The organism is Lactobacillus laiwuensis, from assembly GCF_019972835.1.
GTDB lineage: Bacteria > Bacillota > Bacilli > Lactobacillales > Lactobacillaceae > Lactobacillus > Lactobacillus laiwuensis.
Genome location: NZ_BPPB01000004.1, coordinates 57,258 through 172,600 on the forward strand (window position 1 = coordinate 57,258; position 115,343 = coordinate 172,600).

General features: G+C 36.1%; 124 protein-coding genes, 2 tRNA genes, 2 pseudogenes and 1 riboswitch (2 of these 129 cut by a window edge). Of the genes and pseudogenes, 15 read left to right on the forward strand and 113 right to left on the reverse strand.

Translation table 11 applies throughout. The features are described 5' to 3' along the window. The 11 genes from LDM92_RS02980 to LDM92_RS03030 all read right to left on the reverse strand — a co-directional run. Positions 1–83 carry the 5' portion of a hypothetical protein gene (locus tag LDM92_RS02980; RefSeq protein WP_122052724.1) on the reverse strand. It extends 745 nt beyond the left edge of the window, so 83 of the gene's 828 nt are visible here — the first part of the coding sequence; its start codon is at positions 81–83; its stop codon lies off the left edge, out of view. A 169-nt stretch (positions 84–252) separates the two neighbouring features. Next, a complete protein-coding gene (galT, locus tag LDM92_RS02985; RefSeq protein ID WP_223901978.1) occupies positions 253–1,731 on the reverse strand; it encodes a UDP-glucose--hexose-1-phosphate uridylyltransferase in 1,479 nt (492 codons plus the stop codon). 15 nt (positions 1,732–1,746) lie between these two features. Then, positions 1,747–2,910 (reverse strand): galactokinase, encoded by a 1,164-nt coding sequence (locus LDM92_RS02990; RefSeq protein ID WP_223901979.1) that lies wholly within the window; start codon positions 2,908–2,910, stop codon positions 1,747–1,749. A gap of 141 nt (positions 2,911–3,051) precedes the next feature. Then, a complete protein-coding gene (locus LDM92_RS02995; protein ID WP_223901980.1) occupies positions 3,052–3,987 on the reverse strand; it encodes an AAA family ATPase in 936 nt (311 codons plus the stop codon). An 84-nt stretch (positions 3,988–4,071) separates the two neighbouring features. After that, positions 4,072–4,752 (reverse strand): 2,3-bisphosphoglycerate-dependent phosphoglycerate mutase, encoded by a 681-nt coding sequence (locus LDM92_RS03000; RefSeq protein WP_223901981.1) that lies wholly within the window; start codon positions 4,750–4,752, stop codon positions 4,072–4,074. 1 nt (position 4,753) lies between these two features. Beyond that, entirely contained in the window at positions 4,754–4,939 is a 186-nt protein-coding gene (locus LDM92_RS03005; RefSeq protein ID WP_223901982.1) for a hypothetical protein, read from the reverse strand. Positions 4,940–4,947: 8 nt separating this feature from the next. Next, positions 4,948–5,835 (reverse strand): cation diffusion facilitator family transporter, encoded by an 888-nt coding sequence (locus tag LDM92_RS03010; protein ID WP_223901983.1) that lies wholly within the window; start codon positions 5,833–5,835, stop codon positions 4,948–4,950. Positions 5,836–5,888: 53 nt separating this feature from the next. After that, positions 5,889–6,569 carry a histidine phosphatase family protein gene (locus LDM92_RS03015; protein WP_223901984.1) on the reverse strand — a complete coding sequence of 227 codons (681 nt, stop codon included), beginning with the start codon at positions 6,567–6,569 and terminating at the stop codon, positions 5,889–5,891. 33 nt (positions 6,570–6,602) lie between these two features. Continuing rightward, positions 6,603–7,364, reverse strand: coding sequence for a sulfite exporter TauE/SafE family protein (locus LDM92_RS03020; protein WP_223901985.1), 762 nt, complete (start codon positions 7,362–7,364; stop codon positions 6,603–6,605). A gap of 246 nt (positions 7,365–7,610) precedes the next feature. After that, a complete protein-coding gene (locus LDM92_RS03025) occupies positions 7,611–8,246 on the reverse strand; it encodes an SdpI family protein (RefSeq protein ID WP_223901986.1) in 636 nt (211 codons plus the stop codon). Continuing rightward, positions 8,233–8,511, reverse strand: coding sequence for an autorepressor SdpR family transcription factor (locus LDM92_RS03030; RefSeq protein ID WP_034980372.1), 279 nt, complete (start codon positions 8,509–8,511; stop codon positions 8,233–8,235). Before LDM92_RS03030 ends, LDM92_RS03025 begins: the two co-directional genes overlap by 14 nt. Before the next feature lie 261 nt (positions 8,512–8,772). On the opposite strand from LDM92_RS03030, the gene LDM92_RS03035 reads away from it, so the two are divergent. The 3 genes from LDM92_RS03035 (at position 8,773) to LDM92_RS03045 (ending at position 11,513) form a co-directional block, all read left to right on the forward strand. Further along, positions 8,773–9,429, forward strand: coding sequence for an HAD family hydrolase (locus LDM92_RS03035; protein ID WP_223901987.1), 657 nt, complete (start codon positions 8,773–8,775; stop codon positions 9,427–9,429). 36 nt (positions 9,430–9,465) lie between these two features. Further along, positions 9,466–10,050 carry a DJ-1 family glyoxalase III gene (locus tag LDM92_RS03040; RefSeq protein ID WP_223901988.1) on the forward strand — a complete coding sequence of 195 codons (585 nt, stop codon included), beginning with the start codon at positions 9,466–9,468 and terminating at the stop codon, positions 10,048–10,050. Positions 10,051–10,478: 428 nt separating this feature from the next. Next, entirely contained in the window at positions 10,479–11,513 is a 1,035-nt protein-coding gene (locus LDM92_RS03045; protein ID WP_223901989.1) for a linear amide C-N hydrolase, read from the forward strand. Positions 11,514–11,619: 106 nt separating this feature from the next. Here LDM92_RS03045 and LDM92_RS03050 read toward each other — a convergent pair whose 3' ends face one another. From LDM92_RS03050 to LDM92_RS03065, 4 genes are all read right to left on the reverse strand, one after another. Next, complete coding sequence (locus LDM92_RS03050; RefSeq protein WP_223901990.1) at positions 11,620–12,267, reverse strand: hypothetical protein; 648 nt, start codon at positions 12,265–12,267, stop codon at positions 11,620–11,622. A 173-nt stretch (positions 12,268–12,440) separates the two neighbouring features. Beyond that, positions 12,441–15,044: a cation-translocating P-type ATPase gene (locus LDM92_RS03055; RefSeq protein WP_223901991.1), complete on the reverse strand. Its 2,604-nt coding sequence runs from the start codon at positions 15,042–15,044 to the stop codon at positions 12,441–12,443. Positions 15,045–15,559: 515 nt separating this feature from the next. Continuing rightward, a complete protein-coding gene (locus tag LDM92_RS03060; protein ID WP_223901992.1) occupies positions 15,560–16,909 on the reverse strand; it encodes a hypothetical protein in 1,350 nt (449 codons plus the stop codon). Between the two features lie 27 nt (positions 16,910–16,936). Then, positions 16,937–17,197, reverse strand: a complete 261-nt coding sequence (locus tag LDM92_RS03065) for a SemiSWEET family transporter (protein WP_034980382.1) — start codon at positions 17,195–17,197, stop codon at positions 16,937–16,939. 588 nt (positions 17,198–17,785) lie between these two features. On the opposite strand from LDM92_RS03065, the pseudogene LDM92_RS03070 reads away from it, so the two are divergent. The 3 genes and pseudogenes from LDM92_RS03070 to LDM92_RS03080 all read left to right on the forward strand — a co-directional run bounded on the left by LDM92_RS03070 (position 17,786) and on the right by LDM92_RS03080 (position 20,893). After that, positions 17,786–18,859 (forward strand): annotated as a pseudogene (locus LDM92_RS03070) (S66 family peptidase). An 88-nt stretch (positions 18,860–18,947) separates the two neighbouring features. Next, the gene (locus LDM92_RS03075) at positions 18,948–19,631 is read left to right on the forward strand and encodes an ABC transporter ATP-binding protein (RefSeq protein ID WP_223901993.1); all 684 of its coding nucleotides are present in this window, start codon (positions 18,948–18,950) and stop codon (positions 19,629–19,631) included. Further along, positions 19,628–20,893: an ABC transporter permease gene (locus LDM92_RS03080; RefSeq protein ID WP_223901994.1), complete on the forward strand. Its 1,266-nt coding sequence runs from the start codon at positions 19,628–19,630 to the stop codon at positions 20,891–20,893. Before LDM92_RS03075 ends, LDM92_RS03080 begins: the two co-directional genes overlap by 4 nt. A gap of 77 nt (positions 20,894–20,970) precedes the next feature. On the opposite strand, the gene LDM92_RS03085 is transcribed toward LDM92_RS03080, so the two are convergent. From LDM92_RS03085 to rpsL, 42 genes are all read right to left on the reverse strand, one after another. Next, positions 20,971–21,327: a DUF6176 family protein gene (locus LDM92_RS03085; RefSeq protein WP_223901995.1), complete on the reverse strand. Its 357-nt coding sequence runs from the start codon at positions 21,325–21,327 to the stop codon at positions 20,971–20,973. 420 nt (positions 21,328–21,747) lie between these two features. Further along, on the reverse strand, positions 21,748–21,912 hold the full coding sequence (locus LDM92_RS03090) for a hypothetical protein (RefSeq protein WP_156962766.1): 165 nt from the start codon (positions 21,910–21,912) through the stop codon (positions 21,748–21,750). Between the two features lie 18 nt (positions 21,913–21,930). Further along, entirely contained in the window at positions 21,931–22,581 is a 651-nt protein-coding gene (locus LDM92_RS03095) for an ABC-2 transporter permease (protein WP_223901996.1), read from the reverse strand. Then, positions 22,562–23,353 (reverse strand): ABC transporter ATP-binding protein, encoded by a 792-nt coding sequence (locus LDM92_RS03100; protein WP_223902194.1) that lies wholly within the window; start codon positions 23,351–23,353, stop codon positions 22,562–22,564. Before LDM92_RS03100 ends, LDM92_RS03095 begins: the two co-directional genes overlap by 20 nt. 267 nt (positions 23,354–23,620) lie before the next feature. Next, positions 23,621–24,016 carry a 30S ribosomal protein S9 gene (rpsI, locus tag LDM92_RS03105; RefSeq protein ID WP_034980394.1) on the reverse strand — a complete coding sequence of 132 codons (396 nt, stop codon included), beginning with the start codon at positions 24,014–24,016 and terminating at the stop codon, positions 23,621–23,623. A gap of 11 nt (positions 24,017–24,027) precedes the next feature. Further along, positions 24,028–24,471 (reverse strand): 50S ribosomal protein L13, encoded by a 444-nt coding sequence (gene rplM / locus LDM92_RS03110; protein WP_045928442.1) that lies wholly within the window; start codon positions 24,469–24,471, stop codon positions 24,028–24,030. A 106-nt stretch (positions 24,472–24,577) separates the two neighbouring features. After that, complete coding sequence (gene truA / locus LDM92_RS03115) at positions 24,578–25,363, reverse strand: tRNA pseudouridine(38-40) synthase TruA (RefSeq protein WP_109586589.1); 786 nt, start codon at positions 25,361–25,363, stop codon at positions 24,578–24,580. After that, a complete protein-coding gene (locus LDM92_RS03120; RefSeq protein WP_223901997.1) occupies positions 25,363–26,160 on the reverse strand; it encodes an energy-coupling factor transporter transmembrane component T family protein in 798 nt (265 codons plus the stop codon). Before LDM92_RS03120 ends, truA begins: the two co-directional genes overlap by 1 nt. Positions 26,161–26,164: 4 nt before the next feature. Then, on the reverse strand, positions 26,165–27,010 hold the full coding sequence (locus LDM92_RS03125) for an energy-coupling factor transporter ATPase (protein ID WP_223901998.1): 846 nt from the start codon (positions 27,008–27,010) through the stop codon (positions 26,165–26,167). Further along, complete coding sequence (locus LDM92_RS03130) at positions 26,986–27,837, reverse strand: energy-coupling factor ABC transporter ATP-binding protein (RefSeq protein WP_223901999.1); 852 nt, start codon at positions 27,835–27,837, stop codon at positions 26,986–26,988. The genes LDM92_RS03125 and LDM92_RS03130 overlap by 25 nt, the downstream gene beginning before the upstream one ends. Positions 27,838–28,145: 308 nt before the next feature. Then, the gene (gene rplQ / locus LDM92_RS03135) at positions 28,146–28,529 is read right to left on the reverse strand and encodes a 50S ribosomal protein L17 (protein WP_034980401.1); all 384 of its coding nucleotides are present in this window, start codon (positions 28,527–28,529) and stop codon (positions 28,146–28,148) included. 25 nt (positions 28,530–28,554) lie between these two features. Continuing rightward, the gene (locus LDM92_RS03140; protein ID WP_034980402.1) at positions 28,555–29,493 is read right to left on the reverse strand and encodes a DNA-directed RNA polymerase subunit alpha; all 939 of its coding nucleotides are present in this window, start codon (positions 29,491–29,493) and stop codon (positions 28,555–28,557) included. Between the two features lie 45 nt (positions 29,494–29,538). Further along, positions 29,539–29,922, reverse strand: coding sequence for a 30S ribosomal protein S11 (gene rpsK / locus LDM92_RS03145; RefSeq protein ID WP_034980403.1), 384 nt, complete (start codon positions 29,920–29,922; stop codon positions 29,539–29,541). Between the two features lie 21 nt (positions 29,923–29,943). After that, positions 29,944–30,294, reverse strand: coding sequence for a 30S ribosomal protein S13 (gene rpsM / locus LDM92_RS03150; RefSeq protein ID WP_034980405.1), 351 nt, complete (start codon positions 30,292–30,294; stop codon positions 29,944–29,946). Positions 30,295–30,314: 20 nt separating this feature from the next. Continuing rightward, positions 30,315–30,431 carry a 50S ribosomal protein L36 gene (gene rpmJ / locus LDM92_RS03155; protein WP_006729432.1) on the reverse strand — a complete coding sequence of 39 codons (117 nt, stop codon included), beginning with the start codon at positions 30,429–30,431 and terminating at the stop codon, positions 30,315–30,317. A 14-nt stretch (positions 30,432–30,445) separates the two neighbouring features. Beyond that, positions 30,446–30,667, reverse strand: a complete 222-nt coding sequence (infA, locus tag LDM92_RS03160) for a translation initiation factor IF-1 (RefSeq protein WP_034980408.1) — start codon at positions 30,665–30,667, stop codon at positions 30,446–30,448. A gap of 65 nt (positions 30,668–30,732) precedes the next feature. Beyond that, positions 30,733–31,389, reverse strand: coding sequence for an adenylate kinase (locus LDM92_RS03165; RefSeq protein ID WP_223902000.1), 657 nt, complete (start codon positions 31,387–31,389; stop codon positions 30,733–30,735). A 10-nt stretch (positions 31,390–31,399) separates the two neighbouring features. Then, entirely contained in the window at positions 31,400–32,695 is a 1,296-nt protein-coding gene (gene secY / locus LDM92_RS03170) for a preprotein translocase subunit SecY (protein ID WP_046332449.1), read from the reverse strand. Further along, positions 32,695–33,135, reverse strand: a complete 441-nt coding sequence (gene rplO / locus LDM92_RS03175; RefSeq protein ID WP_046332450.1) for a 50S ribosomal protein L15 — start codon at positions 33,133–33,135, stop codon at positions 32,695–32,697. Before rplO ends, secY begins: the two co-directional genes overlap by 1 nt. Positions 33,136–33,157: 22 nt before the next feature. Next, positions 33,158–33,343, reverse strand: a complete 186-nt coding sequence (gene rpmD, locus LDM92_RS03180) for a 50S ribosomal protein L30 (protein ID WP_046332451.1) — start codon at positions 33,341–33,343, stop codon at positions 33,158–33,160. Between the two features lie 13 nt (positions 33,344–33,356). After that, positions 33,357–33,863: a 30S ribosomal protein S5 gene (rpsE, locus tag LDM92_RS03185; protein WP_034980420.1), complete on the reverse strand. Its 507-nt coding sequence runs from the start codon at positions 33,861–33,863 to the stop codon at positions 33,357–33,359. A 16-nt stretch (positions 33,864–33,879) separates the two neighbouring features. Beyond that, positions 33,880–34,239 (reverse strand): 50S ribosomal protein L18, encoded by a 360-nt coding sequence (gene rplR / locus LDM92_RS03190; RefSeq protein ID WP_034980422.1) that lies wholly within the window; start codon positions 34,237–34,239, stop codon positions 33,880–33,882. A 21-nt stretch (positions 34,240–34,260) separates the two neighbouring features. After that, a complete protein-coding gene (rplF, locus tag LDM92_RS03195) occupies positions 34,261–34,791 on the reverse strand; it encodes a 50S ribosomal protein L6 (RefSeq protein WP_046332452.1) in 531 nt (176 codons plus the stop codon). Positions 34,792–34,815: 24 nt separating this feature from the next. Next, positions 34,816–35,214, reverse strand: coding sequence for a 30S ribosomal protein S8 (rpsH, locus tag LDM92_RS03200; protein WP_038523731.1), 399 nt, complete (start codon positions 35,212–35,214; stop codon positions 34,816–34,818). Positions 35,215–35,236: 22 nt separating this feature from the next. Continuing rightward, positions 35,237–35,422 carry a type Z 30S ribosomal protein S14 gene (locus LDM92_RS03205; RefSeq protein ID WP_034980430.1) on the reverse strand — a complete coding sequence of 62 codons (186 nt, stop codon included), beginning with the start codon at positions 35,420–35,422 and terminating at the stop codon, positions 35,237–35,239. A gap of 12 nt (positions 35,423–35,434) precedes the next feature. Beyond that, the gene (gene rplE / locus LDM92_RS03210; RefSeq protein ID WP_034980431.1) at positions 35,435–35,977 is read right to left on the reverse strand and encodes a 50S ribosomal protein L5; all 543 of its coding nucleotides are present in this window, start codon (positions 35,975–35,977) and stop codon (positions 35,435–35,437) included. 14 nt (positions 35,978–35,991) lie between these two features. Then, a complete protein-coding gene (rplX, locus tag LDM92_RS03215) occupies positions 35,992–36,255 on the reverse strand; it encodes a 50S ribosomal protein L24 (protein WP_045928451.1) in 264 nt (87 codons plus the stop codon). A 16-nt stretch (positions 36,256–36,271) separates the two neighbouring features. Beyond that, complete coding sequence (gene rplN / locus LDM92_RS03220) at positions 36,272–36,640, reverse strand: 50S ribosomal protein L14 (RefSeq protein ID WP_034980437.1); 369 nt, start codon at positions 36,638–36,640, stop codon at positions 36,272–36,274. A gap of 32 nt (positions 36,641–36,672) precedes the next feature. Continuing rightward, positions 36,673–36,939, reverse strand: coding sequence for a 30S ribosomal protein S17 (gene rpsQ, locus LDM92_RS03225; protein WP_052726888.1), 267 nt, complete (start codon positions 36,937–36,939; stop codon positions 36,673–36,675). Between the two features lie 18 nt (positions 36,940–36,957). After that, the gene (gene rpmC / locus LDM92_RS03230) at positions 36,958–37,155 is read right to left on the reverse strand and encodes a 50S ribosomal protein L29 (RefSeq protein ID WP_046325352.1); all 198 of its coding nucleotides are present in this window, start codon (positions 37,153–37,155) and stop codon (positions 36,958–36,960) included. Then, positions 37,145–37,585 carry a 50S ribosomal protein L16 gene (gene rplP / locus LDM92_RS03235; protein ID WP_046332453.1) on the reverse strand — a complete coding sequence of 147 codons (441 nt, stop codon included), beginning with the start codon at positions 37,583–37,585 and terminating at the stop codon, positions 37,145–37,147. The genes rpmC and rplP overlap by 11 nt, the downstream gene beginning before the upstream one ends. After that, a complete protein-coding gene (gene rpsC / locus LDM92_RS03240) occupies positions 37,585–38,256 on the reverse strand; it encodes a 30S ribosomal protein S3 (RefSeq protein WP_046332454.1) in 672 nt (223 codons plus the stop codon). The genes rplP and rpsC overlap by 1 nt, the downstream gene beginning before the upstream one ends. 13 nt (positions 38,257–38,269) lie before the next feature. Next, positions 38,270–38,623 (reverse strand): 50S ribosomal protein L22, encoded by a 354-nt coding sequence (gene rplV / locus LDM92_RS03245; RefSeq protein WP_034980453.1) that lies wholly within the window; start codon positions 38,621–38,623, stop codon positions 38,270–38,272. Between the two features lie 19 nt (positions 38,624–38,642). After that, positions 38,643–38,924, reverse strand: coding sequence for a 30S ribosomal protein S19 (rpsS, locus tag LDM92_RS03250; RefSeq protein ID WP_034980456.1), 282 nt, complete (start codon positions 38,922–38,924; stop codon positions 38,643–38,645). 18 nt (positions 38,925–38,942) lie between these two features. Then, complete coding sequence (gene rplB, locus LDM92_RS03255) at positions 38,943–39,779, reverse strand: 50S ribosomal protein L2 (protein WP_223902001.1); 837 nt, start codon at positions 39,777–39,779, stop codon at positions 38,943–38,945. A 15-nt stretch (positions 39,780–39,794) separates the two neighbouring features. Further along, positions 39,795–40,106 carry a 50S ribosomal protein L23 gene (rplW, locus tag LDM92_RS03260; protein WP_034980462.1) on the reverse strand — a complete coding sequence of 104 codons (312 nt, stop codon included), beginning with the start codon at positions 40,104–40,106 and terminating at the stop codon, positions 39,795–39,797. Next, positions 40,103–40,735, reverse strand: a complete 633-nt coding sequence (gene rplD, locus LDM92_RS03265) for a 50S ribosomal protein L4 (RefSeq protein ID WP_223902002.1) — start codon at positions 40,733–40,735, stop codon at positions 40,103–40,105. Before rplD ends, rplW begins: the two co-directional genes overlap by 4 nt. Before the next feature lie 14 nt (positions 40,736–40,749). Then, a complete protein-coding gene (gene rplC, locus LDM92_RS03270) occupies positions 40,750–41,379 on the reverse strand; it encodes a 50S ribosomal protein L3 (protein ID WP_046332457.1) in 630 nt (209 codons plus the stop codon). A gap of 24 nt (positions 41,380–41,403) precedes the next feature. After that, positions 41,404–41,712 (reverse strand): 30S ribosomal protein S10, encoded by a 309-nt coding sequence (rpsJ, locus tag LDM92_RS03275; protein WP_034980470.1) that lies wholly within the window; start codon positions 41,710–41,712, stop codon positions 41,404–41,406. A 521-nt stretch (positions 41,713–42,233) separates the two neighbouring features. Beyond that, the gene (gene fusA / locus LDM92_RS03280; protein WP_046332458.1) at positions 42,234–44,327 is read right to left on the reverse strand and encodes an elongation factor G; all 2,094 of its coding nucleotides are present in this window, start codon (positions 44,325–44,327) and stop codon (positions 42,234–42,236) included. A gap of 24 nt (positions 44,328–44,351) precedes the next feature. Further along, positions 44,352–44,822: a 30S ribosomal protein S7 gene (rpsG, locus tag LDM92_RS03285; RefSeq protein WP_034980476.1), complete on the reverse strand. Its 471-nt coding sequence runs from the start codon at positions 44,820–44,822 to the stop codon at positions 44,352–44,354. Between the two features lie 14 nt (positions 44,823–44,836). Further along, a complete protein-coding gene (rpsL, locus tag LDM92_RS03290; protein ID WP_034980479.1) occupies positions 44,837–45,244 on the reverse strand; it encodes a 30S ribosomal protein S12 in 408 nt (135 codons plus the stop codon). Positions 45,245–45,430: 186 nt separating this feature from the next. Between rpsL and LDM92_RS03295 the strand changes: the two genes are divergently transcribed. Continuing rightward, positions 45,431–46,120, forward strand: a complete 690-nt coding sequence (locus LDM92_RS03295) for a prepilin peptidase (protein ID WP_223902003.1) — start codon at positions 45,431–45,433, stop codon at positions 46,118–46,120. Positions 46,121–46,190: 70 nt separating this feature from the next. On the opposite strand, the gene LDM92_RS03300 is transcribed toward LDM92_RS03295, so the two are convergent. Continuing rightward, positions 46,191–46,712 carry an ECF transporter S component gene (locus LDM92_RS03300; protein ID WP_223902004.1) on the reverse strand — a complete coding sequence of 174 codons (522 nt, stop codon included), beginning with the start codon at positions 46,710–46,712 and terminating at the stop codon, positions 46,191–46,193. A gap of 239 nt (positions 46,713–46,951) precedes the next feature. Between LDM92_RS03300 and LDM92_RS03305 the strand changes: the two genes are divergently transcribed. After that, complete coding sequence (locus LDM92_RS03305) at positions 46,952–47,371, forward strand: DUF3021 family protein (protein ID WP_444979779.1); 420 nt, start codon at positions 46,952–46,954, stop codon at positions 47,369–47,371. 6 nt (positions 47,372–47,377) lie between these two features. Here the strand turns inward: LDM92_RS03305 and rpoC are convergent, their stop codons facing one another. The 3 genes from rpoC to LDM92_RS03320 form a co-directional block, all read right to left on the reverse strand. Next, entirely contained in the window at positions 47,378–51,037 is a 3,660-nt protein-coding gene (rpoC, locus tag LDM92_RS03310) for a DNA-directed RNA polymerase subunit beta' (protein WP_223902005.1), read from the reverse strand. A 16-nt stretch (positions 51,038–51,053) separates the two neighbouring features. Continuing rightward, positions 51,054–54,692: a DNA-directed RNA polymerase subunit beta gene (gene rpoB / locus LDM92_RS03315; RefSeq protein WP_223902006.1), complete on the reverse strand. Its 3,639-nt coding sequence runs from the start codon at positions 54,690–54,692 to the stop codon at positions 51,054–51,056. A 210-nt stretch (positions 54,693–54,902) separates the two neighbouring features. Continuing rightward, on the reverse strand, positions 54,903–57,401 hold the full coding sequence (locus tag LDM92_RS03320) for an ATP-dependent Clp protease ATP-binding subunit (RefSeq protein ID WP_223902196.1): 2,499 nt from the start codon (positions 57,399–57,401) through the stop codon (positions 54,903–54,905). A gap of 365 nt (positions 57,402–57,766) precedes the next feature. On the opposite strand from LDM92_RS03320, the gene LDM92_RS03325 reads away from it, so the two are divergent. Beyond that, positions 57,767–57,931, forward strand: a complete 165-nt coding sequence (locus LDM92_RS03325) for a hypothetical protein (RefSeq protein ID WP_223902007.1) — start codon at positions 57,767–57,769, stop codon at positions 57,929–57,931. 421 nt (positions 57,932–58,352) lie between these two features. On the opposite strand, the gene LDM92_RS03330 is transcribed toward LDM92_RS03325, so the two are convergent. Together LDM92_RS03330 and LDM92_RS03335 are read right to left on the reverse strand one after the other, a co-directional pair. Next, positions 58,353–58,426 (reverse strand) — tRNA-Pro (locus LDM92_RS03330). Positions 58,427–58,470: 44 nt separating this feature from the next. Next, positions 58,471–58,542 (reverse strand) — tRNA-Gly (locus tag LDM92_RS03335). Between the two features lie 608 nt (positions 58,543–59,150). Here LDM92_RS03335 and LDM92_RS09870 point away from each other — a divergent pair. Further along, positions 59,151–59,267: pseudogene (locus LDM92_RS09870) on the forward strand (DUF2785 domain-containing protein); the annotation flags it as partial. 375 nt (positions 59,268–59,642) lie between these two features. On the opposite strand, the gene lysS reads toward LDM92_RS09870, so the two are convergent. The 11 genes from lysS to pth form a co-directional block, all read right to left on the reverse strand. Then, a complete protein-coding gene (gene lysS / locus LDM92_RS03345; protein WP_223902008.1) occupies positions 59,643–61,184 on the reverse strand; it encodes a lysine--tRNA ligase in 1,542 nt (513 codons plus the stop codon). A 17-nt stretch (positions 61,185–61,201) separates the two neighbouring features. After that, positions 61,202–62,221: a tRNA dihydrouridine synthase DusB gene (gene dusB / locus LDM92_RS03350; RefSeq protein ID WP_223902009.1), complete on the reverse strand. Its 1,020-nt coding sequence runs from the start codon at positions 62,219–62,221 to the stop codon at positions 61,202–61,204. A 113-nt stretch (positions 62,222–62,334) separates the two neighbouring features. After that, on the reverse strand, positions 62,335–62,961 hold the full coding sequence (locus tag LDM92_RS03355) for a histidine phosphatase family protein (protein WP_223896390.1): 627 nt from the start codon (positions 62,959–62,961) through the stop codon (positions 62,335–62,337). A 220-nt stretch (positions 62,962–63,181) separates the two neighbouring features. Next, complete coding sequence (gene hslO, locus LDM92_RS03360) at positions 63,182–64,057, reverse strand: Hsp33 family molecular chaperone HslO (protein ID WP_223902010.1); 876 nt, start codon at positions 64,055–64,057, stop codon at positions 63,182–63,184. Between the two features lie 45 nt (positions 64,058–64,102). Continuing rightward, positions 64,103–66,361 carry an ATP-dependent zinc metalloprotease FtsH gene (gene ftsH, locus LDM92_RS03365; protein ID WP_187160518.1) on the reverse strand — a complete coding sequence of 753 codons (2,259 nt, stop codon included), beginning with the start codon at positions 66,359–66,361 and terminating at the stop codon, positions 64,103–64,105. Between the two features lie 86 nt (positions 66,362–66,447). Beyond that, the gene (tilS, locus tag LDM92_RS03370) at positions 66,448–67,704 is read right to left on the reverse strand and encodes a tRNA lysidine(34) synthetase TilS (protein WP_223902011.1); all 1,257 of its coding nucleotides are present in this window, start codon (positions 67,702–67,704) and stop codon (positions 66,448–66,450) included. After that, positions 67,694–68,059: a S1 RNA-binding domain-containing protein gene (locus LDM92_RS03375; RefSeq protein ID WP_223902012.1), complete on the reverse strand. Its 366-nt coding sequence runs from the start codon at positions 68,057–68,059 to the stop codon at positions 67,694–67,696. The genes tilS and LDM92_RS03375 overlap by 11 nt, the downstream gene beginning before the upstream one ends. Beyond that, the gene (locus LDM92_RS03380; RefSeq protein WP_223902013.1) at positions 68,059–68,433 is read right to left on the reverse strand and encodes an FtsB family cell division protein; all 375 of its coding nucleotides are present in this window, start codon (positions 68,431–68,433) and stop codon (positions 68,059–68,061) included. Before LDM92_RS03380 ends, LDM92_RS03375 begins: the two co-directional genes overlap by 1 nt. A 78-nt stretch (positions 68,434–68,511) precedes the next feature. Beyond that, positions 68,512–68,754 (reverse strand): RNA-binding S4 domain-containing protein, encoded by a 243-nt coding sequence (locus LDM92_RS03385; RefSeq protein WP_034981430.1) that lies wholly within the window; start codon positions 68,752–68,754, stop codon positions 68,512–68,514. A 10-nt stretch (positions 68,755–68,764) separates the two neighbouring features. Continuing rightward, on the reverse strand, positions 68,765–72,259 hold the full coding sequence (gene mfd / locus LDM92_RS03390) for a transcription-repair coupling factor (protein ID WP_223902014.1): 3,495 nt from the start codon (positions 72,257–72,259) through the stop codon (positions 68,765–68,767). 2 nt (positions 72,260–72,261) lie between these two features. After that, positions 72,262–72,828: an aminoacyl-tRNA hydrolase gene (pth, locus tag LDM92_RS03395; protein WP_223902015.1), complete on the reverse strand. Its 567-nt coding sequence runs from the start codon at positions 72,826–72,828 to the stop codon at positions 72,262–72,264. A gap of 222 nt (positions 72,829–73,050) precedes the next feature. Here pth and cbpA point away from each other — a divergent pair, with 222 nt between their 5' ends. Continuing rightward, positions 73,051–73,758, forward strand: coding sequence for a cyclic di-AMP binding protein CbpA (gene cbpA, locus LDM92_RS03400; RefSeq protein WP_223902016.1), 708 nt, complete (start codon positions 73,051–73,053; stop codon positions 73,756–73,758). Between the two features lie 56 nt (positions 73,759–73,814). On the opposite strand, the gene alr is transcribed toward cbpA, so the two are convergent. From alr to LDM92_RS03475, 15 genes are all read right to left on the reverse strand, one after another. Continuing rightward, complete coding sequence (alr, locus tag LDM92_RS03405) at positions 73,815–74,942, reverse strand: alanine racemase (RefSeq protein ID WP_223902017.1); 1,128 nt, start codon at positions 74,940–74,942, stop codon at positions 73,815–73,817. Position 74,943: 1 nt separating this feature from the next. Beyond that, entirely contained in the window at positions 74,944–75,297 is a 354-nt protein-coding gene (gene acpS / locus LDM92_RS03410) for a holo-ACP synthase (protein ID WP_223902018.1), read from the reverse strand. A gap of 78 nt (positions 75,298–75,375) precedes the next feature. Beyond that, positions 75,376–76,854, reverse strand: a complete 1,479-nt coding sequence (cshA, locus tag LDM92_RS03415; protein ID WP_198180043.1) for a degradosome RNA helicase CshA — start codon at positions 76,852–76,854, stop codon at positions 75,376–75,378. Positions 76,855–76,864: 10 nt separating this feature from the next. Next, positions 76,865–78,232, reverse strand: coding sequence for a UDP-N-acetylmuramoyl-tripeptide--D-alanyl-D-alanine ligase (locus LDM92_RS03420; RefSeq protein ID WP_223902019.1), 1,368 nt, complete (start codon positions 78,230–78,232; stop codon positions 76,865–76,867). 130 nt (positions 78,233–78,362) lie between these two features. After that, complete coding sequence (locus LDM92_RS03425) at positions 78,363–78,611, reverse strand: type B 50S ribosomal protein L31 (protein WP_034981446.1); 249 nt, start codon at positions 78,609–78,611, stop codon at positions 78,363–78,365. Between the two features lie 115 nt (positions 78,612–78,726). Continuing rightward, entirely contained in the window at positions 78,727–79,572 is an 846-nt protein-coding gene (locus tag LDM92_RS03430; RefSeq protein WP_223902020.1) for a transporter substrate-binding domain-containing protein, read from the reverse strand. 10 nt (positions 79,573–79,582) lie between these two features. Further along, positions 79,583–80,323 carry an amino acid ABC transporter ATP-binding protein gene (locus tag LDM92_RS03435; RefSeq protein WP_223902021.1) on the reverse strand — a complete coding sequence of 247 codons (741 nt, stop codon included), beginning with the start codon at positions 80,321–80,323 and terminating at the stop codon, positions 79,583–79,585. 5 nt (positions 80,324–80,328) lie between these two features. Continuing rightward, positions 80,329–81,006 carry an amino acid ABC transporter permease gene (locus LDM92_RS03440; RefSeq protein ID WP_223902022.1) on the reverse strand — a complete coding sequence of 226 codons (678 nt, stop codon included), beginning with the start codon at positions 81,004–81,006 and terminating at the stop codon, positions 80,329–80,331. Next, on the reverse strand, positions 80,987–81,646 hold the full coding sequence (locus LDM92_RS03445) for an amino acid ABC transporter permease (RefSeq protein WP_223902023.1): 660 nt from the start codon (positions 81,644–81,646) through the stop codon (positions 80,987–80,989). Before LDM92_RS03445 ends, LDM92_RS03440 begins: the two co-directional genes overlap by 20 nt. Before the next feature lie 366 nt (positions 81,647–82,012). Beyond that, positions 82,013–82,921 carry an L-lactate dehydrogenase gene (locus LDM92_RS03450; protein WP_223902024.1) on the reverse strand — a complete coding sequence of 303 codons (909 nt, stop codon included), beginning with the start codon at positions 82,919–82,921 and terminating at the stop codon, positions 82,013–82,015. Between the two features lie 152 nt (positions 82,922–83,073). After that, entirely contained in the window at positions 83,074–83,988 is a 915-nt protein-coding gene (gene rbsK / locus LDM92_RS03455) for a ribokinase (RefSeq protein ID WP_223902025.1), read from the reverse strand. A 125-nt stretch (positions 83,989–84,113) separates the two neighbouring features. Next, positions 84,114–84,584 (reverse strand): PTS sugar transporter subunit IIA, encoded by a 471-nt coding sequence (locus tag LDM92_RS03460; RefSeq protein ID WP_223902026.1) that lies wholly within the window; start codon positions 84,582–84,584, stop codon positions 84,114–84,116. A 10-nt stretch (positions 84,585–84,594) separates the two neighbouring features. Then, positions 84,595–86,307 (reverse strand): glycoside hydrolase family 3 protein, encoded by a 1,713-nt coding sequence (locus LDM92_RS03465; RefSeq protein WP_223902027.1) that lies wholly within the window; start codon positions 86,305–86,307, stop codon positions 84,595–84,597. A gap of 17 nt (positions 86,308–86,324) precedes the next feature. Further along, positions 86,325–87,770 (reverse strand): PTS transporter subunit EIIC, encoded by a 1,446-nt coding sequence (locus LDM92_RS03470; RefSeq protein WP_223902028.1) that lies wholly within the window; start codon positions 87,768–87,770, stop codon positions 86,325–86,327. A 2-nt stretch (positions 87,771–87,772) separates the two neighbouring features. Continuing rightward, complete coding sequence (locus tag LDM92_RS03475; protein ID WP_223902029.1) at positions 87,773–88,636, reverse strand: PRD domain-containing protein; 864 nt, start codon at positions 88,634–88,636, stop codon at positions 87,773–87,775. A 289-nt stretch (positions 88,637–88,925) separates the two neighbouring features. Here LDM92_RS03475 and LDM92_RS03480 point away from each other — a divergent pair, with 289 nt between their 5' ends. Further along, a complete protein-coding gene (locus tag LDM92_RS03480; RefSeq protein ID WP_223902030.1) occupies positions 88,926–90,233 on the forward strand; it encodes an APC family permease in 1,308 nt (435 codons plus the stop codon). A gap of 98 nt (positions 90,234–90,331) precedes the next feature. On the opposite strand, the gene LDM92_RS03485 is transcribed toward LDM92_RS03480, so the two are convergent. From LDM92_RS03485 to guaA, 11 genes are all read right to left on the reverse strand, one after another. Then, positions 90,332–90,721: a DUF3021 family protein gene (locus tag LDM92_RS03485; protein ID WP_223902031.1), complete on the reverse strand. Its 390-nt coding sequence runs from the start codon at positions 90,719–90,721 to the stop codon at positions 90,332–90,334. Between the two features lies 1 nt (position 90,722). Then, positions 90,723–91,175, reverse strand: a complete 453-nt coding sequence (locus LDM92_RS03490; protein ID WP_223902032.1) for a LytTR family DNA-binding domain-containing protein — start codon at positions 91,173–91,175, stop codon at positions 90,723–90,725. A gap of 1 nt (position 91,176) precedes the next feature. Continuing rightward, positions 91,177–92,022: an ABC transporter permease gene (locus LDM92_RS03495; RefSeq protein ID WP_223902033.1), complete on the reverse strand. Its 846-nt coding sequence runs from the start codon at positions 92,020–92,022 to the stop codon at positions 91,177–91,179. After that, the gene (locus LDM92_RS03500; protein ID WP_223902034.1) at positions 92,023–92,877 is read right to left on the reverse strand and encodes an ABC transporter ATP-binding protein; all 855 of its coding nucleotides are present in this window, start codon (positions 92,875–92,877) and stop codon (positions 92,023–92,025) included. Between the two features lie 170 nt (positions 92,878–93,047). Continuing rightward, on the reverse strand, positions 93,048–94,625 hold the full coding sequence (locus tag LDM92_RS03505) for an ATP-binding cassette domain-containing protein (RefSeq protein WP_223902035.1): 1,578 nt from the start codon (positions 94,623–94,625) through the stop codon (positions 93,048–93,050). Next, positions 94,615–96,216: an ATP-binding cassette domain-containing protein gene (locus tag LDM92_RS03510; RefSeq protein ID WP_223902036.1), complete on the reverse strand. Its 1,602-nt coding sequence runs from the start codon at positions 96,214–96,216 to the stop codon at positions 94,615–94,617. The genes LDM92_RS03505 and LDM92_RS03510 overlap by 11 nt, the downstream gene beginning before the upstream one ends. Before the next feature lie 257 nt (positions 96,217–96,473). Continuing rightward, the gene (rsgA, locus tag LDM92_RS03515) at positions 96,474–97,403 is read right to left on the reverse strand and encodes a ribosome small subunit-dependent GTPase A (protein ID WP_223902037.1); all 930 of its coding nucleotides are present in this window, start codon (positions 97,401–97,403) and stop codon (positions 96,474–96,476) included. An 86-nt stretch (positions 97,404–97,489) separates the two neighbouring features. Next, positions 97,490–98,200 carry an acetolactate decarboxylase gene (gene budA, locus LDM92_RS03520; protein WP_223902038.1) on the reverse strand — a complete coding sequence of 237 codons (711 nt, stop codon included), beginning with the start codon at positions 98,198–98,200 and terminating at the stop codon, positions 97,490–97,492. Positions 98,201–98,364: 164 nt separating this feature from the next. Next, complete coding sequence (locus LDM92_RS03525) at positions 98,365–98,871, reverse strand: DUF4411 family protein (protein ID WP_223902039.1); 507 nt, start codon at positions 98,869–98,871, stop codon at positions 98,365–98,367. After that, positions 98,871–99,983, reverse strand: a complete 1,113-nt coding sequence (locus LDM92_RS03530; protein WP_223902040.1) for an ImmA/IrrE family metallo-endopeptidase — start codon at positions 99,981–99,983, stop codon at positions 98,871–98,873. Before LDM92_RS03530 ends, LDM92_RS03525 begins: the two co-directional genes overlap by 1 nt. Before the next feature lie 230 nt (positions 99,984–100,213). Then, positions 100,214–101,770, reverse strand: a complete 1,557-nt coding sequence (gene guaA / locus LDM92_RS03535; RefSeq protein WP_223902041.1) for a glutamine-hydrolyzing GMP synthase — start codon at positions 101,768–101,770, stop codon at positions 100,214–100,216. A gap of 184 nt (positions 101,771–101,954) precedes the next feature. Then, a riboswitch (purine riboswitch) is annotated at positions 101,955–102,052 on the forward strand. Positions 102,053–102,132: 80 nt separating this feature from the next. Between guaA and LDM92_RS03540 the strand changes: the two genes are divergently transcribed. Both LDM92_RS03540 and LDM92_RS03545 read left to right on the forward strand, forming a co-directional pair. Next, the gene (locus LDM92_RS03540; protein ID WP_223902042.1) at positions 102,133–102,711 is read left to right on the forward strand and encodes a xanthine phosphoribosyltransferase; all 579 of its coding nucleotides are present in this window, start codon (positions 102,133–102,135) and stop codon (positions 102,709–102,711) included. Next, positions 102,711–104,024 (forward strand): nucleobase:cation symporter-2 family protein, encoded by a 1,314-nt coding sequence (locus LDM92_RS03545; protein ID WP_223902043.1) that lies wholly within the window; start codon positions 102,711–102,713, stop codon positions 104,022–104,024. Before LDM92_RS03540 ends, LDM92_RS03545 begins: the two co-directional genes overlap by 1 nt. Before the next feature lie 132 nt (positions 104,025–104,156). Here the strand turns inward: LDM92_RS03545 and LDM92_RS03550 are convergent, their stop codons facing one another. Next, on the reverse strand, positions 104,157–104,981 hold the full coding sequence (locus LDM92_RS03550) for a phosphotransferase (RefSeq protein WP_223902044.1): 825 nt from the start codon (positions 104,979–104,981) through the stop codon (positions 104,157–104,159). Positions 104,982–105,175: 194 nt separating this feature from the next. After that, positions 105,176–105,304 (reverse strand): helix-turn-helix transcriptional regulator, encoded by a 129-nt coding sequence (locus LDM92_RS03555; RefSeq protein WP_223902197.1) that lies wholly within the window; start codon positions 105,302–105,304, stop codon positions 105,176–105,178. 213 nt (positions 105,305–105,517) lie between these two features. Between LDM92_RS03555 and LDM92_RS03560 the strand changes: the two genes are divergently transcribed. After that, positions 105,518–106,933, forward strand: a complete 1,416-nt coding sequence (locus LDM92_RS03560; protein WP_223902045.1) for a C69 family dipeptidase — start codon at positions 105,518–105,520, stop codon at positions 106,931–106,933. Positions 106,934–107,049: 116 nt separating this feature from the next. On the opposite strand, the gene LDM92_RS03565 is transcribed toward LDM92_RS03560, so the two are convergent. The 11 genes from LDM92_RS03565 to LDM92_RS03615 all read right to left on the reverse strand — a co-directional run. After that, positions 107,050–107,763: a GntR family transcriptional regulator gene (locus tag LDM92_RS03565; RefSeq protein WP_223902046.1), complete on the reverse strand. Its 714-nt coding sequence runs from the start codon at positions 107,761–107,763 to the stop codon at positions 107,050–107,052. Between the two features lie 32 nt (positions 107,764–107,795). Then, positions 107,796–108,887 (reverse strand): SIS domain-containing protein, encoded by a 1,092-nt coding sequence (locus tag LDM92_RS03570; RefSeq protein WP_223902047.1) that lies wholly within the window; start codon positions 108,885–108,887, stop codon positions 107,796–107,798. A 35-nt stretch (positions 108,888–108,922) separates the two neighbouring features. Beyond that, positions 108,923–109,756: a PTS system mannose/fructose/sorbose family transporter subunit IID gene (locus LDM92_RS03575; RefSeq protein ID WP_223902048.1), complete on the reverse strand. Its 834-nt coding sequence runs from the start codon at positions 109,754–109,756 to the stop codon at positions 108,923–108,925. Further along, on the reverse strand, positions 109,746–110,507 hold the full coding sequence (locus LDM92_RS03580; protein ID WP_034981518.1) for a PTS mannose/fructose/sorbose/N-acetylgalactosamine transporter subunit IIC: 762 nt from the start codon (positions 110,505–110,507) through the stop codon (positions 109,746–109,748). The genes LDM92_RS03575 and LDM92_RS03580 overlap by 11 nt, the downstream gene beginning before the upstream one ends. 28 nt (positions 110,508–110,535) lie before the next feature. Then, positions 110,536–111,021 carry a PTS sugar transporter subunit IIB gene (locus LDM92_RS03585; RefSeq protein ID WP_223902049.1) on the reverse strand — a complete coding sequence of 162 codons (486 nt, stop codon included), beginning with the start codon at positions 111,019–111,021 and terminating at the stop codon, positions 110,536–110,538. Between the two features lie 211 nt (positions 111,022–111,232). Beyond that, entirely contained in the window at positions 111,233–112,099 is an 867-nt protein-coding gene (locus LDM92_RS03590) for a PfkB family carbohydrate kinase (RefSeq protein WP_223902050.1), read from the reverse strand. Positions 112,100–112,116: 17 nt separating this feature from the next. Then, positions 112,117–113,115, reverse strand: a complete 999-nt coding sequence (locus LDM92_RS03595; RefSeq protein ID WP_223902051.1) for an SIS domain-containing protein — start codon at positions 113,113–113,115, stop codon at positions 112,117–112,119. Between the two features lie 17 nt (positions 113,116–113,132). After that, positions 113,133–113,966: a PTS system mannose/fructose/sorbose family transporter subunit IID gene (locus LDM92_RS03600; RefSeq protein WP_223902052.1), complete on the reverse strand. Its 834-nt coding sequence runs from the start codon at positions 113,964–113,966 to the stop codon at positions 113,133–113,135. Beyond that, on the reverse strand, positions 113,950–114,738 hold the full coding sequence (locus LDM92_RS03605; RefSeq protein ID WP_046332501.1) for a PTS mannose/fructose/sorbose/N-acetylgalactosamine transporter subunit IIC: 789 nt from the start codon (positions 114,736–114,738) through the stop codon (positions 113,950–113,952). The genes LDM92_RS03600 and LDM92_RS03605 overlap by 17 nt, the downstream gene beginning before the upstream one ends. 23 nt (positions 114,739–114,761) lie before the next feature. Next, on the reverse strand, positions 114,762–115,232 hold the full coding sequence (locus tag LDM92_RS03610; protein WP_223902053.1) for a PTS sugar transporter subunit IIB: 471 nt from the start codon (positions 115,230–115,232) through the stop codon (positions 114,762–114,764). A gap of 18 nt (positions 115,233–115,250) precedes the next feature. Beyond that, positions 115,251–115,343 carry the 3' portion of a PTS sugar transporter subunit IIA gene (locus tag LDM92_RS03615; RefSeq protein ID WP_223902054.1) on the reverse strand. The gene runs 327 nt beyond the window's last position, so the window shows 93 of its 420 coding nt (coding positions 328–420); its start codon lies beyond the right edge, outside the window — the gene reads right to left on this strand; its stop codon occupies positions 115,251–115,253.

The following is a 115,343-nucleotide window of genomic DNA, read 5'->3' on the forward strand; positions in this document are numbered from 1 at the left end:
GCGGCTATAAAAAACTGCCAGGTAATCAAAAGAAAATAAATAATTAGAAAAATAAGAATAAATTTTTGGGTTCGTTTTAGCATTAGCAAAGTCTTCTTAACAAATATATCTTTGAATAACTATATCATGTATAATATCAATTATAAACTAAAATAGTATGAAAAAAAGTTAAAAAAAAACTAATTTTCCCCTATTAAAAAATGCTCTTATTGTTGCCTTTATTCATATGATTACTTAAATAAAATTAAAAACTTAACATAGACCTACTTTCTTAACAAAACGCATAAAAGCTGCTTTGCCCTCTAAAGTTTGTTTGAAAACTCCTGCGTCTTCCAAAACGCGAGCAAAAACAAGACCTAGTTCTTTTTGCAGAATTTGATCTACATTTGCATTAGTGACTTCATACTTACGGCTAATTTCCTTAGCCCACTCAAGATGCATAGGTGCAATACTGTTAGGCTGGTTAAGCAAAAACTTTTTTACCTCAAGCAACTCGGGCTTCAATCGTGGCGGAAAAATCGCTAATCCCATTACTTCAATTAAGCCGATATTTTCTTTTTTAATGTGTTGTACATCAGCATGGGGATGAAAAATTCCATCAGGATATTTATCTGAAGTCTGATTGTCTCTTAGGACTAAATCAAGTTCATAAGTTTGTTCATGTAAACGTGCAATTGGGGTAATAGTATGGTGAGGTATACTGTTAGTAAATGCCCGAACTGCTACTTTTTCATCACTATATTTTCTCCAGTTTATTAAAATTTTATTTGCTAATTTGATTAAGCTATTTTTATTTAGACCACGTAAACGGATCACAGACATAGGCCACTTGACAATACCTGCTTCGACATCATCAAATTCCTTAAAATTAAGTTTTTTATCAATTGGTGCTTTTTCCATCGGAAAGCGATGCTTGCCACCCTGATAATGTTCGTGCGCTAAAATCGAACCGCCTACGATTGACAAATCCGCATTGCTACCAACAAAATAGCCCGGAAATTTAGCCACAATTTCCAGTAAATTAGCAAAAGTTTGTTCATTTATTACCATTGGTTCATGCTTTGGCGCTAAGAAAATGCAGTGCTCATTAAAATATGCATAAGGAGAATATTGAAAACCCCAGGTTTCATCTCCTAAATGAAAGCGAATGATACGGTGATTGGTGCGCGCAGGATAATTTATATGACCAAGGTAGCCCTCATTCTCCATACATAATTGGCACTTTGGATATGACTTTACTTTGGCATTCTTGGCTGCCGCAATTTCTTTGGGATCTTTTTCTGGTTTGGAAAGATTAATCGTAATCTCTAGATCGCCGTATTTACTTGCAGCTGTAAAATAAATATTTTTTGCAATAGCTCTAGTTTTAATATAATCACTATCTTTACCCAATTGGTAAAAATCAGCAATCGCTTTTTGTGGTGAACGCTCATAAGTTTGCCAAAAGTCGTGGTTAACAATGCTTGGTCTAGGGACAATCAAATTCATTAATTGTGCATCAAGGACATCCCTAGCTGAATTATTGGCTGAGCACTTCCCTGAGTTTTGGGCAACTTGAATCAACTCGTCTTTAAGATCCAGTAGGCCTTTTTTACTGGTTGTTGCTTTTCTTGCCTCATCACCAACAAGGGCCAAAATTCTATTTCTCAAATAAATACGATCAAGTTCCGTAAAATCGCTGTGAGCAATAACTTGCGTAATAAATTTATCAATTAGATTCGTTTTATCCATCTCAACTTTCCAATATTATAAAACTTTTGTACCATCAGCAGTTTCTGCAATATAAAATGAAGGTAAATAGCCAATCTTTTCTTGGTAAATATCTGCGACATTTTTTTCAAAAGCTTCAACTTTATTTTTGGCAACCAAAGCTATCGCACAGCCACCAAAACCGGCACCAGTCATTCTTGCACCCAAAACTCCAGGTTGCTTCCAGGCAGTATGTACCAATGTATCAAGTTCTTTACCCGTCACTTCATAGTCATACTCTAAAGATACATGTGAAGCATTCATTAAGTGACCAAATTCATTTAAATCACCCTTTTGCAGTGCTTTTTCAGCATTTAATGTCCGTTCATTTTCCCAGACTGCGTGACGACAGCGTTTCAGCAGGTTTTCTGTTGGCAAAAGGTAACTATTTTCATCAAAAACTAAACTATCCAATTCACCCAGCGACTGAATTGACAGTTTCTCCTGTAAAAAGTGCAGTCCCTTTTCGCATTCTGCTCTACGCTCATTATATTTTGAGTCTGCTAAGGTCCTTTTCTTGTTAGTATTCATAATAACAATGACATTATCCTTTAAGTCAAGGGGTACTAACTCAGACTCCACCTTTTCAGTATCAAGCAGAATGGCATGATCCTTTTTACTCATAGCAACTGCATATTGATCCATAATGCCAGAATTGACTCCAATAAAGTCGTTTTCGGTTTTGACTCCCATTTTAACAATTTCTAACTTAGAAAAAGTTAGTTTAAACTGGTCCTGCAATAAAATACCAATTAACATTTCTAGGGCTGCAGACGAAGATAACCCAGCACCATCAGGAATATTGCCATTAATGTAAATGTTAAGTCCATGCTCAATTTTTGCCCCATTTTCGAGCATAAAATGAAGCATTCCCTTAGCATAATTTGCCCAGGAATCTTCTTTGGCAAACTGTAACTGGTGCATATCAGTTTCTACTACTCCCATATCGGCAAAATTTGCAGAATAAAAGCAAAATCTCGCGTCATCACGGGGACTAGCTGCACCATAGATTCCTAAAGATATTGCGCAAGGAAACACATGACCACCATTATAGTCAGTATGTTCACCAATTAAGTTAATTCTACCAGGCGAAAAATAACAGCCGGTTGGTTCTTGATGATAAATATTACTAAATTCTTGCTTGAGTTCTTTAATTTTCATTTTTATCTGTTCCTTTTTAAAAGCGCTATCAAAAGTCAATAAACTTATTATACTTCTTTTTTTATTACTAGCAATGCCTGTCCAAAAAGCAAAAACAAACTAAAAGAGTTTCACATCAACATGAAACTCTTCTTAAGTTTATTACCAAATATGTAGCAGTCTATCGGGATGCAACTTGCATAAATTAAATTGGTGCACATGCTGCGGACGGCTTTGCGGAAATGATTCCAAGAAATCCGCTGGATTAGCCAGACCAGTAGAGTACGACCACACACTTTTAACTTTTTTAATCGGATCAAGCATTTCATTTCGAATCGGAAAAGCCGAAATTAAAAAATGTTTGTGATGAAACTTAAAAACAAAAAATGGCAATCGAAAGTCATTGACTACCTCTTCTTTAGTTTTCCCAATCGTAACCACATTGCGGTAGGTGCCATACTTTTCGGTAAACAAATCGTTAAACGAAAAATAGAAATTCGAAATGTGTACATGGGGAAAATTGTCTTCATTCACTTGATCAGGAACTGCAATCACATGAGCAAAATGATCTAAATTGCTTTCTTTTTGCGAAAGTGCTCTGCCCAATTGATTGGGATTAATAACGTGAGCCCATTCCGGCACATCCAGATTATCTTGATAAGATAAAAACATTTCCCTAATCACATCTGGCTTTACCCAATCATATTGTCTGCGAACTTCGTTTCGATTTAACAAACTACGCAAGCTCTTATGATACATTAAATCGACAACAAACAATTCATAACGATAACGTTCGACCCAGGGTTGATAATGCTCAATATTCTCCGCAAAGATATGCGTACTATCTACAATAACCGTTTCGCCACGTTTCATTTTTTCTTCTACGAGGTAATCCACCACTTTTTCCGTTTGCTCATTTGCATAACGCGGAATTACTTGGTGTAAGCAATCGGTATCTTCTTCATAATAATAGGTTAAATTCGCCAGCAACAATCTAATTTGATCACGACTAATTGCATATGGCTGTAAGTGATGACGAGCAATAAATGAAGATTTACCGGAGCCGGGTGCGCCTCGTAATAAAAATATTTTACGCATGCCTCTACTCCAAACTAAAAATGTAAATTTTAAATGATATCGTAATAAATTTTAACATACATTTGTAGAAATCCTTACTATGAACTAAAAGCAACGTAAAATCTTTTTGTCGACAATATTCATTTGCTGATCAAATATATAAACTATTGGCTGTGCATTTGGAACTTCAAGATTAATAATTTCTTGATCATTAATACTTTCTAATTCTTTAATTAATGCTCGTAAACTAGAACCATGAGCAACGATTAATTGATCTTCCCCTTTTTTTAATCTGCTAGCTACATTGTCATAGTAATAAGGCATAACTCGCTGTTGTGTTTGGTAAAGACTTTCAGTTCGCGGCAAAAAATGCGGATCAAAATTAGCATAGCGTCTGGATGTTACTTTTTTACCTTCAGGTGGAATTGCATAGAATCCACGCCGCCACTCCAGCACTTGTTCTTTACCAAAAATTTTACGCGATTCGTCTTTATTAATGCCCCGTAAATTGCCATAGTGCCTTTCATTCAAACGCCAGGTTTTGGTAATCGGCAAATATAAGAAATTACAAATATCTGCAACTATATTTGCTGTAATGATTGCCCTCATTAACACTGATGTGTGAATATGAGTAGGGTGAAAATCGATAATACTCTTAATCAAATTGCCAGCTCTTTCAGCCTGCTTTCGACCCTTATCAGTTAGAGCAACATCATTCCAACCCGTGTAGACATTGGCTTTATTAGCGGTACTTTCACCGTGTCTTAAAAGCACTAATTTGACCATTTTATCTCACCCAATGCATAATTATTAAAGCTAAGCCGCTAACTGTAAAAATGATTCCCAATATCATAAAAGGAGTTACTCCGTGATTATGATTACGATAGCGTCTATTATAAGCATAAGCAATATCATATAAGCCTACTATCAAAACAATAACGGCAGTAAAAATACTTACTTTCAAATTTTTCATTCTCCTGGTTACTCTTGACTACGATCAGTTACAATCATTTTATCATTTTTTCCTCGTTCACATTCTGCTTGAAAATTGATATGATTAATTCCTAATTTTTGTAATTTTGCACTAATTTGTTGCGTTAAAAATTCAAATTTACCAGCTGTTAAATCAGCATCAACGTTAACGTGCGCATCAAGCATGATATAGCGATCGCTATAACGCCACACATGCACATGATGAATATTTTTTATTTCAGGAAAAGATAAAACTATCCTATTAACTTCATCCAGATCAATGTCAGGATTAGATTCCATTAACACATTTGCTGCCTTTTCAGTTATTTCACAAGCTTCGTGAAAAACGAAGACCGACACTAATAAAGTCATCACCGGATCAATCCAGCTAATGTTCCAATAATAAATAAAAATTGCGCCAATTACCACCGCTACACTAGAAAGAGCATCACTTAGCATATGCATAAAAGTGGATCGCACATTTAGATTTTGCTGTCCACCTTGATGCATTACCAACATTGAAACTACATTTGAAATCAAACCAATAATGGCAACAATCAGCATTATGCCGCCACTGATTTTTGTTGGTTTCCAAAATCTTTCAATAGCTTCCACAAATAAAACAATACTAATTAAAATTAGAATAATACCGTTGGTAAAGGCAGCCAAAGTTTCAGCCCTGTCATAGCCAAAAGTTTTTCGCTTATTACTGCGTCTATTGCTGATGATATGTGCCACAAACGAAATAATTATTGCACCGACATCGCTCAGATTGTGTACCGCATCAGATAATAAAGACAAAGAACCAGATACGAAACCACCAATAAATTCTGCAACTGTAATAACAACATTAAGTGCAGTTACATAGGCAAATTTTTTTGTAGTATGATCTTTCATGTTTTTCCTTTCAAGCACTAAAGGTAAAAAAAGCCCTACTTTTAAGCAGGACTTTACATATCTTCAGCATTTACATTATAATCTACAATTTCAAAATTACCGTTATCACGAAGAATTCCCCGAGTAACACTACCGTTATTAGGAAAAACAATATCATGGAGACCATCACTTTGGTTCCAATACTTAATGGCTAAGGTTTTGATGAAATCACCATGAGAAACTATTAAAACCCTTTTTTCATTTTTAGTCAGCTCATGGAGAACGTTAATCGCCCTTACCATTCGTTCATCCAGCTCTTTTTTGTTCTCTGCCAAATGACGCGGATCAGCCTTTTTTGTAGCCTCACGAAATTCGTAAATTCCAACCTGATTGATAATTTTGGTTACATCTGTTTGCGGCCCAACTCCAGCTGCCAGTGCAACTTCATTCCAGGTTTCCTCTATATCATCACCTTCGAAAGAACCAAAAAATACTTCCCGAAATTCTGGCAATTTTTTAATCTTGCCTATTTCTGAAACCTGGTTGGCGTCCTTCATTAAGTGAACCGTATCAATTGCACGCTTCAAATCGGAAGAATACATGTTGTCAAAATGAACTTGACTCAGGGCATTTGCAGTTACCTTTAGATCATTAATACCCTTGACTGTCAGCGGAGAATCACACCATCCCTGAACTTTGTTTAACTGGTTAAACATTGTTTCGCCATGACGGACAATATAAATTTCTGTTGCCAATTTGCATTCTCCTTTCATTTAACGTGCTTTAAACTATAACATATATGCCTCATAAAAGAAATACCCAGCTTGAATAAATGCTAGTGCTGCAATAAAGATACGAACATATTTGGCTGGAACTTTACGCAAAATATCCATTCCTAAATAACCGCCAATAAACATCCCAATAGCAAGAGGAATTGCCTGCATCCAGTATATTCGAGAAGTAAAAATAAAAACTATTAGAGCAACAAGATTCGCCAGTCCACAGATGACATTTTTAATTGCATTGACAACTATAAACTTTTCATCAGTAATATAAGTTAATAAAACTAGCACAATTACACCACCGGCGGCTCCAAAATAGCCGGTGTAAACACCCATCCCTAATAATGCAGCAATATAAAAAATTTCCTGCCAAAGTGGTCTTTTATGCGGTTCTAGACTATGATGCTTACCTGAAACAATTACCATAACACCTGAACCAGCAATAAAAATTGGTACCACTTTTTCAAAAACACTCGATGGAAAAGCTAACAATAAACGACATCCAATTAAAGAACCTACAATAGTAAATATAGAGTAAAACGCGACTTGGTGCCAATGTCCCTTAAGCTCCTTTGTTGAAGAAATAGTCGAACCAATACTAGTCCAAATCAAGGCAGCATCATTTGTGACATTGGCATAAACTGGTGGAATACCAACTGCCAGCAATACCGGATATGATGCAAGAGAAGCCATTGAAGCCACTGACGACAACAAACCGCTGGCTACACCCCCTATTAGTATAAAGATCAGTGAAAAAATAGCTGCCATTCAAATTAACTCCCTTTTAAAAGTTAATTTCTATTATAATGCTCTTGAAAAATAATTTAAGCAGGTATTTTAATTCTGACCCATTGTCTATTTAATAATGAAGTTTGATTTAACAAATTAGTCTCTAACTAATAATTACTGAAACATTATAGTTTTTGCACACAAAAAAAGAATTAACTTTAGTCGATAATAAAGCCAATTCTTCTCTAAAATAAATATTTTGTTTTAAATTCATGTCTCAGTTACTTAATATCCTATCTTACTCAATAGATACGAGTAACAAGTTGGAAGTAAAATAACTATAATAGTGACGGATATAACCGTCCAATACATTTCCCAATAAGAAGTTAGAAGCAGAACCATGCCGCTGATAAAAAAGATCCATCCGGCAAATCTGTGTGTTTTACGCCAATTTTCCGTATTATTCAAAGTCCATGGTAATTTAATGCCAACGACATGATTGGGACTAACTTTAGGCAGATAATTACCAAAAATAATAAAGAACAGTCCCAAAAAAGCACTAAGCACAAAGGAGCCTTTTACTTTATGACCCAGTGCATAGGCATAAAGTGACAGATTTACGATATTAGTAATAACAGGAACAAGCCAAAGGGTAATATTAACTATCTTAAAATCAAGATTTTTGGTTTCTTTTTGATTGCGTAAGATCAAAAATACCATTACTTGAAGCATAATTCCCAAAAAAGGCAGACCAATAATAACCCATAATTTATTGCTAAAAGCATTTGGCATATCAGTCATCCCAAAGTGTGTGGCCATTTTTTGCGGCAAACGATTATATAAAAATACTCCAGTCAAAACTGGAAATAAGATTAGCAGAAGCGAGATTAATTCTGTTTGACGAATACTATTCTTTTTCATCATGATCTCCTTTCAGATCAACAAGCCAACCCATAATTTCTTCTATAATAGAAGTATTTAGCGAATAATAAATAAAGTTTTTTTCGTGTTCCTCTTCAATCAAATCAGCCTTTTTCAGCATATTAAGATGGTATGAAATAGTAGCTTTAGTCATATTAAAATGATTAGCAATATCTCCTGCCGACATTGGTCCATTTTTTAAAAGCTGCAATATTTTGCGGCGCACTGGATCTGACAAGGCCTTAAAACTAGACTCAAAACTCACATTAGTTTCTTTTCCTTTCTATTTAGATAAATATCTAATTAGATATTTGTCTAAATAGTATCATAATTTTCGTAAAACACAATAATTTTTAACATATTAATTACAATTTCTTGAACTATAGTAAAAATAATAAAACAACTTAGGTGGCTGTGTGAGAACTCAGAAAATTATGAGTAAAAACATGTTCATGAATATTTGTCTTTAATTTGGGTTAGCTAATCGTTATAATGCAGAGGGTTAGTTAATGAAAGGAAAGTACACTTGGCAAAATATAAAACTTTAATTTTTATTCTTGAAGGAAGCTTATTAAACGAAAAAGTTGCAGAACAAAATGCACTCAGGCAGACTTTGAAGTTGGCCGGCAGAGAATATGGTCCAACTGAGCGCATACAATATAATTCATTACAAGAAAAGACTAAATTACTAGGATTTGATGAGCGCATCAAATTAACTTTGCAGGAATTCTTTAAAAATGACTGGATTTCTGCGAAAGGCGCTTTTGATAACCAGTTACAAAAACAAGATCAGCTAAATAAAGATGTATTGCCTTTTTTAGATGAAGTGAAAAATAAAGTTAACTTGATTTTGCTGACAAAAGAGAAAAAAGATGTGGCTTCATGCCGCATGCAGAGCACAGAACTAATAAATTATTTTTCCGCAGTTTATTTTAAAGACTATTTTGCATGTAAGTTTCCAGATAAGAAGGTTTTGACAACTATATTGCAGCAGCAAAATCTGACGCCAGCTACTTGTCTTGTAATTGGGACAAACTTAGTCGATGAAATTCAGGGTGCCGAAAATGCTAACCTGGATTCTCTTTGGCTAGCGCCCAAGAAAGTAAAAATGCCAATTAGTCCACGTCCAACTTTACATTTAAATAAATTAACTGATTTATTATTTTACCTAGAATTAAGCTAGTTTATAATAAAGTAAAAGAATTGTGAGGTAAAACAAATGAAAAAAGTAGCTGTGATTTTTGCCGATGGTTGTGAAGAAGTTGAAGGTTTAAGCGTTATTGATGTATTACGTCGCTTAGGCGTTCAAGCTGATATGGTTGGACTTACTAGTACAACGGTAAATGGTGCACACAATATCAAACTTACTTGTGATAAAACTGTTGCTGATAGTCTATTGGATTATGACGTAGTAGCTCTTCCAGGTGGTACAACCGGAGCAGAAAATTTACGTGATAATGAAAAACTGGCAGATCTAATGATAAAACGGCATAACGCTAACCAATGGGATGCCGCAATGTGTGCTGCCCCTATTGCTCTCGCCCGTTATGGCGTTATATCTGACGCTAATTATACATGTTATCCGGGGTTTGAAAAACAAACCAAAAAGGATGCGCCAAGTGGTCACTTCAAGGAAAATATTACTGTAACTGATGACGAACATAAAGTCATTACTAGTCGTGGTCCGGCAACTGCTTGGGCATTTGCATATGCAATTGCGGAAGCGCTGGGAATTGACACTAAGGACCTAAAGGCGGGCATGTTATACAATTACCTAGCCGACAATATTCAAGATAGTTTGTAAATTTTTCTCTAACACAAAAAGGCGAAGTTTTAAACTTCACTTTTTTTATTACGATAGATTATTAACTTATTCATAACTTTAGATAACATCAAAAGTAAAATAATTCCTGATCCATCTATCAAATATGAGTTGCGTTAGCTTGTCCCGCAAAATTTGAGTTAAAAAATTGACTATAACAATTAAATAAGTAAATTTAACATTAGTCTTAGTCATTTCATTCTTTCGAATATTTATTAAGTGACAGTAATTAACATTAAGATAACAATTTTTTGTAGCAGGAAATTGGCATTAATTTATTTTTTTACTGCTAAACACCTATGAACTAGTACTTCTTATTTACAGAAATATTTTTTTAAGAGGTATTTTAAAAATATGATAAAATTAAATTACCCTTAAAAGGGGAAAACAAATAACGGGAGGTATTAAGCATGTGTACAACTATTGCAATTAAATCTGATAGTGGTGACGTATTTTGGGGACGGACTATGGACTTTACATTTGATCCCTTTAAACCTAGTGCGGATAGCAAAATGACTACTTTTCCTGCAAACTATGAATTAAAGGGTTTGCACCAAAGCTGGACGACTAAATATCCGTTTATGGGTATCAACGTCAATGATTCACTTTTCTTTAATGATGGTATAAATAGTGCAGGTATAGTTGGTGATGCACAATTCTTAGAAGAGGCTTCTTGGGATACAGTAGAAAGTCTTAAAAAGCGCGGATTAAAACCTATAATTGGCGAAGAAGTTGTTGCATATGTTTTAAGTAATTTTGGCAGTATCGCTGAAATAAAAGAAGCTTTTAAGCATTTTGGCCAAGAAAAAACCAATTATCCTGATTGGGAAAATGCAGACACTGGCATTCCTACTCCAATTCCAATGCACTACACTTTCTGTGATCCAAGTGGTAAAAGCGTTATTTTGGAACCGGTTAAGAATGGGGCCTTTAAAATATATGATGGTATTGGCGTTATGACCAACAGTCCAGAATATCCTTGGCACCTCGACAATTTGCGGAATTACTTACATTTAACCAATCACAATTTGGGTCATCACCAAATAAGCGATCAGCTAGACATTAAACAAATTGAAAGTGGTTCTGGATTATTAGGATTACCTGGTGACTATACCGCACCATCACGTTTTGTTCGTGGAACATTTATTTCTAAATTTTTAGCACCATTTCATTCAGATCAGGGAACTCCTCAACTATATAATGTATTCAAATCGGTCATGATTCCACGGGGATTAGAGCATCTTCAAGAAGGTGAGGACAAATGTGATTATTCAGGTTACTGGGCAGGATATGATGTTTCAAGCAGAAGTTTATATATTCAACCAGAGGATTGCCCAACAATGACAAAATTTGTTCTGGATCCTGCTACAACGACTAAAATTACCCAGCCTATTCAACATGACTTTAAAGTTTTAGAAACCAAAAAACAAAAGGCTTTAGCTTAAAAATTATTACCAGTTGATTTGAGTTATTAGTCTTTTAATTGTTCTATTTGAAACAAAAATGCGTTTAAAAGTTTAATACTTTTAAACGCATTTTTATAAACAACAACTATTTACCAACTAATAGTGATGGATATTGTGTAAACGATAAATCACCTTTATAAGCAAACCAGTCTTTTATTTCCTTTATTGATTTATTGGCAATTTTTTTGTTTTGACCATGTAGCTTTTTAGCCTCATTTTTAATTTGAATTAGTGATGGCTTTTTGCCTTCAAACTGCGAATCCATGACTTTTAATTCGGCTTTGATCAGTGGCTGTAAAGCTTTTCTCTTAGCATTTATGTTATAAAGATCGCCATTAAAGAAGGTAACCCAGCCTTGATTTTTACCACTTTGATCAACTATGTGAGCGACCAATTCAACCCTACCGGTACCAAATTCAGTAATCTTAAATTTTATATTTTTATCTGCCATTTTCTTAACCCAGCTTTTGCCAAACGGCTTAGAAGTATGACTAATGAAATCATTAACTTCGTGATAAACAGTAGCATTCCTAGCTAATTTAAATACGTAACCTTCTTTAGAAAACCGTTTAGCAGGCGTAACGGTCATACCTGGGTCGGTTGTAGGACTAGTTGCTACTGACTTAGCATTTTCACTACTTTCTGCTTTGGTCACAGTTAAAGTGGTCAATGTTGTAAAATAAAAAAGGATGGCTGCAGAACATAAAATTGTTCTAAAATACTTGTGTTTCATTTTTTAACCTCAAAAATAAACTATAATAATAATTTGTAACAAAATTGTAACTTTATTACAATTATATGTCAACAATAATTGATTTTTTAACTATAAAAAAATTTTTATCAATAATGAAAAAAATAAGCCTTGAAAGTTAGACAACTTTCAAGGCTTATTTTAAAATCAATTCTTTAGCAAGTATTTTTTTCTACTTCCATTTGAATGTTGTTAGTCAAACGTTTATTCATTTCCAAAACAAAAACAGGAATTAAACTACCAACCAAAACGACAAGCCAGCCTTGAACTGGTAACAAAGCCAAGTGTAAAAACTGTCGCAAACGAGGTAGGAGTGTCAGCGATAAAACCAGTATCATGCTGAGTAGTAGTCCCCAATTAAGCATTTTATTGGTTTTAAAAGTTTGCAGTGTGATTGGTTGAGAATCCTTAATAGCGTAAATATCAATCATTGATCCCAGTGCTAATACTAAAAAGACCATGGTCATCCCAGCTTGTGGGTTATTAGTTGAAAGAATAAATCTGCCATAAGCATACGTGCTCAAAGTTAAAATCGTGAAAGTAATCGCGCGAATAATCATTCTTTGCATTAATCCACGGCCAAGAATGCTTTCATCATTACCTATTGGATTTTGGTCCATTATGTTTGGTTCACCAGGCTCTTTACTGATGAAGAATCCAGGTATTCCATCTGCAAGTACATTAATAATTAATAATTGTTCTGCTAAAAGTGGTGCACCCCAACCTATAATTGTACTAATAACCATTAAGAAAATTTGCGCGAAATTGACACCAATTAAGAATTCAACAGCCTTAATAATATTTTGATAAACAGTTCTGCCTTCTGCCACAGCTTTAATAATCGTGGCAAAATTATCATCCGTTAAAATCATGTCAGCAGCTTCTTTTGCCACTTCTGTACCTGTCATGCCCATCGCAATTCCAACATCCGCTGCTTTAAGAGCCGGTGCATCGTTCACGCCATCGCCTGTCATTGCAACTGTTTTATCAAGATCTTGCCAAGCTTGAACTATTCTGATTTTGTCACTGGGAGAAACACGAGCAAAAACTCTTATATCTTGAATACAATCTTTCAATTCAGAATCTGTCATTTTTTGTAATTCTGACCCTGTAATTGCTTTTTGATCAGAATCTAAAATACCTATTTCTTCAGCTATTGCTTTGGCGGTTACAAGATGATCACCAGTAATCATTACAGTCTTGATGCCGGCCTGTTTTGCTTTAGTAACAGCTCTGGATACCTCAGGTCGAGGAGGATCAATTAATCCGATCATACCAGCAAGTTTTAAATTGGAATTATTTACAGCCCAATCAGTTGGATCCGCATTAGAAGCTATTACCTTATACCCAACTGCTAATACTCTTAACGCATTTTTAGCAAAATCATCATGAGCTTTTTGACCAGATTTAACTGGTTCTTTTTTATCTAAGTGCAGCCTGTCCCAAGCACCTTTAACGATTACTAATTGACGTCCATCAGTTAAGCGATGAACCGTCGTCATCATTTTTTTATTAGAATCAAAGGGATCTTCTGCTATACGAGGTGCTTCATTTTCCAGCTCTTGCCGTGAGCTGCCCTGTTGGTGTAACCAGTTTACAATCGCAACTTCGGTAGCATCGCCAACAACTTCTTCCGAGCCATCTTTTTCCATAATTTTGGCATTGTTAGCTAAACCTAGCATTTTCAATAAATTTTGTCCGCCTTTAGGTAAATCGGCCGCTTTCTTAATACCCGTTTCAGGTGTCCAATATTTAGTAATGGTCATTTTATTTTGAGTTAAAGTGCCAGTTTTGTCAGTAGCAATAACATCCACGTTACCGATAGTCTCCACAGCACCAATGTGTCTAATAATAGCATTGCGCTCAGCCATTTTTTTGACACCACGAGATAAACTGATTGTCACAATAATCGGCAAGGTTTCGGGAACAGCTGCAACTGCTAAAGAAAGACCAATCATCAAGCTGTCTGCTAAAGTCTTATTCTGCATTCCTAAGCTCAATGTGAAAATTACAAGTCCACCCAAGCCGGCAAAAACAGTCATCCATTTGGATAATTTATCTAACTTGCCCTGTAAAGGTGTTTCTCTCTTTTCAGTTTTATTCAAAAGGTTGGCAATTTTACCAATCTCCGTTGCCATTCCAATAGCACTAACTTGAACAAGTGCTCTACCACTGACAACTGCAGTACCAGAAAAGACGCGTTCATCGTCAGTTAAATTGCTTTTGAGACGATAATTTTTTTTGGAAACGGGCAAACTTTCACCAGTTAAAATTGCTTCATCAACTGCTAAATTAGTCTCGTCTAAAATAACACAATCTGCTGGAACTTGATCACCGGTATTTAAATAGATCAAATCACCTGGCACTAATTCGGAAACAGCTATTGTAATATCTCGACCATCACGTCTACCTTTAGCTGTGGGCAAACTCATTGCCTTCAAAGCTGCCAGCGATTTTTCGGCTGAAGCTTCCTGATATAAGCCAATTACCACATTAATAACTAAAATCAAGCTGATTACAATTGTTTTAGTCCACCCACCATTTTGGAATAAAGCCAAATATGTCGCTAATACTATCGCCAATAAAAGAACTAAGGACGAAATATCTTTTAAATGGTGCCATATTTTTCTATACAGTGGAATTGCTTTCTTTTCGAGCAACTCATTAGGACCAAATTTACTGCGCTTTCGTTCTACCTCAGCATCAGTTAAACCGGACTTGGGGGTTATTTTGAATAGTAGTTCTGATTTTTGGGACATGCTATCTCCTCCATTATTCGATTAAATTTATAATTAAGCTGTTTAAATAGAAAAGCCATATTTATCGTAATTGAGCAATTTATAAAAAGCCAAACTTGATTTATGCATTAAAGACAATAATTAGTTTATTTTAAAAAAAGCAGAAAGCCTCTGATACTTATCCGAAGTTTTCTGCTTACATGATTATTAAAAATTAGTTGTTAATTAACAACGTTTTTTAAAAAATTGTCTTTAGTTTAAAAATTTTATTTCTAAACTAAACATCCTCTTTCCCATAAAAGCTTAACATTAGTATACAAGAACTGGCAATTTTTGGCTATTTTTATGCTTATAGTGTTTGCACTATATGTTTTAAATAACTTCTTTTCTTTTGCAAAGTGTTATTTAAAATTTAGATTTTGCCAAATATCTTTTAAATATGTTTAGCACTAATTTAATTATATAAAAAGCCAAGAAATCTAGCTTAAAATAGCAGGATTTCTCGGCATTTTTTGCTTATATGTTTTAAACCTTTTTTACTTTACTTCTGTTCTTACATCGGCTAAGGCTTCCAAACTATCTGCTATCTCACGCCAATTATTCTCGTAAGGTCCATACGCAGTATGAATCAAACTACCTACTGGTAGTGAGGGGCACTCATTTTCTGCATTAGTTCCCCAATTTTGCCAGCCTGATTGTGGTCTCTGAACAATTTGGAAAGCATTTGATGCATGTTCAGTTTGCCAAACCATGGCCTGACCGGTTTGAGTATTAATTTCAGCACTCTTAGTTGCGGGTCCAGCAAAAACAGTCTGATCGCTAACTTCACTAACATTAACAGGATCAGCACTAAATAACCACGGACGATCATTTAACTCAGCCAATACAAAGGCTTTCTGACGCACATCATGTAAATTAGTCTCTATCTCATCTTGAGACAATGCATTTTCCCAAACAGAGAATAAGCGCCAATACAGATCCCAATGTGCATTAGCCATATTGCCGGTAAGTTGTTTTCTAAAGTCTTCAAACCGATCACTCCGTTTTTGACCATCATGAACTAACTCTTGTACTTTATTTGCCAGTTGACCAGAATATGGATCTCCTTCTCGATACCATACACCGTCATACGTGGCAAAGCGATCAAATACTAATTGTCCAATTCCACTTTCAAATTCATCACCTACAGTGATTTTGTCGACAATAGATCGTTGATTAACTGTGGTTTGAAAATGATCTACATGGTAAACGCGCGAAAAGAAAGGAACATCATAATAAAAAGACCAGTCCAAAGCAAAACGCTTTCCGTGTAATTCTGGTTTTAAACCGTCAGGTATTCTGCCTGATAAACGATACTCTTTCATAACAGGACCATCTTCAACTGGTTCGATATCTACAATTATATGTTCAGCCGGATTGATCAAACCATTATCAGGAGTGAAGAAGGGACCATAAAAGCCACCCATGGCATTATTTCCTGATGGCAACAAATCCCGTTTTTCATCCACGGCCATGAAATGTCGTAAGCCCCATTTAGATGAACCTTCACCTTGAGCAGTACCACGACAAAGTTCAAAATCAAACTTGCCAGTATTTAAATGTACATAAGCGTCATTTTCTTTAGCTGTAGGTATCTTTTTGATACCTTTAACTTTGTCCTCCTCAATTTCGTGATCAAAGGATAATTCTTCTTCAGGGCCAGAGAAATTGACAATAGCAACAAAATTATGATCTGGATCATTATGTAACCTCTGTGCTACACAAGTCTTTCCAGAATTATTTTTAACAACCCAATAATTCCCTGTTATATCATCAGGGGCCGAAAACTTAACTGGAACAGGAATTTTAATCTTTTCTTGTGGATTAGTAATCTTAATTTTTACCATTTTCTTACCTCTCAAACTTTAACAAAACTATAGTGCAGTGAAAAATGTGATTAATCCAAAAACAACACCTGCAGCATTGCAAGCAGCTAAAGGAATATCACGATCTTTTTTAAACAAGGCATAAATTACCCATAAAAATGTATTAATTGCCGTTGCTAAGGGCTGAATTGGACTACCCTTAACGCCATGTAAATTGTTAATAATTTGCGGTATATAAGACACATACATTATGATAGCCGTTATAGAAGCAATCCATCCAAGAACTGTCATTGCTTTTTCTAATTTCATAATTTCATCTCCTGCTGATCATCTTAGCACCACGTAATCGCTTTCTCCAGTATACATGTACATAGAGGCGACATATTTTTATATTTAATTATTAAAAAAAGCACAATCTGCCCGTTTTGTAAATCTTTGTGTAACTTGTATCATTTCCTATATGAAATATATAGATATAAAAAATAGCCCTGAAAGCTATTTGGCGTTTAGGACTCAATTTGCTTATAACAAACAATGGGTATAAATTTTATTTAATAGTAATATTTCCTTCTGTTGAATCTGCCAGAAGAAAATTTTTCTTGGAATTATTTTTGATAAAGTTCATCAGGCTTTGTATCCTTTTACTTAATGCTTTACCATCTGTTGTTAGCTAGTAACTCTAATTGCATGCATTTATAATTACTTTTAATCTGGTTTTACCTGAAACAGTAATTTGATAAACTATCTGGTACTTCCTTGAAAGAACTTAGCATAACATAAAATGATAAAAATCTATTCTTCTTTAATCTTTTGACTTCTTTAAAAGGTTTTTAAGAATAGAATTTTATTGTATAATTTTTTAAAAAATAAACCCGTTAAAAAGAGTATATGTGAACTATGCTAATAAAACCCAAGCAATTACATGTAGGTGATAAAGTAGCAATTGTTAGTTTATCAGCTGGTACTCTAGGTGAGAGTTTTGCTTCCCATGAACTAAAACAAGGAATCAAGCACATGAAACAACTTGGCTTAAATCCTGTATTTATGCCACATGCCCTTTCAGGTAGTACTTATGTTAAAAGTCATCCAGCTGAACGTGCCGCTGATTTAAAAGCAGCATTTCTAGATCCAAAAATTAAAGGTATTTTTGCTGCTATTGGCGGAGATGACACTTACAGAACTTTGCCCTATTTAATGGCAGATCAGGAATTTAAAAAAACTGTCTGTGATTATCCCAAGTTATTTAGTGGTTTCTCTGATACTACGAACAATCATCTAATGTTTTACAAAATGGGCTTGCAAACATTCTATGGACCGAGCTTTTTAACTGATTTTGCAGAACTGGCTAATGAACTTTTGCCTTATACAAAAAAGACTTTAATACATTACTTTGAAAATTTACCTGTTACTCTGATTCCTGCAAGTGAGAACTGGTATGAAGAAAGAACTGATTTCTCAATTAAACAAGTTGGTAAAGAAAGAATAAGCCACAAAGACACCGGTTATGAAGTTTTAGGTGGGCATGGAAAAGTTCAAGGTAGACTATGGGGTGGCTGCATCGATAGCCTTTATGATGACTTAACAACAAATCGATATCCAGACGAACCATCTGTTATTAACCAGTATCAGCTTATACTCACGCCAGAAGAAGCAAAAGATAAAATACTTTTTATATAAACATGTGAAGAAAAACCAGCTCCTGAACTTTATTGTCAAGAATTAGCTAAATTAGAAGAAGTTGGTATTTTGGGAAATGTTCGCGCAATTTTAGTAGGCAAACCTCAAGATAAAAAGTACTTTGCAGAATATAAACAAATCTTGTTGAAAAAAACTGCTAAGTTCAATACACCAATTTTATATAATGTAAATATTGGCCACGCTTATCCAAGGACCGCTCTACCTTATGGCGCGCTCACACAAATTAACTTTGAAAAACCAGAGATAAAAATTATGGAATCCTGGTTTGCCTAGTCTGAAAAATTTTTAAAAAATATTTGCCTTTTTTTAATCATTGTGTATTATATATATATTACAGTAACACATGAAAGAAGGAGAATCTATGAGTTTACTTGAAACCCGTGAGGTAACCCGCACCTATGGCAAGGGAGCAACCAAATTTGAAGCCTTACGAGGAATTAATTTACAGATTAACAAAGGTGATTCTGTTGCTATCATTGGCAAAAGTGGTTCAGGCAAGTCTACCTTAATGCACATCTTGGCGCTCCTCGACCACCCTACTACTGGTAGCGTATGGCTAAATAATGAGCCCACAAGTAAAATTAAAAACAAAGCATTAAATAAATTGCGCAATCAAACCTTTGGCTTTGTTTTTCAACAATTTTTCTTAAATGCTCAAGATAGTGTTTTAGAAAACGTGATGCTTCCTTTAAAAATAGGTGGAATCACAGGAAAAGAACGCAGATCAAAGGCATTGGCAGCCCTCAAAGCAGTTGGCCTAGAAAGTAAAGTTAAAAATAAAGCAAGTGACTTGTCAGGGGGTCAAAAGCAGCGTGTTTGTATTGCGCGGGCCTTAGTCAATGATCCCCAAATCATTTTTGCAGATGAGCCGACAGGAAACTTGGATTCAGCTACTAGCGAAAATATTGAAAATATTTTATTTAAACTACATCAAGAAAAAAATATTACCTTAATAATTGTTACTCACGATCCTGATTTAGCAAAAAAATGTGCGCGTCAGGTTCAGATTAAAGATGGTCAAATAGTGGGAGGAACACAGCAATGAGATTCCATGATATTCTAAATTCTGCGGCTACAAACTTATGGCACAATAAGGGGAGGACATTCCTAACCATTATAGCTGTTTTCATTGGCTCCTTAACTATTGCCTTTACTATGGGTATTAATAATGGTGTTAATGATTATTTGAAAAAGCAGGTCGGCAATGTAGGTAAAACTGAGCAAATGTCTATTTTGCCTGGGAGTTCCAGTCAAGATACGAATGAACCTCAAAAATATAATACCAAGAAGAGCAGTCAAAACGCTGATGGTATGATGGACAAAAACGACGTTAAAAAAATCAAATCAGTTAAAGGCTTAAAAGATTTTAAAGCGTTAAAGGACTGTGATGTTGACTATGTCCAAGGGCCTAATAAAACTAAATATCTTATAATTGCGCAAATAACCGAAGGGATCAACTACGACTTAAAAGTTGGTCACCAAGTTGCTACTAGCGGAAAAAAATCTCAGATTCTAATCACTAAACCAATGGTTAAATCTTATGGCTTCAAAAATGCACAAGATGCTCTTGGTAAAAAAGTAACTTTAGTCACAAAATCACCCCTTACTAAGAAAAGAGCAAAAATATCTGCTACGGTTGTTGGAATAAGAAATGACAGTATAGTATCAAAAGGTTTTGCCATTTACAGTAATGGCTTAGGGCAAAAAATAATTGCCGCCAACCAAAAAGGACTTCCGCAAGCATTAAAAGATAAGTATACCAGTGTTATGGCTACCCCTATTAACAAGAGTGCTAGCAGTATTAAAAAAATTGAAGATAATCTAACTAAAAAAGGATATTCCGGTATGACTCTTAAGGAAGCAGTCAATGAACTTTTCCTAACATTCAACGCAGTTACTGGGGTTTTAATTGTTTTTGGAGCTATCGCCTTGGTAGCTGCCAGCTTTGGAGTAGTCAATACTCTGTACATGTCAGTGAGAGATCGTACAAAAGAAATTGGTCTTATGAAGGCATTAGGACTCAGCAAGGGTAAAGTATTTTCCATTTTCAGCTGTGAAGCAATCTTAATTGGTTTGCTTGGCTCTTCATTGGGATTACTATTAGCAATGGGTTTAGGCAATGCCTTAAACAATTTTGCTGCTAAATCATTCTTAAAAGGTCTAGATGGCTTTACTTTAATTCAATTCAACTGGTCTAGCAGCTTACTAATTATTGGTATCATTTGCCTAATTACCTTTTTAGCAGGAACATTACCTGCCAAACGAGCAGCAAAACTAGATCCAATCACTGCTTTAAGATATGAATAAAAACCAAATAATAAAAACGTCAGACTATATCTGGCGTTTTTCATTCTTCTTTTATTCAGGCAACTTAACATTTTCACTTAATCAGCATCTATAATGCTGTTAATTTTAGGTGCTACTAGTTTTTCCATCACTTTCATATTCACCGGCTTATAAGCAGTATCTATACACTCCTCCCAATACTCTAAGTGTTTTTGATCAATATAGCTTTCCGAATCTTCAACAGCACTGCCTCCTTCTCCTTGGATAGAATACCAATAAAAGTATGTGTAACCATCCGAACTTTCCTCTTTAAATACAGTCTCAATATACATTCTTTCTCCAGCCATTGTTGCCACAGTATCTTGATGATGTTTATTTAAAAAATCCATCCATTCCTGTGCTCTTAATTCTTTACCTTTTTTAATACGAAAACGTGTTAATTCAATTTTTGTCATAATCCTACCTTTGATAATTATTATAATAAATAATGCAATACACTAAGAATAAGTAAATAGCGCTTACTAAATCGTAAAGCGTTACGAACCTTCTTAAGATCTGGTTTAACTAAATTTTAAAAGATTTTAATATCAGGTGTCTTCTCGCTTTTCTGAAAGTGCTGTTTCAATAAGTTTCAATTAACTTCATCTGAATGGTATGAATTTCACTTTTAAAAATATATGAATTGAGCAGATAAATACTAAAAGTTTACAGCATTTAATAACTTACTTTGGTTAAATTTTTGTAGAGTGCTCCAGTTAATTATTTCAATAGAACATAAATTAGAAAGGCACTTTTATATTCAGCTAGTGTCTTTCTAATATTCAAAAGTTAAGAACAAAAAGCATATTTTCAACAATCAATAGATTTACGCTTACTTATTTTGCTTTCTTTCCCTTACGTTCTATTAAATCTGCAATTAAGGCGGGAATAATTGCAATAAAAGCAGTCCCTTTTTCTCCCCAAATTAGTATCCCGACTGCGAGTACAATTGAAACTATTGCTAAAGCAACGGCTATTTGATGATATAATTTTTTAGTCATAATAGTTCAAACTCCTAACTACTTAAATGTGTTGGAATATACTTTTGTTGAAATTATCATTGAAACGATTGATATTACGGCAATTAAGATACAGCTTGTTATTACTAGCAGGAAAGAATTAGTATTACCAATCCAAGCGATGAACGATAGACCCCAAGTCGTTTTCTGCAAAATATAAACCCCTCCAATAATAAGGACTAAAACCAGTATATTCACAATTGTGCTTCCAAACGTACCTGAAGCATAAACTGCTGGGAGTAAGAGTACTACATACATGATACCAATCAATAAGCCAACTATCGATATCAATATATGAATTAGCAGGCTAAATTGTTGGAAAATTAGAGCAGTGGCAATGCTTAAAATTAAAGTTATAAAGCTAATAGATACAATTAAAGAAATACAAAAAATATATCTAGCCAAAACTATATTTCTTTTGGGAATAGGAAAAACACCTACGAATCTGTTCCATCCACTTTCTTGGTCAGCAATCAATAGACCAGTTGGCATTGATGCTAAACTAATCGGTCCCATTATTGAGAGAAAAATCGTTCCAGACTCCCTACCAAAAATTGTCACCAAAAGTAGTACTAATATGATTAGCAATCTACTTTTTACACTTAGCTTATTTAGTATAAGTTGAAAATCCTTATAAATAAGTCCTCTCATCTATCTTAACTCCTTTTACTAAAAATAGGAATATTTCCTCTAATGAAGCATAATCTATATAATCAACACTTTCTTGTGATACTTCAACTAGATATTGAGCCATGTTATCTTGGTATAGTTTATATTTGATGTTCTTCAATGGAAGGTCTGTTATCTCTGTTTTAATTGCATAATGATTAAGCAACTCACCTTTACTACCCTTTAATAAAATATTGCCATTTTCCATAAAAATAAAATAGTTAGCAACTTGTTCTAAATCACTTAAGATATGTGAAGACAATAATACCGTCATTTGATCATTATTTACATATTTTTTTAACATAGATAAGATTTCTCTCCTTACAATGGGGTCAAGCCCACTAGTTGCTTCATCAGCAATTAAGAGTCTAGGATGATGAGAAAGAGTGGCAGCAAAATTAAATTTAGCAAGCATCCCTCTTGAAAAATTACTAATAGGCTTATTGGTAGGCAAATCAAACTCATCAATTAAATTGTAATAGAGTTTTTTATCCCACCTGGGATAAATTTTTTCTAGCATTTTCTCAATTTGTTGAACAGAAAATGAGTTTGGAAAATAATTTTGCTCCAAAATTACACCTAAGTTAAGTTTTATCTGGCATTCATCTTTAACATAATCCAAACCAAAAATTTTTACATTGCCTATTTCACTTTTTATTTGATTTAATAGTAAATTCAAAAAAGTTGACTTACCTGACCCATTTTCACCAATTAAACCAACAATACTACCTTCATTTATTTTTAAATTGTTAATTTGTAGCTGAAATTTTCATATCGCTTACTTAAATTTAGCACATCTATTACTGGTTTTGTGTCCATTTTTATACCTCACTATGATTGCAACATCATATATACAACCATTAAACTACTTCAAATTAGGATTATCAAAGTCAGTAGTGCGTATTGATTTTTAAAGTAATGGTGTGAATTTGGTTGGTGTAAATTTTGCAAAAAAATTATAAAAAAACACCTCATGGTATAAACCATGAAGTGCTTTAAAACGCTGATATAATCGTACTGATTAACGTTTACTAAATTGTGAAGCTTTACGAGCTTTCTTAAGACCAGGTTTCTTACGTTCAACCATTCTTGGATCACGAGTCAAGAATCCCGCTTTCTTTAAAGGACCACGAAAATCAGGGTCAACTTCTAGAAGAGCGCGTGCAATTCCTAAACGAATAGCTCCGGCTTGCCCAGAGAAACCACCACCATTTACGTTAACCTTAACGTCGTATTGATTTTCAGTTTCAGTCAAAGTCAATGGTTGTTTCAAATCCTTAACTAAGTTAGGAAATGGAATGTATTGATCAATATCTTTGTTATTAGCAGTAATCTTGCCGCTACCTGGTACTAAACGAACACGCGCAACAGAATTCTTGCGCCGACCGGTACCTGCATATGCAACTTGTTGTGCCATTATTTAACCTCCTAGATTAATTTGTTAATGTCTAATTCTTCAGGCTTTTGTGCTTCATGCTTGTGATCAGCACCAGCATAAACATGCATCTTCATAAACTCTTGATGACCGAGAGTATTTTTAGGAAGCATACCCTTAACTGACAATTCAACTAATCTAACTGGATTATTAGCCAGCAAGTCTCCAGCTGGAGTGGCTTTTATACCACCACGGTAATCAGAGTGATGGTAATAAATCTTGTCAGTAGCTTTCTTACCCGTTAACTTTAGTTTAGCGGCATTAATAATAATGACGTTATCACCAGTGTCAACGTTTGGTGTATATTGAGGCTTGTTCTTACCTCTTAAAATAGTTGCTACTGCAGTTGACAGACGACCTAAAGATACATCTGTTGCGTCAATAACATACCACTTACGTTCAATTTCATTAGGTTTCGCTAATTGTGTAGTACGCAATTTAATTTCCTCCGTTTATACGTTGTTTGAAAACAATAAGATTCCGGGGCCTATCGTGGACAAACATACTTAAATATAATAAGTCTTTTTAATTAAAAAGTCAATATTAATCCCTATCAAGCCTGTACTTTTCCGGTATATTTTCATAAAAAACATGATACAAAAATAGTCCACTTGCTGGAGCAGTTTCTCTCACCTGTTCTCGATCCTTAGCAGATATTACCCGGGGAATATCATTTACAGGACGTTTACCTCTGCCAATCTCTAATAACATAGCTACTAAAATACGAACCATGTTATAAAGAAATCCTGAACAAATAAAATCAAAGATAATTTCATTATTTCTTTGATCTTTTTGTATATTTACGTAATACATCGTACGCACTTTGTTTTTTATTTGGCCACCACTAGCAGCAAAACTAGTGAAATCATGAGTACCCAGCAAATCAGCAGCAGCTTTTTTCATTTTTTCTATATCAACTGGATAAGGATAGTGTCCTGTATAGAAACGTTTAAAAGGGTCAACAAACCTATCCAGACTAACACAGTACCGGTACCACTTACCTTTTGCACTATATCTAACATGAAATTTTTCATCGACTACTGCGCAATTTTTAAATATAATATCTAGTGGCATCATTGAATTCAATGCACAAATCATTCTTTCAGGTGGAATTTGTTTACCTGGATAATCAAAATGAATTACTTGACCTAGTGCATGAACACCAGCATCTGTACGGCCTGAACCTTCGACAATCACGGTTTTGCCTTTTGTCATTTTATATAATGCTGTTTCAATTGTACCTTGCACAGTTCTTTGGTGTGGTTGATACTGAAATCCGTGAAATAGATGGCCGTCATAAGCGACTGTCATTTTATATCTTGTTGTCATCAATGTGTCCTAAATACTAATAGAAGTCCTAATAATAAAACAAAATAAAACAAATTTATAAAGTCTACATTAGACCATTTTAATACTCTAAATTTTGTTCTTCCCTTATCACCGCGATATCCGCGAGACTCCATCGCAGTTGATAAATCAATTGCTGTTTCCAAAGAATTAATAAACAGTGGCACTAAAAGTGGTGTGATTGCCTTTGCTCTAGTAACTAATCCACCGTTATTAAAATCTGCACCACGTGAGCGCTGAGCATTCATTATTTTAAAAGTTTCATCAAATAGAGTGGGCACAAAGCGAAGTGCTATTGACATTACAAGTGCTATCTTATCTACTGGAATACGAATCAATTTAAGCGGTTTTAATAGCCATTCGATCGCATCAGCAATTTCGAGTGGCTTAGTTGTAACTGTCATTACTGTTGATATTAAAATAATTACAGTGAAACGAATAAATATAAAAATTGCATTAGTAAAGCCGTAACTTGATAAGGCAAAAATTGTCCAGCGCCAGTATACAGTTCCCCCAACAGTAAAAAATAGTTGCAAAAAAGAAGTAAACAAAATTAGCCAAATTAATGGCTTTACTCCATCCCAAAAAATTTTAGGTTTTAGCTTTGTAGCAGCAACTGCAGCTAAACTAAAGATAGTTACTATAAGATATGAAATTGGATTATTAGCCAAAAAGACAAATAAAATAAAGAGAATAGTTGCGAGTAATTTCCCTCGAGGGTCCATTCTATAGACTATCGAATCACCAGCTACATAACGACCAATTAAGATTTTACTCACGCAATCACCCCTTCAAATTATTTTCTATTTCTTTAACTAAATTATTAATGCTTAATGGCATTTCGGTAAATTTATAGTTAGTTAATTTGCCTGCAAATAGAGAAGCTTTGGGTTCTTCTAGATGATGCTCTTGCAACCACTTACGATCTTTAAAAATTTCTGTAGGTGTGTCTTGCTTAATAAGTTTACCTTGTTCCATAACTAAAACATTATCGGCATATTTAGCCACATCGTCCATATTATGTGTAACTAATATTACTGTGTGTCCTTGTTTTTGGTAATCAGAAAATAGTGCCATCATTTGTTTACGCGCTTCCGGATCAAGTCCGGCCGCTGGCTCATCCAAACAAAGAATATCTGGTTCATACGCCATTACTCCAGCTATTGCTACTCTTCTCATTTGGCCACCAGAAAGTTCAAATGGTGATCTTTTACCAATTTCTTCAGATAAACCCACTCTTTTTAGCCAATATTTAGCACTTTCAAGAGCTTTTTCATTCTCATAACCAAAATTTTTAGGACCAAAGGCAATATCATCCAAAACAGTATTTTCAAACAACTGCGTTTCAGGAAACTGAAAAACTAAACTTACATGTCTTCTTAAATCCTTTAAATTTTTATTTGTAGTTTCTGGCGTTATAGTTGTACCAGCTATTTCTATTTTTCCTGTTGTAGGTTTAATAAGAGCATTAAAATGCTGCATAAGAGTCGATTTCCCACTACCCGTATGTCCAATTATTGCATTAAAAGTCCCATCTTTTAACTCAAAAGAAACATTATCTAACCCCTTTTTTGCAAGTGGAGTTTCGGGAGAATAAATATAGCTTACATTTTTGAATTTAATTGACATAGATAATTAATCAACTCTTTTTCTGAATCTAAGTTATCAGGTAATTTTATTGCATCTTGCTGCAATTTTTCTTTAATTTGCTCAAAAAACGGTACATCTAGACCTATGTTTTTAAGAAGGCTAACTTGACTAAAAACAGTTTTAGTACTTCCTTGTGTAATTAATTTACCATCATTCATTACTAAAACTTGATCAGCCATATTAGCTTCATCAATGTCATGAGTAATGGAAATTACAGTCAAGTCATACTTTTCTTTCATATCCTTAACAATTGAGAGTATTTGATTTCTTCCCTCAGGATCTAGCATTGAAGTAGCTTCGTCTAACACAATAATTTTAGGCTTAATAGCTAATATACCAGCAATAGCCACTCTTTGTTTTTGACCACCCGATAAATTTGCAGGCTCTGCATTTGTGTATTCGCTCATGCCCACAGCTTTAATCGCTTCCGGAACTATTTTAACCATTTCTGAATGAGGAATGCCACGATTTTCTAAGCCAAATGCAACATCGTCAGCCACTGTTGCTCCCACGAACTGATTATCAGGATTTTGAAAGACAATGCCTACTCTATTGCGAACTTCCCAAACTGTATCATCCGTTAGTTTTATTCCATCTACTTCAATTGAAGGACTACCATTTTCATCTGGTACTAGCAAACCATTAATTAGGCGGATAATTGTTGATTTACCACTACCATTATGACCAATAATTGAAGTCCATGAACCCCTTTTTACATTGAAACTAATGTTATCTATAGCGGGAGCGTCTGACTCTGGATAGGAAAAACTTACATTTTTTATTTTAATAATATTATCGGTTGCCATACTCTCACCGTCCTAAAAGTCTGATTCAATTGTACCAAAAAAAACAACAATTCTGAATACTGATTGAAACCTTTATAGATCAAAATTATCATTTCTATTACCTAATAAGATTTAATTCGTTCTGAATTCATTTTAAAAAATTATCTTACTTTTTTGGTGCTTAAACAAAATAAAAAGAGCAAAAAAAATCACCCATGAGGAGGGATAATATAATTATCTAAGCTAGACTAAACTTTCGTCATCATCTTAACGCTTATTCTCACTCTCACGGATAATTCTTAATAGCTATTAAGTTTGGATTATTTGAATTAAACTAATTCTAAAATAACCATTGGAGCTGCATCACCCTTACGAGCTGTGGCAAGCTTCATAATTCTGGTGTATCCACCATTTCTATCTTTGTAACGAGGTGCAATATCGCTAAAAAGCTTTTGCAAAGCTGATTTAACAACTACTGCATCCTTTTCTTCATGAATATCAGCAACTTCATCTCGAACAAAAGCAGCTGCTCTTCTTCTTGCAGCCAAATCTCCGCGTTTGCCTAAAGTAATCATCTTTTCGGCGGTTTTGCGAACTTCTTTAGCACGAGCTTCGGTAGTAGTGATGCGTTCCTTCATGATTAATTGAGTAGTCATTTCTCTCAGCATTGCTTTTCTATGTGCACTGTCACGTCCCAATTTACGGTATGCCATCAGTTTACCTCCTTTATTTCTTTAATTAATCTTCTTGACGTAATGATAGTCCCAAGTCAGCTAATTTATTTTTAACTTCTTCCAACGATTTACGTCCTAAATTACGTACACGCATCATATCTGCTTCTGTTTTATCAGTCAATTCTTGCAGCGTATTAATACCGGCACGCTTAAGACAATTGTATGAACGAACAGAAAGATCAAGCTCTTCAATTGTCATTTCAAGCTTCTTTTCAGCTGTATCGTCCTCTTTTTCAACCATTACATCATTGAATTTAGTATTTGCATCAGCAGTTTCAAACACTTTAAAGTGTGCAACTAATATTTTGGCTGCGAAACTGAGGGCATCGTTAGGCTTGATTGAACCATCTGTCCAAATCTCTAAAGTGAGCTTGTCAAAATCGTCTCTTTTACCAACACGAGTTGATTCAACTTGATAATTAACCTTTTTTATTGGAGAAAATAAAGAATCAACCGGAATAACCCCAATTGGCATATCCTCACTCTTATTATCACTTGCTGCAACATAGCCACGACCATTTTTAACAGCAATTTGCATATGCAAGTGACCACCGTCAGCAATAGTACAAATATATTGATCAGGATTTAGGATTTGAATGTCTGCGTCAGCTTTAAGATCATCGGCGGTTACAGTAGCCGGACCCTCTACGTCAATTTCAATAATCTTTTGTTCATCTGAAAAAGACTTTAATTCAAGTTTCTTAAGGTTCAGGATTATCTTAGCGACATCTTCTCTTACGCCTGGAACGGTTGAGAATTCGTGTAAGACATCATCTATTTGAACGTAAACAAGTCCTGTACCTGGGATAGATGTCAGTAAAACTCTACGTAATGAGTTACCTAAAGTAGTACCAAAGCCTCGTTCAAGTGGTTCAATAACAAATTTACCATAAGACTTCTCTTGGTCTACTACGGTAATATTTGGTTTTTCAAATTCAATCATTACTAGGCCCCTTTCAAAACGCAATGTCCTTCATTAAGAACAAAATTAAACACGACGACGTTTTGGTGGTCTAGAACCATTATGAGGAACTGGTGTAACATCGCGAATAGCGGTGATTTCAAGTCCAGTCGCTTGTAGTGATCTTATAGCAGATTCACGACCAGCACCAGGACCTTTAACAGAAACTTCTACATGTTTCATGCCTTGATCCATTGCGCTCTTAGCTGCTGCTTCGGCCGCCATTTGTGCAGCAAATGGTGTAGACTTACGACTACCTTTAAAGCCTAATGCCCCAGCTGAAGACCAAGCAATCGCGTTGCCTTGAACGTCAGTAATCATGACTAAAGTATTGTTAAACGTAGAATGAATATGAGCAACGCCTTTTTCAACGTGCTTCTTCACACGACGTTTACGTGCTGTTTTAGGCATCAATAAACCTCCTTAAAATTTCTATTTATTTTTCTTACTACCCTTGCGTGTACGGGCATTATTTTTGGTATTTTGACCGCGAACCGGAAGTCCTCTACGGTGACGAATACCACGGTAAGAACCAATATCAATTAACCGTTTGATGTTCATACTTACTTCTCTACGTAAGTCACCTTCAACACGGTATTTATCAACTTCTGCACGAAGCTTCTCTTGGTCATCTGGAGTCAAATCTTTTGAACGTATGTCTTCAGAAACACCAGCATCCGCACAAATTTTTTGTGCTGTTGGTTCACCAATTCCGTAAATATATGTTAATGCAACAACTATTCTTTTATCTCTTGGTAAGTCAACACCAGCAATACGTGCCATAAATTGCACCTCCTATTATTTTAACCTTGACGTTGCTTGTGCTTTGGATTTGCAGAGCAAATAACCATTACACGACCATTTCTTTTAATTATCTTACAATGTTCACACATTGGTTTAACAGATGGTCTAACCTTCATGTTTCCCTCCGTTATTACTTTATAAATCGATAAGTTATTCTACCTTTAGTCAAATCATAAGGAGAAAGTTCCACAGTAACACGGTCTCCAGGTAAAATGCGAATATAGTGCATCCTAATCTTACCGGAAACATGTGCTAAAATCACAGCTCCATTTTCCAATTCAACTTTAAACATAGCATTAGGTAGGGTATCAACAACCTTACCCTTTACTTCTATGACATCATCTTTTGCCAAAGCCGTTCCTCCGCATTTAAACAGTCATACTTTGAAATTATAACACGGAAAAGTAAATATACAAATTATTGCTTTTTACTTAAAACCGCATCAACATTCTTAAACACTTCTTCAGGTGTCTGTTCACCATCTACAACAGTGAACAAACCTTTTTTCTGGTAAAAGTCTTTCAGCGGTGCATTCATCTTTTCATTTACTTTTAAACGATTTTGTACTACTTCAGGTTTGTCATCTTCACGTTGGTAAAAGTCATGGCTACCACAACGATCACAAGTTTCCTTAACTTTAGGCATTTTCGTAATCTTGTTATATGTTGCACCGCACTTTTTACACATAAAGCGTGCTGATAAACGTCTTATCAAAGTTTCTTCTTTGACTTCAAGTGAAATTACATTTGTTAGTTGCTTATTCATGCGCTTAGCAATATCTTCGAAAAGCTCTGCTTGAACAATTGTCCTCGGAAAGCCGTCTAAGATATAGCCTTCATTAATGTCTGGTTGACCTAAGCGCTCTTCAACTAATTTTGCAGTAACTTCATCTGGTACCAAATCACCTTTATCAATGTAACTTTTAGCTTCAAGACCAACTTTAGTCTCATTAGCCATTGCTTCTCTAAACATATCCCCAGTTGAAATATGAGTTAGATGATATTTATCGACAATTTGTTCTGATACCGTACCTTTGCCAGCACCAGGCAACCCTAAAAGAAATATATTAATCATTTATCCATTCCTATCTGATGAATCCAACGTATTCTCTCTTCATTAACAATCCGTTAATTTGACGAGATAGTTCCAAGACAACACCAATAACAATTAAAAGGCTAGTACCGCCTAATCCAATTGAACTTGGTAAATCCCAAAAATTAGTAGCAAGCTGTGGCAATAATGCTACCAGACCTAAAAATACAGATCCTACAGTTGATAACCGAATTAGTACCTTTGATACATAATCCTGTGTATCTTTACCGGGCCAAACACTCGGAATGTACGCACCTTGTTTTTGTAAATTCTTAGCCAGCTTCTCAGGATTAACCTGAACAAAAGCGTAAAAGAATGTAAACAAGATAATTAAAACAGTGTAGATTATGACTCCAGGGGTAGTTTGCATACTAAATATGTTGGTCATTATTTTATACCATTGTTGATCGCCTTGAGACTTCTGAAAGGCCATCAAAATTGTTGCTGGTGTAATAATGAATGAACTAGCAAATATGACTGGAATAACTCCAGAAACATTAACCTTTAATGGCAAAAAACTTTCAGAGCCACTAATAGTTGCTCGTCTTGTGTATTGTATTGGAATTCGACGATCTGCCTGTTCTACCCATGTAACTAATTGGGTTACGATAAGTATTGCAATGATAATCGCGATGAAGAACAAAATCCCTTGCCAACGATCACTAGCGTTATTATTGATAACGCCATCTTTATAAAGTTGCCAAAGGCCACGAGGTAGCCGAGCTATAATACCAGCAAAAATAATTACTGAAACTCCATTACCTAAACCTTTATCAGTAATTTCATCACCAAGCCAAGTTAAAAGCATCGTTCCAGCCGTCATAATTATTGCAATTTCGCCATAAGACTGCCAATTTTGTGACTTAACTAGGCCCATTTGTGTTAATGCATTGAAACCAAGCGTAATTCCTATACTTTGAATAAATGCCACAAACAAAGCAAGCCAACGAGTTACATTATTAGTCTTTCGTCGTCCAACTTCACCTTGTTTGCCCCACTCTACTAGTGTTGGAACAATATCCATCTGTAACAGCTGAATAACAATTTGTGCAGTTATATAAGGGGAAACACCTAATGAGAAAATTGAATAATTATCTAGTCCCCCACCAGAAACTGTATCCAGCATCGGAACTAAACCAGTTTGTGCAACTTGAGTAATCGCTTTTGCGTTGACACCTGGAACAGTAATATTCGCTCCAATTCGGTATATCAAAAGAATAAAGAGTGTAAAATAAATTTTATTTCTTATTTCTTTATCCTTAAAGGCGTTCTTCAAGGTCGAAAACATTAGATCACCTCAACAGATCCGCCTGCTTCTTCAACTGCTTTTTTAGCAGTGGCGGAAACTTTGTTAACCTTTACGTTTAACTTAACTTTTAACTCACCTTTTGCAAGCAATTTAACGCCTGATAATTCTTTCTTTACCAAACCTTTTTCTTTAAGACCAGCAACTGTAACTTCGCTGCCATCCTCAAACTTGTTTAAGTCATCTAAGTTAATGATTGCATACTCTTTACGATTAACGTTCTTAAATCCACGTTTTGGCATGGTTCTAAATAATGGCATTTGACCACCTTCAAAACCTAGACGGGTATGACCGCCTTGACGAGACAACTGTCCCTTTTGGCCACGGCCAGAAGTCTTTCCAAAACCACTTGAAGTACCACGACCAACACGTTTTCTTGTATTGCGTGAACCCTCAGCAGCATGTAATTCATGAAGCTTCATTAATTGGCACCTCCTCAACTAGTTATTTATTAATCTCTTCAACTGAAATCAGGTGGGCAATTTTCATTAATGCACCACGAGTTGCAGCATTGTCTGGTAAAGTAGCTGTACTATTAATTCTACCTAAGCCAAGAGCTTTCACAACTTTTCTTTGGTTAGGCAGACGGTGCGCAGCACTTCTAATTAAAGTAACTTTTAATTCAGTCATTTATTCAGTCTCCCTAATCTAATTCAGCGTGACGAAGCTTTTCAACATCTTCACTTGTTCTAAGTTTCTTCAATCCATCTATTGTTGCACGAACAACGTTGATAGGAGTATTAGAACCAAGTGACTTAGAAGTAACATCAGCGATACCTGCCATATCCATAACGATACGAACGGCACCACCGGCAGCAACACCTGAACCTGCTGGAGCAGGTTTAATCATGATACTACCTGATCCATAATGACCAATTACTTCATGAGGAATAGTAGTACCAACCTTAGGAACCTTGATCATATTCTTTTTACCAGCTTCAACGGCCTTACGGATTGCTTCTGGAACTTCTTGAGCTTTACCAGTACCAAAGCCTACACGACCTTTTTTGTCGCCAACAATTACCAGGGCAGCAAATCTCATTCTTTGACCACCTTTGACAACCTTGGTGACACGATTAATTGCTACTAACTGATCTTCGATGTCGTCTTTATTTCTGCGATTATTACGAGAATCGTTGCGGTTTGCCATGTATTTATCTCCTTTCCTAGAACTCTAATCCGTTTTCACGAGCGGCATCTGCCAATGCTGAAATACGGCCGTGGTATAAATAACCACTTCTATCAAACACTACACTAGTAATGTTTTTAGCCTTTGCTGCTTCGGCAATACCTTTACCAACAGCTTGAGCTTGTTCTACTTTAGTTTGATCCTTTGATACAGAATCATCTAAAGTTGAGGCACTTGCTAGCGTTACACCCGCTACGTCATCAATTAATTGAGCGTAGATGTTTTTGTTTGAACGGAAAACGCTTAAGCGTGGGCGCTCAGCAGTACCAGAAATTTTGCTACGAATACGTTTATGACGCTTTAAGCGCAATTTGTTCTTATCTGGTTTCGAAATCACAATTTCACCTCAAAATTTTTACTATTTACCTGTCTTACCTTCCTTACGACGTACGTATTCATTAGTATAACGAATACCTTTACCCTTATAAGGCTCTGGCGGACGTACATCGCGAATTTCAGCAGCAAATTGTCCTACATTTTGCTTAGAAATTCCTTCTACTTCAATATCAGTTGCTGAAGTAGCTTTTACTGAAACACCTTCTGGTGCAGTCATTACAACTGGGTGAGAATAACCGACATTTAAAGTTAATTTGTTACCTTGTGCAGTGGCACGATAACCAACACCAATTAATTTTAAAGTTTTCTTGTAACCATCAACTACACCTTCAACCATAGAAGCTAGATTAGCTCTTTCAGTTCCATGAAGTGCTTTATCATTTTCATTTGAACGTGAAAAGTTGATCTTGCCATCTTCTTGTTTAAAGGTAATTTTTGGATCAAAATATCTAGTCAATTCACCCTTAGGTCCTTTAACAGTGATATTGTCACCATTTTTGGTAACAGTGACACTATCTGGGACTTCAATTGTTTTTAAACCGATACGGCTCATTGATTGCTCTCCTTTCTGTCAGAATTACCAAACGTAAGCGATAACTTCGCCACCAACATCTTTTTGTCTTGCTTCTTTGTCAGTAATCACACCTGCAGAAGTAGATACGATGGCTATACCCAAACCATTAAGTACTTTAGGTAGGTTTTCGGCACTAACATAATTTCTAAGACCCGGCTTAGAAATTCTCTTTAAGCCTGAAATGACACGTTCGCCGTCAGGACCATATTTCAAGAAAATCTTAATCATACCCTGTTTATTATCATCGGTAACTTCGTAATCACGGATGAAGCCTTCGCGTTTCAAGATTTCTGAAATAGATTTTTTAATGTTTGATGCAGGAATTTCAACAGAATTATGTTTTGCCATATTGGCATTTCTAATTCTAGTCAAGTAGTCTGCGATCGGATCTGTCATGACCATTTATGCTATCCTCCAATCCGTATTACCAACTAGCCTTTTTGAGGCCTGGGATTTGACCTTTGTGAGCTAAATCTTTCAAGCAAATACGGCATAAACCAAACTTACGATAAACGGAGCGTGGACGACCACATCTCTCGCAACGAGTATATTCACGTGAAGAAAATTTAGCAGGACGATGATTTCTAATTTTTTGTGATGTCTTAGCCATTAATGTCCTCCATTATTTTGCAAACGGCATACCAAACTGACCTAGAAGCTCACGAGCTTCTTCGTCTGTATTGGCAGTAGTAACGATAACAACATCTAAACCCCTAGTTCTATTAACTTTATCAAAGTCAATTTCTGGGAAAATCAATTGTTCCTTAATACCTAAAGTGTAGTTACCACGACCATCAAACGAACGGCTTGATACACCGCGGAAGTCGCGAACACGAGGAAGTGAAACACTGATTAACTTATATAAGAAATCGTACATTCTATCGCCTCTAAGAGTTACCTTAGCACCAATAGACATACCTTCACGCAAGCGGAAGTTAGCAATTGACTTTTTGGCTTTAGTAACCAATGGCTTTTGACCTGAGATTAAAGTCAATTCCTCTACAGCTTCATCTAAGTTTTTAGCATTAGAAACAGCGTCTCCAACACCCATGTTCAAAACTATTTTTTCAATCTTTGGTACTTGCATAACTGAGCTGTAATCAAACTTTTCTTGCAATGCAGGAACAATTTTTTCTTTATATTCTTGAGCTAAATAATTTGCCATTTGTGTCCTCCCTTCTACTTCTTAGTTTCTTCTTTTTTGTCATTGGTTTTGCCTTCTGACTTAGCAATGACTTTAACGTTTGATGCGTGAATTGATCCTTCAGATTCAACTACACCACCATTAGCATTAGTCTGAGAAGGTTTTTGATGTTTCTTGATCTTATTAACGCCTTTGACAACCACACGATTTTTCTTAACGTTAACAGATAAAACAATACCTTCTTTACCTTTGTCTTTTCCGGTAATAACTTTTACTTTGTCACCAGTTTTAACAAACATCAGTGCACCTCACTTATTATAAGACTTCAGGAGCAAGAGAGACGATTTTCATAAAGTCGTGCTCACGCAGCTCACGTGCAACAGGCCCAAAGATACGAGTACCTCGTGGACTCTTATCTGCATTGATAACTACACCAGCATTTTCATCAAACTTGATGTATGATCCATCTTCACGGCGTGCGCCTGATTTTGTTCTAACAATAACGGCCTTGACAACGTCACCTTTTTTGACAACGCCACCTGGTGTTGCTTGTTTAACAGTTGCAACCACAATATCACCAATGTTACCAGTCTTACGTCTTGATCCACCTAAGACTCTAATAACTAAAAGTTCTCTGGCACCTGAGTTATCAGCAACCTTCAAACGGGATTCATTTTGAATCACTATATAATCCTCCCCTCACTAAATCCGCAAAATTAAACAGATTTTTTAACAATTTCAACTAAACGAAAGCGCTTTGTACGAGATAATGGACGAGTTTCCATGATACGAACAGTATCGCCAACTTTAGCTTCATTTTTATCATCTTGTGCGTAATATTTCTTTGAATATTTGATACGTTTCTTGTAGACAGGGTGATTCTTATAAGTATCAACAACAACAGTTATAGTCTTGTCATTCTTATCAGAAATTACTTCGCCTTGATATACGTGACGATGATTTCTTTCGATTGATTCGCTCAAGTTAATAACTCCCTTCCACTAATCTTTTTCCAATGCTTTTTCGCTAAGAATTGTTTTAATTCTAGCAATGTTTTTACGGACTTTACTTAGGCGAGCGGTATTTTCTAATTGACCCGTTGCTTGTTGAAAACGCAAATTAAAGAGTTCTTCTTTATATTGCTTTTCCTTGTCTAACATTTGATCAGTGGTTAATGCTCTGATTTCTTTAGCCTTCATTAGAATTGCCACCTACTTCCGAACTTTTAGTCACAAATTTGCATTTAATTGGTAGCTTAGTTGCAGCAAGTCTTAAAGCTTCACGAGCAGTAGCTTCATCAACGCCACCAATTTCAAACATAATCTTTTCTCTCTTGACTACAGCTACCCAGCCTGCAGGTGCACCTTTACCGGAACCCATCCGGACACCAACACCCTTTGCAGTGTATGATTTTTGAGGGAAAATTCTAATCCAAACCTTACCGCCACGTTTCATGTAACGAGTCATCGCAACACGGGCAGCTTCGATTTGTTGTGTAGTAATCCAGTGGGACTCAAGGGCTTGTAATCCATATTCACCAAAAGCAATGGTCTTACCACCCTTAGCAGCGCCACGCATCTTACCACGAAACTCACGACGGTGTTTCACCCTTTTTGGTACTAGAGGCATTATTTGCTTCCTCCCTTCGCAGCTTTTTCGGGCTTCTTACTTTTAGAAGGTAAGATTTCACCCCGGTTAATCCATACTTGAACACCAATTTCACCATATGTGGTGTAGGCATTTACCCAAGCATAATCAATATCAGCTCTTAAAGTTTGTAATGGAACACGACCTTCTGTATGCCATTCTCTTCTTGCCATGTCAGCGCCGTTCAAACGACCAGATGTTTGTACTCTGATTCCCTTAGCACCAGCACGCATTGTTCTTTGAGTGGCTTGACGAGTAGCACGTCTAAAAGCAATACGAGCTTCAAGTTGACTAGCAATGCTTTCAGCCACTAATTTGGCATCAAGATCTGGTTTTTTAATTTCAACAATATTAACGTGTACTTGCTTCTTAGTCAAAGCATTTAATTCTCTTCTTAAAGCTTCAACTTCAGAACCACCTTTACCAATTACCATACCAGGTTTAGAAGTATTGATTGATACGTTGATTCTGTTGGCTGCACGTTCAATTTCAACAGTAGAAACAGAGGCATTCTTTAACTTTTTATCAATGAATTTTCTGATACGCAGATCTTCATTTAAAGTTTCTTTGTATCCTCTGTCAGCATACCATTTAGATTCCCAGTCACGAATTACGCCGAGACGAAAACCATTTGGGTTAATCTTCTGACCCATTAATATACCTCCCTTAATCGTTCTTTTCTGACACTACTACAACTACATGACTAGTTCTCTTATTAATAGGAGAAGCCATACCTTTGGCACGTGGTCTAAATCTCTTTAAAGTAGCTCCTTCATTTACGTATGCTTCAGATACATAAAGATTGGCGCTTTCAAGATCATAATTGTGTTCTGCATTTGCAATTGCTGAGCGTAAAACTTTTTCAACGATTGGGGAAGCAGCTCTAGGCGTAAATTGCAAGATTGCCAATGCTTCAGCAACGTCTTTGCCACGAATCAAATCAACGACTAAACGTGCTTTTCTTGGAGCAATACGAACTGTTCTTGCTTCTGCCCTAGCTGAACTAACTTGTTCTGCCATTTAAGTGTTTCTCCTTTCTTTATTTTGCAGTAGCCTTGTCGTCAGATGTCTTATGTCCACGGAAAGTTCTTGTCGGAACAAATTCACCTAACTTATGACCAACCATATCCTCGGTAATATATACTGGGACATGCTTTCTACCATCGTAAACAGCTATAGTCAAACCAACAAAAGAAGGAAAAATAGTTGAACGACGTGACCAGGTTTTAATAACCTGTTTTTTATCTGTATCTGCCTGTGCATCAACTTTCTTTAATAAAGATGCATCAGCAAAAGGCCCTTTTTTAATACTACGGCTCATTAAATTACCCTCCTTCTATTATTTGCTACCTTTACGGTGACGTACAATTAACTTCTCGCTGGCTCTCTTACTATTTCTAGTCTTAATACCGCGAGCTTTCTTGCCCCATGGAGTCATTGGTTGTGGGCGACCTACAGGAGCTTTACCTTCACCACCACCATGTGGGTGATCATTAGGGTTCATTACTGAACCACGTGATTGTGGGCGTCTGCCTAACCAGCGACTACGGCCAGCTTTACCTAATTGGATTAATGAATGTTGTTCATTACCTACAACACCGATAGTTGCGCGACAAACTGATAAAATCTTGCGAACTTCACCACTCTGTAATTTAACTAAGGTGTACTTACCATCATTACCTAAAACTTGAGCACTGGCTCCAGCACTTCTAACAAGCTGACCACCTTTACCAGGACTTAATTCAATATTGTGAATTGATGTACCAGTTGGAATATTCTTTAATGGTAAAGCGTTTCCTGGCTTAATATCTGCGTTAGTTCCAGATTCTACCACATCACCAACTGTTAAACCCTTTGGTGCTAGGATATAAGCTTTAATACCATCGGTATAGTGAAGAAGCGCAATATTAGCAGTTCTATTTGGATCGTATTCGATTGCCTTAACTACAGCTTTGGCGTTATCTTTATTACGTTTAAAATCAATAATACGATATTTTTGCTTATGTCCACCACCACGGTGTCTACTAGTAATATGACCATAAGAGTTACGACCTGCAGTGTGTGATTGTGACTCAAGTAAAGTACGCTCTGGCTTGCTCTTGGTAATTTCAGCAAAGTCAGAAGTAGTCATATTACGGCGACCATTTGTGGTTGGCTTATAAATTTTAATAGCCAATTGACTGACCTCCTATTACTTGTTTTCTTCTTTATTATCGTTATCGTCTTTGAAAATTTTGATGTCGTTTGAATCCTCAGTTAAGGTGACGATTGCTTTACGTGTACGAGCAGTTTTACCTGAATAGCGACCAACACGCTTATCCTTACCACGAACATTCATGATATTAACTTTTTTGACCTTAACATCAAAAATTTCTTCAACAGCATCACGAACTTGAGTCTTGGTTGCAGTTAAAAGCACGTTGAAAGTGTATTTCTTATCATCCATTAAGTTCGTTGACTTTTCAGTAATGACAGGTCTTAAAATGATATCGTGTGCACTCATTTCGTCGAAGCCCCCTCAACATTCTTTTCAATCATTTCAACGGCTTCTTTTGTCAAGATTAATTTGTCATAGTTGACAACATCTTCAACATTCAAACCATTTGCAGTGATTACCTTAACATTTGGCAAATTCTTAGCTGAGTATTGAACATTCTTATCTTCAGAAACAACTAAAACTTTGCCTTCAACTTTTAAGCCGTCTAAGATTGACTTAAATTCTTTTGTTTTAGGAGCTGACATTGTCAATTGATCTAAAACAATTAAATCTTTATCAATCAACTTTTGAGAAAGAACAGACTTAATAGCCAAGCGCCTTTGCTTTCTTGGCATTGAGTACACATAGGAACGTGGAGTTGGTCCGAAAACTACACCACCACCACGCCATTGTGGTGAACGGATGGAACCTTGACGAGCACGTCCTGTACCTTTTTGTTTCCAAGGTTTCTTACCACCACCACGAACAGCGGATCTATTTTTAACCTTCGAGGTGCCTTGACGTCTGCCAGCTCTTTGTCTGATAATTGCGTCAAAAACTACGCTCTCATTTGGCTTAATACCAAACACTTCATCATTTAAAGTAACTTCACCAGCATCTTTGCCCTTTTGATCAATAACCTTTAAATTAGCCATTCTAGTCCTCCTTCCTATTTATTACTTTTAACAGCAGATCTAACAGTAAGCAATGAATTCTTAGCACCAGGAACATTGCCCTTGATTAACAATACATTCTTATCTGCTACAACTTTTTCAATTACTAAGTTTTCAATGGTAACTTTCTTCATTCCCATGTGGCCTGGCAAACGCTTGCCTTTAGGTACACGGTTAATGATGGAACCCATTGAACCAGGAATTCTGTGGTATCTTGAACCGTGAGTTTCTGGTCCACGTGATTGGCCCCAACGTTTAATGTTACCTTGGTATCCATGACCTCTTGTAGTACCAGTGACGTCAACTACGTCACCTTCCTTAAATGTGTCCACAGTAACTTCTGAGCCGACTTCGTAGTCCTTAAGCTCAACTCCGCGGATTTCACGTATGAAGCGCTTAGGCGAAGTCTTTGCTTTTGCAGCATGACCTTTTTCTGGTTTGTTGCTCAAAACTTCACGCTTATCTTGATATCCTAATTGAACTGCTTCGTAGCCGTCTGATTCAACTGTCTTAACTTGCATAACTACATTAGGAGTTGCTTCAACAACAGTTACGGGCACAAGGATACCATCTTTAGTGAAGATTTGGGTCATACCAACTTTTCTTCCTAAGATTCCTTTGGTCATGATTACACCTCTTTCTTTTTAAAATTAAAGTTTAATTTCGATGTCAACACCACTTGGTAAATCAAGCTTCATTAAAGAGTCAACAGTTTTAGGTGTTGGATTTAAAATATCGATTAAACGCTTATGCGTACGAATTTCAAATTGTTCACGTGAGTCCTTGTTCATGTGTGGTGAACGCAAAACAGTAAACAATACCCTTTCTGTTGGCAATGGAACTGGACCTGAGATTTCAGCTCCAGTTCTCTTTGCAGTAGCTACAATTTTAGCAGCTGATTCATCGAGAATACCATGTTCGTATGACTTAAGTCTGATACGAATTGATTGACTTGCCATTAAATTACCTCCTCAACGTCTTCTTTAAAAGATGACTAGCTTCCACAAAAATTCCCGGCACCACCTCTGTGGCAATGCAGCCTGGTGTGCCGCAACCTTTTGTATCAACGCTTTACAACAAAATGTGCTTTAAGGCAGAATACGCCCTAGACACACAAAAAATAGTATACCTGTTTTATGCCTGAATATCAAGGCTTAAAGGATACTTTTCTTGATATTAACGCTAAAATACTAGAACTTTAACAATTTTTATAAAAATTAAAAAATGTAATTACTAGCAGTAAACAAAATAAGCTCCAACTAGAATAATTTCAACAAATTTGCCTAAATTTATAATAATAAATTTAATAAGTGTAAGAAAGATTAATGTGGTCCCAAAATTCCATTTAAAAATACTTTTAGATTTTTAAACTTTTGGTTCCTAATAAGCTTAATTAAAAAGTTTTAAACAGAATAAAAAAGAGCTATTGGCAAAGCCAACAGCTCAATTATTGTATTTATTTTTGTTTAACTATTAAAAATTATTCTGCGTTGCCGCCACGCTTTTTAATAATTTCTTCTTGGATGGACTTAGGAGTTGGTGAATAGTGATCAAAGACCATTGTAAATGTACCACGACCCTGTGTTGAAGAACGCAAAGTAGTTGCATAGCCAAACATTTCGGCAAGTGGAACCATTGAATTTAGAACTTTAGCACCAGCACGATCTTGCATATTGTCCATCGTACCACGACGAGCTGTAATTGAACCCATTACATCGCCAAGATAGTCTTCAGGTGTAATTACTTGAACCTTCATAATAGGTTCAAGGATAACTGCACCTGCTTTAGGAGCAGCATTTCTCAATGCCAATGATGCAGCAACCTTAAAAGCAGCTTCAGAAGAGTCAACTTCGTGGTAACTACCATCATAAAGCTTAGCCTTGACGTCAATTAATGGATAACCAGCAAGAATACCGTTCTTCATTGATTCTTGCAAACCTGCGTCAACAGCTGGAATAAATTCACGAGGAACAACACCACCGACAATGGCATCTTCAAACTCGTAACCTTTTCCTCTTTCATTTGGTGTAAATTCAATCCAGACATCACCGTATTGACCCTTACCACCAGACTGACGGACAAATTTACCTTGTGCCTTAGCAGGTTTAGTAAAGGTTTCACGATAAGCAACTTGTGGCTCACCAATCTTAGCTTCAACATGGAATTCACGTTTCATACGCTCAACCATGATTTGCAGATGCAACTCACCCATTCCGGAAATTAAAGTCTGACCAGTTTCGGCATTTGTTTCAGCCCTAAAAGTCGGGTCTTCTTCAGTCAACTTTTGCAAAGCGATGTCAAGTTTATCACGATCAGCTTTAGATTCAGGCTCAATAGAAACTTGAATAACTGGATCTGGAACTTCCAAACTTTCCAAAATCAATGGATGATCAGGGTCAGTTAATGAATCACCAGTTGTAGTGTTCTTTAAACCGATGGCACCAGCAATATCACCGGAAAATACTTCAGGAATTTCACTTCTGGAGTTGGCATGCATTTGCAACAAACGACCAACACGTTCACGGCTATTTTTAGAAGCATTTAAAACGTAGGACCCTGATTCAAGTGAACCGGTGTAAACACGAATATAAGTTAAACGACCAACAAATGGGTCAGTAGCAATCTTAAATGCTAATGCGGAGAATGGCTTTTCATCTCCAGCAACTAATTCAACTTCTTCACCAGTCTTTGGATCATGAGCAACATAAGGTTTAACATCTAATGGAGATGGCAAATAGTCCACAACGCCATCAAGCATCATTTGTACACCCTTGTTTTTGAAAGCTGAACCTGCAAATACAGGGAAGATCTTCAAATCCAATGTAGCTTTACGAATAGCAGCTTTTAATTCATCAACAGAAATCTCATCACCGTTAAGGTATTTCTCCATGATGTCATCATCAACATCTGCTACCTGTTCAATCAGTTCACCCCGACGCTTTTCCGCTTCTTCTTTGTATTCATCAGGAACAGGAATAGTATCCCATTTAGAGCCAAGTTTATCTTCATCATAAACATCAGCTACCATGTTAAGTAAATCAATAACACCTTCGAAGCTTTCGGCAGAACCAATTGGCATTTGCACAGCTAAAGCATTGGCATTTAAACGTTCGTGTAAAGACTTAACAGACTTGTCAAAGTCTGCCCCAATCTTGTCCATCTTGTTAACAAAAACAATTCGAGGAACACCGTAAGTTTCAGCTTGGCGCCAAACATTTTCAGTTTGAGGTTCTACACCAGCTTGAGCGTCAAGAACAGTTACGGCACCATCAAGAACACGCAAGGAACGTTCAACTTCGATAGTGAAGTCAACGTGTCCAGGGGTATCGATAATGTTAATTCTGTAATCTTTCCATTGTGCAGTAGTAGCTGCAGAAGTAATAGTGATACCACGTTCTTTTTCTTCATCCATCCAGTCCATTTGTGAATCACCCTCATGGGTTTCACCAATTTTATGGATCTTACCAGTGTAATAAAGAATACGCTCTGTTGTGGTAGTCTTACCCGCATCAATATGGGCCATAATACCAATGTTACGTGTTTTTTCTAATGGAAATTCACGCTTATTAGCCATAGATTTTTTCCTTTCCCTAAAAAATTAGAAACGATAGTGTGCAAATGCACGGTTAGCTTCAGCCATACGGTGAACATCTTCACGCTTTTTAACAGCTGAGCCAGTATTGTTTGAAGCATCAATAATTTCGTTAGCCAAGCGTTCATCCATAGTATGTTCATTACGTAAACGAGCGTAAGAAACTAACCATCTTAAACCTAAAGTAGTTCTTCTTTCAGGACGAACTTCAACTGGAATCTGATAGTTTGAACCACCAATACGGCGAGCTCTAACTTCCAAAACAGGCATAATATTATTCATAGCTTCTTCAAAAACATCAAGTGGCTCTTTGCCGGTCTTTTCTTTAACAATGTCAAAAGCATCATAAAGGATTGAAGAAGCCTTAGCTCTTTTACCATCAATCATTAAATGGTTGATCAACTTAGTTACGAGCTTTGAATTGTATACTGGATCCGCTAAAATATCTCTTTTAGCTACATGTCCTTTTCTAGGCATTATTTAACTCCTCCTTAATCTTTCTTGGCACCGTATTTAGAACGGCCTTGCTTTCTGCCTTCAACACCAGCAGTATCAAGGGCACCACGAATAATATGGTAACGAACACCAGGAAGGTCCTTTACACGACCACCACGAATTAAAACAACAGAGTGTTCCTGTAAATTATGACCTTCACCTGGAATATAAGCAGTTACTTCAATTAAGTTTGAAAGACGCACACGAGCATACTTACGCAAAGCTGAGTTTGGCTTCTTTGGCGTCATAGTACCGACACGAGTTGCAACTCCACGCATTTGAGGTGCTGGATTAGCTACTAGCTCTTTCTTCATACTGTTGTAGCCATAGCTTAAAGCTGGTGACTTTGATTTAGTCGTCTTAGTGTGACGGCCTTTTCTTACCAATTGGTTAATGGTTGGCATTAAATTTTCCTCCTAAAAAATTTATTATTTTGTTCACACATCCAGGAGTTTCTTTTTTTAGTCCTAGATAATCTTCAAAATACACAATGACTATTGTACTCGCTTGTCGCAAAAAAGCAAATTATTTTTATTAATAAAAAAGCAAGTTAAATTTTTTGCGTATCTGATTAGGCGAGGTAAATAATTATGGAATGGATTTTTGGAATTAGCAATTTTTTGATTGGCACATGCCTAGCTTCTCATGCATGTGTAATTATCGAAAGACTCGGCAAAGAAGACTTTATCTTCAGTCGCTCAAAATGCACTAATTGTAATCAACAGCTGTGCTTGTTAGATGAAATACCTTTAATTTCCTATTTAATACTTAAAGGTCGTTGCCGTTATTGTAAAATTCACATTCCCTGTGAATATTTTTTAACAGAATTTTTAGGCGGTTTCGCTTTTTATAAAATAAATTTCGGCAACATCCAGGGGATATATACAGCAATTGTTTTATTTAGCCTACTATTAACTGCAATCAGCGATTATCAAGTTCAGGAATTTGATATTATCTTGGTATTTCCTGCACTTGTTATTTCGGTTCTACGTATAATGAATAATTTAAACAGTATTAGTATTATAGGTTTTATTCGGTTTTTTCCCGTCTTTTTGCTTTTGCTTTTTGAAACAATTAGAAAAAAATGCGGTAGTGGAGACTTAATAGTCTATCTAATCTTATCCTTTTACTTTAGCTCTAAATTAGCCAATTTAACTTTTTTAATTGCTTCAATAACTCTGCTAATCGTTTTTTTCAGCAGCGAAATGAATGAGAAACAGCCTATAGCATTTATTCCTTTTATTTACATTGGATTAATCATTCAACTTTTATGTAAATAAAAAGCTGCATCTTAAATAAAATAAGATGGCAGCTCCTATAAACCATAAAAATTATTTTTTCAAGCATGTGTTAACTGTATCTTGCCAGCAAATTCTGAAAACTTGGCAGCAGTACTAGGGCTAATACTACCCCAACTGCTCCTTGAATTGTATTGGTAAAAAGACTGGCAAAGCCAGCTGCCCACGTATAAAGAACTGTATTAGTGATAAAATAGCCGGCTACCATAAAAAATACTCCTACTACTCCGGCAATTCCCCCCTTGACTATCTGATTTCTTAAATTCCAGTATTTAAAGACTAATCCAACAAAGAAGCCTTCTAAACCATGGACAACAAGAGAAAATAGCATAAACTGGCCATATCCACCCAGAAGATCAAGTAAAAATCCTGAAAGACCACCAACTACACCTCCAGCTACAGGACCAAACAAAAGTGCCACTAAATAAATAATTGCATCACACAAATTAATATTTCCATGAGTCAAGGGCATTGGAATAATGAAAATTCGACTAACAACAACGTTAATCGCAGTTAATAATGCTAATAATACAAGTCTCTTTAAAGAAAAATCATTTTCCCTCAATTTCAACATCCCTCTCATGATTTTTTCTGATTATATCATTTTTTAATCATAATATCACTAATTATTCATAAAATTCCAAATTATAAAATATATACGGCACTTTTTCTCATTAAATATGATCCAGTTTTTTCACTTATTTTCTAATCAGTGCAAGTGTTCAACTTCATTTTACAATTTACCTTCTTTTATGTTTTAGACCATGATAAAATCTTATATATAAAATTAATTGAGGAAAAACGATGCACTAAATTTTATCTGCAGTAACACGGGGCGCCATACCTTTTATCATTATGAGTATATTTTCAGGAATTATGAAATTACAACATATCGATGATTATAGCGTCACATCGACATTTATCACGGGACTAATAATAACTGCAGTTGCTGCAACCTCTGTTATTTATGATGTCGAAAGTTGGTCGTTAACAAGACAATCTGTCGCTCACTTTCTAATCATGCTGGTTACCGTATATCCTTGTTTAGTATTCAGTGGTTGGTTCCAAACTAAATCAATACTAGATTTAGCGAAAATATTTGGTCTTTTTGGTTGTTGGCATTATTTTATGGACAATATCATATATGTTATTTGGAAAGATTTTAAAGTAAAAATTTTGGGTAAACAAAAAACTGTTCCGTTAGTAATTTCTAACGGAACAGTTTTTAATTAAATTAGATTATGATTCCTTAGCTTGGTCTGCTTCCTTCATCTTTTTCTCAATATCAGCAATTGAATAAACAGATTTAGGTTTCTTTACATCTGACTCAGGTTCCATATCACGATAAATCGGAAGACCAGTACCAGCTGGAATTATCTTACCAATAATAACATTTTCTTTTAATCCAAGTAGCGGATCATTCTTTCCTCTGATAGAAGCATCAGTTAATACACGAGTTGTTTCCTGGAAGGAAGCGGCTGACAAGAAACTGTTGGTTTCAAGAGCGGCTTTAGTAATACCCAAAATTACACTTTGTGCAGTTGCAGGAATACCACCTGAAATAATCACAGACTTGTTACGGTCCTTAAACTGATTAATATCCATTACCTCACCCGGTAAAAGATCAGTTTCACCTGGATCAAGCACACGAACTTTTTGCAACATTTGTCTTGTCAATACTTCAACGTGTTTATCAGAAATATCAACACCTTGCATTCTATATGCTTTTTGGACTTCAACCAGAATGTACTCCTCAGTAGTTAAGGTATCAGTAACCTGAATCAATTCTTTTGGATCGATGGAACCAAGAGTCAATTTGTCACCACGATGAACTTCATCACCCTCGGCAACAGCAACTGAAGCAGTATAAGGCACGCTGTAACTTCTAGTATCGATTCTGCCTTTGACAGTAATCTCACGAGTATGTTCAGCAGGATTTTCCTGAATTGAGTCAATTACTCCATCTACTTCAGAAATTATCGCACGTCCTTTAGGATTACGAGCTTCAAACAATTCCTGCACACGAGGAAGACCTTGAGTAATATCTTCAGCACCGGCAACACCACCGTTGTGGAATGTACGTAAAGTAAGCTGTGTACCAGGCTCACCAATAGATTGAGCAGCAACAGTACCAACTGCTTCACCAACTTCAACTTCTTCACCAGTGGCAAGGTTCATACCGTAACATTTGCGACAAACACCGTGTGGTGTATCACAAGTTAGGATCGAACGGATCTTCACGTTAGTTACACCAGCATCACAAATCTGATGTGCTATATCTTCATCCATCATGACATTGCGACCAACAATTGTAGCACCAGTCTTTGGATCCTTCACTGTTTCGGCAGTAAAGCGGCCAAGTAAACGATCATAGAGCGGTTCAATTAATTCGTCACCCTCCATAATTGCATGAACATTAATGCCACGGTCAGTCCCACAGTCATCATCACGAATAATAACATCCTGTGCAACATCTACTAGACGACGAGTCAAGTAGCCAGACTGAGCAGTCTTCAAGGCGGTATCGGTCATTCCCTTACGAGCACCATGAGTAGACATGAATAATTCTAGAACTGACAAACCTTCCTTAAAGTTAGAAGTAACTGGAATTTCGAACAACCCACCGTTTGGTGTTGCCATCAATCCACGCATACCAGCAAGTTGAGTAAAGTTTGAAATGTTACCACGAGCTCCGGAGTCGGCCATGATAGTAATAGGGTTACGCGGGTCATAAATCTGAGCAATTTCGTCTTGAACTTGGTCTTTACAATCATTCCAAATACTAATTACCCGGTCGTGTCTCTCATCTTCAGTAATCAAGCCACGTCTAAACTGCTTGGACACAACATCAACTTGTTTATGGGCCTTAGCAACTTTTTCATCTTTATCTTGAATTTCAGGAACATCAGTCATACCGATTGTAATACCAGAAGTAGTTGAACTGGTATATCCCAAAGTCTTCAAATCATCAAGGTATTCAGAAGTTCTTTGAACTTTGTAATACTTGTAAATTGTAGCAATTGAATCGGACAAGAATGACTTCTTAAATGGTGTAGAAAGTAAATCGTTTGCTACAGTATCTATTTTTTCATGAATATCTTCACCAGGCTCCAAGAAGTACTTGGCTGCAAGTGGATTATTTAAATTTTCTTCAGTTGGCTCGTTAACGTAGAAATAGTCTTCTGGGAAAATTTGATTAAAAATGATTCTGCCATATGTAGTAACAAAAATGCCATGTTCATAACCTTTAGGCCATGCTTTCTTAAGCATTGAATCAGCAGACATTCCGATAATAGTGTGATAATGAATGTCACCGTTGGTGTAAGCAACGGTTGCCTCATCAGGTGAATTGAAAATCATTCCTTCACCTTCACGACCTTTTTCAGCTTGAGTTAACCAATAGTTACCCAAAACTATATCTTGAGATGGAGTAACAATAGGCTTACCATCCTTAGGAGCCAAAATATGGTGAGCAGCTAGCATTAACATCCGCGATTCAGCAACAGCTTCGTCAGATAATGGCACATGAATGGCCATCTGGTCACCATCAAAGTCAGCATTATATGCTTCACAGGCAAGAGGGTGCAGTCGAATAGATTTGCCCGGCACTAAAACAGGTTCAAAAGCTTGAATACTCAAACGGTGTAAGGTAGGAGCCCGGTTTAGTAATACCGTTCTTTCCTTGATTACATCTTCAAGTACGTCCCAGACGTCATCGTCTTCGCGATCAATTTTACGCTTAGCACTCTTAATATTTGTAGCAATCTTACGTTTAACGAGTTCGTGCATTACAAATGGTTTAAACAATTCTAGAGCCATCGGACGAGGAACACCACATTGATAGAATTTTAATTTTGGTGAAACGTCAATAACTGAACGGCCTGAATAATCAACACGTTTACCCAGTAAGTTCTGACGGAAACGTCCCTGCTTACCCTTAAGCATATGTGACAGAGATTTAAGTGGACGGTTACCCGGTCCTACTACAGAACGACCACGACGGCCGTTATCAATCAATGCATCAACGGCTTCTTGCAACATCCGTTTTTCATTTTGCACAATGATATTAGGAGCATTTAAGTCAAGCAGCCTCTTTAGCCTGTTGTTACGATTGATAACACGCCGGTATAAGTCGTTTAAATCTGAGGTTGCAAAACGGCCACCTTCGAGTTGAACCATCGGCCTTAAATCTGGTGGTATAACAGGTACTGCGTCAATAACCATCCATTCTGGCTTGTTACCGGAATCTTTAAACGCATCAAGAATATCAAGTCTTCTAATGGCCCGAGTCCGTTTTTGACCAGTTGCAGTTTCCAATTCTTTCTTTAAATCGGTAACTTCTTTATTTAAATCAACCTTACGGAGCAAGTCACGAATTGCTTCTGCACCCATTTTTGCAGTAAAACGATTGCCATATTTAGCTTTTTGCTCACGATATTCAGCTTCAGTCAAAAGCTGTTTAAATTCAAGGTCGGTATCTCCTGGATCAATTACAATATAAGCCGCAAAATAGATAACTTCTTCAAGAAGTCTGGGAGAAATATCCAAAATAAGTCCCATTCTTGATGGAATACCTTTAAAGTACCAAATATGAGTAACAGGTGCAGCTAATTCAATATGGCCCATCCGCTCTCTTCTAACTTTAGAGGAGGTAACTTCAACACCACAGCGATCACAAACGATCCCACGGTATCTCACACCCTTATATTTACCACATGCACATGACCAATCTTTTGTCGGTCCAAAAATTCGTTCATCAAATAAACCGTCTTTTTCCGGCTTTAAAGTTCGATAATTAATAGTTTCCGGCTTTTTAACTTCACCGTATGACCAGCTACGAATTTTATTAGGAGAGGCAAGACCAATTTGCATGCTTTCAAATTTATTTACGTCGATCAAAAGTTTAACCTCCTACTTATTGAGAAATCTTATTATCATCGTCAGATTGATCTACGGGGACATTTGGTTCTTCTGTTTCCGTTTTATTATCTTCAGAATCAGCGGTTTCTTCGGCTAACTTCTTCCGTTGTTGCTCTTCCGCCATCTTGGATAAGGTGTCAATGTTTAAATGTTCATTTGAATCATCATCCATATCACGTAATTCAATTTCTTTATGATTCATATCAAGAACACGGATATCCAGTCCTAATGATTGCAGTTCTTTAACAAGAACGCGGAATGATTCTGGGACACCAGGTTTAGGAATTCTTTCTCCTTTAACAATTGCTTCATATGCTTTAACACGACCAACAACATCATCTGACTTGTAGGTCAAAATTTCCTGCAAAGTATATGCAGCACCATAAGCTTCAAGGGCCCAAACTTCCATTTCACCGAAACGCTGACCACCAAACTGTGCTTTACCACCGAGAGGCTGTTGCGTTACTAATGAGTAAGGCCCAATTGAACGTGCGTGAATCTTATCATCAACCATGTGGGTCAACTTCAGATAATGCATGATACCAACAGAAACACGGTTATGGAATGGTTCACCTGTGCGGCCATCATAAAGAACGGTTTTACCATCTTTATCAATACCGGCCTTATGAACTGTATCCCAAACATCATCTTCACTTGCACCATCAAATACTGGTGTTGCCACATGAATACCTAAGTTATCTGCCGCACGGCCAAGGTGTAATTCCAAAAGCTGACCGATATTCATACGTGAAGGAACACCCATTGGGTTTAAGCAAATATCTACTGGAGTTCCATCTGGTAAGTATGGCATGTCTTCTTCTGGCACAACTGCGGCAACAGTACCTTTATTACCGTGACGACCAGACATCTTATCTCCAACTTGGATTTTTCTCTTTTGTGCAATATAAACTCTTACTAAAGTATTAACACCAGGAGAAAGTTCATCACCATTTTCTCTGGTATAAACTTTGACATCGCGGACAATACCGCCACCACCATGAGGAACACGCAATGATGTATCACGAACTTCGCGTGCTTTTTCACCAAAGATAGCATGAAGAAGTCTCTCTTCGGCTGATAATTCAGTGACACCTTTAGGTGTAACTTTACCAACCAGAATATCTCCATCATGTACTTCAGCACCTACACGAACAATACCTTGACTATCAAGATCTTTAAGTGCATCTTCACCAACATTTGGCAATTCACGGGTAATTTCTTCAGGGCCAAGCTTTGTGTCTCGAGCTTCGGATTCATAATCTTCAATACTAATTGAAGTATAAACATCGTCTTTAACAAGCCGCTCAGAAAGCATGATAGCATCTTCGTAGTTATACATATTCCAAGTCATAAAGGCGATAACAGGATTTTGACCAAGAGCCAGCTCACCATGATCCATTGTCGGACCATTGGCAATAACTTCACCTTTTTCAACCTTATCACCTAAATTAACGTTAGGAGTTTGATTGTATGATTTTGAATTATTTGAGCGACGATATTTTTCCAGTGTATATTTATCTAATGTGCTGTCATCACGTCTGACTCTAATTGTGTTAGCATCAACGTATTCAACGGTACCAGCAGCTTTTGCCAAAACAGCAGCTCCTGAGTCATGAGCCGCACGATATTCCATACCAGTACCAACAAGTGAGCTGTGAGGATTAATCAAAGGTGCAGCTTGTCTTTGTTGGTTAGCGCCCATTAATGCACGGTTAGAGTCATCGTTTTCCAAGAAAGGTATACATGCAGAAGCAACCGAAACAACTTGCTTAGGAATAACGTCCATGTAATCAATTTTATCTGGACTGACTTCGACGTTATCTTCTTTATGACGTGCTAAAACAAGATCATCTTTAAATGAGCCGTCTGGATTTAGAGGAGTATTAGCACCAGCAATAATATAGTTATCTTCAACATCAGCTGTAAGATAATCAATTTTGTTAGTAACTTTATGTGTTTCCCAGGAAACACGACGGTATGGTGTCTCAATAAAACCGTATTTGTTAATCACTGCATATGTAGCCAGTGAGTTAATTAAACCAATGTTAGGTCCTTCAGGAGTTTCAATTGGGCATAAACGACCATACTGAGTATAGTGCACGTCCCGCACTTCATATCCTGCACGATCACGAGTTAAACCACCAGGCCCTAAAGCTGACATACGACGCTTATGCGTTAATTCTCCTAGCGGGTTGTGCTGGTCCATAAATTGAGACAATTGTGATGAGCCAAAGAATTCTTTGATGCTGGCTACAATTGGTCTAATGTTAATCAATTGTTGTGGTGTAACAGTTGAAGGATCCTGAATTGACATTCTTTCTCTAACAACACGTTCCATCCGCGCCAAACCAATTCTAAACTGATTTTGCAGCAATTCGCCCACGCGACGAATACGACGGTTACCAAGGTGATCAATATCATCAGTTGTACCAATTTCATCTTGTAATAGGAAGAAATAATTAATTGATGCCAGAACGTCAGCTGGTGTCAGATATTTAACTTTCTTATCAATATGACCATTAGAAATCAATTTGACAACACGTTCTGGATTTACTTTGGAGTAAACTTTGATTTCCTGAACGTTTATTGGATCAGGTAATACACCTTCTTGAGATGGTTGGTAAGTAACCATCTTAAAGTCATCACGATCAAGATACTTTTCAAGTGTATCCATTACTTCGTGTGTTACAACAGTACCTTTTTTAGCAATAATTTCACCTGTATCAGGATCTGCTAGCGTTTCTGCTAAAGTTTGACCATATAAGCGACTCTTTAAAGATAACTTTTTGTTAACCTTGTAGCGACCAACAGGTGCTAAATCGTAACGACGTGGGTCAAAGAAACGTGCATAAAGCAGTGATCTTGAAGAATCAGTCGTCTTGGGCTCACCAGGACGTAGACGTTCATAAATATCCTTTAATGCTTCTGCTACACGAGAATCAGCGGGATTTTTATGGACGTCCTTATCCAAAGTAAATTGTAATGTATCACTTTGGCCAAAAAGATCTAAAATTTCGTCATCTGAACCAATTCCAAGCGCTCTGATTAAAACAGTCAAAGGCAACTTACGGGTACGGTCAACACGAACATAGGAAACATTTTTAGCATCAGTCTCATATTCAAGCCAGGCACCACGGTTAGGAATTACTGTAGTACCAAATATTTGGCGCCCATTTTTATCATAATCGCCAGAATAATAAACACTTGGCGACCTAACCAACTGTGAAACGATAACTCTTTCAGCACCATTAATAATAAATGAGCCAGATTCAGTCATTAAAGGCAAATCACCGAAGAAAACATCCTGCGTTTTGATTTCACCGGTTTTTTGATTAGTTAATTTTAAAGTAACGTGCATGGGAGCAGCATAAGTTGCATCATGATCACGTGCTTCGTCAACGGTATATTTTGGCTTTTGCAGTTTATAGCCCAAATATTCCAGGGAAAGCTTACCTGAAAAGTCACTAATTGGCATGATATCGTCAAAAACGTCTTTAATACCCTCATCCAAAAACCATTGGTATGATTCGGTCTGCACATCTGTCAAGTTAGGCAGATCCAGCACTTCTTTAATGCGGGAAAAGCTACGTCTTGTCCGATGTTTGCCAAAATTCACTACGTGTCCATTTAACAAGGAGAAAACACCCTTTCTGTCAGAGAAAGCTAATATTACATTTTGATTACAAATTCAAAAAGCCGGAATTTTATGCATAAAAAAGACAAAAACAACAATTGTCGTTTTTGTCCTTTATTATTTTGCTGGACAATAGATCAGCAAAATCCTGAAAATCAGCCTTTTAATCACGCACTACTATAACAAACTATTACAAGTGTGTCAATTAATTTACTTTGCCCCTACTAAGTTATTTTTATCTTCTTTATTAACTTCAAATTTTAAATGATTGTGACTGCAACCAATTTTAAGAATATCACCACTATTAAGATCGCCCTTGATCAACATTGTAGCAATTTCATCTTCAATATCTTTTTGAATTGCACGACGCAGGGGTCTTGCGCCCATTTCGGGATTATAACCATCTTTTGCAATTTTATCTAGAGCCGCACGAGAAATTTTGAGCTGTACGCCTTGCTTATGCAAACGATCTATTAGTTTACGAGTTAAAAGAGTAACAATTTGACGTAATTGTTTTTGATTAAGCTCATCAAAAATGACTGTTTCGTCAATTCTATTCAGAAACTCAGGTCTAAAGAATTGCTTTAATGCTTCACGAACGCGATCCTGACGCAGTTTTATCTGACTCGTATTATCAGCATTAAATCCTACAGCCTTAGTTTCAAACAGCGAACGGGAACCCAGATTAGAGGTCATAATAATAATTGTATTTTTGAAGTCTATCTTCCGGCCCTTGGAATCAGTCAAAAAGCCATCTTCCAGAACTTGTAACAATAAATTAAATACATCTGGATGGGCCTTTTCTACTTCATCAAATAGTACGACCGAGTATGGATGCCGACGAACTTGTTCAGTCAATTGACCGCCTTCATCATAGCCAACGTATCCTGGAGCAGAACCAATTAACTTACTATTAGCAATTTGATCCATATATTCAGACATATCAATTCTAATCAAATTGTTTTCAGAACCAAATATGGCTGCGGCAATTGCTTTTGCCAATTCGGTTTTACCAACACCTGTCGGTCCCAAAAACAAGAAGGAACCAATCGGTCTATTTTCATCTTTAATACCGCTGCGACTACGGCGCACTGCCCGGCTAACAGCAGAAACTGCTTTTTCCTGACCAATAATCCGTTTATGCAGGTCTTTTTCAAGGTTAGCCAAATGCTTGGTTTCATCACGATTCATTTGGGTAACAGGAACACCAGTCCAATTTGAAACTACCTTTGCAACATCTTCTGCTTGCACTGTAGCATCCTTGTTAGTTGCCAAATCAAATTTGGCTGTTAATTCGTCCTGTCTTCTTTGTAAACTGTTTTGTCTTTCTTGGAGTTGCGCAGCCTTGACAAAGTTCTGATTAACAGCAGCATGATTTTTTTCACTAATAACTTTTTCAATTTGGTCATTAAGTTGCAATAACTGATTGTTAGAACCTTTACCTGACTTAATCTTAACCGCAGCACTTGCCTCATCAATCAAATCGATTGCTTTATCCGGTAAGTAACGATTAGAAATATAGCGACTTGAAAGATCAACAGCATTTTCTAATGCAGACTGTGATATTTTTACGTGATGAAATTTTTCATATTTTGATTTCAGTCCGTTTAAAATTGCCAGCGTTTCAGTGCGAGAAGGTTCATTCAATCGTACAATTTGAAAACGACGTGCTAATGCTTGATCCTTTTCAACATATTTTTGATATTCATCAAAAGTTGTGGCACCAATCATTTGAATATCGCCACGCGCTAAAGATGGCTTTAAAATATTAGCTGCATCAATTGAGCCTTCAGCGCCACCGGCTCCAATGAGTGTGTGCATTTCATCCACAAAAAGAATGATGTTGCCATTTGCAGTGATTTCTTTAATGATTTTTTTCATGCGGTCTTCAAATTCACCACGGTATTTAGTGCCGGCAACAAGACCACCTAAGTCAAGTGACACCACTTGCTTTTTTAATAAATCGTGTGGGACTTTTTTCGCAACAATGGCAGTTGCTATCGCTTCTGCCACTGCCGTCTTACCAACACCCGGTTCCCCAATTAAAACCGGATTATTTTTATTACGCCGGGATAAAATTTCAATAACTCGAGCTACTTCTCGATCTCGACCAATAACAGGATCTATTTCACCATTTTCAGCTCGTTCGTTTAAATTAACTGAAACCTGATCAAGAGTTGGCGTACTTGAATTTTTATTAGTGCTTTCTTCAGTGCCATTAAAACTGGACCAGCTACTATCATCAGATTGATCACTGTTATCCATGTCTTGTTCGTCTTCACCTAAACTGTGTAAAATGTCATTACGCAGACCATCAAGATCAATATTTAAATTACGTAAGATTACAGATGCCAATATTTGTTCATTGAGCACCATGCCTAACAGAATATGGCAGGTTCTAATTTTAGAGGAACCCTCACGTTCTGCTAAAGTGCCAGCATATGCCAAAACCATGCTGAGGCGCGGTGACATTTGCATGTAACTGGTTTTACCAGCTGAACCATAGCCTGTATAACGTTCAATTTCTTCACGAATCGCTTTCGGTGTTGCACCCCAAGCCCGCAAATTTTTGCCGGCTTCACCATCAGATTCAATTACCATCGCAAGTAGTACGTGTTCAGTACCAATTAAACGATGATGAAAATTCTGTGCTTGTTCACGTGCAATTTCTAATACTTGATTTGCACTGGTTGTATAAGATTTTTTCATCATTGCACCACCTTTAAAAAATGACGTGTATACACTATAAACCTTTTTGACAATTTGTAAAATATTCTGTTTACAGCAGAAATCTTAGTGTCAAAAAACTTTGCAATCATTATATCAAATACAAGCAGTTCGTGCGACCCTATCCTTCTTTATTATTAAAATTAGAAAAAGTTAATTATAGCTGTTTATGCTAACAAATGTTAACCTTATTCAAAAAATAAATGTCTTGTTTTCACTTAACTAATTTTAATATATAGCCTAAACTAGCTTTTGTAGCTAGTTTTTTGTATTATTTATTATTGCTTTGAGTGATTCAAAATGGCTAATGACAGAAATTTGTAATCAAGAACAAAGAGAGAATCAACGTGGAAAATAAATTTAAATTAATTCTTCCTTCTGAGGAACAAATCAGAAAATTATCTATGCCTAGAAGTAAACAAGAAAAACAGCTTATTCATGAATATAGAAATAATCAGATTCAGAATAATAAACCTTTGATACGAGTTTTAAAAAGATTAAGTAAAACTTAAATATAAGGTCGGATTAATACCCCGTCTATTTTTGACGCACAAAATCAAAAAGTGATGAAATGATATGAAACATAAACTGACTGTAAAACAATAAAAGTTTTGCAATGAGTACAATACAGAATAATGCCTTAGAAGCTGAACTAAACGCTAGTTATAGCAATCATACTGATTATTCTATTGAAATTATAAACTTGAACTTTTTTCTTAAAACGAATTTTTCAGTCTGAAGAAAAGACCTAAATAAAAGCTGTAGTACACAAAATAGATATTGCAACTTATTTTATCAACTGCAATTACCATTTTTACTCCAAATATGAAGTTTTTTAGCCAATTTTGAGCGAGTTTCAGAAAATTTGAAAAAGCAAAAAATGCCTTTATACCAGCGTTTAAGCCATCTGATATAAAGGCAAAATCTTCTTTATCGGGAAAACAGGATTCGAACCTGCGACCTCTACGTCCCGAACGTAGCGCTCTACCAAGCTGAGCTATTTCCCGTTTATTAAAAAAACTCACCGCTTTTGGTGAGTCTTTTTCTTGAGAGCGGAAGACGGGATTCGAACCCGCGACCCCCACCATGGCAAGGTGATGTTCTACCACTGAACTACTTCCGCAAGACAAATATTATTATAGCAAATCAATCTCAATTTGCAACCTTTTTTATCAAAATAAATCGCTGAAATTAGCATTCTAACGGGAAAGCTTGTCAGCTTAGAGTTTATATATGTAACTTTTTTTAGATTTCACGCTTTTTAGATGCAATTTTTTTACAAAAAATACCTGTCGGAATTAGATTATAAAAAAGTAATTAATGGAAAAAGTCATAAGGATACAAAATGCAAAAATATTTGGAAAGAATGGTTCAATTAGAGCCCCGTAAACTAAGCTTTACGGATAATTAAATTGACTTCATATTATAAAATATTGGCAATTTGGATCCTTACTTGCGGGATGACATTGTTTATACTCTTTTTGCCCGATGTTTTACTAAAGTTTCATTTACGTCTAAGCAGAAAGCAAAGATTGTTAGAAATTTTATTAGTTCAAAAATCTTTTTAAGGACATCGATCAGCCTGAAAATGTTTTGATCTTTCTCAGAACGTTTAGCGCATTACTTGGTCCCTCATTCTCGATAACGATCAAAAACAACCAATTTAAATATGGCTGACCGCAAAACCATTTTCAACTGGGGAATTGCCTATTTTAAAAAACAGACTTTCGCGGTTATGTTAAAAATAAAAGTTGGGCTTATAGCGTTGCTCATGGCAGCGACTTTCTAGGCTCCGCTTTAAGTCATCCCAATTTTACGGTAAATAATACTCCTAATATTTTGCCTTAATTAAATGGTTTTTCAAAATCTGCAAGGACCATTTATTTATGATGAGAAACAACGGATAGCTTTTACCTTTTTTCAAGGTGTTCATTTCTGTAAAATATCGACTCCTGAATTTAATTCTTTTATTAACTGCTGTAACAAGAAAATCTATCACCAACTTGCAGAATATGACCGTAACAGTTGGTATTGATTAAGTTCCTAATTAAAGTTACTGCAAAACTGGTATTTTTATTTTTCAAATCAGTCTGTTAAAGATAATCTGCTCAAAAAGATCTCTGAATATAATGAACAAATGGAATACAAACTGTAAACAAAATAAAAATGAGTCCTAAAAGTAATATTCTTTTAGAACTCATCTTTAAAATATTTCCTTAATTATTATTTGCTCTTTTTCTTCAAGTCTTCCTTGACTTCCCGATCAATATCTTCAACCTTTTCAGGACGCATTGTTGGGAATAAAAGCACATCCCTGATTGCAGGTGCATCTGTCAAAAGCATTACCAATCTATCGATTCCGATGCCCAAACCACCTGTTGGCGGCATACCATATTCCATAGCACGCAGGTAATCTTCATCAATCATATCAGCCTCATCGTTTCCAGCTTCACGCTCTGCCATTTGCGCTTCAAAACGTTCGCGCTGGTCATCAGGGTCATTTAATTCAGAAAAGGCATTGCCGTACTCTTCGCCCATAATGTAAATTTCAAAACGATCGGTAAACCGAGGATCATCAGCATTTTTCTTAGCCAATGGTGAAATTTCAACTGGGTGACCGTAAACAAAAGTAGGGTCAACAATTGTTTCTTCGCAATATTTTTCAAAGAAGGCGTTAATGATATGACCAACTTTCCAGAAGCTTTCAACCTTGATGTCGTGGTCTTCAGCAATTTTTGTAGCTTCTTCAACGCTCATCTTTTGCCAAAAATCAACACCAGTCTTCTCTTTAATCATATCTACCATATGAACGCGACGGAAAGGCTTACCCAAATCAATGTTTGTACCCTGATAAGTAACTTTACCATCTTCTGATACAACTTTGGCAGCTGCACGAATGATTCCTTCTGCTTCATCCATAACATCATGGAAATCCCAGTAAGCACAGTAAGTCTCAAGTTCAGTAAATTCAGGGTTATGGTGAGTATCAAGGCCTTCATTTCTGAATACCCGACCAATTTCGTAAACTCTTTCCATATCACCGACAATCAGACGCTTTAAAGGTAATTCCAAAGCAATTCTCATGTACAAGTCAATATCTAAAGCGTTGTGATGAGTAATAAATGGCCGTGCTTCGGCACCACCTGGAATATTGTGCAGAACGGGAGTTTCAACTTCCAAAAAGTCCTTACTATTCAAATAATCACGGATAGCTTGGATAATTTTAGTCCGATTTACAAAACGCTCGTAACTTTCACGGTTAGTAATTAAATCAAGATAACGTTGACGATATATTTGTTCAACGTCTTTTAAACCATGATATTTTTCAGGCAATGGCCGTAAAGCTTTGGATAAAAAGGTAACATGAGTTGCGCGAATCGTTAACTCACCGGTATCAGTTTTCATAACTTCACCATCAATGCCTAAGAAATCACCAATATCGGACTTCTTAAAGATCTTATAATTGTCTTCACCGACAATGTCCTTACGAACATAAATCTGTATTTTGCCTGTCCGATCATAGAGATCCGCAAAACCGACTTTACCTTTACCCCTTTTAGCCAGCATTCTGCCAGCAATTTTGGTCTTAGGCAATTCTTTATTTAGCTCGTCTTTATCATCTTGAGAATATTTTTTATTCAAAGACCGCGCTAAGTCTTGCCGATCGAACTTTCTCATTCCAAAAGGTTCGATGCCATTTTCTCTTAATTCGTCTAATTTTTGGCGTCGAACGATTAATTGGTCATTCATTTCATTTTTAGCCAATTACATTTCCTCCATTATTAATTAACTTCACTTCTGACAGCCCTTTGTTTTTGCCTTTTTTCATAATCATCAACGAAATTGTCAAGCAAATCATAAACTTCTTGTGCCGTCCAAACCTCATTTATTTTAGCACGAGTACGTGCAGAACGGGGAACTCCCTTTAAATAATAGGATGCTTGCTGGCGAAATTCAGGAACTGCAATCTTTTCCCCTTTTAATTCAACTAAACCTTTTAATTGGTGTTTAGCTGTAGCAACCTTTTCACGGACAGTCTGCGGTTTGAGTTTCTCACCGGTTTCTAAATAGTGCACCATATTTTTAACTATCCAGGGATTGCCCAAGGCTGCCCGACCTATCATAACTGCAGTTGATCCAATCTCATCCAAAGCTTTTTTAGCTAATTCCGGCGTCGTTATATCACCGTTAGCCACAAAAGGAATGTCAAGCACTTGAGCTACATCGTGCAACGTTTCCCAATCAGCTTCTCCCATGTACATTTGCTTACGAGTTCTGCCATGCATTGCGATCATGCTGGCACCGGCTTCCTGAGCAGCTAAAGCATTTTCTACTGCAAAAATATGCTTGCGATCCCAGCCAATGCGCATTTTGACAGAAACTGGTTTTTGCACATTTTGGACAACTTTATGTACCATTTGGTAAATTTTATTAGAATCAAGCAGCCATTTAGATCCCGCATCTGTTTTCGTTACTTTAGGAACCGGACATCCCATATTAATATCAATAATATCAGCAGCAGTATGTTGGTCAATATATTGTGCTGCTTCAAGTAAAGTATCTTCAGTACCACCAAATATTTGAATACTCATAGGATGTTCTTGCGGGTTAACCTTCATCATTGACATAGTTTTCTTATTACGATAAATAATGCCATGATCTGAGATCATTTCACAGACAACTAAACCAGCCCCAAATTCTTTACAAATCATTCTAAAGGCAGAATTTGACACTCCAGCCATTGGCGCCACCACAACACGATTGGGAATAGTTATATCACGAATTTTCCAACTGTTATCCACTAAATCACCCTTTCAAAACACCATAATATCTTAACAAAAAGGATTCTATAAGCAAAATTCATGGTACTTTTCGTAACAAAAAGTTAACCCTTGATATCTATATAAATCTTTAATTACTTTTCGATAAAAAATTTTCCAGGTGCAACTCTATTATAATAACGCAAAAACGGTTTTTTGCTAGCTTCATCAACTGAAATGTTAATTACACCAGCATTTTGTATTTCACCAACCAAAGTTATTTTGGGGATGCCTAAAACATTCTGAACCAATGAACGAGAAGCTGTTCCGTGAAAGACCAATAAAACTGACTCGTCTTTGTGATTATTGATTAAGTCATGCCAGAAATCCATTAATCTATTTGCTAAATGTTGGTATGTTTCTCCTGTACAATAATCACTATAATTTTCTTTAAAATAGCCTAATTCATCAAATACTTGAGGATATTTTTCAATTATATCTTGTACATCTTGACCATCCCAGTTGCCGTAGTTCATTTCGCTTAAACGGTCATCAACAATAATTTCATGCTTGCCTTGGTTTAAAATTTCTGCAGTTTCACGAGCCCTTTTTAAAGGACTACTATACACACAATCAATTTTGTTAATATCAAAACTATCTCTTAAATTTTCTGCCTGCTTTTTACCTTTTTCATTCAGTGGTAGATTTGTTCCTGACCCGTTAATACCAAAAGTTTTATTAGTATCTGTTTGGCCGTGACGAACAATATACACATTCAGCATTTAATTTTCTCCTTTTCTTTTCATCCATCTCTTTCATTATAGCAAAATTGGTACTGACCGCATCTTTAATCTTAAAAAACCTAAGAACTATAATGTTATTTTGGGTATTCCAATTCTATTAATTACCTGTCGTAGATATTTCCCAACCAATTTTCTTTTCCCTCAAAATTCTGACTAAAATGAATCAAAGCATACTTATCACTAATACGACGATAACTTATTATTTAATTTTAGTCAAAATCGCTTTTAATTCTTTTTCGGAAAAATGATACTTATTGCCACAAAAACTACAAGTCAGTTCGGCTCCGTGATCTTCATTTATCATGGCTTCGATTTGACTTTTTTTCATTGTTCCTAAAATCTTACCATATTTTTCTTTAGAACAATCACACCTAAAGGCAACCTCATCTTTTTCTAAAATCTTACAGTCATCGCCTAGAATCATAGTTGCCAATTTTTCAGGAGTCAGACCAGCTAAAAATGCAGTAGAAAGTGCCGGTAAATTGTTGATACGTTCAATAGTTTTCGTAATTAAACTGTCTGAAGCACCCGGCAATGCTTGCAGCATAAATCCACTTGCTTCACCGATAGTATTATTAGGATTGACAAATACAGATAAACCAACAGCTGAAGGTATTTGTTCTGATTTTGTTAAATAATAGGCAATGTCTTCAGCAATTTCACCGGAAACAATAGGTACTTGACCCGTATATGGTTCCTTTAAGCCCAAGTCTTTAGTTACTTCAAGCCAACCTTCGCCAACTGCTTTTTTAACATCAATATGACCATTCTTTTTTGGTGGTAATGCAATATGGGGATTTTTAACGTAACCTTTAACAGTTAAATCTGATTTAGCTGTGACTATCGTTGGACCTACTGGACCATTGCCTAAAAGTCTGATAGTCAACTCTTCCTTGTCTGTAAGCTCTGCTCCTGCCAGTAAAACACCTGCTATTAAACTACGTCCAAGAACAGCTGAAGAAGCTGACCAAGTATCATGACGAGTTTGTGCCTCTTGAACCAATCCTTTGGCAGTTATTGTTAATAGGCGCAAGTTTTTCGATTTATCAATTGCTTTAACTAAATAATCATTCATTTTATTCTCCTAAAAAAATAGAGCCTAATTTGTAGGCCCTATTACTTATTCTTGAGGATGATCATGATCATTAGATGACTGATCAGTATCACTAGAATCTTGCTTTCCTGTATAATTTTCATTTTCAGACTCTGAAGAATTTAACTCATGTTCTTTTTCTTCTTTATCTAGTTCTGATTCTTTTGGAAATTCATACTTTTCTGGATTTTCAGGATTGCTTTCCTCTGCTTCCTCGTTCTTTTGGGCAGGTGATTCTAAAGAATTATCTCTTTCTTCCTGTGTCTTTTCAGAATTTACAGAGTTCTTTTTCTGAGAATGATTCTCTTTCTTTTCAGCAGCTGCTTTAGCTTCCTCATAAGTTGAAGCCTTTGATTCACTAGGATATTCCTGCTCAGTTTTTTCAGGCATCTTGCCCGTTGTGTAGAGAGACATAATCTGCTTTTCATCTAGAGTTTCATACTTAAGCAAAGCTTCAGCAATAATGCGATGTTTTTCGCGATTATTTTTTACAATTTCAACTGCTTTGGTATGAGCTTCATCAAGTAACTTCTTAACTGCCTCATCAATTTTGGCAGAAGTTGCTTCACTATATGGTTTAAAGCCATACGGATTGGTTTCGCCTTCTTTTTCCAGTTCAACCATTCCTAATGAATCCGTCATTCCGTAGTTAACTACCATACTATGAGCAATTTGTGTTGCTTGTTCAAAGTCGTTAGAAGCACCTGTTGACTGGTCTCCAACTACCACTTCTTCACCAGCACGACCACCCATCAGACCAACGATTTGTTCCATTAACTGTTTTTTGGTTAGCAGGAACTGATCATCTTTAGGCAACATCAAGTTATAACCACCTGTTCTGCCGTGAGGTACAATGGTGACTTTACGCACCGTTCTGGAATCACTAAGCACTAAACCACAAATAGAGTGACCGGCTTCATGGAAAGCAACTCGACGCCTTTCTTTTTGAGAAATCAAGCTATTTCTCTTAGCAGGACCGGCAATAACGCGATCTTCAGCTTCATCCAAATCAGCAGCAGTAATATTGGTACCATTGCGTCTGGCTGCAAGCAGTGCAGCTTCATTAAGTAAGTTAGCTAGGTCTGCACCAACAAAACCTGGTGTTTGACGAGCAATTTCCTTTAAGTCAACGTCATCAGCTAACGGCATATTCTTGGCATGAACACGTAAAATAGCTTCACGACCGCGAACATCAGGAGTTCCAACCAAAATTTTTCTGTCAAATCTACCCGGCCTTAGTAAAGCCGGATCTAAGACATCGGAACGGTTAGTAGCTGCAATAACGATTACGCCTTCATTACCTTCAAAACCGTCCATCTCAACTAATAACTGGTTTAAAGTTTGTTCACGTTCATCATTGCCACCGCCACTGGCATTGCCACCACGTCTACGTCCAATGGCATCAATTTCGTCGATAAATATAATACTTGGAGCATTTTTCTTGGCATTAGTAAATAAATCACGTACACGACTAGCACCAACACCAACAAACATTTCAACAAAGTCAGAACCTGAAATTGAGAAAAATGGTACATTCGCTTCACCCGCTACGGCACGAGCAAGCAACGTTTTACCAGTACCCGGAGGCCCCTCAAGTAAAACACCAGACGGAATTTTGGCACCGAGTTTAGTAAATTTAGCCGGATTCTTTAAGAATTCAACCACTTCTACTAATTCTTGCTTTTCTTCCTCTTCACCAGCAACATCAGAGAAACGAACTTTATTTTTCTTTGGATCCTCAGGTTTAACGTGAGAGCGACCAAAGTTCATAATACCGCCGTTGCCACCTCGGCCACCGCCACTTTGACTAACCATCATCCAAAGCATCACGATAAAGAGAATAGTTGGCACCAGCATTACAATTGTGGAAATCCAGTTACCAGACTGTGACTCCCCTTGAGTCGTCATCTTAGTGCTGCTCTTTTGAGCTAAATCTTGTACTTTAGACACGCTCGAATCGTTTTGCAACATTGTAGTTGAAAAACGTGATACTTTTGAGCCTGAATTGCCATTAAAAAAGTCAAAACTGTTTTTTGACTGGCTTTTACTTTCCTGTGTTTCCTTATAACTACCTGAAACAGTATAAACACCATTTGCAGGCTGAACGTTAAAATTCTTAACTTTTCCCTTGCGCAAATCACTGACAAATTCAGAGTAGCTGATATTTTCGCTGCTACCAGAATTATCTGATCCACCAAGTGCCCAGTTGATTCCTCCTAATAACAAGAGAAAAACAACTATATAGAAAAGACCATTTGAAAACAGCCGATTCCGGTTATTTTTCATAAAAAACCTCCACAAAGTTTCTAGAGATATACGAATAAAAGTTTATCACAAATTTAGGTTGTGCTCTAATAATTTAAAATTTCTTATTAAATGTCTTCATACAAAAAGTAATTTGTCTCGTTAGAACTGATCATTTGATTAGAGTAAGTTCTTTCAATAAAAACGACTTTATTACCAACATAAATAGTCAAGCAATAGGGTCGCAATATATTTGGAATACTACTTTGAGCAAATTTTTTCTTACTCTTTGTATGATTACCATTTTGCAATAACAATTTTGTCCCAGGCTTGATTGGACCTACCCTAATTTGTTTTTGATTTTCTGCAACAAACTGACCAATTAATTTTTGGGACTTTTCTGGCTTTATTGAAAGCAAAAATCTACGATTATTAAAAGAAAATTCTTGACCAATGCTGACTTTTTGGGATATAGGTAAAGCAGGTAATTTATTAAAAAGATAAAAAAAACCTTGGTACTCAATTAAAGTGAAATTGGCTAAATTCTTATTAACGCGTTCATGCCACTTATGCCATATAAAATTCTGCCAAAATGCAGTTTTTTCTTCAATGGCCAAATCTGCTAAAGCACTTATTTCCAAACGGTAAGCTATTCCTAAAAAAAATTCCGGTTGCTGCAACCGAGCAAAACTTTTATTTGCTATTGTAGTTAGCAAACTAACTTCTTCGCTAAACCTAAGAGCATTTTGACCTACTTGCTTGTTTTCCTTTTTGAGCAAAGGAATTACATGGTGGCGCAGCTTATTTCGCAGAGTGTCATCTTCGTAGTTAGTCTTGTCAATCACGTAAGATATTTGTCGTTTCTGGTCGTATAACAATAAGTCCTCTTTTTTCTTACTTAAAAGTGGCCTTAATAAAGTCATGCCTTGAACTTTGCCAACTGCCCTTAAACTATTCATTTCGTTAGGATTTCCAGACCGTATAAACTTGAGCAAAATATTCTCAAGCAAATCATCCATATGATGTGCTGTTAATAAGTAATCGCCCTGATTTTGCTGCATTACGTTTACCAAAAAATTATAGCGGTACTTTCTGGCAGCAGCTTCTATCCCAGTAGCAGGATGTAAATTTTGAGGCCAAATTTCATTAACTGACTGAATATTTTTATCCTTGCAGTATGCAGAAATTACTCTTTCTTCTTCCAAAGAATCAGACCTGAGTTTGTGGTCTAAATGAGCTGCTATCAACTTAAATTGATATCGCTTCTTTATTTGATAAAGCAGATCAAGCAGGGCCAAAGAGTCTGGCCCTCCGCTAACCGCGACAACAAGCGTTTTACCGGTTAACGGCAAATGATTTTCTTTAAAAAAGTGATCAATTTGCATAACTAATCAAATCTTTTTCTAATTTTTTGATTTCTTTTTTAGCATCAGATACTGTTGTAGACAATACTCTGGTAAAATCAGCTTTTTTAGTGTCGGAAAAAGAATTAGTATGATCAATTAAATCGGGATCATTAACTCTCATTTTGGAGAGACCAATTTTACCTTTATAGTTATGAATAATTACTAGTCGTATGTGCTCACCAACATGATAATTATTTTTTTCACGTAACCAATTATTGCCAAAATCACTATGATGAACTAATCCCGTCTTATGATGAGAAAGCGTAACAAAAATGCCTAAGTCATTAATGTTATTAATAGTTCCTGTCACTCTCTGTCCAACTTGGTATTTCATTAATTATTATTTTTTCCTTCAGGTAAATTGTAAATTGTTTCGTTTGGTTTAGAATACAAAAACTTGAACCGCACCAGTTTAGCCACGTAATCAGGATCTTTTAAATCGTTTCTTTTTGATATTAAAATCTGCTTTTGATTGTTTATTTTTTTAAGAGCCTTCTTAGATGTTTGTACTTGACTATTAATATGTTCCGTTTGGGCATGAGTAACTCCAATTTGCACGCCCAGAAAGGCAAAAATAGCCACAAAAACTGCAATAATCCGGTTTCGTCTAACACGATGTACTTCTTTTGCTCTTTTTTCCTGTTTACGTTTCAGACGAGCTACCTGCTCTTCCGGACTAAGTGAATTATATATACGTGGACCGTTCATAACTTTGACCTCTATTACCAAAAACGAATACTATTTTAATTATAACAAGACCACTTATAAATGTCATTAAAGATAAAACTAATTTATCAATTCGTATAATTCACTTGCTTCGGCTTTTTTCGTAGTTTCTTTAATGGCACAGACTTTAGCTTTGACTTCTTTCGAGCCATAACCAACTTCAATAATATCTCCAATCTTAACATCGTAACTGGATTTTACGACGTGATCATTTACCTTGATTCGACCTTGATCTGCCATTTCTTTAGCTATTGGACGCCTTTTAACTAATCTTGAAACTTTTAAAAATTTATCAATTCTCATTTCTTTCTCCTTATTTTTGTATGATATCACTGACTGCTGACATAAATGTTACTAAATTAGCAAATAATTGCCGGTGATGGATGTTTTCAGGCAATTCTAACAATACAACTAGTCTTTTTGCTGGAGAAAAACTAATTTTAACCTTATATGTTACATGTTCAAGAGCTTTAAAAATATTCGGGCCCTGCAATTCACTAGACGCTTCTTTAGCAAACTCAACTTTTACTTCATGATCATTAACTTTAGTTATGTTGCGTGCTTGAGCCAAATCTGCTTCAGCTTTTAGCTGTGAAACAGCTAGCAGATTTTCTACAGGCTCAGGATAATTACCAAAACGATCGATTAATTCATCTTGAATTTGTTCGATATCAGCAGTACCAGCCGTTTTGATCTTTTTATAAAACTCTATTTTTTCCTCCTGGTCGCTAATATATTGATCAGGAATATATGCTTCAAGGCCCAAATTGATTTCAGCATTACTTTTTTTAACTTTCTTTTTACTTTTACGGTTTTTAATTGCATCAGACAGCATTTGAGAATACAAATCATACCCAACACTATCAATAAAGCCATGTTGCTGTGCACCTAACATATTGCCAGCTCCACGGATTGCTAAATCTCGCATAGCAATTTTGAAGCCAGAACCCAGTTCAGTAAAATCGCGAATAGCATCCAACCTTTTTTCACCGACCTCAGTTAAAACTTTATTAGGCTGGTATAAAAAGTAAGCATATGCTAAACGAGCACTGCGTCCGATTCTGCCACGTAATTGATACAGCTGACTTAAACCATAGTGATCTGCATTTTCAATTAACATAGTATTGACATTAGGCATATCAATGCCAGTTTCGATAATTGTTGTGGTAACTAAAATATCAAATTCTCTGTTTAAAAAGCGATACAAAATATCTTCCATTTGATTTTTGCTCATACGGCCGTGGACACTAACAATTCTAGCACTTGGCATGAGATTTTCTAATTCTGTTACCACGTCATCGATGTCACCGATATGGTTATGCAGGTAAAAAACTTGACCACCGCGCGCAGTTTCCCTCATACAAGCTTCCTTAATTACGCTTGGTATTTGCTCCATCACGTAGGTTTGAATAGGATAACGATTAGATGGTGGGGTTTCCATGACTGACAAGTCTCTCACGCCAACCATTGACATGTGCAAAGTCCGTGGAATTGGCGTTGCAGTCAAGGTTAAAACATCAATATTTGCTTTCAGTTCTTTTAGCCTTTCTTTATGCTTTACGCCAAATCTTTGTTCTTCATCAACAATGAGCAAGCCTAAATCTTTGAATTTTACATCTTTTGAAAGCAAACGGTGCGTACCTACCACTAAGTCAATCTTGCCTTCTTTCAAGCCTTCCGTTATCTTTTTAGCTTCAGCAGGGGTTTGAAAACGGGAAAGTACAGCATAATTAACGGGAAAATTTTTAAATCTGTCCTGAATCGTTTCATAATGCTGCTGCGCCAGAATTGTTGTAGGTACTAAAAAAGCCACTTGCTTGTTATCTTCTATTGCCTTAAATGCTGCTCTTAAAGCCACTTCAGTTTTACCAAAGCCTACATCTCCCACAAGCAAACGATCCATCGGCTTTTCCTGCTCCATATCGTGCTTAATTTCATTAATTGAGCGCAGCTGATCAGGCGTTTCAACATAAGGAAAAGCATCTTCAAACTGCCGCTGCAGGTCATCGTCTTTTGAAAAAGCAAATCCCTTTTCTGATTCTCTTTTTGCATACAAATCAATTAAGTCATCGGCTATGTCTTCAACTTTAGATTGTACTCTGCTTTTTGTCTTGGCCCACTCACTACCGCCAAGTTTATTAACGTGTGGCTTCTTGCCCTCTGAAGCAACATACTTTTGCACCAGTTTCAGCTGATCTGCTGGAACAAATAGCTGATCACCATGTTGATAAGTAATGGTAATATAATCTCTTTTTACACCATTGTTTTCTAACGTTTTTATGCCCTCAAAGCGTCCAATTCCGTGATTAACATGAACAACATAATCTCCTGGCTTTAGTTCAGTGTAACTCCGCAGTCTTTGAGCATTCTCCATAGTTTTGATTCGTCGACTATGGTGAGTTACCTTATTAAAAAGTTCTCGCTCAGTTAAATAAACCAGGTTATTATTAGGCAAACTAAAGCCACTGGCAAAACCGCCAACGCAAATTTGAGTTTGATTTTCCATTAAGTCGTTTGACTGTACAACAGGAACATCCATGCCAAATTCAGCCATTGTTTGACTAATTTGTTTGGCCCTTTTGTTGTTATCGGCTTGTAAAATAACTGTCTGCCTTTTTTTCTGATATGACTCTATTTCAGACTTGATCAAAGGCATTTGGCTGAAAAATTGCTGAGGTTCCCTAGTCTGCCAATCAAATAACTGTCCTAGTTTTATACGGCCTATACTGCGCTGAAATAATGAAAAATAAATATGATTATGTTTGTCTTGTGACCAGTTTTTATGAAAGTCACTGCGCAATTCCTGTCCCGGAATCATTGCTCCTGTTTTCAATTCATCGTCAATGAAACCTGCGTTTTGTTCATCGACAGACTTAACAGACTGCTCAATTAAAGGCCAGTCATCCAGCATTACTATTCCTGAATCTGACAAGTAATCTAATAGATTTTTAGGTTCAGCTATTAAAAAATCTGTCAAAAAAGCGTAATTTTGCGGTAAAGATCCGTTTTCCAATTCATCTAGGGATTCTGCAAAATGATTCTTAACATCTTTTTCAGGTGCGGGAGAATCTGCCATAGCCTTTTTTATCTTTTGCGCCGCTTGTTTGAAATCATTATTAGAAAAAACTCGATCTTGGGCGGCAGTTACAACAATTTCGTCAATTTGTTTTTGACTGCGTTGACTAGCTAAATCAAATTCCTTAATGGTATCAATTTCGTCACCAAAAAATTCAATTCTAACGGGATTTTCTCTATCAAGAGGATATATATCCAAAATATCTCCCCGTAACGCAAATTCTCCTGGTTTAGCCACTAAGTTTTCACGGCGAAATCCTACCTGTACAAGCCAGCTAGTCAGTTCAGCCAGGTCATATTCATTTTCTGGAACGAATTTGCGTCTTGCTGCCTCATATTTTTCTGGAGCAGACAACTTATATTGCAGTCCCTGTGGTGTGGCAACAACAATGCCCGGTTTTTGACTTAGTAAAAAATTAAGTGCTTGAATGCGGCTGCTTAATTCGTCAGGTGAAGTAACAGCAGTTTGAGTTGCAATTGATGCGTCAACCGGAAAAATTTGTACACTCTCCTCAGGCATAATAGCATTTAATTCACTGTATATTTTTTGTGCTTTATTTTCGTTTTCCTCCAGCAAAATTAACGGTTTACTCAAAGTTTTTACTATTTGACATAAGAGCAAGTCAAAAGCACCGGCATTTGCTCCAGTGATTAAAGAATTTTTTGTTTTGCTAATATTGGCAATAAAACTTAGCAGATCATGATCTTTTTCAATAATATTTGTTAAACGCATTTTTAATTATATTTGTTCATTAAGTACTGCGAGCTTTTTCCAGCAATAAAGTCAGTTATGACTTCACTAGCCGTCGAAAAAGCTTCATCCATCAACTTTTTTTGCTCAGTATTAAATTGTGATAAAACCCATGAAACGACGCTGGCTTCTGTAACATTATTTGGATGTCTAATACCAATTTTCAGCCTGTTAAAGTCATTAGTGCCCAGATCACGTATAATACTTTTAATACCATTATGACCCCCGGATTTGCCATTTGCACGGATGCGGATTTTCCCTAAAGGCATGTCCATATCGTCATGAATAATCAAAATATCCTGTGGATCTACTTTAAAAAAGTGGGCAAATTGCGCAACAGATCTTCCTGAATCATTCATAAAAGTTTGTGGTTCCAGCAAGATAACATCAGCGCCAGCGATCTTTTGCTTCGTATACTTTCCTTCGAACTTTTCTCTTTCAAGGCTTAAGTTATTTTCTTGTAAATAATAATCTAAAGCAATAAAGCCAGTATTATGTTTTGTTCCATCATATTTTTTACCTGGATTGCCTAGTCCTGCTATAATTTTCATCTAATTTCCCCTTATTTTTTATCGTAATAATGATAGCACAATCAACAGACTTAATTTTTTCAAAGACTATTACACTTTGATTTCATTAACTAATTTAGCTTTTTAAAATGTACCGCAAGTGCTAAAATCTATCTGAATAGTTATTTTCCTTTCATATTTATTTAATCCCTGATTTGTTTATGATATAATTGTTGGGATTATTTTTACAACGGAGGCAGTTTCATGCTTATCAAATCTTTAGTTAGAAAAAAAGATTATTTAACTACAGTTAACGAACACGCTACGCTTGAAGAAGCATTAAAAATTCTGGAGGATTCTGGGTTTAGATGTGTACCGATTTTAGATGATACCGGCACTATTTTCCGCGGTAATATTTATAAAATGCACATTTACCGCCATAAATCTCAGGGAAAGGACATGAGTCTACCAGTTACGTATTTATTAAAAAATGCTACTAAAACCATCAAGGTTAATTCACCGTTTTTTAAAGTTTTCTTCACAATCAAAGACTTACCTTATATTTCAGTCCTAGATGAAGAAAATAAATTTTATGGTATTTTAACCCACTCAAGACTGCTTGACATGTTATCAGATGCATGGAATGTGAAGACGGGATCGTATGTACTTACAGTGTTAACTGATAATTCTCGTGGAAATTTGGCTAAAATGACCAAAATTATCAGTAAATTTTGTGCAATAGCAGGTGTAATGAGTCTTGATGCATCTACAGCCGGTGAAACGGACAATGCTGTGAGACGTATCTTGTTTACATTACCGGCAGGACTTACTGAAGACACTTTAAAAGAAATTGTTAGACGTCTTGAACGTAAAAGTTATGTTGTTGCTGAAATTGAGGATCTTCAAGCTGGAATGACACTGATGAGCGATGAAAATCCAGGTGTTTATATCAATCAAGAAGATAACAATTAAATATCATCATTATAAAAAGCACATCAGCTTGATGTGCTTTTTGCTTGCCTCTTTTATTAATTATAATAAATCCGCGGTAAACGATCATCCAGTAAGCAAGCAACTTCATAATGAATGCTGTCAACATAGTCAGCAGCTTTTTTAATGCTGTTGGGCGCTTGCGGATCATTGGAAATTAAAATTACTTTGCTTCCTACTGCCATTTCGCAAGGCAATTTAACCATTAACTGATCCATGCAAACGCGTCCAACAATAGGACAATACTCAGATCCCACCTTAATTTTAAAGCCCTGAAATTTACGAATAAAGCCATCCGCATATCCAACTGGTACGGTCCCGATAATCTCATCTTGATCAGCAATATAAGTTGAACCATAACCTACACCCTGACCCTTATGAATGGTATGAACCTGAACTAATTCACTAACAAAAGACATTGCTGGTTTCAATTTAATTGCGGTTGTTAAATCCGGGCCTGCTGGATTTGATGACGGGTTTAAACCATAAATGCCAATGCCAAAACGGACTAAATCACTGTGAACCCTCTTATTAAAAACACTGGCTGCAGTGTTATCAACGTGAATCCATCTTGGCTTTAACTTCAATAATTTTTTAAAATGTGCGAAACGGTCAACTTGACTCAGAAAGTAGGAATCATCACTGCTATCAGCTGAAGCAAAATGGGTAAACATTCCTTCAACGTTAAAATTCGGATTATTTAGTAAAAAATCGTTTGCAGCAATAAATTCGTCATCTTCGCTAAAGCCAATGCGACCCATGCCAGAATCCACCGCTAAGTGAATTTTTAATTGCAAGTGATTATGACTTAGTTCTGACTCAGAATCTTGTAACCATTTTAAATTAGGAATTGTCAAAGAAATACCATTGACAGCTGCTAGCGAAGCATATTTTACGGGAGTCACTCCCAAAACCAGAATTGGCTGAATAATTCCAGCTCTCCGCAATTCTAACGCTTCGTCTAAAATAGCAACGCAAAAACCACTAACACCGACTTTGACTGCTTCTTGAGCAATTCGTACTGCACCATGACCGTATGCATTTGCTTTAACTACAGCAAACAGCTTTTGATCAGGTCTTAAATGTTTAATTTCTTCTTTGATATTTTGTCTAATTGCAGCTAAATCAACATATACTGCTGCAGGTCTGTGAATTCCAGGAACCATTTTATTTCTCCAAAACAATTAATGTAACTATTTCATGCCGATCATGAGTAATACTTGGGAAAATCTTGCCATCGAATTTAGCGGAAGTAGTAATTGGATGCCCCAATTCATCCCACAGCGTTTCTATATCTTGCAAGCCAATACCTTTGCCAAAACCTGTTCCGATAGCTTTGACAAAGGATTCCTTAATAGAAAAGCGACCACCTAAATATTCCGCTTTACGTCTACCTGATAGTTTTTGATACTGCTCGAATTCTTTGGGAGTTAATACCTTACGAGCAAAATTATCCCCTTTGGCAATAATTTTTTCTACACGTTCAACTTCAATGGCATCAATGCCGACTCCAACGATCATTTTGTTTTCCTCTTAATATCAAAAATATAATACTAAAAAAGAGTTGTAAATTGCCACAACTCTTTTTTAGTAAAAATGTTAACCTTTTTTATTTTTAATAACGAAGTTTTTGCCATTACCAGAACGGCGAGAATGTCCTCCGCGATAATTGCCACGGCTACGGTTACGGTCACCGCGATAGCCACGACTATTCCTTCCGCGGCTATAATGACCACGACCTCCACGACCATTGCCCTTATATGGCAAAGGCTTTTCCGAACTAATTTTGACTTCAACATTTGCAGAGTCTTTGGACAAATTCTTCAAAAAGGCAGATACCAAATCAACTGCTGAATAGTTTTCTAACAATTCATTTGCATCATCGGTATATTTGGATAAGTCCTCTTTCATAATATCTTCAATCTTGGATTTAGCGACCTTCAATTGACCACGTAAGGCTTGATCATCAGATGGTGGACGAAGAGGCGTCATTTTTTTCTTGGTTAACTGCTCAATCGTTCTCATATAACCAATTTCATTTGGCGTAACAAAAGTGATGGAACTACCATTTTGACCAGCACGACCAGTACGACCAATGCGGTGAACATAAGAATCAGGGTCCTGGGGGATATCGTAATTGTATACATGAGTTACACCGGAAATATCCAGACCACGTGCAGCAACATCTGTTGCCACTAAAATATCCAGCTTGCCAGCGCGAAATCTCTTTAATACAGTAAGTCTCCGCGCCTGAGAGAGATCGCCATGAATCCCCGCAGCATTGTATCCCCGTGCCTGAAGTCCCCTGGTAACCTCGTCAACGCGCCGTTTAGTTCTAACAAATACCACTGCCAAATCGGGACTCTCAACATCAATCAAGCGGCACATAATGTCAAATTTTTCTGAATCCTTTGCCCGTACAAAGTACTGGTCGATTAAGTCGGCAGTTAATTCTTTAGTCTTAATGCGCACAATCTCTGGGTTATTCATGAACTTTTCACTAATGTTCAAAATTGGCTTAGGCATTGTGGCACTAAATAATAAAGTTTGTTTACGATTTTTAACGTAACTTAAAATACTTTCTATGTCTTGGATAAAACCCATGTCCAGCATTTCATCGGCTTCATCTAAAACAATGGTATTAACATTTTCCAAATCAATCGTTTTTCGCTTTAAATGATCAAGTAAGCGTCCCGGCGTACCTACTAAAATTGCAGGCACATGGTTCTTAAGGGAACGAATTTGCCGACCAATGTCAGCACCGCCATATACAACTTGTACCCGTGCATTCTCGTCACGCCCCAGCCTGAAAAGCTCTTCTTGTGTTTGAATAGCTAGTTCACGAGTAGGTTCAATAATTAAAGCCTGAATAACCTTATTATGTTTATCTAAATTTTGTAAGATAGGAAGCGCAAACGCTGCAGTCTTACCAGTACCGGTTTGAGCTTGTCCAATTACATCCTTGCCCGCTAAAGCTAGAGGAATTGTCTGTTCCTGAATCGGTGTTGCTTCTTCGAAGCCTGAACGCTTAATCGCTTTTAAAAGCTCATCTTTTAATCCTAATTCTGAAAATTTCACTAAATTCTCCTTATCTAAGCCGTTCTACTACTTTTTCCAGGTGCATCCCGTGGGAGCCTTTCAAAACAACAATGTCGTTCGGCTTAATATCATTTTTTAAATCTGCAATCAATCGTTGCATCTGATCTTGAGTGTAATAATGCAAGTTTTTAGGCTGATAACTTTCTTTAAGCGCAGCCGCCAAATGCGCCATTTCTGTCCCATATAAATAAACTTCATTAATCACTTGGGGATCAAGACAATCTGCTAGACCAGCATGAAGATCAGCTGACCTGTGCCCTAATTCTAACATATCACCCAGAACAGCGATTCTGCGACTTCCTGCAGGTACCTGAATTTGACCAAAACTGGTTATTACAGCACGTACAGCAGTCGGATTGGAATTATAGACATCACTCATGATGTCTTCTCCTACATCGCCTTTTTCCCATTCCATCCTATCAGCAGTGGGAGTAAATTTTTCCAAAGCACTAGCGATTTCTTCATCACTTTCACCAAAGTGCCTGCCGACACAAAGCGCCGAAAGTGCATTAGAAACATTGTGCTTGCCAATCATCGGAATAGTAAATTTATGAGCAGAATTATTAATTGTAAAGGTAGCATGATGCTTGTAACTGCGATAGCCTGTTGCATAAACTGTATCATTTTTGGCAAAACCAAAGGTAACTTTTACTTGTGGTATTTTTGCCGCCCGTTCACGTAAAAGCGGTTCGTCTCCATTATATATAAGTTCGCCATCTTCACGTAAAAAGTCGGTAATTTCCATTTTAGCATCGGCAATTCCTGCACGTGAACCTAAAAATTCAATATGAGCTTCGCCAATCATAGTAATAACTGTAACGTCAGGATGGGTCAATTCACTTAGTTGATGCAGTTGTCCAGCATGATCCATACCCATTTCCAAAACCAAAATTTCTGTATTTGGTTTCATATCTAGAATAGTCATAGGCACGCCAATTTCATTGTTGAAGTTGGCATCAGTTTTATGAACATTAAATCTCTTCGCTAAAACTGCTGCTGTCATATCTTTAGTAGTCGTTTTACCATTTGACCCGGTAATACCAACAACAGTGGGGTTGACCTTATTTAAGTAATACTGCGCCAGTTCCTGCATACTAGTTAACGGATCATCAACTTCTAAAACTGCAATACTATCAGGTTTATTTGGATGATCCTTTTGCCACAATGTAGCACTTGCCCCGTTGCTAATTGCACTATTGATAAAATCATGACCGTCTCTATCGCCTTTTAGCGGTACAAATAAGCCGCCAGCAGCGATTTTTCTAGAATCGAAGGCAACAGAAGTAATAACGGTCTGATCATTGCCTTCACACTTTGAATTTATTGCTTTGGCTATTTCTGCCAGTTGCATTTTCATCTTTTTATCTCCTAGCCGAAAAGAGTTTTTGCTAAAGTAATAATTATACTCCTTATTTAGGTAGTATAACAATTGTGCTTTACATAAAAAAGCAGCCCCAATGGGACTGCCTTCCACCAGATTGAAGATATTACTTGTTGTTCATACCATACTTCTTGTTGAACTTTTCGATTCGACCATCGGCCTGAGCAAACTTTTGCTTGCCAGTGTAAAATGGGTGAGAATCTGAAGTAATTTCAACCCGAACTAGTGGGTAAGTTTTACCTTCATAATCCACTGTTTCTTTGGGCTTCAATGTTGAACCAGCAACAAACTTAGCACCAGTTGCTGAATCCATAAAGACTACTTGTTGGTAATCTGGATGAATATCTTGTTTCATATTTATTTCTCCTTTGCCATGACTCCTATTGCAAGTCATAGATTAATCGATTAACGTTTAATACCTTATCATCTTTAAAGGCAAAATTCAAGACTTATTTATTATAGCAGCTGCATCAATTTAAAACAATGTCGCTCGGCTTAACTTCTTTGCCAAAGTATGGTTTTAATTCCTTATTATAATCAGCAGTAAAGAATTTTTTATTTGCTAACTTAGTAATTTCTTTATTCGTCCAATTTAAAAGAGACTTATTACCCTTTTTGACCGCAGGAGCAATGAATTGATTAGGGCCGATGTTCTTAATTCCAACAGTGTAATTAGGATTCTTCTTTACCCAAGCATAAAGATATGAATTGTCATCTGCTAAAGCAGCAGCGCGTTTATTTTTGAAAGCGTTAAATTGCTGCGTTTTTGAATCAAATTTCAATAAGTCTACACCGCCCTTTTTGGTAAAGTAATTTTCTGCCGTTGTGCCCTTGTTGACAATCAAGTTTTTACCCTTTAGCTGAGAAGCGTTTGTAATTGGTGCATTCTTAGGAGAAATAACTCCGACTGATACCTTCATGTATGGCTTAGCAAAGTCAACAACTTGTTTACGCTCAGGTGTTTGTGTAAAGTTAGCTAAAACAATATCAGCTTTATTTGAATTAAGAGTATCTACGCGATTATTCGCATTAACCTGGGTAAATTTTACTTTAACACCCAAATCCTTAGCCATTTGACGTGCAAGACGGACATCATAACCAACACGGTTGCCATGATCATCAACCCAACCATAAGGAGGCAAATCACCAAATACGGCAACTCGTAAAACTCCCCGCTTTTTAATCGTAGTCACGCTGCTTTCATTGGCATTACTGCTATTATTTTTTGATGACTTGGTACCAAAAAATGCAGCAACTGCAATAATTAAAACTACTAAAACACCGATAATAATATTTCTGCTTTTATTTTTCTTCATATTTTACTCCTTAAAAGTCCATACTAGTCAAGAAATCACGAGCACGATCTGTTTGGGGATGTTCAAAAAATTCTTTACCAGGTGTATTTTCCAAAATTTTGCCCTTTTCTAGAAATAAAACCTGATCTGCTATTTGACGTGCAAAGTTCATTTCGTGGGTTACGATAATCATTGTCATATGATCAACACGGGATAAATCGGTCATAATTTGTAAAACGCCCCGAACCATCTCGGGATCAAGAGAAGCTGTAACTTCATCAAACAGCATTACTTCGGGGTGCATGGCCAGTGCTCTGACAATAGCAATTCTTTGTTTTTGTCCACCAGACAATTCTCGAGGATAAGTATCAACGTATTTTTCCAATCCTACTCGTTTTAACAGCTGCAGAGCCTCTTTTTTGACTTCTTCTTCAGCTCTTTTTTGCACTTTTACCGGTGCCAGCAAAATGTTTTCAAGAACGGTAAAGTTAGGGAACAAATCATAACTTTGAAAAACCATGCCGATTTTTTGGCGTAAAGCCTGCCAATTTTTCGCATCAGTCTCAATCTTTTGTCCTTTAAAGTAAAGTGAGCCACTTTTAAAACCTTCCAAGCCGTTTAAACACCTAATTAAAGTACTTTTACCAGAACCGGAAGGACCTAATAATGTCAGCACTTCACCTTGATGAAGCGTAAAACTAATATCATGTAAAGCTTGCCAATCACCATAAAACTTGTTTAGATGTTCAACGCGTAAAACTTCTTTTGTCATTTATCTCACCTGTCCTGCCTTGCTGCTAGCCGTTTAGACCATACTGATAACGGATAATCTATTATGAAATATAAAAAGAAAATCAAACCGTAAATCCAAAATACAGCTGTCGGATATTTTTGGTTATTAGCTTCAATAATCTGTTGTCCAATCGCGATGACATCCATAATGCTGATCATCATTAGTAAAGAGGTAGTCTTAATTACTCTTGTAGCCAGATTAATAGTTGCTGGTAACTCCAGCTGTACAGCTTGGGGCAACAAAACGTAGCGAAAAAGCTGCACTTTGCTTAAGCCCAAAGCTAACCCTGATTCTTTTTGCGCAATAGGAACTGATTCTATTGCTCCACGAACGATATCACTAAACTCAGCAGCAACCCATAAGGCAAAGGCTAAAACTGCCATCCAACTGGCTGGCCAATTGATGTGAAAGCTGCGCGGTAAAATATAGTAGAACAAAAATAATAGTACGATGGTGGGAACTATCCTGAAGAATTCCAGATATAGCCGCAAAATAAACCGAATTATTTTATTAGGTAAAGTGCGCAATACACCTAGGAATGTACCTAAAACAAGACCAATAACCAGACTAACGCCTGCAATCCAAACAGAAGTCCACAAGCCTTGTAAAATTCTGCTAAAGTTGTTGCCGCTAAAGAAAACATTAATCGCCGAATGTGCCATAGCGTACCTTCCTTTCTAAATAAGTTAACAGTAAAATAATTGGAATTAAAATAATTGCGTAGGCAATCACCAAAATTAAAAGGTACTCATTTGTCCGGTAATACATTCCAATTAGGTCTAGAGCTGTATTAGTTAATTCAGGAATAGCAATTACTGAAAATATGGAAGTCTCTTTAATCAAGAATATGATGTTTGCTGTTAAGGCAGGCATACTTAGCGCAAAGCCTTGCGGAAAGACGACATAACGGGCTAATTGCAGATTATTCATCCCTAAAGCTTTACCATCATCAATCTGAGTTGAACTGACCCCGGCAAAACCACCTGTAAAACCTTCAGCCATGTATGCTCCACCAAGAAATACCAGACCAATAATGCCGCAAGTTTGAGCTGACATTTTTAGCCCAATAACTGGAAAGGCATAGTATAGGAAGAACAATTGAATTAATAAAGGTGTATTTCTTGCTAACTCTACATAAGCTGTTATTAGTTGACTCAAGATTGGTACTTTAAAATATTGTATTAAACTGCAGAAAATTCCCACTACAATAGAAAGAATTATGCCAACAGCAGACAACCAGATAGTCAGCTGAAAAGCTTTTGCAAAAATAGGCAAACTTTGATTAATAATTTGCCAGCTCATTTTAACCTCCCCCTGCAGTACTTAAATGGACTCATAAGTCTCATTATTTGTCACAGTAGTTCTAAAAAAACAAAAGGCCTGCAGATACTTTATTCGCAGGTCCTAAATACTTATTATCTTAAAATTGAGTGCGAATACTAAAAGAAACAAATATTTTGCAAATGATCTAATGAAATACATTTCTTTTCCAGTCTTTGCATTTGTTTCATTAACTGCACTTCTTTCTAAAATAACTATCAGTGTTTCTTATGCTATGCCTTTACTTACTTTTTGTCAATAACTTTGCTTAATATTACTCTCATTTTCTTTCTTTTGGCTAATAAAAACGCGCTCGTTTAGCGCGTTTGGTCTATTTATTTTATCTTCTTATGCCTGTGATTTTTCTTTAATTGCTGCAGCAGATTTTTCCAACAAATTTTCTTCAGCTGGAGTTAGCTGTAAATTAATTTTGTGAACTATGCCTTTTCGGCCCACAATTGCAGGATAAGACATGTAAGTACCATACTTTTCCTGATAACTTGATACAGGCAACTCTGTACGTGAATCTGTTAAAACGGCTCGCACAATTCTCACCGCAGCAGCCGAAACACCATAATTAGTGTAATGCTTGCCCATAAACACATTTTGACCACCAAATTTGATTTCATCTTCTAAGTCACTTGGCTGCCATGATTCATTTTTAGCCAATTCAGTTAATGGCTGTTCAAATACTTTTACTGTTGACCAGGCTGTAAACTGAGTATCGCCATGTTCACCCAATGCAAAACCACTCACAGAACGAGGATCAACATTAAACTTTTTTGCAATAACTTTTTTCATTCTTGCTGTATCAAGTAAAGTACCAGTGCCCAAAACATGTTCTTTGGGTAAACCAGTTAATTGCTGATAAAGACTGGTTATTGCGTCTACAGGATTAGAAATAACAATCAGAATACCGTTAAAGCCACTATTTTTGATAGATTCTGTAATCGGGCTTAATTGCTTTTTATTATATTCAAGTTCTTGGAACCGATCACCCTTTGTTTCTAATGATATTTTCCCTAATGTACTAATGACAATGTCAGCGTCTTTTAGTGCATCATAATCATTAACAATGATGTTGGTATGATATGGCAGATTGGCCATTGCATCTTCAAAGTCAATTGCATCAGCGTTAACTTTGCCCTCATTAACATCGATCATTACTAAATCATCGACTAAACCTGAAATAATCAATTCATGAGCGACGGTACAACCAACATGACCGTCTCCAATAATACCTATTTTTGTTGTCATAATTAAGTGCCTTTCTTTTTAAAACTGTTGAAATATCTCAGCAAACTCTCAATTACTCTTTTATTATACTAAAGATAGAGTTTAAAAAGGCGTTTTTGCTATACTAAATAAAGTAATCTTAATTTCTGAAACTTAAATTCAAAATTAAGTCGTCATTTACCAACTTTAATATCTTTTGCATAAGGAATTGAGGGCTGAGCACCATATTTTTGCACAGTAATTGATGAAGCTTTATTAGCAAAAAGAACTGCGTCTCTTAAGTTAGAAAAATCTGGTCGCAATATACTTGTCATTGCACCAATAAAAGTGTCGCCGGCAGCTGTAGTATCAACAGCCTTGACTTTAAAAGCTGGAATCAGTTCTCTTTTATCCTGATAGTCGTAAAATGCTCCTTTAGCACCGATTGTAATAATAACTATTTTTACACCCTGATCATGAAGCTTAGAAGCAGCCATTTGTGCAGTTCTTTCATCAGTCACCTTAATCCCAGTGATGGTTTCAGCTTCTGTTTCGTTTGGTGTAATGATATCAGTAAGCTTCAACAAGTCAGCAGGGATTTTAGTCATTCCTGGAGCTGGGTTCAAAATTGTTTTTACCTCTGCCTCATGAGCAATTTTGAAACCTTTAATTGTTGCTGCAAGTGGGGTCTCAAATTGTGCGATAAGAAAATCAGAATCTTTAATCAAATCCTGATTCTGCACAACTTCAGCCGGGCCAAAAGCATAATTTGCACCAGCATAAATAGTAATTGAATTCTGACCACTATCATCTACTGTAATAAATGCTTGTCCAGTTGATTCTTTTTTAGTTGTGATAATACCCTGGGTATTAATGCCTTCACTTTTAAGTAAGCCCAGCATTTCTTTTCCCGGCGCATCGGCACCTACACCACCAATAAAGCTAACTTCACATCCTGACCTTGCCGCAGCAACCGCCTGATTTGCACCTTTGCCACCTGCAGCTGAATAATGTCCGGAAGCATGTACAGTTTCACCTGGTCTAGGCATTTGTTTTACGCGCAAATTAGTATCTAAATTAATACTGCCAATAACTGTAACTTTATTCATTTAAACTCTAAAACCTCTTAATTAGCATAATTTTCAAATAATTTATTTCTACCAAAAATAATAACACATTTGAAATTACCCTCAAATGTGTTATTAATTTTATTTATGTATATCCCCCTAAAATATTATTTAGGCAAAGATCCAATCTCTGTTTGTGAATTAACCTGACTCATACTAGTTTGATCAAAATCAATATTCTTATTATTTAAAATGATCACAATTACGTCGGTTTCCTTGCCCGCTTCTTTTGCCTGCTTATAGTCGAAATTGGCAAGTAACTGACCTCTTTTGACCTTATCACCCTTCTTTAATTTAATGTTAAAAGGGCTTCCGTTAAGCTCAACGGTGTCAATACCCATGTGTATCATTATTTCTGTTCCATTTTTACTTTCAATGCCAATAGCATGTTTGCTTGGAGCCAACATAGTTATCACCCCCGTAATTGGAGAATAAATCTCCGTATCCGCAGGAACTACCGCAAAACCATCACCCATTTTTTTAGAGGCAAACAATTCATCATTAACTTCAGCAATTGTTTTAAAAAGACCTGAGCATGGGGAATAAATAGTTTCATTTCTCTTGAAAAAATTAAGCATATTTCCCTCCCTAGATATGTGTATCCCAATAAGTGCAGAATGCATTAACTGGACTCTTACCTTTAAATGGAGATTTACCTAATAACTTATCTACTAAAATTGCTGGAACATATTCATTTGCTGTATATGCATTGATATAAGTTTTTACCATGGGAACATCCTGCAAGTGGTATGGATTAGCGATTGAAATAAAAATAGTAGGAATTTCGTGTACAAACCACGGAACATTGTAGCCCATTGGTTTAAGCCAATTTAACCTGACAGTTGTTTGATTGCTGGCTGTTTTAACGCTAGCAAAATATATTACCGTATCAAACCTGGCTTTTAGCTCTTTGACGGAACCATTAACCATTAAGTCCTTTAAGTCTTCATTTTCAGGATCAAATACAGTTACATTAAATCCTTCTTCTTTCATTTTTGATATAAAAATACTTGAAACAGGAGGTTTGCCACTGGCACTGACAACATCACCTATAACGAAAACAAGAATTTTCTTGTTTTTCTGCAATGTTAAAGGTAGAACATCTTGCTTGTCTTTAACCAGAGTAATTGATTCATCTGCTAATTCTTTAGCCCATTTAACATGTTCTGGACATTTTAAAACTTTTAAAGCCTCTTTTTCAGGAACCAAAGTATTATTTTTTTGCTTTAAAAATAAGTGCAATGCTTCTTTTGTAGCTAATACTCTAGTAACAGCATCATTCAATCTGTCTGTTGATATTACGCCCTCGTTCACTGCATCAAGTACAAAATTAAAGTCTTCATCCAAATCTCTGGTAAATAAAAGCATGTCACAACCAGCATTAATTGCTTGAGGCAACAGCTCTGCTCTTTTTCCTTGTGAACTAAAACCGGCCATGTTAGTAGCATCACTTGAAATCAAACCATTAAATCCTAGTTTCTCTCTTAATAAATCATGAAGCAATTCGTATGATAGAGAACCAGGATAAATATCTTCATCTTTGACATCTGGATTAAAGTATCTCGTATAAGCAGGTTGATAAATGTGACCGGCCATCAATGTCAGTGCTCCATTATTAATCATAGCTTGGTAAATTTTGCCATATGTTTTATCCCAATCAGAAACGCTTAGTGAGTTAACTGATGTCAGAAGATGCTGGTCGCGGTCATCAACGCCGTCTCCTGGGAAATGCTTAATTGCGACTGCCATACCCGAACTTTGGCATGCTTTCATATATTCCTGAGCCATTGATATAACAGTATCAGGATTATCACCGTATGTTCTAACATTTATGATCGGGTTAGCAAAATTTTTATTAAAATCTACTACTGGAGCAAATGACCAATTACATCCCACAGCGCCACCTTCACGAGCAGAAATTAATCCCAAGCGGTATGCGTTCTTTTTATCATTGGAAGCCGCTACTTCAATTTGCCTGCCGTAAAATGTCCCATCAGTACCTATACCGTCCCCACCAGATTCAAGGTTGGCTCCAAGCAAGAGCGGTATTGGGGAAACTTCCTGAATATAACGTTGTAAAGCCTGAATGCTGGAACTCTTTTGCGGACGAAACATCATGCCACCAGGCCGATAGTTCTCAATAACCTCTTTTATTTCTTGTTCGGTTGAATAATTGCCCAATAAGCAAAATAATTGGCCCACTTTTTCTCTGACTGTAATCTTAGACATGAGCAATTTAATATTATCAATCTGTTCATCTTTCAAGTAGAATGGATTGCCCTTTAAATTTATTTCGGTCATTTGCAATGCTCCTTTTCTTAAATATTATTTGTTTGCTTTTTTGGTTTGCAAAAAATGAGGGTTAAGCAAAATGAAATTGCCATGGAAATTAATACTACTATCACTGCACTAATAATACCGGAAAAATTAGTAGCATTAGGAGAAAGGAAGCAAGGAAAAGCAAATATACCTTGTCCACCCATTTGATAAAATTTAACTCCCATTAACATTGCTAAAATACCACCAATAGCTGAGGAAATACAACTTATGAAAAATGGTTTCTTCAGTGGCAGTGTCACACCGTATATTGCAGGCTCAGTAATCCCAAAAATTGCTGGAAAAATTGAAGCAATAGTATTGCGCTTTTGCTTGGTATCTTTAAGGATCAAAGCCAGTGCACAAAGTGCTGCAAGCTGAGTAAAAGGACAGGCTATATTGGCGGCAAAAATAACATCAAATTTTTGTGTTGCTAAATTGTTCAATACTATTGGGATAATGGCATTGTGCACGCCAAAGATTACTAATATTTGCCACATTCCTCCAATAAACGCACCTAACAAAATTGGGCTAAGTTTATATAACTCTTTTACAATCCATGCAATAATATCTGACAACCAAATTGATACTGGACCAACTATTAATAAAGTCAGTGGCACAATTACCAATATGGTTATTAATGGTACAAGAAAATTCGCCACGGATGCCGGACTGATTTTTTTCGCAAAACGTTGAACATAAGAAGCTGCCCAAACTGCCAGGATAATAGGAATAACAGTCGAAGTATAGTTATTTAGCAAAACAGGTATATGTAAAAATGTTAAATATGCCTTAGTTTGAAAAATCGTACCCGACAAGACTGTTGCTGCAGCTTTTCCTGACATTGCTTGTATTAAAGTAGGATAAATAATTGCCGTACCAATAACAAGCGAGGTCATTTGATCAACATGAAATTTTTTACCAGCCGTAACCGCTAAAAATACTGGGAAGAAATAAAATAATGCATCTCCAATAGCATATAAAATAATATATGTACCATCTGTATTCTTTAAGACACCTGCTGTAGTCAAAATTGCCAGCAGTCCCTTAACCATACCGCTTGCACATAAAACGCCCAAGATCGGCACAAAGATACCAGATAAAAGGTCTACTGCTTTATCCCATAAGGATTGTTTTTTATCAATTAGTTTCGTATCTTCCTTCAGAGCCTCTTCGTCTGCTACATTTTCTCCTCCATTAAAATGGTAGAGACCATTAATCTCATCAAAAACTGATTCTACGTGCATGCCAATCACTATTTGATATTGTCCGTTAGCCTGGATCACGTCAACTATTTCTTCGTTTCCTTTAAGAGCCTCTGTATTCGCCTTGCTTTCATCTTTTAAAACAAAGCGTAAGCGGGTAAAACAATGAATTAGAGAGACCACATTGTCCTTTCCACCAATATTTTTTACTATAAATTTACTCAATGAGGTATATTTTCCCATTTTTATTTCTCCTTTGAGATTATGTTTTTCAACATATTGTGAATATGAAGTACTAAATAGGCGCGTTCTTCCTGATAAATGGTGATGCCAAATTTTTGAGCAAAATCATCGCTGAGACTGTTCACACAATCTTTTTCCCTTTGATATTGTTTATCAGACAAAACAACTAACAGAGAAGAATTAACGTCATTTTCTTTATAATCATTATCTAAAATTCTTTGAGCAAAAAAGCGAACATGAGTATCAAAGCGCTGATAATACAGTGGATCTGCTTTCTCAGCAAAATCAATTTTAAAATAATCAAAAACGTAATTCGTAACCCAATGAACTATCTCAACTACACGATAACCGTTAAAATCTCCCTTATTTTCCAACTCACTGTTCACTACATGTAAAGCAATTGTGGCTGCTTCGTCTTCAGCCAAAATGCAACCAGTCATATTACGAATTAATTTAATACCAAAAAGACCAACTTCAAATTCTTGAGGATAAATTCTTTTTATATCCAAAATCAATGGATTCGAAATTTTTATGCCCTTTTTAGCCTGTTCAACTGCTCTGTAAATATGATCGGTTAAAGCTACGATTAGACTTTGATTTAACTCTTGTTTTAATAGGGATTTTGCTTTATCAACTATGTCATTAGCAATTGCATAGTATTCAACTGGTATATTAACCAACAATTTTGCCATAGCTGAGGAGATCTCTTGAGGTAATACTGGAAAATAATATTCTATTTTGCTTTCATCAACTTCATCGCCAACATGTTTTCCGAAAGCTATACCTCGTCCTGTAACAATTAATTCTTTTCCTTTGTCGTCGACTACAAAAGAGACGTTATTGTTAATCCCACGCTTAATAAACACTCAATTCTCCTCCTTTCAATAAAAAATAAAAACCTGCTTGCACACAAGAACCAAATTGATGATTTAAATTGTGTGACAAACAGGTTTAGCTTACTTAATAATCATTAGTAATAACTATCCGATAGTCATGTTTATTTTACCCGATCAAATGGGTTATGTAAATATAAATTAGCAAATACTGCGTAACGCTTTCAGAAAAAGTTTTTTTAATTTTCAAATCATCATCTTTTAATTTTGTCTATCAAAGCATATAATTACTTTTATCATTCAATTTAAGTAAGGTAAAAATATGAAAAGACAACTCAACTTTTTCGCCGCTCTAGCCACTGTCATGGGCACCATGATTGGTGGCGGTGCTTTTTTCAAAATTGCTAACATTTCAGCTTTAACTCACAATGCCTGGCTAAGTATCATAGTATGGCCATTTGCCGGCTTCATTACTCTAATGGCAGGATTAAGCATAGCTGAGTTAGCGTCAATATATCCCAAAGATGGCGGACCCGTCAGATATCTGGAAGAAATATACGGTCCCAAAGTTGCCTTTTTGTTTGGCTGGTCGCTAATAATCGTCTATTATCCGGCAAATATCGCTGCACTTTCAATCGTATTTGCAACCCAACTAAAAGAAATACCGCATTTTAAAGACTTATCTACTACAGTGATTGCTCTAATCGTGATGCTGGCAATTCTTTTGATCAATTGGATCGGATCAAAATTGAGTGGTCAGGTACAAAAAATAACTTTAGTTATTAAGCTATTGCCGATTGCTGCAATAATAATCTTTGCTTTGTTTTATAGTGGACCTAATCAGCTAGCAGGTACCCCAGCGCCTAAAATAACATCTGCTTCGGGAGCTATGGCCTTCGGACAAGCTCTTTTAGCTGTGCTTTTTGCTTATGATGGTTGGTTAAGTATCGGCAATTTAGCCAGTGAAATCAAAAATCCCGCAAAAACTTTAGCCCAAGCTATTATTTGGGGACTTTTTGGAGTAACGATCATTTACACTCTTCTTAACTGGAGTTATGTTAGAGTTATTCCCTGGTCAAAAGTTGTAGGTAACCAGACAACTGCTCTACTTACCGCCAAAAAATTATTCGGCAGCGTGGGTGGTACTTTGGTTGCTACAGGAATTTTAGTTTCAGTGTTTGGTGCCATTAATGGCCACCTTCTTTTGGGATCCAGAATGCCTTATGTTTTAGGCAAAGAAAAGAAATTGCCAGCTGCAAACTTTTTCAGCAAATTAAATTCTAAAACAATTGTGCCTACCAACAGCATGATTTTTGAATGCGTAATTGCAACCATTATGATTTTTTCTGGTACATTTGATTCATTAACCAACATGTTGGTTTATGTTTCCTGGATTTTTTCAATTTTATTATTTTTAGGCGTCCTTATCTTACGTAAAAAACAACCAGATCTTTTACGACCGTATAAAACTCCCTGGTATCCCATTCCGCCGATTCTAGGAATTTGTGGTGCTTTATTCATTGTTGTTACCACAACGTTAACCCAGCCACTTTTATCACTTACAGGTATTTTACTGACCCTTAGCGGCTGGCCGGTTTATGTTTATGTGCAAAAGAGAAATCAAACTTAATTAAAGTATAAAAATCTATATTAAAGACTTTTATAGAACAAAAAATATAGCCTTGGAGTATTTTTCTATTCCAAGGCTTTTATATATTTCAAAATTATTTATTTTTTCGCATTTCTTTTTTTAATACTCGAATTAATTTCTTTTACAGTCTGCCTCTGTGACAAAATAACGATTAGCCAAATAACAATATAAACTAAGACAAAGACACCAACCAACCAAAAATTAATCGGCCACTTATTTATCCAGCACATTAACAACACCAGCAAAAATGTCCCTATGATATGAACGCTAAAGGCAATAGCAGGTGGTACATCTATCGCAAAAATCATTGATAAAATGCCTATTAACCCTGAAATAATAAAAACGGAAATAACACCTAAACGGGTAGGAATACTAGGAGAAGCAAAAGTCAATATTAGCAAATAAGTAGCTGCACCAAAGCCCACACCGGTAAAGAAATAGTTAATGAAATTACTTAATTTTCTCATTTTACAGACCCAACTCTCTTTTTAATGCAGGCAAATACAATCTGGAAACATCAGCTTTTAGATTGTTTTGTAAAAGTGCGATCATATTTCCTGCAAAGCCTACTTCTATCGATTCCAGAAAATTAATATTGATAATGCCATGTTTCGAAACTTGGATAAACCCATCACCCAGTTTTTCTAGTACCTGATATAATCGACCAGTTGTTTTTATCATGTTTTTAGTAGTATAAAACGTAATATCTGTTGTCTGGATTTCTACTTTGATAATTTCTGTTCGTTTAATGGTTACTATTCTGTCTTCCACTTTAACTGGTAAAAGATCATACCTTTTTTCACCAAATTTATGCAAATAATTAATTAAATCATTAACTACTTCACTTTTTTGAGCTGCTTTAATTTCAACTTCAATGTCTTGTTTGTTTAAAGCAGAATCGGCCTTAAATTCAATCTTCACTTTACTTATTGCGCCTTCTGTCAGTGATAAATGAAAGCAAAATAATTACTAAAATTAGTATTGCAATCATTAAAAGTAAAACAAACATATTATTTAGTCTATTATTATTAATTTTATACTGTATTCCTAAATAATTAATTAAATGCCGTTTTACGTTGGTTGGAAAAGTTGCTAGTGTCTGCTTAAGTAAAACACCTCTTAAAGCAGCTGCTTCATAACTACTTGGTACTAATTTTACCAAATTTTGTGCTCCAGAAACCAATATACCGTAAGGTAAATAAGTTGCAACGGCAAAACCAGCAGCAGCGCCAAGGACGGCAGAAAACCGATTAAAAGTAGTGCTGGAATGCATGAAAAAAGCGATAACTTCATCTAATAAAGTCGCCCCCAGAGCGCCTAATAAAATAAAAAGCAATCCGGGTAAAAGTGCTTTTTGAGGAATCGTCACGTGATCAACTAATGAAAAGTACAATGCCATTACGATAAAAGTAATGATTTGCATAAAAAAGCTAACAACTGTACCGGATAAAATGTAAGCAAAATTTTGTGCAAACTGTGATATGCCTGTTAGCTTAAAATCAGCGTCGGCTCGCGTTTCGCGGTCACTTACTTGTTGCCCCAAAGCCTGGAAAGCAGTAGTAATACCAGAAACCGCAACAATGCCAGCTATCATCCATAAATCTAACATTTTAGTAACGTGAGGTAAATTTTGCCAATTGGATTTTAAATTGTTTTGCAAAAAGCCAATATAAATAAAGAAAGATATCAGTGCACCCAAGCATGACATGAATACAGCAGGAATGTTAGAGAAATAAATTTTCAAATTTCTACGAAATAATGCAAACATTTAATGTATCTCCTTTCCGGTAATCTGAAGGAAGGCATCATTGATTGTTCCTTTGCGATATGAAAAATCGATAATATTTTCTTGATTGTTTTTTAAAATTTCAATTGCTTCTTGAGGGGATAATATGTCAATCGCAACTTGATCTTGACTGAGTCGAATAACTTTTTGTTTAATCTGTAAAATTTTGGTTTCCTTAACAGTAAGAATCAATTTATTAGGGGCAAATTCGGTCTTAATTTCAGCTGCAGAGCCACTGGCAAGAATTTTACCATTTTCCAAAATATACATTTGGTCAGCATTTTCTGCCTCCTCTAAATAATGAGTTGTCAAAAAAATAGTAAGGTTTTGTTGCTGCTGCAGTTTAGTCAATAATTTCCAAATAGCATTTCTTGTTTGGATATCAAGTCCTGTAGTCGGTTCATCTAAAAAAAGCAAATCCGGGTTACAAATCAATGCTCGAGCTATGTCTACCTTTCTTTTTTGACCACCTGATAAAGTGCTAAATTTTTGATTTAAAAATTCTTTGATGCCGATCAAATCAATTAGGTGTTCAAGCCACTCATTAGAAAATTTACGATACATCTGTGCCCTTAAATAAAGGTTATCCTTGACTGTTAAAACATTATCTAAAACGCTATTTTGAAAAACTACTCCAATTTTAAGATTTGAGGCTTTTGAAATGATACCTGAAGTTGGTTTTAATAGTCCTGTTAACATATTTATTGTGGTTGACTTGCCTGCACCATTCGTACCTAAATACGCCACTAATTGTCCTTGCTTTATTCGGATATCAGCTTTATTAACGGCAATTTTATTCCCAAATTTTTTAGTTAATCCTTGTGTTTCAATTAACATAGTGACACCTCTTCCTTAATTTGAATTAAGCATACTAGTTCAAATAAAATTTGTAGCGCATTTTATAATAAGAGACAAAATAGTAATCACAAAAAGATAAAATTAAGACACAAAAATAAAAAAGGTGTTGATCAAATTTTTGGTCAACGCCTTTAGTGTTCAAAATTAACTTATTTACTTAAATGAATCTCGCGGTCAAATAATTGCTGCAATTTTTCATCGAAATTATGGGCGATAAAAATGACAGTGCCTGGCATTTTAAGAAGTTCTTGCAGGATTGCTCTGGTCCCTTCCTGATCAATTGCACTTGTGCCTTCATCTATTAACAGAATTTTGCTGTCATGTATTTGCGCGCGCGCCAAAATAATTTTTTGCCTTTGTCCACCTGAAACATTCAGTTTTTGCAAATTTACTTTGGTTTCTAACCCCTGAGCAAATTGTGTCAGATCTGGTTTTAATCCAACGGCAACTGCAGCAGGTTCAGCCAGTTGATTTAACTTGGAATCAAACATAGTGATATTGTTTTTAATAGTGCTGGGAAATAAAACAGGTTCTTGGGCAATATAGCCAATTTTAGCCAAATCAGGTTTAATCACTTTTCCCTCTTGATTCTTAAATGCTATTTTTCCCGAACTCGGTGGCAAAATCCCTAAAATTAGTTTAAACAAAGTTGACTTGCCTGTTCCGCTATCACCTGATAGTAAAATTTTTTCGCCACAATTGACAGTGATATCAGGGAAATTCAAAGTTTCACCATTAGGAAAACTAATTGCCAAATTATTTGTACTAAAAGCATAAGGTGTTGCCAAATTTTGCTCATCAGTTTTTACTGGTACAGTTGCTGCGGTAACCTTATTTCTTAAAGTTTTAGTGCCCTTAATTAAGCCAAAATAGAATGGCAAGTATTCGATTGCCAGCGAAATATAATGACTAAAATTACCGATAACTGCAATTGCACCAAACGTAACCAGACCGCCTTTAATTAAAATACCAGTCCAGACGAACAAAATCAGGATCATAACTTGCGCAACACCGTTAGTAATAATGGATAGAATTTGTTGTTCCCTTGTCTGTTTGAGGTTGGCCTTTTCTAAGTCACAGGCACCCTTGTGCATCACGCTAGTTAATTTATCACCGGCAAGATACCGCTCTAACTCAGCAATACCACTTAGCCATTTTTCAATCAGATCCAAATACTGCCTATTTTGATGAGAAACCTTTTCCGTGGCTCTTTGCAGCGGCTTTTCAATTATTTTAGGTAAAACAAGGGAAACTGCTACCGAAATTAGGATGAGCAACAACAAACTCCAGTGCATCGTTAGCAGGGCAATTACAGAGAAAATAACATAACCCAGAAAATTGCAAATGACCGGAATTAAGTTAAAAGACTGATCATTAACCGTATTAAGATCATTGGTCAGACGATTTTTAACTTGCGAAGTTTGATAATTTTTACGGTCATGGTAGATGTGACTTACCATTTTGCTTCTTAACGTGTGATTAAATTCTTGAACTTGTCGTGTCAGTAAATATTCGGAACCCCAGTCAAAAGCATACGATGAGAGATAAGCTAACGTAGTAAAAGCAATGATTAACAGCCACGCTTGACCGTCATGTTGGCGCAAGGCGGTAAATTCCCACATATTTAAGTAAGATGCCCCGATTAAAACAAAGGGTTGCAAGAGGCTAAAAAGCACCATGAATATGAAACGAATTCGATTGGTATGAAAGAAGTTTTTAAAAGTCATTGTGGTTCTCCTTCTGGCTTGCTAACCGAATCGTTTTATCAAACATATTTTTAACTTCAGAATTAAGATTATGAGCAATCATGATCACAGTCTTATTAGTGTGAACAAGTTCAGCAATAATTTGCTTAGTTGCTTTACTATCAATGGCACTTGTCGCTTCGTCCAGCAAAATAATTTCATCAGCGAAAACTTCTGATCTGGCAAGGATAATCTTTTGCCTTTGACCACCGGATAAATTATTTTTATCCAAATCAACTTGGGTATCAGTTCCTTGGGGAAATCTCGCAATGTCGCTCTGCAATTGCACTTTATTAATTAAGTTAGGTACTTGATCCAACAACTGCTGGTGAAACATCACGATATTTTCCGCAATTGTTCCTGGAAACAATTGCGGATCTTGAGCAATGTAACTAATCCGGTTTAAATTTGGTTGAAAAATCTGCCCTGCTTTATTTCTAAAAATAATTTGCCCTTGATAGGGCTTGATCTTACCCAAAAGAGCTTGAAAGAGTGTTGACTTGCCAGTTCCGCTATCGCCTGCAAGCAAAACTTTTTCACCCTTATTGACCACAAAATCGGGATATTTAATTATTGGACCATTAGGATATTTAAGCGCCAAATTTTTTATTTCAATTTGGGCAATTTGAGTAGATGAACCTTTTTGTCTTGATTTAGTGTTAGAAATCAGGCTAGTCGTAGTTTGATTGATATTTTTAGTTGATTTAATCTTGACGGCAGCACTTGTAATAGAGGATACAGCTGAAAAAATACCAAAAGCAAAAGAAGTCGAAGCTAATGCCGCCCCAATTTTTATTTGACTAGTTAAAAATAGGATGCCTGCTAAAAAGGCAATCGACATTTGCCCTAAAGTATTACCAATTCCATTAATTGTATTGGAAGCACAGTTTTTGTTGGTTTGATTGACTTTAGACTTTTCCAACTTCTCAGCGTAGCTGCTCATTTCTTTATTTAAGATCGTCCAAGCATGATACCGCCGCAGTTCATTTAAACCATTGATCCATTCACCGATACCAGTTAAAAAAGTGCTAGTATTTTTCATCACTTTTCTACTTGCCTCTGAAGTCATGCGCGCCATTATTTTGGGCAAGCTTAAATCTATTAGAACAAAAATTGCAGTTAGTAAAACAAAAGACCAATTTAAGCTAAAAAGGACGCCAGCAGAAAGCAAGATGATAAATAAATTACTAAGAACATTAACCCATGGCAGAGCAAAATCGCTGGTTAAAGTATCGAGATTGCTTTGCAGATAGTTCTGCATTTGCGCCACAGTCGCATCGTTTTCAGTATAAAAATGGTCTACCATTTGCCCTCTTATTTGATCAAGATATTCCTGAATCTGTGCGTTAAAAAGGTAAGTCGCTAAAGGTAGAATAAATACACCACAAACTACCGGGATAAATTCAATTAATTGCCAGCGAATGTAAACGGGCAAATTGCCAACGCTTAGTCCGTTAACTGCAAATTGAAAAAAATATTGGTCAAGTGAGCCGGTAACAGCGAAAATAAAATAAAGTAAAATAATAAAAATTGCTCGTTGTTTATTGGAGCTAATCAGTCCCCTTAATGTCATATGCTTGCGTCTTTCATTTCATACTAAATCAATTTTATTAAATTTATCTAATAATAAAATGAATGAGTAAAGGTGTCAAATTAGCAGATGAAATATAATCGCTGGTTATAAAAAAACTAATTCTTTAAAAAGAATTAGTGTTAAAGTGATTAAAATTTTACATTGGCGGTTTATGATAATGATGGTAGTTAATGGTTGCCTTTTTAAACTCAGCCTTTTTATTTAATTTCTTTGCCAATTTTTGATCTAAGTACCCTTTAGTTACTTGACTTTCTTTTTCCAAAGCTATGAACTGATCGTAAACTTTTTCGCTCTAATGTTCCATTGTTAACAGCTTCTTTAACGGCACAGTTAGGCTCATCTATATGCTTACAATCATTAAAGCGACACTTCTCAGAGAGATCGGCAATCTCAGGAAAAACTTGCTTCAGATTGCCACCACTAACGCCCATACTTTTAATTCCCGGTGTATCAATTAGAACAAAGTCTCCAAGTTCAATTGGGATTAATCTTGAGCTCGTTGTTGTATGCCTGCCTTTATCAGTCTTTGCACTGATACGGTTTGTAGACATCAATTCTTTTTGAGCAATGGCATTAATCAAACTTGACTTTCCAACTCCTGAATTACCATAAAAAGAAACAGTTTGCCCTGGCAAAATACTTGAACTTAATTCAGCCAATCCTTTTCCAGTGATACATGAAGTACAAAAAACTGGTATTTTTAATTTATCAGCAATTTGTTGGGCAAGGTTCAGGCTCTCTGGGAAAAGATCTGATTTTGTTAAAACTATTGATGTTTGATACTCATTTTCTTTTTTTAAAGCATAAAGAAAACGGTTGATACGTGAAGACTTTAAATTTTTATTCATTGAAAAACAAATAAACAGCTGATCAATATTGCTTGCCGAATCTTTTTCTTGAGCATGAAATTCTTCACCGATTATTCGACCTAATGTACTATAACGCGGAAGGCGCTCATTAATTAAATCAAAATCTATTTGTGGGTCTAAGGTTACCCAATCACCCACCAGAAATTGCTCTGACCGTTTTTTAGGAATGGCATTATTTTCACTGCCATCTAAACGCATCACTTTATACATGTCAGAAGAATTTAAGGAAATTCTCCCAAGTGTCTGTTCGTTATCAACTGACTCATGTTGTTTATATATATTTAATCCTAAATCCAATAGATGCTCCTATAGATTAATTTAATACCTGATCTACTTATAAGTTAATACTATAGCATGATTTTATATTAAAAAATAGTTAAAAATTATTCCGACTTCGAAATAACATTGTCCAACTTGCTGGTGTCACTTAAATTGGCATTTAAAAATTCCTGATTATCTATCGGTAAATGCAATTCAAAGTTTTCTATTGGCTGAACGCTGACTGTTACATCTTTCATTGTAGTTGCCAAAACATGACCGCCAAAGCTTAAATCGTCGGCCAAAAAATGATTGTGAAATCCTGAAACACCAACACCTTGAAAAACAGTTGGGGTGTAATAAGTAATCATTGTGCCTGAAATATTTTCAGCTTCAAACTCCACTTGATTTTCAGCTATTTCTCCTAAAGACGGATATGGCTTACGTGATTTTTTAGAAGAACTTGTACGAATTTTTTGGAAAACACCTTTAGTCAATATTGCGAAAAATTGATTTTGGGCAGTATTTTTGGTCAAAACATCTTTTAGCATTTCCGCCAATCCAATATTTTGGTAGTTTTTTAATTTGTGATAATCGGCAAAACTAACGTCAGCATATGTTAATTTAAAGTCATCTGGCAGTTTCACAGCCGGACCACTAACATCTATTTTGTAACCAACACCGTCTAATATCACTAATTCACCATCAACGCCATCACCAGTTCCAATGCCGATATTGCCATGTTTTAACAATTCTCGCAGGGGTAAAGTGCCTTCCAATAAACCTTCAACTAGCATTTGCATAGTCCCGTGTTGAAATATTGTATTTTTTTTCATGTTTGCTGCTCCTTTTTTCAAAAGCTTATATATGAAAAACAACCAGAACAAGATTAATTTTTACAAATTAGTTTAGCACCAATTTGTTTTCAAAATATTATGTCTGATTGTTTTTCAACTCTTGATATTTTTAGTTTAGTAAATAATTAGCTCGGTCTAAAAATTCAAATGCACAAATTGATTTTTTCAAAGAAATCATTCATATCAATGCAACCAACTTCTAAATCATCGCACACATCAGGTATTTTTGCAGCCTTATTACCATTTGGATTATGCAAATTAGGATTACGAATTTCGCTTGTTACAACTGTTAAATTTTCTTCTTTTGCAATAGCAATAAGCCAAGGATCTGCAATTTTCTCATGTGCCCATCCTCTGTCAGCTGATAAAGCTTCTTCTTTATAATATTCACAGTCATCAATATATTGTAGTACTTGTGCCCATTGCATTGCATAGTTTTTATGGTTTATTATTTCTTTTAAATAATTTTTGTCCAACCATTTTCTAAATTTAGGGTCTTGGTAGTTTTCATCAACCACAATTTCGGGAATGACAACATATTTATTTAAAATGGCGGGTAGCTTAGCCCAAAAGCTTGGAAAATACTTTACCCGATAATACCGTTCATAAAAATTTATATAGATATTAGTATCCAGCAAATATTTTTCCATTACATTCTGCCCCCCGTCAGAATCTTAAACGACTTATAACTGACACCAGCAATATTAAAAGCGTCAGTATAAGTAATCTTATTTTGTTTTATGGCATTTTCAATATAATGCACAAAAGTCTGATCAAAGTGAAACCTGATATTATTATCATAATTTCCGCCCTTAGATTTTTTTCTTGGCGGAATTTTTGCAAATTCTTTTTTTAACTGTGAAACCTTTTCATCATATTCTTTTTTTGTCAAAATGTTCATATCATATAATCTACGTACAATGACAAATTTACTAACAGGAAATTTGTGAGCTAAAAATTCAATATCGTAATTATTTAGTTTTCTAATTTCTTCATCTGGCAGCAATATTTCGGCTGTAACTTTATTAACAAAAGCTTCTGTGCGATCAAACTTGTATGATCCTGCATCAACTAAACTGAGTATTTCTTCCTGATCAAGAAAAAGATGAACTAATTCATGAACAAGTGTAAATAATCGACCTGCTTCGCTATCCTTAGAATTAACGAAAATAACAGGTGCTTTTTTGTCACTTAAGACAAAACCCCTGAACTCATCTAGCGACAAACTTCGATGCGTGTTGCTTTTTACCGATCCATTAAAGAAGATAAAAATGCCTATTTGACTCATTTTATCTCTAAAATATTTCAACGCATTCTTTCCCACATTTTTCTGATAGTTAATCGGAATATTGAGATAATTGCGAATATCATCTACAACTTGCTGATATTCACTTTTAACTGAATATTTTCCAATAAAATCAAGTTCATAATCTATTTCATTTCGGAGAAATTCCTGCTTTGTTTGCATTTCAATAATCGTATCTCTAAGTTCATTACTAATCTTTTCAATACGATTTGAATTAATCGTTCTAAATTTAAGTGTATTCTTATTGGCCTCAACTGGATCTGAAAGAAGCAGCAAACCAGTCGGCACATCAATAAGTTTAGCAATTTTTGAAAGCTGATTAAAAGTAGGGTTTTTACTGCCATCTAAAAAAGCATCAATGTTCTGAACTTTCATTTGTAAATAATCTTTGGAAACACCAGAATTATCAATATAATAAGACAAAGTATGTGGATTTATGCCTAATCTAGTTACCATTAAAAACACCTCCCTAATTAATACGCATTTATACTTTTATTTTCCTCAAAAATTCACATTAATGCAATCTTTAAAATTATTTTATGATATTAAATTTGTTTTAAACAACTAAAGGAACTATTTTAACATTTTTTATAAATTAAAAATATTAAACACGCTCGCTAATAAAAATTATGAGTGAAAATAAAAAGCTTTGAAAGCCTAGTAGCTAGCAAAGCTAATTTATCTTATTATTCCCATTCAATTGTTGATGGTGGCTTACTGGTGACATCGTAGACTACGCGGTTAATGTTTGGCACTTCATCAACAATACGCGTTGAAATCTTTTGCAAAACATCCCATGGCAAGCGAGCAAAATCAGCGGTCATCCCATCAATTGATGTAACGGCACGAATACCAATGGTATAGTCGTAAGTACGACCGTCACCCATCACACCAACAGACTTGATACCGGGTAAGACGGTAAAGTATTGCCACACTTTTTCCTGTAAACCGGCTTTTTTAATTTCATCCCTCAAAATTGCATCACTGTCACGCACCAGTTTGAGTTTATCCTCAGTTACTTCGCCAATAACGCGTATGCCTAGACCAGGTCCTGGGAAAGGCTGACGCCAAACCAAATCATGCGGAATACCTAATTTTTCACCCAGTTCACGCACTTCATCCTTAAATAACTTGCGCAATGGTTCAATTAATTTAAAATGCAGATCTTTAGGTAACCCACCAACGTTATGGTGCGACTTAATCGTCTGGGCAGTATTCGTGCCACTCTCGATTACATCGGTGTACAGGGTGCCTTGGGCTAAAAAGTCTACATCCTTAATTTTCTTGGCTTCGTCCGCAAACACCTCAATAAACTCTTTGCCAATGATTTTCCGTTTTTGCTCTGGATCGGTGACACCTTTCAGTTTATTTAAAAAGCGCTCTTGGGCATTTACACGAATAATGTTAACGCCTAAATCACGGTTCAAGGCAGCCATTACTTCATCGCCTTCATTTTTGCGCAACATACCGTGATCCACAAAAATAGCCGTCAGCTGATTGCCAATTGCTTTGTGTAAAAGTGTCGCCGTGACACTGGAGTCTACTCCACCTGATAGTCCCAGAATTACTTTTTTATTACCTACAGTTTTTCTAATTTCAGCAATTTGCAGGTCAATAAAATCGGTCATTGACCAGTCAGCCATAGCGCCGCAGACTTTAAAGGCAAAATTACGCAAAATATCAAGACCATACTGCGTATTGCGCACTTCCGCATGGAACTGAATACCATACATTTTAGCTTGATCGTTAGCAATAGCGGCAATCGGGCAATTTTTACTTGAAGCAACCGTTTCAAAGCCAGCAGGCGCACCAGTAACCAAATCACCATGACTCATCCACACGTATTCATCTTTGGGCAACCCAGCAAATAAAATGGAGTTAGTATCTTCAACTTCAATGTCGGCACGACCGTATTCAGAATTATCCGCTTTTTCAACCTTGCCGTTTAAATAAGAAGCCATTAGTTGCATCCCGTAACAAATGCCTAAGATAGGAATGCCCAATTTAAAAATTGCAGGATCTACTTTCAAAGCGTTTTGGTCATAAATACTGTTGGGCCCACCTGAAAAAATAATGCCCTTGGGGTTAATCTGCCTTATTTGGTCCATACTAATATCATGCGGCAACAACTCGGAATAAATCCCAAAGTCCCGCAGCCTGCGTGTGATTAGTTGATTATATTGACTACCAAAATCTAGTACTATAATTTCATCAAAATCACTAATATTCTTTTTCACCGACATCCAAGCTCCTTTACTAACCTTCTTCAATACAATATCAACTTTACTAAGAAATAGTTCAGTGGTCAACAATTTTTTAGCGTAGCACTATTAGTTCACGAATATTTTTAAAAGTAATCATATAAATAATTCGAGATTCACTTTTAAAATTGGTCTTGCACATATTATGCGACTCTGTTACAATGCTTGCAACAGGAAAATAAATATCTATATATTGCCGTAATGAGGTCGGCAGTTTCTACTCAGAACCGTAAATTCTGAACTATGGATAATATAGCATTTTGTGCGGCTATTTGCTGCTTTAAAGGGCTTTTTTTACCATAGTTTTGGTAGAAAAAGCCCTTTTTGTGATGAAGGAGGAAAAAGTGAAATTATTAGAAGACCGGATTCGCAGTGACGGAGAAGTTTTACCCGGTAACGTTTTAAAAATCAACTCGTTTTTAAATCATCAGGTAGATCCCGAACTAATGAAGAAAGTCGGAGAAGAATTTAGTCAACTATTTAAGGACAGTGGCATCACAAAAGTTTTGACTTGTGAAGCTTCTGGAATCGCTCCCGGAGTAATGACAGCCTACGAATTGCATGTGCCTCTGGTGTTTGCCCGCAAGAAAAAACCTGCAACACTAAATGACGCGGTATATTGGGCAGATGTTTATTCTTACACTAAAAAAGTCACCAACCAGATTTGTGTTGAACAAAAATTTTTGGAACAAGATGATCGCCTGCTAATTATCGATGATTTTCTAGCAAATGGAGAAGCTGTTAAAGGCATGATTAATATTGCTAACCAAGCTGGTACTGAAGTAGCTGGCGTCGGTATCGTAGTCGCAAAAACTTTCCAAGGCGGTAGCGACTGGCTTAAAGAACACGGCTATCGCCTTGAAGCATTAGCAGAAATCGCTAGTTTAGCTAACAATCAAGTACATTTTGTGGGGGAAAAATAATGGCAGAAAAAGAAGTTAGCCAGCAAAAAGCAGCGGTTTTAGGTTTACAGCACTTATTAGCAATGTATTCCGGGGCAGTCGCTGTACCCCTTCTAATTGGTAATGCACTAAAATTTTCTCCTGCACAAATGACCTATCTAGTTTCAATTGACATTTTCATGTGCGGCCTTGCGACACTTTTGCAATTAATGCGCAATAAGTACTTTGGTATTGGCTTCCCAGTCATTTTGGGCTGCGCCATTCAAGCAGTTGCCCCCTTGCAAATGATTGGGCAGAAATTCTCAATTAACGACATGTATGGTGCCATTATAGTTGCCGGCATTTTTGTCGTTTTAATCTCAGGCGTTTTTGCTAAAATTAAAAAATTCTTTCCCCCTGTCGTAACAGGGACTTTAATCACCACTATTGGTTTAACACTTGTTCCAGTGGCAATTCAAAATATGGGTGGTGGCAATTCTGCTGCTAAAAGTTTTGGCAGTGGTCAAAATCTCTTTCTGGCTTTTTGCACGATGTTTATCATCTTGGCATTAGAAATTTGGACTAAAGGATTCATCAGATCAATTTCAGTTTTAATCGGTCTTGTTGCCGGAACTGTCATTGCCGCTTGCATGGGTCTCGTTTCCTTCACTCCTGTCATGGAAGCATCTTGGTTTCACTTACCTCAACTCTTTTACTTTGGCGTACCAAAATTTGAATGGTCTTCCAGCCTGACAATGATCATTATTGCTTTAGTGTCAATGGTTGAGTCTACCGGAGTATTCTTTGCAATTGGTGATCTTTTGCACCATGACGTGACCGAAGAAGACTTGAAAAAAGGCTACCGTGCAGAAGGTATCGCTCAGATTTTTGGCGGTTTGTTTAATGCTTTTCCTTATACCACTTTTTCGCAAAATGTCGGTCTTTTGCAATTATCCGGTATTAAAACCAAGCGTCCGATTTATTGGGCAGGCGGCTTACTGATGGCTATGGGATTGTTGCCTAAAATTGGCGCTATGGTAACAATCATTCCTACCCCAGTTTTAGGTGGTGCCATGCTGGTCATGTTTACCATGATTGCTGTTCAAGGCATTAAGACTTTAGCTAAAGTTGACCTCAGTGATAACAATAATGTGCTAATTATTGCCATCTCAGTTGGACTTGGACTTGGCGTTACTATTTATCCCCAATTTTTCAAAAACCTGCCGGCTACTGTCCAATTATTTCTAAGTAATGGGATCGTAATTACCAGCTTGTCAGCTACTATTCTGAATTTCTTACTTAAAGGGGGTGATAGAAAGGCAAAACAAAAAACTCAAACTGCAAATATCATGTAAATAAAATTGTTTTTACCCTTGAGACAATTTTGTTTGCACCAAAAAAGTATCTTCAAAATAAGAAGATACTTTTTTAATTTGTAAATATTAAAACGTGCATGTTAACTTTGTTGTTATCTTGACTGCCGATACCTAAAAATGAAAAACAGGTTGCCAGCATTTGTTTACCAATTTGCTTAAATGGCTTGTCAGCAATTTCTCAGTATATTTCATAATTCCAATCGCAGTTATAAAAATTAGAAAGGACTGCGTCAAAGGAGTAACTGCTACTTCTTCACCACATTTTCTATACCCATTTATAAAGGAAGCAATTAGTTTTTGATTTAATCTAAAATCTTGGTAAAAAAGTTTAATGAAGTCCTGATAATTTACCCCCATGCGAGCGCGCTCAAAATCAATTAAACTCAGTTGCCCTCTAACAATTTTATAATTACGTAAACCTACATCCCCATGTAAAACAGTAGTTGCATGAGCTGTTAGATCTTCTGCAATATCCGCTTTTTGTGCTGTAAATAAAGCTAACACTTGCAGCAATCTGCTTTTAATTTCTTCATTCTGCAAACTATTGCTGTCAAATTTTGCTTTCTCAAACAACCGATTATTTAGGTATATGCCAGAAAATGGTTTGACTTTTTGATGGAAGTGAGACAATTCTTTGCCCATGTTAAATGCCATATCAGGATTGATTTCTTCTTTAATATCAGAAGGCGCCAAATCTTTCATGACCAAAACAAATTGTTGCGTCTGCTTGACAACAAAAGAGTCTAATACCCGAGTATTTAGTTGCTCATTAACAGCTTTTTCGGTTAAGAATTTTCCTGCTTGTGCAAAGACTTTGACAAAAATTTTTTGCTTAAACTTTGCACTATCACCAACAAAAGTGCTGTTTTGTGACTCGTGCGTGATCTTTGTTAAGTCAGCTTGCAGTTTTTCTTGTAAAATTTTTTCTATAGTCATCAGCTTATTTCTCTCATTTCACCACTGCGGACAATGCCACAGCGATATAGCACAAAAATAATTTACCGGTTTTTGCCAATCAAGGTAGCAGTATGAAAACGCACCATAAATAATATTCTTCTTTGTATTAATCATTTTTTTCGCCTTCATATTAAAAATAATTCGTCAACCGTTACCTCTAATATCTTAGCTAACTAAAAAGCGAGTCCTAAAGATGGGTCATATTTATCATTTTCAATAGCGTTGATCGTTTGCCGAGTAACATGAGCAGCTTCTGCTAATTGAGCCTGTGAGTATCCCTGCTCTTTACGCAATTGAGCAATTCTGTTTTCACTAGTTCACTCTCCTGTCAAACATATCGGACATTTTTAGTAAAACATCTTTTACATTTTGAGTAAACACCAAAATTATATTTTAGTTAAAATCTTTAATTCGAAAAAGTAATAATAATTTAGGCTTAAGTTTACTTATTTTTTTGCAAACAACCCGCCTTTTTTAATACAATATAGATTAAGTAATTTGAAAGGACAGATAAGATGAAAAAAGCAGAATGTACGACTATTCTTGTCGGTAAAAATGCCACCATTGACGGCTCAGCTATGATTGCCAGAAGTGAAGACGGTGGCCGTGAAATAATTCCTGAAGGTTTTGAACTTATTACACCGGAAAAACAACCAAAACATTATGAAAGTGTCATTAGTCACCAAAAGATTGATGATGAAGACTTAGCTGAAAAGCCTTTACGTTATACCAGTGCACCTGATGTCTCTGGCGAAAGCGGCATCTGGGCTGCAGCCGGAATTAATTCAGAAAACGTGGCAATGACTGCTACTGAAACTATTACCACTAACGCACGTATTCAAGGGATTGATCCACTGGTTACTGAGGGTGGACTTGGTGAAGAAGACTTTGTTACTTTAACATTGCCTTATATTCACAGCGCGCTTGATGGCGTTAAGCGCATCGGCTATTTACTGGAAAAATATGGTACTTACGAAATGAACGGTATGGCTTTTGCCGACCACGATGAAGTTTGGTATCTAGAAACTATTGGTGGTCACCACTGGATTGCACGTCGTATTCCTGATGATGCCTACGTTGTTGCTCCTAACCGTTTAAACATTGATGAATTCTACTTTGATAAAGATGGTTTTTTAGCTGATGATACCTTAGAAGATTTAATCGCTGAATATCACCTCAACCCTGACCGTGAAGGTTACAACATGCGTCATATCTTTGGTAGTTCAACTATTAAGGATGCCCACTACAACAATCCTCGTGCCTGGTTTGTTCACAATTACTTTGATCCAGAATTCGGCGGCAAGCCAACTGATCAGGATCAACCTTTTATTTGCTACGCAAACCGCAAGATTAGTATTGAGGATATTTGTTTTGTTGAAAGTTCACACTATCAAGATACCCCATTTGATCCATACGGTGATCAGGGTACGCCTGAGCAAAAGAAAACCTACCGTCCAATTGCACTAAACCGTAACTTCGAAACCCATATTTTGCAAGTTAGAAATGATGTTCCAGAAGAGATTGCCGGTGTGCAATGGCTTTGTTTTGGTCCAAATACCTTTAACAGCTTCGTCCCATTCTACACGAATGTCAACGACACGCCAGCCAGCTTCCAAACTGGTCCTAAATTTGATTTGAATAAAATTTTCTGGTTGAACAAATTAACAGCACAATTAGGTGACACTAACTTTAAGGTCTACGGTGAACTAGAAAATGACTTTGAGCAAAAATCATTGGCCCAATGTCACTTCATTCAACATGAAACTGATAAAAAAGTTGCAGGTCTGTCAGGTAAAGAAGCTGAAGATTTATTAACTGCAGCCAACCAAAAGATGGCTGATCAAGTTTACGACAACACCATTGAACTGCTGGGTAACATGGTAAATGAAGGCCATAATCTAGCAATACTTAAGTTTGACTTGTTAGACTAATTTAATAATCAAGCTCTAAAGAAAAGTTAAAAAAGGCTCAATTACGTTAACTAACGTAGTTGAGCCTTTTATATTGCCTATTTAGCAAAAAGTACAAATTTTAATGGAATCTGTCGTTACCTAATTCTTATTTGATAAACATCAGGATCCACGAATTCTTCACTACACTGAACCATCTTGCCATCCTGATTTTTAAGTACATTGTCAATATTCAATAATGAGCAGCCAAAAGGCTTAGCAAGCAAATCAGATAATTCTTTATCAGCTTCAGTTGCACTGACTAATGTTTCTTGAGGACTTATTTTTTTAATAAGTGGATTCTTTTTTAATGCTTCATATAAAGATACTTCAATGTCACTTTTTTGCAAAAATTCATAGAATGGAGCCAAAATATAACTATCATCAACAATTACTGGTTGTTCATCAAGAAATAGAACCCTTTTAATGTTTAAACAAGTTGACGAATTTAAGCGAAAAATATTTTGAATTCTGCGTGACGGAATAATTTGGGCAAAATTGATTATCTTGGATGAAGGTAAAAAGCCGTTCTTTTTAGCCGTATAAGAGAAACCTTCTACAGAATTAATCCGCAGAAGCTTTTTTACTTTTCCAGGTTTCCTGACATAGCTGCCATTACCTTGAATTTTTTCGATTAGTCCTTCAGTAGCCAACTGTTTTATTGCCTTTCTTAAAGTTACGCGACTAACCCCAAATTCATCTTGTAATTCACTTTCGGTAGGAAGCTTGGAATCGACCGGATATTCACCATCCTGTATTTTTTGCTTTAGTTTTAACATTACTTGATAATACAAAGTATTTTTTGCTTTCATTCTTTTGAAAACCAACTTCACTTCAATTAAAATTACTTAACGCTATTTGCTTTAGTTATTAAAACATCTTTTATATCCGGATAATTCCTGACATTAAGATCCTTACCCTGACCAGTATAAAGTAGATAAGCAAATAATTGCAACGGTATACAATATTCTAACGGGCAGAAATCTGCATCATTTAAAAATGATCCTTTTAATACGTGGTTAGAGGATATTCCTTCTTGTGAACCAATAGAATATGCATGATCAGTTTGTTCATTCAAGGCCTTGAAAAGCTTATTAGCTCTTTCATAGCCATAATTTACTGGTGCAACAATAATAGTATATGTTTCTTCATGCATTGAAGCAATAGGGCCATGTAAAAATTCTTCTACTTCGAAAGGTTGGAAATAATCTCTAACGGTTTCTAGAGATTTTAATGCACCTTCCATGATGGTGCCTTTATTATTACCATAACCCAATAAGTAGCCGTGATGGCAGTTTTTCAAATCAGCTGAGTTTTCTTCAAACCAATTCTTACTTTCTTTGATGATTTCATTTAAGTTATTGACCGTTTTTTCCAGACGATCAATATATTCGTCATATTCTTTAGCGGTCAATTGGCCCGACTTTTTAGCCGCTTCCAGTGCAATTAAATAAAAAGTAAGAATTGATGCACTATAACCTTTTGTTTTAGGGCCAACGTGCTCAAAGCCGCAGGCCAAAACAATCTTGTTTTGCGCTACTTGTGAACAAGAATTATCCCGATCTTCAGTAATCACAAAATTATCACAATTCAGGCTGTTTGCTCTCTTTAAAGCTGCAATTGTGTTAGTGCTCTCTCCTTCTTGGGTAATAGCTATGACTAGATCAGCACTTGTTGCCAATTGTTCATAATGAGCAAAATTATATGAATTTACCGGAATTATGTGCTTTTTCAAGATTTTTTCCATAAAAGGTTGTGCTGTAATACAAGAATTGAAAGATGTACCTGAGCCAACCAAATAAATGTTGTGGTATTTATTCGTATTATCTGCAAAAGTTTGTGCAAAATTGTTGTACAATTGCCCTCTATTGGCAATCATTTTTTTAAGTGCATCTTCTGTTTCATCAATATAATCAATCATTGACCAAGTTTTCATTATTAATTATCCCTTTCTCACTTTAATAGCATTTTTTACTTAAAAATCCCGAAATATTTGAAAATTATTCCGAAAGCGAAGCAGCCAATCATAATCCAAGAAGTTTTAACATGCTTCTTTTGCAGTAACCAGTATATGAAGAATGTAACTGCTAATGGCAATAAATCTGGACATATTTGATCAACAATATTTTGTAGATTCAAAACTGTTTTACCCGACTTAAAGACATAAGCAAACTTGATATTAACCATTGAAGCTATCATGCCGCCAATTACTGTCAGACCCATGACAGAAGCAGCATTAGTCGCCTTTTGGAAACCACTGCCGCTAGATAGAGAATCAATTGCTTTAGTTCCTAGATCATAACCAAGAAACAGCCCATAATATCTGGTCAAGAAATGAGGAATATTGTATAAAATCAAAAATAAGATTGGTCCTAGGATATTTCCCTTTAAAGCTAAAGTAGTACCGACACCTGCTGCAATAACTCTGAATGTTCCCCAGAAAAATGTGTCTCCAATTCCTGCCATTGGCCCCATCAAGGCAACTTTAATATTGTTAATAGTTGAAATGAAAAAGTTGGAATTAGTAGCTGCTTCTTCCTCCATTGAAGCTGTAATTCCTAGTATAAAAGGCGACATAGCATAAGTGGTATTGTACACTTCAGATTCTCGGGTCAAAGCTTTACTCAAGTCCTTTTTATCAGGATAGAGCTTTTTTAACACAGGAATAATTGAATAGGCGAATCCAGGAGCCTGCATCCGGTCCATACTATAACAAGCTGGTAACAAGAAAGCGCGCCAAAATACTGACATTAAATCTTTTCTGGTTAACTTTTTTCCTTTAAACATTTCTTCTTTAGATTTCATTGTCTTCTGTCTTCCCTTCGACTCCACTGCTGTTAGATAATAATATTAATGCTGCAATTACTGCACCAACCATTGCAACTCCAATGTTAGTAAGCTTAAAGAATGCTACCAAGATGAAGCCTAAAAATAGGTATGGCGCAAATTTTTTGGTAAATGTCAGTTGCATAAGCAATGCAAAACCTAATGCCGGTAAAATACCTGCTGCTAAGGCAAATCCGCCTGTAAGCCAATCTGGAATAAATTTCACCAAAGATTTGAATACCGGTGCGCCTAAAAGCATAGCTACCAAAGCGATCAAGAATGGGAAAATGAAATAATTAAATAAACCCAGCCATTGATTTCTTTCCATCGTCTTAGTATCGCCTCTGCCAGCAGCTTCTAATGACTTTTGGCTTAAAATCTGATTTAAAGGCACATAAGTGATGTATTTTGTTGCCATTGCGAATGCAGCAATCGGCATTACCAGAGCAAGTGCAAGTTTAGGGTCAGTATGCGATTGCAATACTAGCGCAGTACTGAGTGCACCACCCAAAATAACATCAGGTGGTGCGGCATTGGCTCCAATTCCTACAACACCCATCGAAAGAAGTTCAATTTGAGCTCCTAAAATCAAGCCTGTTTTAACATCTCCATAAACTAACCCCACCAGCGTACAAATTACAAGTGGCCTTTCCATCATGGTCATACCGAAAAGTCTTTCATCAATATGACCAATACCTGCAATTAACGCAACCAAGAATGACTGAATCATAGTCTACCCTCTTTCTTTTCAAACATAATCACTGTTTATCAGTAATACTTTTAAAAGTATTTGACAGATCTTCAAATTTATGGTTAGGCGTCGGTTGCATACCGACTTTTATTCCTTTAGCCATAATTCTCTTAAATGAATCGATATCCTCCAACGTTAAATTCAAATTGTCACGGATCATTGGAGCATTTTTTCTAATTCCACCAATAGTTATCTTTTCAACCCCACTCACATGCTCACAAATTTTTTCAGCATCAAAAGGATTATTAGTTAGAACCATGACGCGATAAGAACTATTTTGTGGATTATTTAAAAATTCAATAGCTCCATCAATTGTCCTAAAACCTATTTTGGTACTCGTTGGTACAGCCAACTTCATAGTACTTCGACGAATTTTATCGTTAAAAACGGCATCATTCGCTACTAAAACTACATTTGCTTGTACTCTTGGAATCCAAGTCATGACAACTTGACCATGTACAAGACGATCATCCATATGCATTGCTACAATCAAAACAATATCCTCCTGTCTATAAATAATACCTTTTAAAACATATTATACCTATTTTAAATATTTTTACAATATTTTATTAATAACTATTTAATTTTAAGTCATAAAAACCCGCTAGATTTAACAGATTTAAGCTAGCAGGTTCTGATAAAATATTTTTTTATTTGGTTGATGTTTACTTCATTAAAAATATAACAGAAGAAAATTTACAGGTCTATTTAGTTATTTTTGTGCCATGTCCAAATGATCCCTTTTGCCTAATCGTTTTAGCAGCAGCTAGAGCAGCTTTAGTTAGGCTCTCATTTATATCTGCTCCTGAGAGATTTTTTAAGCTTTTAGCTTTAGTGAGCAAATAGACCACGAGGTTGGCAAAAAATGTATCTCCTGCACCCATAGTATCAATAGGCTCAGGATCATATTGAACTTGGCCAACATACTTTTTTCTTTGATTACAGTCAAACAGCAAAGGAGGCTTACCGCCATTTGTAAATAAGACCAAAGCAGTATTAAGTCTCATGCACTGCGTTAATATTCTTTCCATATCTTCAGTTTTTGCTTCTGATAAAGAAAATTGTGCAATATCAACATTTTTGGCTACCTGATTTAAATACTCAGTAGTATGATATTTAGCCATTTCAGAAAAATCATAAGCAATTAGGATACCTCTTTGGTGAAGCTTAGCAATAACATTTTCAGAATTTGCATGGCACGCACTATATACCACCAGCGCCGAATCCAACATTTTCATTAAACCAGGTTCATCTAGTGATGGTAACTGCCTCGTACCTCTGATACTGTCAATAAATTGACGATCCCCATCCACAATGTTTACAAAAGTCTTTTCGGTTTGAGCATTAATTCGGTTGCAAAATGAGGTATTTACATTTTCATCTTTTAAACTATTTAATATTAATTCCCCATCATCATCTTTTGCTAGACTACCAACATAGTATGAATCAACAAGTTGCTTTGGCGCAAAAACAGAAAAGTTAACTGCATTGCCCCCAGGATATTTTACATTTTGGTTTTGATAGTAATCTACTACATTATCTCCTAAACCAACAACGTATTTTTTTGACATCTTAAACAGCTCACTATCTAATAATCCACTACACGATAATAGCGACGCTTAGTTAGAGGATGATTTCTAATATTTTCTAAATGCAAGCTCACTCTGCGTAAAGCGGCCCACATTACTGATGGCTCAACTATTGATCTAAATTTAGCTGAAATATGCGGTAAAGTAAATTCTTTCATATCAAACTTAGTGAATTGGTCTGTGTATTTAGTAGCAAAGTTAGCCACTCGCTCATCTAACGGTCTCGTCGCTCCTTCTGATTCAAGCAGTACCACTGGAACATCCTTCTCAACCAATTCAAATGTACCATGGAAAAATTCCGGTGAACTAACCGATTTGGTTCTAAGCCATTGCGATTCTTCTAATACACACATTGAATAACTATAAGTTGTTCCCCACAGATCACCAGAACCAACCCAAATTTGATAGTCGGCATTTTGATATTTTTCTGCAAATTCTTTTGCCTTACTGTCAACCTCTTGGGCAACAATGTTCATGTCTCCTGGCAATGATTTAAGTTCATCAGCAAAGTGCTCATAGTCATTAAATTCATTATTCACTTGCATAATTTTGCCAATCAAGAAATAAAAAGCTAATTCTTGAGGATGGTAGCCAAAAGTATTAACGGCATAAGTTGAGTGCTGTGCTAGTGGCGTATTATCTTTGTTAACAATTGAAATAGTTCGTATACCCAATTGTTCCATCTTTTTAGCCAAAGCAACAGTTTCCTTAGTATCACCAGATTTAGAAAGTAGAATAACTATACTATTTTTATTTAGCTTCTTACTTCCTACAGCTAAAAAGTCCGCAGCTGTCAGCAAATAGCTGGGAATTGATGACTTACTTTCCATCCAATAATTAAATGGCTGCATCACAGCGTTTGAACCACCAGAGGCAGTGAAAAATATATTACTAATTCCTTCTTTTTGCACTTTCAGAGCAATTTGTTCAATATCGGCCCGTAAGCTATATGCCTTTTCCCCTTCAGTTACAAACTTTTCAGCGTCAAACTTTAACATTACAGTTTTCCTTTCTTCTATGCCTTTAAAATTCCTAAATAAGCCATTAAAATGCCGAATACAAAAATTCCGACCAGTATTGTAATTGTTGATACCTTTTTCTTCAATAACCAATAGATAAACAGCACACACGCAAGAGGCAACATATTCGGTAAAATACCGTTAATCATGGCGTTCCATGTTTGGGCATCATTTCCTTGACCCAGTTTACCTGCAACGGTGATTGTCACCATACTTGCCGACATGCCACCAATAACCATTAAGCCAAGAATTGATGCGCCATATGCAAATTTTTCAAGCAAACCAGAAGACTCGGCACTCTTTAGCATCGATGCTCCCAAATCATACCCTTTGACTAAACCAATCCAACGTACTAGTAGCGCGGGGACGTTGTAGACTAACAAAAATAGTATTGGACCTAGTATACTGCCTTTTAATGCAAAAGAAGTCCCTAAGCCAGTGGCTAAAATTCTTAAAGTGCCCCAAAAGAACGAATCTCCGATTCCTGAAAGAGGTCCCATCAAAGCGGCTTTTACATTATTTATTGATTCTGGATCAAAATTATCAGGATTTTTGGCATTTTCTTCTTCCATTGCTGTAGTAATTCCCATTACTAACGTAGAAAGTGGTGGTGAGCAATTGAAAAAAGCCATATGTCTTTGAAGAGCCTCACTTCGTTGCTTTTTTTCTGGATATAACTTGTCTAGAACCTTATTCATAGCGTAGCTATAGCCCATATTTTGTTGTCTTTCAAAATTCCAAGAAGCTTCTAATGTGAGGGAACGCCAAAATATCCCTTTTAAGTCTTTTCTAGTAATAGCTTTTGTAACAGAATTAGAACTCATTATCATCATCCCCTCCTTGATTATTATTTAACTTATTAGCATCAATTTTATTTTCAAGATGCAATACGATGTACATTAGGCAGAACGCAAAGATAGAAATTCCCAAAATTGGTATTTTCAAATAACTGTACAGTGCAAATCCAAGTACAAAGTAAATTGCCACATTTTTCTTTAAAATCATTTCCAACAATAAGGCAAAACCTAATGCTGGCATTATTCCAGCTGCAACGTTTATACCATTTTGAACAAAATCAGGGATCATATTTAGCAATTTTGTCATTACCGGGCCACCTAAGTAAAAAGCAAGCCCGACAAAAATCGCTCTCGGTATACATTTGACTGTGATAAAACCATACATGTTCATTCTGCTCAGATGTCTACTATCACCTTGTTCAGCATATTTATCACCCTTCTTCAAGAATATAGGTAAAATTACAATCGTTAATAAATTGTCAATAATCAAATACAGTGCAGCAACCGGAAAGGCTAAAGTAATAGCAAAACCAGCTCCCTTGCCTGTTGATATTGCAAAGGCTGTGCCCAAAACTCCTCCAGCAGGAACATCTGGCGGCCTAGAAGCACCAATAGTAATTGCACCCATAAATGCCAGTTCAATAGTTGCACCCATTATGATTCCAGTCTTTAAATCGCCCAGAACTAATCCGGTTAGTGCTCCGGTAACAAGTGGTCTAGACAAGTTACTAGTTCCAGTTAACCAGTCGGCTGGAGCAAGAGCTGTAATTAAGGCTAGCAAAATTGATTGAGTCAATGTGTTCATTTTTCAAACCTCCTTCTTAGTATTTATAATCTTTTAATCAAATCTATTTTTTTATCTGTTGGTACCATTTGGGCAAATATTTCTATGTTTTTTTGTGCTAATTGTTTGAGATCAGATATATCTTTATCATTTAAAAACACTGAAGAAGTTATTTGGACAGAACCAGAAGTTTTACTAGTCCCACCTACATTAAGTTCCTTTATTTGTGGGCAACCGTTTAACAACTGGTAAGCATCAGTAACCGTTTTTAGAACGATGAAAAGGCGATATTTATCAGTAACACCTGAATTTATTTGCTTAACAGAATCAGCAATAGTTTTAACTACGACTTTTACACCCTGGGGTGCTGCCAATTTTAATGCAGTCATTTGCATATCATTATTTGCTGCTGCATCGTTCGCAACCAAAATACAATTAGCGCCAATAGCAGAAATCCAAGAAAATGCAACTTGCCCGTGAACAAGTCTATGGTCTACCCTTGTCCCAATAATCATTGTTTTCTACTTCCTTTTTTAAAATTCATCTCGTTTAATATCAAGATTAATTTCATTACAAAATTTAACGCTGTCTTTTGCGCTTTTGATTGATCTTTTTATAATTTTATT

Coding starts and splice junctions, on each gene's coding strand:
- rpmC (WP_046325352.1), bottom strand. CDS start 37,155: ATGAAGGCTAAAGAAATCAGAGCATTAACCACTGATCAAATGTTAGAC.
- LDM92_RS03140 (WP_034980402.1), bottom strand. CDS start 29,493: ATGATTGAATTTGAAAAACCAAATATTACCGTAGTAGACCAAGAGAAG.
- LDM92_RS03550 (WP_223902044.1), bottom strand. CDS start 104,981: ATGACTATAGAAAAAATTTTACAAGAAAAACTGCAAGCTGACTTAACA.
- LDM92_RS03505 (WP_223902035.1), bottom strand. CDS start 94,625: ATGACTTTTAAAAACTTCTTTCATACCAATCGAATTCGTTTCATATTC.
- alr (WP_223902017.1), bottom strand. CDS start 74,942: ATGGTTCCTGGAATTCACAGACCTGCAGCAGTATATGTTGATTTAGCT.
- fusA (WP_046332458.1), bottom strand. CDS start 44,327: ATGGCTAATAAGCGTGAATTTCCATTAGAAAAAACACGTAACATTGGT.
- LDM92_RS03065 (WP_034980382.1), bottom strand. CDS start 17,197: ATGAAATTAGAAAAAGCAATGACAGTTCTTGGATGGATTGCTTCTATA.
- LDM92_RS03130 (WP_223901999.1), bottom strand. CDS start 27,837: ATGGCAACCGATAATATTATTAAAATAAAAAATGTAAGTTTTTCCTAT.
- LDM92_RS03025 (WP_223901986.1), bottom strand. CDS start 8,246: ATGAAAAAGAATAGTATTCGTCAAACAGAATTAATCTCGCTTCTGCTA.
- LDM92_RS03355 (WP_223896390.1), bottom strand. CDS start 62,961: ATGCTGAATGTGTATATTGTTCGTCACGGCCAAACAGATACTAATAAA.
- LDM92_RS03570 (WP_223902047.1), bottom strand. CDS start 108,887: ATGAAAACTTGGTCAATGATTGATTATATTGATGAAACAGAAGATGCA.
- LDM92_RS03420 (WP_223902019.1), bottom strand. CDS start 78,232: ATGAAAATGCAACTGGCAGAAATAGCCAAAGCAATAAATTCAAAGTGT.
- LDM92_RS03300 (WP_223902004.1), bottom strand. CDS start 46,712: ATGTTGAAATTGAGGGAAAATGATTTTTCTTTAAAGAGACTTGTATTA.
- pth (WP_223902015.1), bottom strand. CDS start 72,828: ATGAAAATTATAGCAGGACTAGGCAATCCAGGTAAAAAATATGATGGA.
- LDM92_RS03435 (WP_223902021.1), bottom strand. CDS start 80,323: ATGACAAAAGAAGTTTTACGCGTTGAACATCTAAACAAGTTTTATGGT.
- LDM92_RS03560 (WP_223902045.1), top strand. CDS start 105,518: ATGAAAAAAGCAGAATGTACGACTATTCTTGTCGGTAAAAATGCCACC.
- LDM92_RS03085 (WP_223901995.1), bottom strand. CDS start 21,327: ATGACAAAAATTGAATTAACACGTTTTCGTATTAAAAAAGGTAAAGAA.
- rplO (WP_046332450.1), bottom strand. CDS start 33,135: ATGAAGCTTCATGAATTACATGCTGCTGAGGGTTCACGCAATACAAGA.
- LDM92_RS03055 (WP_223901991.1), bottom strand. CDS start 15,044: ATGTCCCAAAAATCAGAACTACTATTCAAAATAACCCCCAAGTCCGGT.
- LDM92_RS03545 (WP_223902043.1), top strand. CDS start 102,711: ATGGCAGAAAAAGAAGTTAGCCAGCAAAAAGCAGCGGTTTTAGGTTTA.
- galT (WP_223901978.1), bottom strand. CDS start 1,731: ATGGATAAAACGAATCTAATTGATAAATTTATTACGCAAGTTATTGCT.
- LDM92_RS03010 (WP_223901983.1), bottom strand. CDS start 5,835: ATGAAAGATCATACTACAAAAAAATTTGCCTATGTAACTGCACTTAAT.
- LDM92_RS03020 (WP_223901985.1), bottom strand. CDS start 7,364: ATGGCAGCTATTTTTTCACTGATCTTTATACTAATAGGGGGTGTAGCC.
- rpsL (WP_034980479.1), bottom strand. CDS start 45,244: ATGCCAACCATTAACCAATTGGTAAGAAAAGGCCGTCACACTAAGACG.
- rpsJ (WP_034980470.1), bottom strand. CDS start 41,712: ATGGCAAGTCAATCAATTCGTATCAGACTTAAGTCATACGAACATGGT.
- LDM92_RS03595 (WP_223902051.1), bottom strand. CDS start 113,115: ATGTTAAAGTTTGACGCTGAAAAGTTTGTAACTGAAGGGGAAAAGGCA.
- LDM92_RS02995 (WP_223901980.1), bottom strand. CDS start 3,987: ATGCGTAAAATATTTTTATTACGAGGCGCACCCGGCTCCGGTAAATCT.
- LDM92_RS03465 (WP_223902027.1), bottom strand. CDS start 86,307: ATGACCGAAATAAATTTAAAGGGCAATCCATTCTACTTGAAAGATGAA.
- LDM92_RS03530 (WP_223902040.1), bottom strand. CDS start 99,983: ATGGTAACTAGATTAGGCATAAATCCACATACTTTGTCTTATTATATT.
- LDM92_RS03295 (WP_223902003.1), top strand. CDS start 45,431: ATGGAATGGATTTTTGGAATTAGCAATTTTTTGATTGGCACATGCCTA.
- LDM92_RS03320 (WP_223902196.1), bottom strand. CDS start 57,401: ATGAAAAAATCTTATACAACCAGTGCAAATCAAGTATTAGAAATTGCA.
- LDM92_RS03090 (WP_156962766.1), bottom strand. CDS start 21,912: ATGACTAAAAAATTATATCATCAAATAGCCGTTGCTTTAGCAATAGTT.
- secY (WP_046332449.1), bottom strand. CDS start 32,695: ATGTTTTCGACCTTGAAGAACGCCTTTAAGGATAAAGAAATAAGAAAT.
- LDM92_RS03480 (WP_223902030.1), top strand. CDS start 88,926: ATGAAAAGACAACTCAACTTTTTCGCCGCTCTAGCCACTGTCATGGGC.
- LDM92_RS03165 (WP_223902000.1), bottom strand. CDS start 31,389: ATGATTAATATATTTCTTTTAGGGTTGCCTGGTGCTGGCAAAGGTACG.
- LDM92_RS03525 (WP_223902039.1), bottom strand. CDS start 98,871: ATGGAAAAATATTTGCTGGATACTAATATCTATATAAATTTTTATGAA.
- LDM92_RS03075 (WP_223901993.1), top strand. CDS start 18,948: ATGAGTTTACTTGAAACCCGTGAGGTAACCCGCACCTATGGCAAGGGA.
- tilS (WP_223902011.1), bottom strand. CDS start 67,704: ATGCAAATTGATCACTTTTTTAAAGAAAATCATTTGCCGTTAACCGGT.
- budA (WP_223902038.1), bottom strand. CDS start 98,200: ATGAAAAAAAATACAATATTTCAACACGGGACTATGCAAATGCTAGTT.
- LDM92_RS03445 (WP_223902023.1), bottom strand. CDS start 81,646: ATGAGCTGGCAAATTATTAATCAAAGTTTGCCTATTTTTGCAAAAGCT.
- cbpA (WP_223902016.1), top strand. CDS start 73,051: ATGCTTATCAAATCTTTAGTTAGAAAAAAAGATTATTTAACTACAGTT.
- LDM92_RS03095 (WP_223901996.1), bottom strand. CDS start 22,581: ATGAGAGGACTTATTTATAAGGATTTTCAACTTATACTAAATAAGCTA.
- LDM92_RS03450 (WP_223902024.1), bottom strand. CDS start 82,921: ATGACAACAAAAATAGGTATTATTGGAGACGGTCATGTTGGTTGTACC.
- LDM92_RS03125 (WP_223901998.1), bottom strand. CDS start 27,010: ATGTCAATTAAATTCAAAAATGTAAGCTATATTTATTCTCCCGAAACT.
- LDM92_RS03375 (WP_223902012.1), bottom strand. CDS start 68,059: ATGAAATACCAAGTTGGACAGAGAGTGACAGGAACTATTAATAACATT.
- rpsI (WP_034980394.1), bottom strand. CDS start 24,016: ATGGCACAACAAGTTGCATATGCAGGTACCGGTCGGCGCAAGAATTCT.
- LDM92_RS03510 (WP_223902036.1), bottom strand. CDS start 96,216: ATGACATTAAGGGGACTGATTAGCTCCAATAAACAACGAGCAATTTTT.
- rpsK (WP_034980403.1), bottom strand. CDS start 29,922: ATGCCTAAAACAGCACGTAAACGTCGTGTGAAGAAGCACGTTGAAAAA.
- hslO (WP_223902010.1), bottom strand. CDS start 64,057: ATGAATGATTATTTAGTTAAAGCAATTGATAAATCGAAAAACTTGCGC.
- rbsK (WP_223902025.1), bottom strand. CDS start 83,988: ATGAATAAAGTTACAGTTATTGGCAGTATTAATTTAGATACTAATTTG.
- rplP (WP_046332453.1), bottom strand. CDS start 37,585: ATGCCTCTAGTACCAAAAAGGGTGAAACACCGTCGTGAGTTTCGTGGT.
- rpsM (WP_034980405.1), bottom strand. CDS start 30,294: ATGGCACGTATTGCTGGTGTTGACTTACCAAGAGATAAAAGAATAGTT.
- rplD (WP_223902002.1), bottom strand. CDS start 40,735: ATGGCTAATTTAAAGGTTATTGATCAAAAGGGCAAAGATGCTGGTGAA.
- rplQ (WP_034980401.1), bottom strand. CDS start 28,529: ATGGCATACCGTAAATTGGGACGTGACAGTGCACATAGAAAAGCAATG.
- LDM92_RS03470 (WP_223902028.1), bottom strand. CDS start 87,770: ATGGGAAAATATACCTCATTGAGTAAATTTATAGTAAAAAATATTGGT.
- rpsC (WP_046332454.1), bottom strand. CDS start 38,256: ATGGGTCAGAAGATTAACCCAAATGGTTTTCGTCTCGGCGTAATTCGT.
- LDM92_RS03425 (WP_034981446.1), bottom strand. CDS start 78,611: ATGAAACAAGATATTCATCCAGATTACCAACAAGTAGTCTTTATGGAT.
- LDM92_RS03385 (WP_034981430.1), bottom strand. CDS start 68,754: ATGAGAATTGATAAATTTTTAAAAGTTTCAAGATTAGTTAAAAGGCGT.
- rpsH (WP_038523731.1), bottom strand. CDS start 35,214: ATGGTCATGACAGATCCGATCGCAGACTACTTGACTAGAATTAGAAAT.
- LDM92_RS03565 (WP_223902046.1), bottom strand. CDS start 107,763: ATGAAAGCAAAAAATACTTTGTATTATCAAGTAATGTTAAAACTAAAG.
- LDM92_RS02990 (WP_223901979.1), bottom strand. CDS start 2,910: ATGAAAATTAAAGAACTCAAGCAAGAATTTAGTAATATTTATCATCAA.
- LDM92_RS03495 (WP_223902033.1), bottom strand. CDS start 92,022: ATGTTTGCATTATTTCGTAGAAATTTGAAAATTTATTTCTCTAACATT.
- rpsS (WP_034980456.1), bottom strand. CDS start 38,924: ATGAGCCGTAGTATTAAAAAAGGGCCTTTTGCTGATGCATCTTTATTA.
- LDM92_RS03080 (WP_223901994.1), top strand. CDS start 19,628: ATGAGATTCCATGATATTCTAAATTCTGCGGCTACAAACTTATGGCAC.
- rpsG (WP_034980476.1), bottom strand. CDS start 44,822: ATGCCTAGAAAAGGACATGTAGCTAAAAGAGATATTTTAGCGGATCCA.
- LDM92_RS03610 (WP_223902053.1), bottom strand. CDS start 115,232: ATGATTATTGGGACAAGGGTAGACCATAGACTTGTTCACGGGCAAGTT.
- mfd (WP_223902014.1), bottom strand. CDS start 72,259: ATGCGTTTAACAAATATTATTGAAAAAGATCATGATCTGCTAAGTTTT.
- LDM92_RS03605 (WP_046332501.1), bottom strand. CDS start 114,738: ATGAACACATTGACTCAATCAATTTTGCTAGCCTTAATTACAGCTCTT.
- rpmJ (WP_006729432.1), bottom strand. CDS start 30,431: ATGAAGGTTAGACCATCTGTTAAACCAATGTGTGAACATTGTAAGATA.
- rplW (WP_034980462.1), bottom strand. CDS start 40,106: ATGAGTGCACACGATATCATTTTAAGACCTGTCATTACTGAAAAGTCA.
- rpsE (WP_034980420.1), bottom strand. CDS start 33,863: ATGGCAAACCGCAACGATTCTCGTAATAATCGCAGAAATAAAGACGAC.
- LDM92_RS03580 (WP_034981518.1), bottom strand. CDS start 110,507: ATGATTCAGTCATTCTTGGTTGCGTTAATTGCAGGTATTGGTCATATT.
- LDM92_RS03050 (WP_223901990.1), bottom strand. CDS start 12,267: ATGAAACACAAGTATTTTAGAACAATTTTATGTTCTGCAGCCATCCTT.
- acpS (WP_223902018.1), bottom strand. CDS start 75,297: ATGATCGTTGGAGTCGGCATTGATGCCATTGAAGTTGAACGTGTAGAA.
- rplX (WP_045928451.1), bottom strand. CDS start 36,255: ATGTTTGTTAAAACTGGTGACAAAGTAAAAGTTATTACCGGAAAAGAC.
- LDM92_RS03460 (WP_223902026.1), bottom strand. CDS start 84,584: ATGCTTAATTTTTTCAAGAGAAATGAAACTATTTATTCCCCATGCTCA.
- LDM92_RS03380 (WP_223902013.1), bottom strand. CDS start 68,433: ATGAACGGTCCACGTATATATAATTCACTTAGTCCGGAAGAGCAGGTA.
- rplE (WP_034980431.1), bottom strand. CDS start 35,977: ATGGCAAATTATTTAGCTCAAGAATATAAAGAAAAAATTGTTCCTGCA.
- truA (WP_109586589.1), bottom strand. CDS start 25,363: ATGACAACAAGATATAAAATGACAGTCGCTTATGACGGCCATCTATTT.
- LDM92_RS03600 (WP_223902052.1), bottom strand. CDS start 113,966: ATGATAATGAGTTCTAATTCTGTTACAAAAGCTATTACTAGAAAAGAC.
- LDM92_RS03485 (WP_223902031.1), bottom strand. CDS start 90,721: ATGAGAAAATTAAGTAATTTCATTAACTATTTCTTTACCGGTGTGGGC.
- LDM92_RS03060 (WP_223901992.1), bottom strand. CDS start 16,909: ATGGTAAAAATTAAGATTACTAATCCACAAGAAAAGATTAAAATTCCT.
- LDM92_RS03000 (WP_223901981.1), bottom strand. CDS start 4,752: ATGGTCAAATTAGTGCTTTTAAGACACGGTGAAAGTACCGCTAATAAA.
- rplV (WP_034980453.1), bottom strand. CDS start 38,623: ATGGCAGAACAAGTTAGTTCAGCTAGGGCAGAAGCAAGAACAGTTCGT.
- rplC (WP_046332457.1), bottom strand. CDS start 41,379: ATGACCAAAGGAATCTTAGGAAGAAAAGTTGGTATGACCCAAATCTTC.
- LDM92_RS03205 (WP_034980430.1), bottom strand. CDS start 35,422: ATGGCTAAGACATCACAAAAAATTAGAAATCATCGTCCTGCTAAATTT.
- LDM92_RS03040 (WP_223901988.1), top strand. CDS start 9,466: ATGAAAAAAGTAGCTGTGATTTTTGCCGATGGTTGTGAAGAAGTTGAA.
- rplF (WP_046332452.1), bottom strand. CDS start 34,791: ATGAGCCGTATCGGTTTAAAAACAATTGAAGTCCCAGATAGTGTCACT.
- LDM92_RS03005 (WP_223901982.1), bottom strand. CDS start 4,939: ATGAAAAATTTGAAAGTAAGTATTTTTACTGCCGTTATTGTTTTGATA.
- ftsH (WP_187160518.1), bottom strand. CDS start 66,361: ATGAAAAATAACCGGAATCGGCTGTTTTCAAATGGTCTTTTCTATATA.
- guaA (WP_223902041.1), bottom strand. CDS start 101,770: ATGTCGGTGAAAAAGAATATTAGTGATTTTGATGAAATTATAGTACTA.
- LDM92_RS03575 (WP_223902048.1), bottom strand. CDS start 109,756: ATGAAATCTAAAGAAGAAATGTTTAAAGGAAAAAAGTTAACCAGAAAA.
- LDM92_RS03045 (WP_223901989.1), top strand. CDS start 10,479: ATGTGTACAACTATTGCAATTAAATCTGATAGTGGTGACGTATTTTGG.
- rpmD (WP_046332451.1), bottom strand. CDS start 33,343: ATGACTGAATTAAAAGTTACTTTAATTAGAAGTGCTGCGCACCGTCTG.
- LDM92_RS03500 (WP_223902034.1), bottom strand. CDS start 92,877: ATGTTAATTGAAACACAAGGATTAACTAAAAAATTTGGGAATAAAATT.
- LDM92_RS03430 (WP_223902020.1), bottom strand. CDS start 79,572: ATGAAGAAAAATAAAAGCAGAAATATTATTATCGGTGTTTTAGTAGTT.
- LDM92_RS03590 (WP_223902050.1), bottom strand. CDS start 112,099: ATGTCAAAAAAATACGTTGTTGGTTTAGGAGATAATGTAGTAGATTAC.
- LDM92_RS03440 (WP_223902022.1), bottom strand. CDS start 81,006: ATGGCACATTCGGCGATTAATGTTTTCTTTAGCGGCAACAACTTTAGC.